General features: G+C 60.5%; 100 protein-coding genes, 1 tRNA gene, 1 other RNA gene and 1 pseudogene (1 of these 103 running past the window's edge). 58 read left to right on the top strand and 45 right to left on the bottom strand.

The window, feature by feature from the left end; all coding sequences use genetic code 11:
- The 8 genes from E1K68_RS20660 to E1K68_RS20625 all read left to right on the top strand — a co-directional run.
- Positions 1–135, top strand: the 3' end of a protein-coding gene (locus E1K68_RS20660; RefSeq protein ID WP_057709679.1) for a hypothetical protein. The gene continues 357 nt to the left of window position 1, outside the view; the window shows 135 of its 492 coding nt (coding positions 358–492); the start codon falls outside the window, past its left edge; its stop codon occupies positions 133–135.
- Positions 136–297: 162 nt separating this feature from the next.
- Positions 298–552, top strand: coding sequence for a YkgJ family cysteine cluster protein (locus tag E1K68_RS20655; protein ID WP_003193468.1), 255 nt, complete (start codon positions 298–300; stop codon positions 550–552).
- A 41-nt stretch (positions 553–593) separates the two neighbouring features.
- A complete protein-coding gene (locus E1K68_RS20650) occupies positions 594–1,199 on the top strand; it encodes an START domain-containing protein (RefSeq protein WP_003193467.1) in 606 nt (201 codons plus the stop codon).
- A 103-nt stretch (positions 1,200–1,302) separates the two neighbouring features.
- Complete coding sequence (locus E1K68_RS20645; protein WP_014719530.1) at positions 1,303–1,539, top strand: hypothetical protein; 237 nt, start codon at positions 1,303–1,305, stop codon at positions 1,537–1,539.
- A gap of 213 nt (positions 1,540–1,752) precedes the next feature.
- Positions 1,753–2,094, top strand: a complete 342-nt coding sequence (locus E1K68_RS20640) for a ribonuclease E inhibitor RraB (RefSeq protein WP_003193463.1) — start codon at positions 1,753–1,755, stop codon at positions 2,092–2,094.
- 446 nt (positions 2,095–2,540) lie between these two features.
- Positions 2,541–3,950 carry a circularly permuted type 2 ATP-grasp protein gene (locus E1K68_RS20635; protein ID WP_003193461.1) on the top strand — a complete coding sequence of 470 codons (1,410 nt, stop codon included), beginning with the start codon at positions 2,541–2,543 and terminating at the stop codon, positions 3,948–3,950.
- Positions 3,951–3,954: 4 nt separating this feature from the next.
- Positions 3,955–4,905 carry an alpha-E domain-containing protein gene (locus E1K68_RS20630; RefSeq protein ID WP_003193459.1) on the top strand — a complete coding sequence of 317 codons (951 nt, stop codon included), beginning with the start codon at positions 3,955–3,957 and terminating at the stop codon, positions 4,903–4,905.
- On the top strand, positions 4,902–5,684 hold the full coding sequence (locus E1K68_RS20625; RefSeq protein WP_212614600.1) for a transglutaminase family protein: 783 nt from the start codon (positions 4,902–4,904) through the stop codon (positions 5,682–5,684). The genes E1K68_RS20630 and E1K68_RS20625 overlap by 4 nt, the downstream gene beginning before the upstream one ends.
- Positions 5,685–5,829: 145 nt before the next feature.
- On the opposite strand, the gene E1K68_RS20620 is transcribed toward E1K68_RS20625, so the two are convergent.
- Positions 5,830–6,636: a cytochrome c gene (locus E1K68_RS20620; RefSeq protein ID WP_137205386.1), complete on the bottom strand. Its 807-nt coding sequence runs from the start codon at positions 6,634–6,636 to the stop codon at positions 5,830–5,832.
- Between the two features lie 647 nt (positions 6,637–7,283).
- On the opposite strand from E1K68_RS20620, the gene E1K68_RS20615 reads away from it, so the two are divergent.
- From E1K68_RS20615 to E1K68_RS20605, 3 genes are all read left to right on the top strand, one after another.
- On the top strand, positions 7,284–8,489 hold the full coding sequence (locus E1K68_RS20615) for an acetyl-CoA C-acetyltransferase (RefSeq protein WP_003193454.1): 1,206 nt from the start codon (positions 7,284–7,286) through the stop codon (positions 8,487–8,489).
- A gap of 16 nt (positions 8,490–8,505) precedes the next feature.
- A complete protein-coding gene (locus E1K68_RS20610; RefSeq protein ID WP_212614599.1) occupies positions 8,506–10,650 on the top strand; it encodes a 3-hydroxyacyl-CoA dehydrogenase NAD-binding domain-containing protein in 2,145 nt (714 codons plus the stop codon).
- 205 nt (positions 10,651–10,855) lie between these two features.
- Complete coding sequence (locus tag E1K68_RS20605; RefSeq protein WP_212614598.1) at positions 10,856–11,581, top strand: amidotransferase; 726 nt, start codon at positions 10,856–10,858, stop codon at positions 11,579–11,581.
- On the opposite strand, the gene E1K68_RS20600 is transcribed toward E1K68_RS20605, so the two are convergent.
- From E1K68_RS20600 to E1K68_RS20590, 3 genes are all read right to left on the bottom strand, one after another.
- Entirely contained in the window at positions 11,578–12,549 is a 972-nt protein-coding gene (locus tag E1K68_RS20600) for a magnesium and cobalt transport protein CorA (protein WP_212614597.1), read from the bottom strand. The two genes, E1K68_RS20605 and E1K68_RS20600, sit on opposite strands and share 4 nt — an antisense overlap.
- Before the next feature lie 147 nt (positions 12,550–12,696).
- On the bottom strand, positions 12,697–13,419 hold the full coding sequence (locus E1K68_RS20595) for a 1-acylglycerol-3-phosphate O-acyltransferase (RefSeq protein WP_054920500.1): 723 nt from the start codon (positions 13,417–13,419) through the stop codon (positions 12,697–12,699).
- Positions 13,420–13,631: 212 nt separating this feature from the next.
- Positions 13,632–14,324 carry a crotonase/enoyl-CoA hydratase family protein gene (locus E1K68_RS20590; RefSeq protein ID WP_212614596.1) on the bottom strand — a complete coding sequence of 231 codons (693 nt, stop codon included), beginning with the start codon at positions 14,322–14,324 and terminating at the stop codon, positions 13,632–13,634.
- A 321-nt stretch (positions 14,325–14,645) separates the two neighbouring features.
- On the opposite strand from E1K68_RS20590, the gene E1K68_RS20585 reads away from it, so the two are divergent.
- Positions 14,646–14,735, top strand: a tRNA-Ser gene (locus tag E1K68_RS20585).
- A gap of 523 nt (positions 14,736–15,258) precedes the next feature.
- On the opposite strand, the gene E1K68_RS20580 is transcribed toward E1K68_RS20585, so the two are convergent.
- Positions 15,259–15,507 carry a hypothetical protein gene (locus tag E1K68_RS20580; protein ID WP_212614595.1) on the bottom strand — a complete coding sequence of 83 codons (249 nt, stop codon included), beginning with the start codon at positions 15,505–15,507 and terminating at the stop codon, positions 15,259–15,261.
- Positions 15,508–16,194: 687 nt separating this feature from the next.
- Complete coding sequence (locus E1K68_RS20575) at positions 16,195–16,464, bottom strand: short-chain dehydrogenase (protein ID WP_212614594.1); 270 nt, start codon at positions 16,462–16,464, stop codon at positions 16,195–16,197.
- A gap of 673 nt (positions 16,465–17,137) precedes the next feature.
- On the opposite strand from E1K68_RS20575, the gene E1K68_RS20570 reads away from it, so the two are divergent.
- The 3 genes from E1K68_RS20570 to E1K68_RS20560 all read left to right on the top strand — a co-directional run bounded on the left by E1K68_RS20570 (position 17,138) and on the right by E1K68_RS20560 (position 19,255).
- A complete protein-coding gene (locus tag E1K68_RS20570; protein ID WP_003193360.1) occupies positions 17,138–17,437 on the top strand; it encodes a hypothetical protein in 300 nt (99 codons plus the stop codon).
- Between the two features lie 190 nt (positions 17,438–17,627).
- On the top strand, positions 17,628–18,755 hold the full coding sequence (locus E1K68_RS20565; protein WP_212614593.1) for a saccharopine dehydrogenase NADP-binding domain-containing protein: 1,128 nt from the start codon (positions 17,628–17,630) through the stop codon (positions 18,753–18,755).
- A 2-nt stretch (positions 18,756–18,757) separates the two neighbouring features.
- Entirely contained in the window at positions 18,758–19,255 is a 498-nt protein-coding gene (locus E1K68_RS20560; RefSeq protein WP_212614592.1) for a DUF2269 domain-containing protein, read from the top strand.
- 51 nt (positions 19,256–19,306) lie between these two features.
- Here E1K68_RS20560 and E1K68_RS20555 read toward each other — a convergent pair whose 3' ends face one another.
- The 6 genes from E1K68_RS20555 to E1K68_RS20530 form a co-directional block, all read right to left on the bottom strand.
- Positions 19,307–19,675 (bottom strand): DoxX-like family protein, encoded by a 369-nt coding sequence (locus tag E1K68_RS20555; protein ID WP_212614591.1) that lies wholly within the window; start codon positions 19,673–19,675, stop codon positions 19,307–19,309.
- Positions 19,672–20,124: a thiol-disulfide oxidoreductase DCC family protein gene (locus E1K68_RS20550; RefSeq protein ID WP_212614590.1), complete on the bottom strand. Its 453-nt coding sequence runs from the start codon at positions 20,122–20,124 to the stop codon at positions 19,672–19,674. The genes E1K68_RS20555 and E1K68_RS20550 overlap by 4 nt, the downstream gene beginning before the upstream one ends.
- Before the next feature lie 129 nt (positions 20,125–20,253).
- Positions 20,254–21,294 carry a DMT family transporter gene (locus E1K68_RS20545; protein ID WP_169912531.1) on the bottom strand — a complete coding sequence of 347 codons (1,041 nt, stop codon included), beginning with the start codon at positions 21,292–21,294 and terminating at the stop codon, positions 20,254–20,256.
- A gap of 69 nt (positions 21,295–21,363) precedes the next feature.
- On the bottom strand, positions 21,364–21,699 hold the full coding sequence (locus E1K68_RS20540; RefSeq protein WP_003193349.1) for a hypothetical protein: 336 nt from the start codon (positions 21,697–21,699) through the stop codon (positions 21,364–21,366).
- A gap of 178 nt (positions 21,700–21,877) precedes the next feature.
- Positions 21,878–22,456 (bottom strand): DUF4337 domain-containing protein, encoded by a 579-nt coding sequence (locus E1K68_RS20535; protein WP_003193347.1) that lies wholly within the window; start codon positions 22,454–22,456, stop codon positions 21,878–21,880.
- Positions 22,457–22,509: 53 nt separating this feature from the next.
- Positions 22,510–23,394 carry a LysR family transcriptional regulator gene (locus E1K68_RS20530; RefSeq protein ID WP_014719515.1) on the bottom strand — a complete coding sequence of 295 codons (885 nt, stop codon included), beginning with the start codon at positions 23,392–23,394 and terminating at the stop codon, positions 22,510–22,512.
- A gap of 94 nt (positions 23,395–23,488) precedes the next feature.
- Here E1K68_RS20530 and E1K68_RS20525 point away from each other — a divergent pair, with 94 nt between their 5' ends.
- The gene (locus E1K68_RS20525; protein WP_014719514.1) at positions 23,489–24,457 is read left to right on the top strand and encodes an NAD-dependent epimerase/dehydratase family protein; all 969 of its coding nucleotides are present in this window, start codon (positions 23,489–23,491) and stop codon (positions 24,455–24,457) included.
- Here E1K68_RS20525 and E1K68_RS20520 read toward each other — a convergent pair.
- The 3 genes and pseudogenes from E1K68_RS20520 to E1K68_RS20510 all read right to left on the bottom strand — a co-directional run.
- A complete protein-coding gene (locus E1K68_RS20520) occupies positions 24,444–24,800 on the bottom strand; it encodes a DUF2784 domain-containing protein (protein WP_169912532.1) in 357 nt (118 codons plus the stop codon). The two genes, E1K68_RS20525 and E1K68_RS20520, sit on opposite strands and share 14 nt — an antisense overlap.
- A 50-nt stretch (positions 24,801–24,850) precedes the next feature.
- Positions 24,851–25,177, bottom strand: a complete 327-nt coding sequence (locus tag E1K68_RS20515; RefSeq protein WP_212614589.1) for a helix-turn-helix transcriptional regulator — start codon at positions 25,175–25,177, stop codon at positions 24,851–24,853.
- Positions 25,161–25,412, bottom strand: a pseudogene (locus E1K68_RS20510) (type II toxin-antitoxin system RelE/ParE family toxin); the annotation flags it as partial. The pseudogene E1K68_RS20510 and the gene E1K68_RS20515, both read right to left, overlap by 17 nt.
- A gap of 223 nt (positions 25,413–25,635) precedes the next feature.
- On the opposite strand from E1K68_RS20510, the gene E1K68_RS20505 reads away from it, so the two are divergent.
- The gene (locus tag E1K68_RS20505) at positions 25,636–26,322 is read left to right on the top strand and encodes an HAD-IA family hydrolase (protein ID WP_003193342.1); all 687 of its coding nucleotides are present in this window, start codon (positions 25,636–25,638) and stop codon (positions 26,320–26,322) included.
- Between the two features lie 127 nt (positions 26,323–26,449).
- Here the strand turns inward: E1K68_RS20505 and E1K68_RS20500 are convergent, their stop codons facing one another.
- A complete protein-coding gene (locus E1K68_RS20500) occupies positions 26,450–27,196 on the bottom strand; it encodes a 3-oxoacyl-ACP reductase family protein (RefSeq protein WP_003193340.1) in 747 nt (248 codons plus the stop codon).
- Between the two features lie 107 nt (positions 27,197–27,303).
- Here E1K68_RS20500 and E1K68_RS20495 point away from each other — a divergent pair, with 107 nt between their 5' ends.
- Complete coding sequence (locus tag E1K68_RS20495; RefSeq protein WP_192001620.1) at positions 27,304–28,227, top strand: LysR family transcriptional regulator; 924 nt, start codon at positions 27,304–27,306, stop codon at positions 28,225–28,227.
- Positions 28,228–28,332: 105 nt separating this feature from the next.
- On the opposite strand, the gene E1K68_RS20490 is transcribed toward E1K68_RS20495, so the two are convergent.
- The 3 genes from E1K68_RS20490 to E1K68_RS20480 all read right to left on the bottom strand — a co-directional run bounded on the left by E1K68_RS20490 (position 28,333) and on the right by E1K68_RS20480 (position 31,757).
- Positions 28,333–29,061, bottom strand: coding sequence for an aspartate/glutamate racemase family protein (locus tag E1K68_RS20490; RefSeq protein ID WP_034136192.1), 729 nt, complete (start codon positions 29,059–29,061; stop codon positions 28,333–28,335).
- Between the two features lie 13 nt (positions 29,062–29,074).
- Entirely contained in the window at positions 29,075–30,604 is a 1,530-nt protein-coding gene (locus E1K68_RS20485; RefSeq protein ID WP_003193334.1) for an NCS1 family nucleobase:cation symporter-1, read from the bottom strand.
- 418 nt (positions 30,605–31,022) lie between these two features.
- Positions 31,023–31,757, bottom strand: a complete 735-nt coding sequence (locus E1K68_RS20480; protein WP_034136191.1) for a phosphoadenylyl-sulfate reductase — start codon at positions 31,755–31,757, stop codon at positions 31,023–31,025.
- Positions 31,758–31,908: 151 nt separating this feature from the next.
- Between E1K68_RS20480 and thrH the strand changes: the two genes are divergently transcribed.
- A complete protein-coding gene (gene thrH, locus E1K68_RS20475; protein ID WP_014719505.1) occupies positions 31,909–32,526 on the top strand; it encodes a bifunctional phosphoserine phosphatase/homoserine phosphotransferase ThrH in 618 nt (205 codons plus the stop codon).
- Positions 32,527–32,636: 110 nt separating this feature from the next.
- Here thrH and pabB read toward each other — a convergent pair whose 3' ends face one another.
- The 4 genes from pabB to E1K68_RS20455 form a co-directional block, all read right to left on the bottom strand.
- Positions 32,637–33,980 (bottom strand): aminodeoxychorismate synthase component I, encoded by a 1,344-nt coding sequence (pabB, locus tag E1K68_RS20470; RefSeq protein ID WP_169912535.1) that lies wholly within the window; start codon positions 33,978–33,980, stop codon positions 32,637–32,639.
- 101 nt (positions 33,981–34,081) lie between these two features.
- Positions 34,082–35,068 (bottom strand): alpha-L-glutamate ligase-like protein, encoded by a 987-nt coding sequence (locus E1K68_RS20465; RefSeq protein ID WP_003193326.1) that lies wholly within the window; start codon positions 35,066–35,068, stop codon positions 34,082–34,084.
- Positions 35,068–36,600 (bottom strand): inactive transglutaminase family protein, encoded by a 1,533-nt coding sequence (locus tag E1K68_RS20460; RefSeq protein ID WP_003193324.1) that lies wholly within the window; start codon positions 36,598–36,600, stop codon positions 35,068–35,070. The genes E1K68_RS20465 and E1K68_RS20460 overlap by 1 nt, the downstream gene beginning before the upstream one ends.
- A gap of 18 nt (positions 36,601–36,618) precedes the next feature.
- Positions 36,619–37,143, bottom strand: coding sequence for an ATP-dependent zinc protease (locus tag E1K68_RS20455; protein ID WP_014719501.1), 525 nt, complete (start codon positions 37,141–37,143; stop codon positions 36,619–36,621).
- Between the two features lie 270 nt (positions 37,144–37,413).
- Here E1K68_RS20455 and E1K68_RS20450 point away from each other — a divergent pair, with 270 nt between their 5' ends.
- The 6 genes from E1K68_RS20450 to prpD all read left to right on the top strand — a co-directional run bounded on the left by E1K68_RS20450 (position 37,414) and on the right by prpD (position 45,807).
- Positions 37,414–38,127: a GntR family transcriptional regulator gene (locus E1K68_RS20450; RefSeq protein WP_003193321.1), complete on the top strand. Its 714-nt coding sequence runs from the start codon at positions 37,414–37,416 to the stop codon at positions 38,125–38,127.
- The gene (gene prpB / locus E1K68_RS20445) at positions 38,124–39,017 is read left to right on the top strand and encodes a methylisocitrate lyase (protein WP_003193320.1); all 894 of its coding nucleotides are present in this window, start codon (positions 38,124–38,126) and stop codon (positions 39,015–39,017) included. The genes E1K68_RS20450 and prpB overlap by 4 nt, the downstream gene beginning before the upstream one ends.
- 42 nt (positions 39,018–39,059) lie before the next feature.
- Positions 39,060–40,187 carry a 2-methylcitrate synthase gene (prpC, locus tag E1K68_RS20440; protein WP_212614588.1) on the top strand — a complete coding sequence of 376 codons (1,128 nt, stop codon included), beginning with the start codon at positions 39,060–39,062 and terminating at the stop codon, positions 40,185–40,187.
- A 183-nt stretch (positions 40,188–40,370) separates the two neighbouring features.
- The gene (gene acnD / locus E1K68_RS20435) at positions 40,371–42,965 is read left to right on the top strand and encodes a Fe/S-dependent 2-methylisocitrate dehydratase AcnD (protein WP_003193315.1); all 2,595 of its coding nucleotides are present in this window, start codon (positions 40,371–40,373) and stop codon (positions 42,963–42,965) included.
- An 11-nt stretch (positions 42,966–42,976) separates the two neighbouring features.
- On the top strand, positions 42,977–44,167 hold the full coding sequence (gene prpF, locus E1K68_RS20430) for a 2-methylaconitate cis-trans isomerase PrpF (protein WP_212614587.1): 1,191 nt from the start codon (positions 42,977–42,979) through the stop codon (positions 44,165–44,167).
- Between the two features lie 155 nt (positions 44,168–44,322).
- Positions 44,323–45,807, top strand: coding sequence for a 2-methylcitrate dehydratase (prpD, locus tag E1K68_RS20425; RefSeq protein WP_034136185.1), 1,485 nt, complete (start codon positions 44,323–44,325; stop codon positions 45,805–45,807).
- 131 nt (positions 45,808–45,938) lie between these two features.
- Here the strand turns inward: prpD and E1K68_RS20420 are convergent, their stop codons facing one another.
- The 5 genes from E1K68_RS20420 to E1K68_RS20400 are packed head-to-tail and all read right to left on the bottom strand — an operon-like array spanning position 45,939 to position 51,461.
- Complete coding sequence (locus tag E1K68_RS20420) at positions 45,939–46,667, bottom strand: alanyl-tRNA editing protein (RefSeq protein WP_003193309.1); 729 nt, start codon at positions 46,665–46,667, stop codon at positions 45,939–45,941.
- A 2-nt stretch (positions 46,668–46,669) separates the two neighbouring features.
- Positions 46,670–47,662, bottom strand: coding sequence for a serine O-acetyltransferase (locus tag E1K68_RS20415; RefSeq protein ID WP_003193308.1), 993 nt, complete (start codon positions 47,660–47,662; stop codon positions 46,670–46,672).
- Between the two features lie 37 nt (positions 47,663–47,699).
- The gene (locus tag E1K68_RS20410; RefSeq protein ID WP_003193306.1) at positions 47,700–48,614 is read right to left on the bottom strand and encodes a PLP-dependent cysteine synthase family protein; all 915 of its coding nucleotides are present in this window, start codon (positions 48,612–48,614) and stop codon (positions 47,700–47,702) included.
- 16 nt (positions 48,615–48,630) lie between these two features.
- The gene (gene moeB / locus E1K68_RS20405) at positions 48,631–50,493 is read right to left on the bottom strand and encodes a molybdopterin-synthase adenylyltransferase MoeB (RefSeq protein ID WP_212614586.1); all 1,863 of its coding nucleotides are present in this window, start codon (positions 50,491–50,493) and stop codon (positions 48,631–48,633) included.
- A 23-nt stretch (positions 50,494–50,516) separates the two neighbouring features.
- Complete coding sequence (locus tag E1K68_RS20400) at positions 50,517–51,461, bottom strand: EamA family transporter (RefSeq protein ID WP_032900824.1); 945 nt, start codon at positions 51,459–51,461, stop codon at positions 50,517–50,519.
- A 109-nt stretch (positions 51,462–51,570) separates the two neighbouring features.
- On the opposite strand from E1K68_RS20400, the gene E1K68_RS20395 reads away from it, so the two are divergent.
- The gene (locus tag E1K68_RS20395; RefSeq protein ID WP_120248454.1) at positions 51,571–52,995 is read left to right on the top strand and encodes a PLP-dependent aminotransferase family protein; all 1,425 of its coding nucleotides are present in this window, start codon (positions 51,571–51,573) and stop codon (positions 52,993–52,995) included.
- Positions 52,996–53,135: 140 nt separating this feature from the next.
- On the opposite strand, the gene E1K68_RS20390 is transcribed toward E1K68_RS20395, so the two are convergent.
- Positions 53,136–53,954 carry a pyruvate, water dikinase regulatory protein gene (locus E1K68_RS20390; protein ID WP_003193298.1) on the bottom strand — a complete coding sequence of 273 codons (819 nt, stop codon included), beginning with the start codon at positions 53,952–53,954 and terminating at the stop codon, positions 53,136–53,138.
- 178 nt (positions 53,955–54,132) lie between these two features.
- Here E1K68_RS20390 and ppsA point away from each other — a divergent pair, with 178 nt between their 5' ends.
- The 8 genes from ppsA (at position 54,133) to E1K68_RS20350 (ending at position 62,271) form a co-directional block, all read left to right on the top strand.
- Positions 54,133–56,508, top strand: coding sequence for a phosphoenolpyruvate synthase (gene ppsA, locus E1K68_RS20385; RefSeq protein ID WP_032895796.1), 2,376 nt, complete (start codon positions 54,133–54,135; stop codon positions 56,506–56,508).
- 106 nt (positions 56,509–56,614) lie between these two features.
- Positions 56,615–57,604, top strand: coding sequence for an alpha/beta fold hydrolase (locus E1K68_RS20380; RefSeq protein WP_003193294.1), 990 nt, complete (start codon positions 56,615–56,617; stop codon positions 57,602–57,604).
- Between the two features lie 229 nt (positions 57,605–57,833).
- Positions 57,834–58,325: a ribonuclease E activity regulator RraA gene (rraA, locus tag E1K68_RS20375; RefSeq protein WP_003193293.1), complete on the top strand. Its 492-nt coding sequence runs from the start codon at positions 57,834–57,836 to the stop codon at positions 58,323–58,325.
- 25 nt (positions 58,326–58,350) lie between these two features.
- A complete protein-coding gene (locus tag E1K68_RS20370; protein WP_014719487.1) occupies positions 58,351–59,346 on the top strand; it encodes a zinc transporter ZntB in 996 nt (331 codons plus the stop codon).
- Positions 59,347–59,432: 86 nt separating this feature from the next.
- The gene (locus tag E1K68_RS20365) at positions 59,433–59,678 is read left to right on the top strand and encodes a hypothetical protein (protein ID WP_003193290.1); all 246 of its coding nucleotides are present in this window, start codon (positions 59,433–59,435) and stop codon (positions 59,676–59,678) included.
- A 2-nt stretch (positions 59,679–59,680) separates the two neighbouring features.
- Positions 59,681–60,505 (top strand): mechanosensitive ion channel domain-containing protein, encoded by an 825-nt coding sequence (locus E1K68_RS20360; RefSeq protein WP_003193288.1) that lies wholly within the window; start codon positions 59,681–59,683, stop codon positions 60,503–60,505.
- Between the two features lie 87 nt (positions 60,506–60,592).
- Positions 60,593–61,183: an RNA polymerase sigma factor SigX gene (gene sigX, locus E1K68_RS20355; protein ID WP_003193286.1), complete on the top strand. Its 591-nt coding sequence runs from the start codon at positions 60,593–60,595 to the stop codon at positions 61,181–61,183.
- A 107-nt stretch (positions 61,184–61,290) separates the two neighbouring features.
- Complete coding sequence (locus tag E1K68_RS20350) at positions 61,291–62,271, top strand: OmpA family protein (protein ID WP_003193285.1); 981 nt, start codon at positions 61,291–61,293, stop codon at positions 62,269–62,271.
- 60 nt (positions 62,272–62,331) lie between these two features.
- Here the strand turns inward: E1K68_RS20350 and cobA are convergent, their stop codons facing one another.
- The 8 genes from cobA to E1K68_RS20310 form a co-directional block, all read right to left on the bottom strand.
- On the bottom strand, positions 62,332–63,075 hold the full coding sequence (cobA, locus tag E1K68_RS20345; RefSeq protein WP_003193282.1) for a uroporphyrinogen-III C-methyltransferase: 744 nt from the start codon (positions 63,073–63,075) through the stop codon (positions 62,332–62,334).
- A gap of 10 nt (positions 63,076–63,085) precedes the next feature.
- Positions 63,086–65,794: a nitrate reductase gene (locus E1K68_RS20340; protein WP_192001625.1), complete on the bottom strand. Its 2,709-nt coding sequence runs from the start codon at positions 65,792–65,794 to the stop codon at positions 63,086–63,088.
- Positions 65,794–66,111, bottom strand: a complete 318-nt coding sequence (gene nirD, locus E1K68_RS20335) for a nitrite reductase small subunit NirD (protein WP_003193279.1) — start codon at positions 66,109–66,111, stop codon at positions 65,794–65,796. Before nirD ends, E1K68_RS20340 begins: the two co-directional genes overlap by 1 nt.
- Positions 66,108–68,561, bottom strand: coding sequence for a nitrite reductase large subunit NirB (nirB, locus tag E1K68_RS20330; protein ID WP_020302634.1), 2,454 nt, complete (start codon positions 68,559–68,561; stop codon positions 66,108–66,110). Before nirB ends, nirD begins: the two co-directional genes overlap by 4 nt.
- Positions 68,562–68,794: 233 nt before the next feature.
- Positions 68,795–70,462 (bottom strand): bifunctional protein-serine/threonine kinase/phosphatase, encoded by a 1,668-nt coding sequence (locus E1K68_RS20325; RefSeq protein WP_003193277.1) that lies wholly within the window; start codon positions 70,460–70,462, stop codon positions 68,795–68,797.
- A complete protein-coding gene (locus E1K68_RS20320) occupies positions 70,462–71,673 on the bottom strand; it encodes a nitrate/nitrite transporter (protein ID WP_003193275.1) in 1,212 nt (403 codons plus the stop codon). Before E1K68_RS20320 ends, E1K68_RS20325 begins: the two co-directional genes overlap by 1 nt.
- A gap of 147 nt (positions 71,674–71,820) precedes the next feature.
- Positions 71,821–72,396 carry an ANTAR domain-containing protein gene (locus E1K68_RS20315; protein ID WP_034136176.1) on the bottom strand — a complete coding sequence of 192 codons (576 nt, stop codon included), beginning with the start codon at positions 72,394–72,396 and terminating at the stop codon, positions 71,821–71,823.
- 13 nt (positions 72,397–72,409) lie between these two features.
- A complete protein-coding gene (locus E1K68_RS20310; protein WP_212614585.1) occupies positions 72,410–73,609 on the bottom strand; it encodes a CmpA/NrtA family ABC transporter substrate-binding protein in 1,200 nt (399 codons plus the stop codon).
- 246 nt (positions 73,610–73,855) lie between these two features.
- Here E1K68_RS20310 and E1K68_RS20305 point away from each other — a divergent pair, with 246 nt between their 5' ends.
- The 5 genes from E1K68_RS20305 (at position 73,856) to E1K68_RS20285 (ending at position 76,933) form a co-directional block, all read left to right on the top strand.
- On the top strand, positions 73,856–74,587 hold the full coding sequence (locus E1K68_RS20305) for a secretin N-terminal domain-containing protein (protein WP_003193269.1): 732 nt from the start codon (positions 73,856–73,858) through the stop codon (positions 74,585–74,587).
- A gap of 15 nt (positions 74,588–74,602) precedes the next feature.
- Positions 74,603–74,818, top strand: a complete 216-nt coding sequence (locus tag E1K68_RS20300; RefSeq protein ID WP_003193267.1) for a FliM/FliN family flagellar motor switch protein — start codon at positions 74,603–74,605, stop codon at positions 74,816–74,818.
- A 166-nt stretch (positions 74,819–74,984) separates the two neighbouring features.
- Entirely contained in the window at positions 74,985–75,374 is a 390-nt protein-coding gene (locus E1K68_RS20295; protein WP_003193265.1) for a winged helix-turn-helix domain-containing protein, read from the top strand.
- Complete coding sequence (locus E1K68_RS20290) at positions 75,361–75,828, top strand: transglycosylase SLT domain-containing protein (RefSeq protein WP_003193263.1); 468 nt, start codon at positions 75,361–75,363, stop codon at positions 75,826–75,828. The genes E1K68_RS20295 and E1K68_RS20290 overlap by 14 nt, the downstream gene beginning before the upstream one ends.
- Before the next feature lie 85 nt (positions 75,829–75,913).
- Positions 75,914–76,933 (top strand): quinone-dependent dihydroorotate dehydrogenase, encoded by a 1,020-nt coding sequence (locus E1K68_RS20285; protein ID WP_003193260.1) that lies wholly within the window; start codon positions 75,914–75,916, stop codon positions 76,931–76,933.
- A 121-nt stretch (positions 76,934–77,054) separates the two neighbouring features.
- Here E1K68_RS20285 and E1K68_RS20280 read toward each other — a convergent pair whose 3' ends face one another.
- Positions 77,055–77,270 (bottom strand): ribosome modulation factor, encoded by a 216-nt coding sequence (locus E1K68_RS20280; protein WP_002553055.1) that lies wholly within the window; start codon positions 77,268–77,270, stop codon positions 77,055–77,057.
- Between the two features lie 532 nt (positions 77,271–77,802).
- Here E1K68_RS20280 and rlmKL point away from each other — a divergent pair.
- A complete protein-coding gene (gene rlmKL / locus E1K68_RS20275) occupies positions 77,803–80,067 on the top strand; it encodes a bifunctional 23S rRNA (guanine(2069)-N(7))-methyltransferase RlmK/23S rRNA (guanine(2445)-N(2))-methyltransferase RlmL (protein WP_034128371.1) in 2,265 nt (754 codons plus the stop codon).
- 253 nt (positions 80,068–80,320) lie between these two features.
- Complete coding sequence (locus E1K68_RS20270; protein ID WP_120248448.1) at positions 80,321–82,705, top strand: diguanylate cyclase; 2,385 nt, start codon at positions 80,321–80,323, stop codon at positions 82,703–82,705.
- Positions 82,706–82,835: 130 nt separating this feature from the next.
- On the opposite strand, the gene dacB is transcribed toward E1K68_RS20270, so the two are convergent.
- A complete protein-coding gene (gene dacB, locus E1K68_RS20265; RefSeq protein ID WP_169856730.1) occupies positions 82,836–84,296 on the bottom strand; it encodes a D-alanyl-D-alanine carboxypeptidase/D-alanyl-D-alanine-endopeptidase in 1,461 nt (486 codons plus the stop codon).
- A 236-nt stretch (positions 84,297–84,532) separates the two neighbouring features.
- On the opposite strand from dacB, the gene E1K68_RS20260 reads away from it, so the two are divergent.
- The gene (locus E1K68_RS20260; protein WP_003193255.1) at positions 84,533–84,877 is read left to right on the top strand and encodes a YggL family protein; all 345 of its coding nucleotides are present in this window, start codon (positions 84,533–84,535) and stop codon (positions 84,875–84,877) included.
- 37 nt (positions 84,878–84,914) lie between these two features.
- Here the strand turns inward: E1K68_RS20260 and E1K68_RS20255 are convergent, their stop codons facing one another.
- Positions 84,915–86,105, bottom strand: coding sequence for a benzoate/H(+) symporter BenE family transporter (locus E1K68_RS20255; protein ID WP_003193253.1), 1,191 nt, complete (start codon positions 86,103–86,105; stop codon positions 84,915–84,917).
- Between the two features lie 339 nt (positions 86,106–86,444).
- On the opposite strand from E1K68_RS20255, the gene E1K68_RS20250 reads away from it, so the two are divergent.
- A complete protein-coding gene (locus E1K68_RS20250; protein WP_003193251.1) occupies positions 86,445–87,209 on the top strand; it encodes a GntR family transcriptional regulator in 765 nt (254 codons plus the stop codon).
- 168 nt (positions 87,210–87,377) lie between these two features.
- Here the strand turns inward: E1K68_RS20250 and guaD are convergent, their stop codons facing one another.
- The 4 genes from guaD to xdhA all read right to left on the bottom strand — a co-directional run bounded on the left by guaD (position 87,378) and on the right by xdhA (position 93,467).
- The gene (gene guaD, locus E1K68_RS20245; RefSeq protein ID WP_212614584.1) at positions 87,378–88,682 is read right to left on the bottom strand and encodes a guanine deaminase; all 1,305 of its coding nucleotides are present in this window, start codon (positions 88,680–88,682) and stop codon (positions 87,378–87,380) included.
- A gap of 12 nt (positions 88,683–88,694) precedes the next feature.
- On the bottom strand, positions 88,695–89,534 hold the full coding sequence (gene xdhC / locus E1K68_RS20240; protein WP_137205140.1) for a xanthine dehydrogenase accessory protein XdhC: 840 nt from the start codon (positions 89,532–89,534) through the stop codon (positions 88,695–88,697).
- A 65-nt stretch (positions 89,535–89,599) separates the two neighbouring features.
- Entirely contained in the window at positions 89,600–92,026 is a 2,427-nt protein-coding gene (gene xdhB, locus E1K68_RS20235) for a xanthine dehydrogenase molybdopterin binding subunit (protein WP_212614583.1), read from the bottom strand.
- The gene (gene xdhA / locus E1K68_RS20230) at positions 92,019–93,467 is read right to left on the bottom strand and encodes a xanthine dehydrogenase small subunit (RefSeq protein WP_003193245.1); all 1,449 of its coding nucleotides are present in this window, start codon (positions 93,465–93,467) and stop codon (positions 92,019–92,021) included. Before xdhA ends, xdhB begins: the two co-directional genes overlap by 8 nt.
- A 280-nt stretch (positions 93,468–93,747) precedes the next feature.
- Between xdhA and E1K68_RS20225 the strand changes: the two genes are divergently transcribed.
- The 9 genes from E1K68_RS20225 (at position 93,748) to E1K68_RS20185 (ending at position 107,005) form a co-directional block, all read left to right on the top strand.
- Positions 93,748–94,407 carry a GntR family transcriptional regulator gene (locus E1K68_RS20225; protein WP_034136171.1) on the top strand — a complete coding sequence of 220 codons (660 nt, stop codon included), beginning with the start codon at positions 93,748–93,750 and terminating at the stop codon, positions 94,405–94,407.
- A 2-nt stretch (positions 94,408–94,409) separates the two neighbouring features.
- A complete protein-coding gene (smc, locus tag E1K68_RS20220; RefSeq protein WP_003193241.1) occupies positions 94,410–97,898 on the top strand; it encodes a chromosome segregation protein SMC in 3,489 nt (1,162 codons plus the stop codon).
- Positions 97,899–98,156: 258 nt separating this feature from the next.
- Positions 98,157–99,020 (top strand): cell division protein ZipA, encoded by an 864-nt coding sequence (gene zipA, locus E1K68_RS20215; RefSeq protein WP_003193239.1) that lies wholly within the window; start codon positions 98,157–98,159, stop codon positions 99,018–99,020.
- Positions 99,021–99,107: 87 nt separating this feature from the next.
- Positions 99,108–101,474, top strand: a complete 2,367-nt coding sequence (gene ligA / locus E1K68_RS20210; RefSeq protein ID WP_003193237.1) for an NAD-dependent DNA ligase LigA — start codon at positions 99,108–99,110, stop codon at positions 101,472–101,474.
- A gap of 259 nt (positions 101,475–101,733) precedes the next feature.
- The gene (locus E1K68_RS20205) at positions 101,734–102,900 is read left to right on the top strand and encodes a putative zinc-binding metallopeptidase (protein ID WP_094774058.1); all 1,167 of its coding nucleotides are present in this window, start codon (positions 101,734–101,736) and stop codon (positions 102,898–102,900) included.
- Positions 102,901–102,998: 98 nt separating this feature from the next.
- An RNA gene (ffs, locus tag E1K68_RS20200) (signal recognition particle sRNA small type) lies at positions 102,999–103,095 on the top strand.
- 151 nt (positions 103,096–103,246) lie between these two features.
- Positions 103,247–105,208 carry a hypothetical protein gene (locus tag E1K68_RS20195; protein WP_094774057.1) on the top strand — a complete coding sequence of 654 codons (1,962 nt, stop codon included), beginning with the start codon at positions 103,247–103,249 and terminating at the stop codon, positions 105,206–105,208.
- Positions 105,209–105,366: 158 nt separating this feature from the next.
- Positions 105,367–106,413: an N-acetylmuramidase family protein gene (locus E1K68_RS20190; protein WP_003193205.1), complete on the top strand. Its 1,047-nt coding sequence runs from the start codon at positions 105,367–105,369 to the stop codon at positions 106,411–106,413.
- Between the two features lies 1 nt (position 106,414).
- On the top strand, positions 106,415–107,005 hold the full coding sequence (locus E1K68_RS20185; protein WP_003193204.1) for a hypothetical protein: 591 nt from the start codon (positions 106,415–106,417) through the stop codon (positions 107,003–107,005).
- A gap of 18 nt (positions 107,006–107,023) precedes the next feature.
- Here E1K68_RS20185 and E1K68_RS20180 read toward each other — a convergent pair whose 3' ends face one another.
- Entirely contained in the window at positions 107,024–107,887 is an 864-nt protein-coding gene (locus E1K68_RS20180) for a LysR substrate-binding domain-containing protein (protein ID WP_003193202.1), read from the bottom strand.
- A 98-nt stretch (positions 107,888–107,985) separates the two neighbouring features.
- Between E1K68_RS20180 and E1K68_RS20175 the strand changes: the two genes are divergently transcribed.
- The 6 genes from E1K68_RS20175 to E1K68_RS20150 all read left to right on the top strand — a co-directional run bounded on the left by E1K68_RS20175 (position 107,986) and on the right by E1K68_RS20150 (position 114,648).
- Positions 107,986–108,927, top strand: coding sequence for a DMT family transporter (locus E1K68_RS20175; protein WP_003193201.1), 942 nt, complete (start codon positions 107,986–107,988; stop codon positions 108,925–108,927).
- A gap of 77 nt (positions 108,928–109,004) precedes the next feature.
- Complete coding sequence (dnaX, locus tag E1K68_RS20170; protein WP_212614582.1) at positions 109,005–111,065, top strand: DNA polymerase III subunit gamma/tau; 2,061 nt, start codon at positions 109,005–109,007, stop codon at positions 111,063–111,065.
- A gap of 43 nt (positions 111,066–111,108) precedes the next feature.
- Positions 111,109–111,447 carry a YbaB/EbfC family nucleoid-associated protein gene (locus E1K68_RS20165; protein WP_003193199.1) on the top strand — a complete coding sequence of 113 codons (339 nt, stop codon included), beginning with the start codon at positions 111,109–111,111 and terminating at the stop codon, positions 111,445–111,447.
- Positions 111,448–111,588: 141 nt separating this feature from the next.
- Positions 111,589–112,623, top strand: a complete 1,035-nt coding sequence (locus E1K68_RS20160; protein ID WP_034136224.1) for an NADP-dependent oxidoreductase — start codon at positions 111,589–111,591, stop codon at positions 112,621–112,623.
- Between the two features lie 66 nt (positions 112,624–112,689).
- Positions 112,690–113,292, top strand: coding sequence for a recombination mediator RecR (recR, locus tag E1K68_RS20155; protein ID WP_003193195.1), 603 nt, complete (start codon positions 112,690–112,692; stop codon positions 113,290–113,292).
- A 207-nt stretch (positions 113,293–113,499) separates the two neighbouring features.
- Positions 113,500–114,648: an acyl-CoA dehydrogenase family protein gene (locus E1K68_RS20150; RefSeq protein ID WP_057709748.1), complete on the top strand. Its 1,149-nt coding sequence runs from the start codon at positions 113,500–113,502 to the stop codon at positions 114,646–114,648.
- The last annotated feature ends 68 nt before the right edge of the window (positions 114,649–114,716 follow it).

Genomic DNA, 114,716 nt, shown 5'->3' with positions numbered 1-114,716 from the left:
GGCGAAAAGCCCACCGACAACAGCGCGTTCCAGATCAACGGCCGCTTGCTCAGCAACGAGATGAAGCTGCAACTGCGTAACGAAGAGCGCCGTGATGTTGAAGGCGCTGCGCTGGATTTCGAATTCAAGCAATAAACTTTCGGACCAGAGGTGACCCAGGTTGCCGACCATCTGTCGCAGACTGGTCGGTCACTTTTGTTTTGTGCGAAAAACCCCTGTTGGGCCATTTTAAAACGGCTGTTTAAGAGCGTACTCTAGCCCGGCCATCCCTATTGAGTCGTCGAGGACCTGCTGGTCATGAAATGCCGTGAAGGCTGTGGCGCCTGCTGCATTGCCCCCTCCATCAGTTCACCGTTGCCGGGAATGCCCCAAGGCAAACCCGCCGGCGTTCGCTGCGTGCACCTGTCGGTGGAACAACTGTGCCAGTTGTTCGGTCAACCGCAGCGGCCCGCCGTGTGCAGTGATTTCAAGGCGGATATCGACGTCTGTGGCAACGACCAGGCCGATGCCATCCGGCTGATCGGCTGGTGGGAGCAGATGACGGCGGCTTGATGGGCTTTACTATCGGAACTTCAACAATAAGGAATACAACGATGGGTTCGCTGAAACGAGTGGCTGTGCTGTGCGGTTTTACGCTGTTGTTTGCGGCCACTGCCCAGGCTGAGGATTGGCAAGTCGCCAAGGATGAAGACGGTATCAAGGTGTCCCTGAGCGAGATTGCCGGTTCCAAGTACAAGGCGTATCGCGGTGTGACGGTGATCAAGGCGCCTTTGGCCAAGGTTCAGGCGCTGCAGGAAGATGTGGTCGGTGCTTGCGCATGGATCCATGAATGCAAATCCCAGAAACTCGTCGACAAGAAAGGCGACGAGGCCTGGACCTATACCCAGTTCAAGGCGCCGTTCCCCGTGACGGACCGCGACTCGTACATCCACGTCACCACCAGCAAAGCCGCTGACGGCACCGTCACGCGCAAACTGGAAGGTGTGCCGACCTACAAGCCTGAAGCAAAAGGCTACGTGCGGGTCGCCCAGGTAGAGGGGTTCTGGAAACTGGTGCCAAAGGGCGATAACCAGACCGAAGTCACCTACCAGGTACACACCGAGCCAGGTGGCAGCGTACCTTCGTGGTTGGCCAACAAGTTCGTGGTGGACGCACCGTTCAACACCTTGAAAGCCTTGAAAGATCACGCTGAAAAATAAGTGCAGTTAATCCGGTGCCTCCGGGCTTGAGCGGAACGTTTTGCGCGCCGCCAAGGTCCAGATATGTGTAAGCCCACCTATGGGTTTTATCGAGGAGGCACCGATGCAAACGTGGCAAATTACCTTCGTTGATGATCACGGTGAAAAGTCCGTGCAGCAGTTCACCTGCGAACAAAAGCCCAGCCTCGAAGACGCTGCGCATATGATTCGTGCGAAGCTGGTGCCGATTGCTGCCGAACTCGATCTCAATGACCTGGAAGGCCGTAAACCCGAGCCGACGGTCAAGATTCTCAAAGACCAGAACAGTATCCAGATTCTCGATATTTCTCCCTCCGTCTAAACATTTTTCACACGCCACACGAGCACCTCTGGTGGAGGTGATAGCTTCGCGCTACTCTGCAATCGAGATCAGCGAATGAATCGCTAAGGTCTGGTCTTGTCAGCTACATGCTTGTTTTCCTGCGGTGTTGTTATGCCGTGGTGCCCGCGCCAGCAGGGCGCGGGGCTTCAGGAAGCACGGAAAGTCTATCCATCGGTTTGAGGAGGACGTTTCATGAGCACAGCCTATCAAGAAGACATCAGCACCAACGTATTGCGCCGCATGAAAGAAGGCGGCTTTGATTTCTCGCGTTTTCACCCCATCGAGTTCTACGCCATTTTCCCGGATGAGGAACGGGCGCGCAGGGCTGCGGGTCGATTTCGTGGGGAGTCCCTCAATGCCCAGGTCAGCGCGCGCGACGATGGCGCCTGGTACCTGGAACTGAGCAAAATCATGTTCGCAACCTACGACGGCATAGGAGATTTCGAGCAAGACTTTGAGGCAGTGGTGGAGCCCCTGGGTGGGATTATCGAGGGATGGGGCGTCAAGCAGGAGGTGCGTGGGTTACCCATGTAGTTGGTATTTATGAGCAGCACAGCGTATCGGCTGACCTTTGGGTCGGCCGATTTTGTTTGGGCGGCCGTGGCAGGTGAACCGCCGTTTTACGCGCAAAAAAAAGCCACCCAAATAGGGTGGCGGAAAGGGAAGTTCGAGGAGGTAGATCAGTACACGAAGTAACACCATATCGCTTGCACAAAAGGTTTAGCTGTAGGACATCTCCTGTTCAGCCGATGGAGGTGATTATCCGCAGTGCCAGCCGCGCAGTGAAATCAACTCTGACTATGCTGTTGATAGCCAAAGACCGCATTGCAATGAAGCGCACGGCTTGACCCAGGCAATTGCGCGCACCAGGACGGTGCGGCGCCTCCGCTTGGATTATTCAAGTGATTGATTATTAAGTGTTTATGCCGCTGGCACGGGCCTTGCGAAGGTTCTTGCGTCCGGGTGACAAGGAGTACGGCATGATCCGCACTTATTACGATGAAATGTACGATGGGGCAGGGCAGGTTCGCCCCCATTACCGCGAGTTCGCCCGTTGGCTGGCCGACACCCCTGCCGAACTGCTGGCCCAGCGCCGGCGTGAAGCCGATTTGCTGTTCCACCGCGCCGGCATCACCTTCACCCTCTACGGGGACGAACAAGGCACCGAGCGCCTGATCCCCTTTGACACCATCCCCCGCAGCATTCCGGCGAGTGAATGGCGGATTGTCGAGCGCGGCTGCATCCAGCGGGTCAAGGCGCTGAACCTGTTCCTCGCCGACCTGTACCACGACCAACGCATCATCAAGGCCGGCATCATTCCTGCCGAACAGGTACTGGCCAACGAGCAATATCAATTGGCAATGCAGGGCCTGGATTTGCACCGCGACATCTATTCGCACATCTCCGGGGTCGACCTCGTACGCGATGGCGACGGCACGTACTACGTGCTTGAAGACAACCTGCGCACGCCCAGCGGTGTGAGCTACATGCTCGAAGACCGCAAGATGATGATGCGTCTGTTCCCCGAACTGTTCGCGGCCCAGCGCATCGCACCCATCGACCATTACCCCAACCTGCTGCTCGACACCCTCAAAAGCGCCAGCCCCCTGGATAACCCCAGTGTGGTGGTGCTGACGCCCGGGCGTTTCAACAGCGCGTTCTTCGAACATGCCTTTCTGGCCCGGGAAATGGGCGTGGAGTTGGTCGAAGGCGCAGATTTGTTCGTGCGCGATGACCGTGTATTCATGCGCACCACCGACGGGCCCAAGGCTGTCGATGTGATCTACCGTCGCCTCGATGATGCATTTCTCGACCCCTTGGCATTCAACCCCGACTCCATGCTCGGTGTGCCCGGCCTGCTCGCCGCCTATCGCTGCGGCAATGTGGTGCTGGCCAATGCCATTGGCACCGGCGTCGCGGACGACAAATCGGTTTACCCGTTCGTCACTGAAATGATCCGCTTCTACCTCGACGAAGAGCCGATCCTGCAGAACGTTCCGACTTTTCAATGCCGTAAGCCTGACGAGTTGTCCCACGTACTGGCCAACCTGCCCGATCTGGTGGTCAAAGAAACCCAAGGCTCCGGTGGCTACGGCATGTTGGTCGGCCCTGCGTCTACAACCGCAGAAATCGAAGCGTTCCGGGCGCGTATCAAGGCTAAGCCACACGCTTATATCGCGCAGCCGACCCTGTGTTTATCCACGTGCCCGACCTTTGTCGAAAACGGCATCGCCCCACGTCACATAGACCTGCGCCCCTTCGTGTTGTCCGGCAAGGACACCCGCGTGGTACCGGGTGGCCTGACCCGCGTGGCGCTGCGCGAAGGCTCGTTGGTGGTCAACTCGTCCCAGGGCGGCGGAACCAAAGACACCTGGGTGGTCGAGGACTGATGCCATGTTGAGTAGAACTGCCTCGGATTTGTACTGGATGTCGCGCTACCTGGAACGCGCCGAAAACCTCGCGCGCATGCTCGATGTCAGCTATTCGCTGTCGCTGATGCCCCAGGACGGGCGCGGCGATGGCCTGCACGAATTGGCCATGCCGCTGTTGATCACCGGCACCCTGGAGGATTACCACGCGCGCCATGGCCCCTTGCACGCTGAACGCTTGCTGCACTTTTTTGCCCTGGACGCGGCCAACCCGGCGAGCATCTATAGCTGCCTGGGCGCGGCGCGGGCCAGTGCCCATGCGGTACGTGGGCGAATCACCGCCGACATGTGGGAAAACATCAACGCCACCTGGCTGGACATTCGCGATATCGCCCAGCAGGGGCTGAGCCACTACGGCATGAGCCGGTTTTGTGAGTGGGTCAAGGAGCGTTCCCACCTGTTCCGGGGGGCTACTTACGGCACCATCATGCGCAACGATGCCTTCCGCTTTATTCGCTTGGGCACCTTCATTGAGCGCGCCGATAACACCCTGCGCCTGCTGGATGCCCGCTACGAAATGGCCGGCGACCAGGCTGCAGCGGTCAGCGATGGCACGGCCCACGCGTATTACCAATGGAGTGCGTTGCTGCGTGCGCTGTCATCGTTCGAGGCCTACACCGAGATTTATCGCGATGCACCGGGGGCTCGGCAAGTGGCCGAGCTGCTGCTGTTACGCGCCGATGTGCCGCGTTCGCTGCGCGCTTGCAGCGAAGAGATCGACCAGATCCTCGCCAGCCTGCCCGGCATCAACGGCCGCCCGGCCCAGCGCCTGGCCGCCGAGATGGATGCGCGCCTGCGCTTTACCGCCATCGACGAAATCCTCGAGGAAGGCCTGCATGCCTGGCTGACCGACTTTATCCCCTTGGTCCGCCAGTTGGGCGACGCCATCTACAGTTCCTACCTGGAGGCGGCATGAGACTCTCCATCAGCCACGACACCACCTATCACTACGAAGACCTGGTGCGCGCCAGCATCCAGTACCTGCGCCTGACACCCCATGACAGCGAGCGCCAGCACGTGCTGAGCTGGCAACTCGACCTGCCACGCCCGGTGCGGGCCCAGGTGGACCCCTTCGGTAATATCTTGCATGTGCTCACCCTGGACGAGCCCCATGACGCCATCATCATTGGCGCCCGGGGCGTGGTGGAAATCGATGAATTGCGCGAGGCCGAACACGAAAGCCAGTCAGCTTTTCCGTTCCTGCGCTCTACGCGCCTCACCGAGCCCGACGACGCCCTGCGCGGCTTTGCCGAGCAACACTGCCATCAGCGTCGCGACCGCACCGCGCTTATCGACTTGATGCAGGCGCTTAACCACACCATGGTCTACACCCCTGGCGCGACCGACGTCGATACCTGCGCCGCCCAGGCCTTTGCAGCTGCCGCTGGGGTGTGCCAGGACCACACCCATGCGTTCCTGGCCTGCGCACGCAGCCTGGGGATCCCCGCGCGGTATGTGTCGGGGTATTTGTACACCGAAGACAGCGCGCACCTGGCCAGCCATGCCTGGGCCGAAGCCTGGCTGGATGACGCCTGGTACAGCTTTGACGTGACCAACCAACTGGCGCGGCCGGAGCGGCACTTGAAGCTGGCCGTGGGCCTGGACTATCTCGATGCCTGCCCGGTACGCGGCATGCGCCGTGGTGGTGGGCATGAGCAGATGCACGCCAAGGTATTCGTGGCGCCTCAGCAATGATCGCCCCCGCGCTCTGCGTTGCTTGATCGTTCCCACGCTCTGCGTGGGAATGCAGCCGAGGACGCTCCGCGTCCCAAAGCGTGACGCAGAGCATCACAAGAGGCGTTCCCACGCGGAGCGTGGGAACGATCGATACAGCGCAGGCTCAAGGTTGCAGTTTGCGGCCCGCCATATGCCGCAGATAGCCCACCAGCAAATCCAACTCATTGTCTGGCAATACACTGGCTGTAAACGCCGGCATCTTCGCCTGTGGCCAATGCCTCAGGCTTTGCGGGTCGCGGATGTAACGCTTGAGGAAATCGCCGCTGAAATACTCGGTGGGGTTGTAGGGCACATTCAGGTCCGGGCCCATCTGGGCATCACCGCCGCCATTGAGGCGGTGGCACGCCAGGCAGTTCTTCTGGAACAACGCAAAGCCCTGGTTGATCGGGTCGTTCGCCGCCAGTTTCGGGTCGGGCAATAGCGCCGGGAAACGCTCGCCAACCGTCTGCAACTGCTTGAATTTTGAGACTTGGAACGGCCACTGTTCGGGGCTGATATGCCCGGCTTGAGGGTTGGTCCAGACCAGATAGAACGGCCCGGCGCTGGGCTTGCCCTGTGCCAACGGTGGCCATGGATGGGCCGGGTCTTCCACGGCCAACCAGGCGCGGGCGCCGTTTTTTTCCAGTAAGGGCGCGGCGGCAAGTTCGGCGGCAAAACCATCAAGGGCAACGGCTTGCAGGTGGTTCGCAGGCTTAAGGCCCGGTAAGAGCGCCGCCAGGGGCACTGCACGGTAGGTCATCGTGCGCTTGTAGGACACATCATCGATGATCTGCACCGTTTGAGCGTCGGGGTGCTTGAGCAACTCGGCGGTCTGCCAGGTCTTTTGGCTGTGGTCCAACTCGATGGTCAAGGGTGCCGCCGCCGCAGGCAGGCTCAACAGCAGGGCAAAAAGGGCGAGGATCGGTTTCAAGGCACAGGCCCGTTGCGAGAGAGTGAGGGCGCACACGATAACGGAAAACGGCAGGTAAAAAGACAGCCCCTGCAACAGGCGCGCTAAGCGCAATGTCCTGGCAGGTGCTGCCAAAAGCGGCTGGCCTGGTGCGGTGTGAGCACGGAAGCTGGGAGTGTCACCCAATAACCTTGGGTAAATTGGGCAAGATCAGAATCAGGGTGGTGGCGAACAGAATAAGTCCCGCCTGACGTACTTTCGATTGTTTGAACATGGCTGACTGCCTTTTCTTTTGTTGTTATTCCTGAGCGTCAAATGCGTGCCGTTGTATCCAGTATCGCGAGGTGACGTTGCACTTTTCTTACAGCTGCTCCAGCAAAACCCGGCAGCAGCGTCTTACAGGTTCAACCTTAGAGCGCCCGTTCTTTCTGGCTTAGACCCATTTCATATCAGCTAATAATTATTTGCGCTAAAAACGGCATGAGGCTTATTGCCATCTTGGCGCCAACCCTAGGGCTAGACCGCTAAAACGATTAATCAGGGTTTTCCCATAGGGACCTACCGTTCGTCCGAGCGAGGGGGTCAAAAGCAATGAGCGCATCCGTCATTGAAACCGTGTCAATCGGGCCTAAGGTAGGGGCACACACCCACAGCGGTTCGAGGATGTCATGACCCAAGCTTTGATCTTTGATGCGATACGCACGCCCCGGGGTAAAGGCAAGGCCGACGGTGCCCTGCACAGCGTCAAACCGGTAAACCTGGTGGCTGGCTTGCTCACGGCGTTGGCGCAGCGCAGCGACCTCGACACCCGCCAAGTGGATGACATCGTCCTGGGCTGCGTCACTCCGGTGGGCGACCAAGGCGCCGATATCGCCAAGACCGCCGCGCTGGTGGCGGACTGGGACATCAGTGTGGCCGGTGTGCAGGTCAATCGCTTCTGCGCTTCAGGCCTGGAAGCGGTGAACCTGGGGGCAATGAAGGTGCGTTCCGGCTTCGAAGACCTGGTGGTGGTCGGCGGCGTCGAATCCATGTCCCGCGTACCCATGGGCAGCGATGGCGGCGCCTGGGTGCTCGACCCGCAAACCAATATGCACAGCCACTTCACGCCCCAAGGCATTGGCGCCGACCTGATCGCCACACTGGAAGGCTTCACGCGCCAGGATGTCGACAGCTTCGCCCTACAGTCCCAGCAGAAAGCCGCCAGGGCGCGGGCAGACGGTTCCTTCAATAAGTCGCTGATCGCGGTGCACGATCAGAACGGCATCGTGCTGCTGGACCATGACGAATTTATCCGTGGCGACTCAACCCTCGAGGGCTTGGGCAAGCTCAAGCCCAGCTTCGAAATGATGGGCCAGATGGGCTTCGATGCCACCGCGCTGCGGGTCTACAGCCACGTGGAGCGCATCCACCATGTGCACACGCCGGGCAACAGCTCCGGGATCGTGGACGGCGCCGCGCTGATGTTGATCGGCTCCGAGGCCAAGGGCCGCGAGCTGGGCCTGCAACCACGGGCGCGCATTGTCGCCACGGCGGTGACCAGCACCGACCCGACCATCATGCTCACCGGCCCCGCGCCGGCCACTCGCAAGGCGCTGGCCAAGGCCGGCCTGCGGGTTGAAGACATCGACCTGTTCGAAGTCAACGAAGCCTTTGCTTCGGTGGTGCTCAAGTTCATCAAGGACATGGGCATCGACGCCGCACGGGTCAATGTCAACGGCGGCTCCATCGCCATGGGCCACCCCTTGGGCGCCACTGGCTGCGCGATCCTCGGCACCTTGCTCGACGAGCTGGAGGTGCGCCAGCAACGCTACGGCCTGGCCACCTTGTGTGTCGGCGGTGGCATGGGTATCGCCACCATTATCGAACGCCTCTGAGCCTAAGGAATTTGTCATGACCGATGCCATTCGTTACGAAAAAGGCCAGGACCAGATCGTGGTGCTGACCCTCGACATGCCCGGCCAGAGCGCCAACACCATGAACGCTGCCTACCGCGAAGCCATGGCGGCCACCCTCACGCGCCTGGAAGCGGAAAAGAACGAGATCGCCGGGGTGGTGATCACCTCGGCCAAGAAAACCTTTTTTGCCGGCGGCGACCTCAATGAGCTGATCAAGGTCGACAAAGCCCAGGCCAAGGCGTTCTACGACAGTGTGTTGGTGTTGAAAGCGCAGTTGCGCCGCCTGGAAACCCTCGGCAAACCGGTGGTGGCTGCGATCAATGGCGCGGCCCTGGGCGGTGGGTGGGAGATTTGCCTGGCCTGCCACCACCGGGTTGCGCTGGACGACAAGTCAGTGCAACTGGGTTTGCCGGAAGTGACCCTTGGCCTGTTGCCAGGGGGCGGCGGCGTGGTGCGGATGGTGCGCATGCTTGGCCTGGAAAAAGCCTTGCCGTATTTGCTCGAAGGTAAAAAAGTCCGGCCTGCCCAGGCCCTGCAAGCGGGCTTGATTGATGAGGTGGCGGCGGATCGCGAGGCATTGCTGGCACAGGCCCGTGCCTGGGTTCTGGCTAATCCCGAAGTCAGGCAACCCTGGGACAACAAGGGCTACGCGATCCCCGGCGGCACGCCGTCCCACCCTAAAGTCGCGCAGATGCTCGCCATTGCGCCGTCGATTTTGCGCAGCAAGACCCAGGGCTGCTTCCCCGCGCCGGAGAAAATTCTTTGTGCCGCCGTCGAGGGCGCCCAAGTGGACTTCGATACCGCGCACCTGATCGAAACCCGCTACTTCACCGAACTGGTGACCGGGCAAGTGGCAAAAAACATGATCAGCACCTTCTGGTTCCAGCTCAACCAAATCAATGCCGGCAGCTCACGCCCCCAGGGCTATGCGCCCTACGTCACGCGTAAGGTCGGTGTGCTCGGCGCCGGGATGATGGGCGCGGGCATCGCCTATGTCAGTGCCTGTGCGGGTATCGAGGTGGTGCTCAAAGACATCACCCTGGCCGCCGCCGAAAAAGGCAAAGCCCATTCGGCTGCACTGCTGGACAAGAAGGTCAGCCGTGGGCAACTGACCGCCGAACAGCGCGAAACCACCCTGGCGCGCATTCATCCTACGCAGGATGACGCCGACCTGGCCGGCTGCGACCTGATTATCGAGGCCGTATTCGAAGACCGCGCACTCAAGGCCAAGGTCTCGGCTGCGGCGCAAAACGTGGTGGGGGCCGACGCGGTGATCGCCTCCAACACCTCCACCTTGCCCATCAGCGGCCTGGCCACGGCGGTGCCCGATCAAGCCAAGTTTATCGGCCTGCACTTCTTCAGCCCCGTGGACAAGATGCCCCTGGTGGAAATCATCAAGGGCGCGCGCACCAGCGACGAAACCCTGGCCCGAGGGTTTGACTTCGTACTGCAAATCAAGAAAACCCCGATTGTGGTCAATGACAGTCGCGGCTTTTTCACCTCGCGGGTATTCGGCACCTTTACCAACGAAGGCATCGCCATGCTCGGCGAAGGCGTGGCTGCGCCGATGATCGAGACCGAAGCGCGCAAGGCCGGGATGCCAGTGGGGCCGTTGGCGGTGTCCGATGAAGTGTCCCTGAGCCTGATGAGCCATATCCGACAGCAAACGGCCAAGGACCTGAAGGCCGAAGGCAAGGCCATGCCGAACCATCCGGCGACGGCGGTGATTGATCTGTTGGTGAACGAATACAAGCGCACGGGCAAGGCGGCAGGCGCTGGTTTTTACGACTATCCCGCTGGCGGCCAGAAGCACCTGTGGCCTGAGCTGAAAACCCGGTTCGAGCAGCCCGGCGAGCAAATCTCACCCCACGACGTGCGTGACCGCTTGCTGTTTATCCAAGCCATCGAAACCGTACGCTGCGTGGAGGAGGGCGTATTGATGTCCACGGCGGATGCCAACGTTGGTTCCATCTTCGGCATCGGCTTTGCCGCTTGGAGTGGCGGCGCGTTGCAGTTTATCAACCAGTACGGGCTGAGCGACTTCATCGCCCGCGCCCGCTACCTCGCTGAGGAGTATGGGGAGCGCTTCTCGCCACCGGCGTTATTACTGGAAAAAGCCGCAAAAGGCGCACTGTTTTAGACGTTCCACTGTAGGAGCGAGCTTGCTCGCGAAGAACGCACAGGCAACGCTTTTATCCAGGATACCTGCGTTATCGTTGACGTTTTTCGCGAGCAAGCTCGCTCCTACAGTGTGTGTGGGTGCCCATTGAGGGCTTGCTTTGGGGGGGTATTTCAGGGCAGGCTCTGGGTGTGCAATATTCCCATCGCCGTGTCAGGTATTTTTTATGTCGCTACGCGTCTGCATCCTGGAAACCGATATTCTGCGTCCCGCTTTGATCGATGAGTACCAAGGCTATGGGCAGATGTTCAAGCGCCTGTTCGCCAAGCAACCGATTGCCACCGAGTTTGTGGTCTACAACGTGGTGCAGGGCGAGTACCCACCGGATGACGAGGTGTTTGACGCGTACCTGATCACCGGCAGTAAGGCCGATTCGTTCGGAACCGACCCTTGGATCCAGACGCTCAAGACCTACCTGCTCACGCGCTATGAACGGGGCGACAAGCTGCTGGGTGTGTGCTTCGGCCATCAGTTGCTCGCGCTGCTGCTGGGCGGCAAGGCCGAACGTGCCAGCCAGGGCTGGGGCATGGGCACCCACGCTTACAAGCTGGATGCCAAGACGCCATGGATGAGTCCCGAGGTGCCGGAGTTGACGCTATTGATCAGCCACCAGGACCAAGTCACCACCTTGCCGCAAAACGCCACGGTGATCGCCTCCAGCGAATTCTGCCCGTTTGCCGCGTACCACATCGGCGACCAGGTGCTGTGCTTCCAGGGCCATCCGGAGTTTGTTCACGACTATTCCCGCGAGTTGCTGGAAATACTTCAGACAACCCTGGGTGAAAAGGTCTACAGCAACGGCGTGGCCAGCCTGGAACGCGACCACCACGGCGTCACCGTGGCGGAATGGATGATGCGCTTCGTTGCGCATCAGCCTGAAGCCAAGGCTTAAAGCCAGCCCGAACGCTTGAAGCTGGCCCATAACCCGGTACAGCCCAGGGTAATAAACCCGAGCACCGCAAAATAGCCGTAGTGCCATTGCAGCTCGGGCATGTTCTGGAAGTTCATCCCATAAATCCCCGCCACCGCCGTGGGGAACGCCAGGATCGCCGCCCATGCGGCGAACTTGCGCTGCACCACGCTCTGGCGCGAGGCCTCGAGCAGCACACCGATCTCGATGGTCTGGCTGGCAATGTCGCGCAAGGTGGTGAGGTCTTCCATCTGCCGCGTGACATGGATCTGCACGTCACGAAAATACGGGCGCATGTTCTTGTCGATAAACGGGAAGCTGAGCTTCTGCAACTCCTGGCTGATTTCCACCATGGGCGCCACATGCCGCTTGAGCCGCAACACATCGCGGCGCAGGCCGTGGAGGTGCTGGATATCACGCTCGTTGAGTGAACTGCAAAGCACGTTACGTTCCAGCTCATCGATCTCGACATGGATCGCCTCGCTCACCGGCTGATAGTTTTCGGTGACAAAATCCAGCAACGCATAGAGTACGAAATCTTCCCCATGCTCCAGCAACAACGGGCGCGCCTCACAACGCTGGCGCACAAAACCGTAGGACGCCGAGTGGCCGTTGCGTGCGGTGATGATGTAGCCGTTGCCGGCAAAGATATGGGTTTCGATAAACTCCAGCTTGCCGTTCTCGCGCACCGGTGAGTAGGTGACGATAAACAGCGCATCGCCGAAGGTTTCCAGCTTCGGGCGGCTGTGTTTTTCCATCGCGTCTTCGATCGCCAGTTCGTGCAGGTTGAACTGGCGTTGCAGGTTGTTCAATTCCTGGGCGCTGGGTTCTTCCAGGCCGATCCACACAAAGTGCCCAGGTTTGGCGGCCCAGGCCGCGCCTTCATCGAGGGTGATATCCGAGACTTTCTTACCGGCGCTGTAGACGGCAGCCGCAACAACTCTACCCATGGTGCTGATCACTTCTTATCAAGAGGACAGATGTTGGGCAGCTTAGCCTGAATGGCGTTCCGTTGTTGCTGGCTGATATCACTGATCGTTCCCACGCTCTGCGTGGGAATGCCGCCCGTGACGCTCCGCGTCACCCTAAGCGTGCGCCTACGCGCGTTGCAGTTCGCGGTCCATCTGTGCAATGCACTCATCCATCTGCGTCTGACACGTCAGCAGCAACTGAGGGATGTCATCCACCGTCAACCCACAGGTAGGAATCGGCGGCAACGAGCGTATCAGCACACTGCCACTGTCCCAACGATTGAGCTTCATCTGCGTCACATAGTTACTGACACACACCTGCACGATAGGCACACCGGCCGCAATCGCCATATGGAACGCGCCTTTTTTGAACGGCAACAACCCTTTGCCCAGGTTGCGCGTACCTTCCGGGAACACCCAGATTGACGTGTCCTCATGCTGCAAGGTATGCGTGGTCGTCAGCATCGCACGCCGGGCCTTGTGCGCATTGCCGCGGTCGATCAGCACATTGCCAGCCAGCCAGAACAGCTGGCCGAACAGCGGTACCCATTTCAGGCTTTTCTTGGCGATGCAGACCGTGCGATGGGGCACCACATTGCCGAACACAAACAGATCGTAGTTGGACTGATGATTAGCGATTACCACGCAGGTACCGGGCTTGTTGCGCAGCGAGTCGACGTCGGTCTTCACGTTCAAGCCCAGGATCCGCATGGCCGGCAACGCATACAGGCGAGCGCAGAGACGGCTGTTGTCCGGATTGAACGGCCGGCACACACCGACCAGCACACCCAGCACGCCGGCGATCATAAAATGCAGGCCCATCAACAACATACGCAACAGAAAAAGCATCGACACGGCCCATCGGGACAAAAGGTGGCGCAGTGTACGGATGTGCACTGTATTCGGCAATTGCCCCTACAGACGTAGGAGATAGCCGATGTTTAAGCGCATGTTTCCACATGGGCCGATAACGGCTAACTAGAGCGGTTATGGAAGTTTCACATTCATAGGTAAGAAAAAGCCCGACTCAAGGTCGGGCTCGGACACGAAGGGTGTAGGACTTAGCTCAGGCTATGGCCCTGATCCTGGATGATTGCATCGTCCAGGGCTTCGAGCAGTGCGCGGCGCACTTTCAACTTGGTGTGCTTGTGGGCGTTCATATTGATCTTCTTCAACTGCCGTGCCGCTTCCAGTGCAGCCGCTTGCAGTTCTTCCGGTGCAACCACCTTGTCGAGGAAACCTGCGTGCAGGGCGCCTTGTGGATCAAACATCTCGGCATTGATCACCGAACGCTGAAACGCCGACTTACGCAGGCGATCCCGCGCCAACTCGATACCGGCGTGGTGCATGGTCATGCCAATCGCCACTTCATTGAGGCCAATGCTGAACGGGCCGTCGACGCCGATACGGTAATCGGCCGACAACAACAGGAACGCGCCCTTGGCCACTGCATGACCGGGGCAGGCCACAATTACCGGGAACGGATGCGCCAACATCCGCCGCGCCAGGGTCGAACCCGAGGTCACCAGGCTAATCGCCTCTTTAGGGCCGGCGGTCATCACCTTCAAATCATAACCGCCCGACAAAATCCCCGGCGTGCCCGTGATGATCACCACCGCCCGATCCTTCTCGGCCTGATCCAGCGCCGCATTAAACTCACTGACCACCGCCGGAGAAATGGCATTCACCTTGCCGTTGCTCAGGGTCAGGGTCGCGATACCGTCTTCGAAGTGGTAGGCAATCAACTCACTCATGACGCGGTTCCTTGTAGGGCTTGTTATAGAGATAGATGCGCAGACGTTACTCACCACGCCCCCGCGGGTAAAGCGCCGTGACTGACTACCCAGTCAGGCTTTTGCCTCATCCCCAAGGGTAGACACCCCGGAGCAGGGCGCAGCAAGCGCTCCAGACGCGTGCCGCCGATGCCTGAGAATGGCACAATCACCACCCCCAGCCGGGCGGTGAATGGCATAACGGGCTAACCGCATGAAAATTCTGAAAAAAACCTTTGCCATCAGAAAGGCTTTCGACTACATTAGCGCGCCTCGACAGACTGAACTGGTTTGACGAGATACGGTGAAGTGTCCGAGTGGCTTAAGGAGCACGCCTGGAAAGTGTGTATACAAGAAATTGTATCGAGAGTTCGAATCTCTCCTTCACCGCCAAATTTATACCTAAAGGCCCCATAAATGGGGCCTTTTTGCATTCTGCGTATTCTGTTTCCCCACTCAGGTTTCGCATGGTTTGGTCCCGGGGCCTTTTGAGCCTTAAGCCTGCCATTGTACGAACTATCCTTTTTTAATCGTGATCTGGTTGGCCTCCTTTTTGATTAGGAGCCAGTTCAGGGGGCTGTTATTTGTGAGGTTTGTGCTGGCATTGGTTGATGATTAAAAGAGCCCCAGACGTCGGGGCTCAATCCGATTCTCTACTTCAACTGGGCGGGCGTTCCTTGGGTATTGAAGGTTGCCCAATCTAGCACCTGAGATACGACGATTCCGTCATCACTATCTATTAGCGTCCTAAAGTAGTCTCGGAGGCCAACTGCACTGGTGTTGTCGCGATTGAAGCACCAGAGAGACTCAAGGATACGCACCGCGCCAAATGTCGCTAGCATGTCATACAGAGGCTTATAGTTGCGTTGCTTTCGTAGGTCATATTCCAAAAAATACAGAGCCATATCGTCTCTCCTTATCGCGATTTGTCAGATTGAGATAGGACAGACGCAGCGAGCGTCTTCGTGGTATCGCTGTACTTCTCGGATTGCAGAACCTGCGAGGCCTTTGTCTCCATTGCTTTCCCTGTCTCCTTTGCAGAAGAGGATTGGGAGAGCGCAGATGCTGCTAAGCTTTTCGCAATGGCTGAGGCGTTAGGATCGCGAAGGGTTTCAGACGCCAGGGTGGCTACCTTCGGCGATGATTGCTTGGTGTTTTTGCTCATGATAGCGGTACCTATCTCAGTGGGATTTGCCCGCCTGAAAAAAGGCACCGTTGAGTAGGTTTCACAATCCATCGTTTGACGATGGGGTAGTGATTCGCTCTAATGCCGACTCTCAGGTCGGGTTACAACAACCGCTGGCTTGAGTGGGCGAGTGATTACGTTCTGTCCGGAAAAACGAAGCGTAATCACCCGCTGTCTTCTTACCTGCCCATGTTAGGGCACGGCCAACGCTAACCCCTACATGTAGGGTTTTTTTTTCGTCTGAACACAAGATAATGCGTTTTTGGAGGCTTAGCAACGCACTGCCTGTGGATAACGCTGTACGTAAAATGTGTATGAAACGTGGAACACCCTTGTAACCCGCATGGCTACTACATTCAGCCGTTTGTCACCGAATATTCTAAAATTTTCGTCAAAGGCTATTTTTTGACGGAAGGGGGTATTTCGATCAGGTTGGTGTCGTATTTCTATCTCTTGTTCTGGGTATACATACTAGAAAAGGGGGCGGATTTATTTGATTTTCGCTTCACCACCAATTTGAAGCAAACAACCCCTCTGGTTTTAGAACCCGGAAAAAGGGGACGGATTTATTTCGCTTCAGCGCTTTCGAAGCAAACAAAACCCCAGGTTTCAAAAGAAACCTGGGGTTTTGTAATTTTTGAGTTTGAAAAACCTGTTGTTCTTAGATTATGCGCACGGCACGTCCATCCGTCGCCCGATGACATCGAGCAAATCACACCCGTCACGCAGCGGAATTGAGCAGAGCAGCGCAAAATCACTCAGCACCACCGCATCACTACTGATTTCACTACGTAGAGCAAGGTTTTCAAGGACTTGAGTAACGGCACGAAGTCGATAGGTCGCTGCGTCGAGGAGTGTTTCCAGCGGCACGGTGGTATCGACAAAAAGGGCTGGTGTGGCGCTGTCGTTGCTGTTGAGTGCTATGTATTGGTTCATGCGTAAGTCCGTTCGCTTAGAGGGGTTGAAGCCACCTATTTGTCGCCAAACAAAAGGTGGCAACTGTACGCAGGTTGGCGAACCGGTATAAGAACGGACAAAGACCGGCAGACTCGAAGGTCTCCCACGCACAGCTACCATTGAGTAGCTTATTGCGTGCAGGGGCATCCCGCAAATCAGCCGGGAGGCTTTCTGCCATCTTATATTCGAGTCGCCAAACCCGGTCGCCATGTGGGCGACCGGGTGACTATAGACATAGCGTTTTTGGAACGGGAGCCCCCTATTTCTGCTAGGCGTGTAGGACGTTGCCTATAAGAAAGGCTATCTCGCGGCATTGGTCTAGTCGCCTCAGAGGACTCGAACGGAAAAAGGGGACGAATTTATTTACTTTATAGCCCGCACAGCGTTGTGTTTTATCGCTAACTTCGCCGACGGGAACCCTCATGTTATTTCCGGCTCAGGGTTGCTACCGAAAGTCCGGAAACAACAAAGGTGAAACCCGCGCCCGGAATCGACCAAAGCAGTCAAAAGCCAGATCGCCGAGTCGTTGTGTGTGGCGTATGTTGACGCCGTCGGCAATGAAGTGGGTGAGTTTAAGGGAAAGGCGTTTTTCGGCACGGCCCGCGCGGCTACCGATAGACTGGACGCCTCAATTTTTCAGGATGCAATACTCATGTTCAAAGTTGCCCTCGCTTCCTTGCTGTTGACCTGCACCTTTTGCGCTCACGCCGGTACGACGGTCGATGTATCGAAAATTTACGGCAAAATCCAGTTCGTGGACAGCTATCCCGACTACAAGGTGAAGGTGGTGAATCAATTTCCCGACCTCAAAGTAAAGAAGGTGGATTCCTGGCCGGACTCTGTCGGGAAATGGCAAACCGTCGATAGCTATCCTGATTACAAGATCCAGATTGTCGACTCCTATCCGGACTTCACTATTGAATATGTAGAGAGCTGGCCTGGAGTCAATTGATCGCGGTAAACCGTTGCAGGTGGTCTGAGACGGCTTGTGGGGCGGGCTGGTGATCAGCCAGGGCAGGGCCTGTAAAACCGTAGTCCTTCTTCTGACTCTCTCTGTTGATCTGGCCCAAGCTGTTAAACAAATCGGGTATCTTTAGCCGCCTCAGCCGCAGCGCATGATCGTTTGTTTAGGGAAGAATGGAATGACACTCAGGGTGTTGGTAGTCGGTGGCTACGGCAATTTCGGCAGCATCGTTTGCCGGCATCTGGTGGTGGCGCCGGGCATTGAACTGGTGATCTCGGGTCGCGATCCACATAAGCTGCAGCGCAAGGTGGATGAGCTGAAAAGCCAGTCGAACACCGCTTGCGAGGGTTGGTGCGGCGATGCCATGGGCGCCGGGTTCGCCTCCGTTTTGCGTTCGATGAACATCAAGTGGGTGATCCACACCGGCGGCCCGTTCCAGGGGCAGTCCTATGCTGTCGCCCAGAGTTGCATCGACGCTGGCGTGAACTACTGCGACTTGTCCGACTGCCGCACCTTCGTCAACGGCGTGAGCGTGCTGGATGCACAAGCACGGCAGGCAGGCGTGGCGATCCTTAGCGGGTGCAGCTCCGTGCCGACGCTGTCGTGCGCCATCATCGATCAGTATCGCTATCGCTTCACCCGTATCGACTCGATCGAGCACGGTATTTCCTCCTCGGCCAAGATGCCGGGCCTGTCCACCGTCGAAGGTGTGCTGGCTTATGCGGGCAAACCAATCAAGCAGCTCAGGCATGGCCAGGTGCATGAAGTGCTGGGCTGGCAGGACCTGACGCTGCGCAAAATGCCTGCGCTTGGCACGCGGGTGTTGGCGAATGTGGATGTGCCCGACATGGACATCTTTGCTGGCCGCTATGGTGCCCACACCCTGAGCTTCAAGGCTGGTGCGGGGCTCAAGCTTGGCGGTGTCGCCAACTATCTGCTGGCCCAGGCGCTGCGGTGGGGCGTCGTGCGTGACCCTCTTGCCTGGGCTGCGCGGCTGCATCGGCTGGGTACTTGGTTCGAGCGTTTTGGCGATGGCAAAAGCGCGATGTACATCGACGTGAACGGCCTCGGTGCAGAAGGGCAACCGCTGTCCCTGGCGGTGCAACTGACGGCGCTGAATGACAAAGGCCCGGAAATTCCCAGCTGTGCCGCCGTTGCTCTGGCCCTCAAAGTCGCCCAAGGCTATGGGCCTGAACCCGGTGCGCGGCCGTGCGTTGGCGAAATCACCGTCGACGAATACATGGCTGCCATCAACGACCCGGCGAACCTTAGCCTGGCCGTGCATTTCTCTGACGGGCAGGGCTGACCATGCTCTATCTGAGCCTGAAATACATCCACATCATCGCGGCGATTTTCCTGTTTGGCTTCGGCATGGGCTCGTATCTGTATCTGATCGCCGCGAGCCGTACGGCCAACCCGCAAGTGATTGCCCATGTGGCGCGGATGGTGGTGCAGTTCGATACCTGGATCACTACGCCGGCGGGCGTCGTCCAGATCATTACCGGCTTTGTGTTGATCAAGCTTGCCGGACTTGGGTTGACCACCGAATGGGTGCTGACTTCGCTGATCATCTTCCTGTGTGTGGGGGCTCTTTGGCTCCCGGTGCTGGTGCTGCAGAAGCGTTTGCAGCAGATGGCGCTCAGTGCGGCTGAGACGGGCAGGGCGCTTGGTGATGGATACCACGGCGTCTATAGGCAATGGTTCTGGATGGGTGTTTTGGGTTTCTCTGGGATGTTTGTGATCGTGCTGATCATGGTGACGAAGATGACGCCATGGCAGTTGATTGGGCTGTTGCTGGATGGCTGACATCAGCGCTGGCCGTTGCACTTGAGGCACTCGGGCTGAAATAAATGCTGTTCAGGGCTTGGTATTCCAAGCCACCGCACACAACGCCAACCCCGCCACATTCAGCGACACAGGATTAAACGCTTCCCTGAGTATCGACGGACTGAACACCGCCACATCCACCAGCAGCCCCGCCAGCGCAGTCGCAGCCACTACAAGCGGCCAGACACTGCGTGGCGAAAGCAGTATCCATATCGCCAGGGCAATTTCCCCAACCCCCGCCAGCGTGGCGAACAACCGCACCTGCTCGATCCCGTGCGCCTGGATCATTGCCCGCTCACCCTGGCTTAGCCACAGCAGCTTCGGCACCAGCCCATGGTAGGCAAACATGAAAGCCAGGCCGCCCCGGGCGATCCAGTTGATGCGCAACAGGGGGTTCATGGCTGATCCTTTAAAAAGCGCTGTTCATGGTCCGCGTTCGGCAACAGACAGGTATCGTATTTCCCGAACAGCCGATAGCGATTGCGCGCGATGCGGTCGTAAGCCCAATCCCGAAGAAAGCGCGGGATGCCGCGCAGGAGCAGCATTGGGCGCCAGCGGGCAGGCAGTTGCGCAATGATTTCCAACACCGCCTCCGAACGCTCCCAACAGTGCCGATCGCGGATCACTGCGAGGGTGTCGAACTGCTCCAGCGGCAACCCCGCCCACGCCAGCAGCGCCTGACCCTCGGGTGACTGCACGGCGGCTAATCGCAAGCGCCGTTGGTGGTCGTGGCGGATCAGAAACCTTGCCCAACCGTTACACAGCTTGCACACCCCGTCGAACAACACCACGGTTTCACCGGGCTTGAGGAATGGCGCGGGCGTAGGGCGGGTGTCGGAGGCAGGCATGTGTGTAGGTCCAGTCGGGCCGGGTTGGCCTGGATCGTACCTGCCTTCGCCTGCACTGTAATGTTTGGAGCCACTCCCACTGGGCTTCAGGATTGGAGAATACCGAAGTCTTTTCGTACCAAACGATCATCAATGCCTATGCCGATGATGCACATCCGGAAAATGCGCGTGGCTGTGGGTCATCACCTTGTGAACATGCACATGACTGTGCGGCTGCGCCGGATCCCACTCAAACCCATGCTCATGCTGGTGATGTTCATCATGCACATGCCAATGCCCATGTTCCGTTGCCTCATGCAGATGCTCATGGGCATGCCGCTCCGTCAGGTGCAGCCACACGCCTACGGCCATCAGTGCCGAGGCAATCCAGAACGCCACGGTCACCGACTCGCCAAATACCAGCAACGCCACTGCGGCACCGAGAAAGGGTGCCGTGGAGAAGTAAGCGCCGGTGCGCGCGCTGCCCAGTCCGCGGAGGGCCAGCACGAACATCACCAGGCTGATGCCATAGCCGAGGAAACCTACCAGTAGAATCGGCGCCAGTTGCGCCACGCCCGGAATCTGCGCCCCCAGGTAAAGCGCCAGGCTGCAATTCACCAACCCCGCAATCAAGCCCTTGGCCCCAGCGATAAAGAGCGCGTCAGACGCCGACACCTTGCGCGTCAGGTTGTTATCAATGCCCCAGCACAAACACGCCAGCGCAACGGCGAGCGGTCCGGTCCAGTCCTGATGGCTGCTGTCAGCACCGGACCACGACAACACCACGCCGCCCAACACAATGGCAAGCATGCCGAGGACGATGCGTCGGTCGGCGTTTTCGCGGAACACGACCCAGGCGATCACGGCGGTCAGTACCGATTCAAGGTTGAGCATCAGGGAGGCGCTGGCGCTGGTGGTGCGGGTCAGGCCGAACATCAGTGCAACGGGGCCGAGGAGGCCGCCGAAGGCGATGGCGCCAAGTAGCCAGGGCCATTCCGATGGGGTTAGCCCGGTAGGTTTCCAGCCGCGATCACGGATCAAGCGCACACCGGCAAGGCCAATGCCGCTGCCGAGGTAGAGCAGGCCGGCGAGCAGGATGGGCGAGAGGCCCAGGCCAAGACTTTTGGCGAGCGGGGTGCTGGCGCCGAACAGGGCGGCGGCCGCGAGGGCGTAAATGATGCTGAGGTTCATGGGCCATCCTCGAAAGTCAGGCCCATGATACGTCGCTTGCCGGGGTCAGCGCCCTGGCAATTTCGTACTTTATTGCGCGGTTTTCAGCTTGATCACATCACCGGAGATTTTGGTGGTGTAGCCGTTCAATACCCAAGCCCAGAACCACTTTTCCTGCACTTGTGTGTTGATCAACGCGTCGCCGCCCTTGGCCTTGATGGCTGCATCCTGGGCGCGTACGAAGCGGTTGTTCTGGCCGATGGGGATGACGCCCAGCAGCATGATGCCGGTGGCGCTGGCTTCGCTGTGGCCGAGGACGGTGTATTGGCTGGCGTCGTATTGCTGGGTTTTCATGGCGGTGCCGGTGCAACCTGCCAGGGTGAAACCAAGTACGGCTGCTGCAACGACTTTACTGACGTATTTCACTCATAACTCCATAGGTTCAATCTCGAGATTCAATTCTCGGGGGGGCGACACTCTAAGCGCTCAGTTGGCAGATTGAAATCAATCAGCGAGGCTGGGTCGCAGTCTGGCGGGTACTGCGCGGTGATCCCATTGCAGCCTGGTTGGGGCTCGACAGCGCCCACATTTATTCTTCGGCGTGTCAGAGATGCAGCCACGCCAGGCCACCCAACATCACCGCCACCCCGCCGGCGGTGTACGACATGCGTTTGAGCCATTCCTTGCGCGTGAGCAGGGTAATCGCCGCCAATGAAATCGCGATCTGAATCGCCGTCATCGCCTGGGCCCAGCGATGGTGCTGGTGCAGCGCTTCCTCGGATTTGTGGTCCCAGTCCCGTGAAGTGGCCTCAAGCGTTTCGGCCTGTTTACGCACTTCTTCCTTCTGGCGCTTGTAGCGCTCGATCTCCGCCTGGTAATGCGCCGCATCCACGCCGGGAATATGGCTGGCCAGTTCTGCCAGGTTCTGGCGGCTGGATTTGGCCTGGTAGTAGTTCCACTGGTTAGCGGCTTCGGTCTTGATGATGGCGGCGTTGTTCTTGTCCATCGCAGCTTCACTTTCGCTGGAGCCGGCCTGATAGCTGAGCATGGCACCGACGGTCGCCATGATCGCGGTCATCACGGCGATACGACTGGCAAAGCTATCGCCGCGGCCGTGAGCATGCTCGGTGGTGTGTTCAAGGTGTTTTTCGTGGGGGCTGGGAACTTCGAAGGCTTCGGACATGGGGCGACCGCGAACGGATTGAGGTGCGCTGATTGTTCACCAGCGCAGCTGTCTCAAGCCTGTACGTAACGCTGCAAACCTGCCACCAGTGCATCGAATGTCACCCGGCAGCGTGGGCTGTTGCGCAGGTCTTCGTGCATGCTTACCCAAGTGTCCATTTTAAACGCGAAGCCGTCAGGCAGCACTCGGCGCAGACGTGGGTCGCGCTGGGCCAGTTGTACCTGGCACCCACCGATGCCGGCACCGGCGCGGATCATTGCCAGTTGCGCCAGGTCGCTGTCGCTACTGATGGCGAAGGCGTTGCGCTCAAAACCCTTGATTGCCAGGCTGCGGATAAATGCAGTGGCTTGATCAAAGCCGATGACGGAGTGGCCGGCCAGGTCGTGCATGTGTTGGGGGATGCCGTGTTGCTGCAGGTAATCGTCACGGGCATGCAGGCCGACTTCGATCAGGCCGATACGCCGCGCCAGCAGCTGCTCCTGGCTGGGGCGCACCATGCGCACGGCAATGTCGGCTTCCAGCTGCAGCAGGTCGCTCAAGCGGTTGGTCAGCACCAGTTCCACCTTCAGGTGCGGGTGTTCCCGGCGCAATTGCGTGATGATCGGCGGCAGTACCTCCACACCCACCACTTCACTGGCCGATACTCGTACCACGCCGCGCACCTCATCGCCTTGGGACGAGGCGGCGCGTTCAAGGGCGGCGGCGGTACGCGCCATGGTTTCTGCATGCGCCCGCAGTGTGTGGGCGACCGTAGTGGGTAATAAGCCTGAGGGCGAGCGGGTGAACAACACGACGCCCAGCGCCGTTTCCAGCGCGGCGATGTGCCGCCCTACCGTGGGTTGGGTGATGCCGAGCTGCCGTGCGGCCCCCGACAGCGATCCTTCCTTGAGTACACCGAGAAATGACCGGTAAAGCTCCCAACCGATATTCGTAGCCATACATAAATGTATAGCGGCTCGATACTCTTGGGCAATTCCTCTATAGCTGTTCCGCATCCAACATACCCTCATCAACCAACAGTGGGAGAGGGTGATGAGCAAGGTTCTGGTTTTGGGTGCAACCGGTGGCATTGGTGGCGAAGTGGCGCGGCAGTTGAGCGCCGCGGGCTGGGAGGTGCGGGCGTTGACTCGGGATCTGATCAAGGCTCGCAGCCAAAATCCTGTTTTTACGTGGCTAAAAGGCGATGCCCTGAATCGCGACGACGTGATCGCGGCCGCCCGGGGCTGCGCGGTAATCGTGCACGGCGTCAATCCGCCGGGTTATCGCAAATGGGCCGAGTGGGTGTTGCCGATGATCGACAACTCCATTGCGGCGGCCATCTGCGAAGGCGCGACAGTCGTGCTGCCCGGCACGGTCTACAACTTCGGGCCGGATGCATTCCCTGTGCTGCACGAAGACTCACCCCAGCACCCGCTGACTCGCAAGGGCGCGATCCGTGTGCAGATGGAGCAGCGCTTGCGAGCCGCTTCCACTCAGGGCGCCCGGGTGGTGATTGTGCGCGCTGGGGATTTTTTCGGCGCCAGGGTGGCCAATAACTGGTTTGCCCAAGGCTTGGTCAAACCCGGCAAACCGGTGCACACCATCCGCTACCCAGGCGATTACGGCGTGGCCCATCAATGGGCTTATCTGCCGGACGTAGCGCGTACAATGCTTGAGTTGATTGAGCGTCGTGCCAGTCTTGGCGCCTTCGCCTGCTTTCATATGGCTGGGTACATGGATGCGGACGGTACGCAGATGGCTAAGACGATCCAGCGTGTGGTGCTGCGCAGGACGGGCCAGCAACCCAGGGTCGGCGCGTTTCCCTGGTGGTTGTTGAACTGGGCGGCGCCTTTTGTCGTCACCGTGCGTGAGATGCAGGAGATGCGCTACCTGTGGCAAACACCGTTGCGCCTGGATAACCAGCGCCTGCTCGCGACGCTCGGCCATGAGCCCCACACACCGCTGGAACAGGCGGTGGAGGCCACCCTGGTTGGCCTGGGTTGCCTGCCTACTTGCGTTTGATCAGGCGTGCATACACGGCGAGGTTGACCACCACCACCACGGCCCCCAGCACTAATTGAGTATTCGCAGTCAGCCCGGCTGGGTAGATCATCGTCAGAATGTAATGCTCGATAAACCCACCGCCATAACCATCCTGCCCGGCCAAGTGGCGAAACAGGTTTTCCCAACGGGTGAGGGGGCAGGGCAGGTGCAGCACCTCCACCGCGATGCCCCAGGCAACCGCGGGCAAGTGCAGCCACATTAACTTGGGCCACTTCAGGGTGAGCAGGCCGCCGAACAGCACGAACAGGATAAAGGCCAGGTGGAACAGCACGAGGCCGTCAGCGGCTAGGCGGTAGAGCATGTTTGAGCTCGATGTGAGTAAAGGAATACGTGAAATTTTGCAGGGTGACGTTATAGCTCCAGTTGACTGGCATTGATACCGAACGCCTTGGCAATCTTTTCCCGCGTGGTGCGGCGGGGTTTGCTGACCGCTTCCTGCTGGGCAAATGCCGATTGTGAAATACCCAGGCGTTGGGCGACTTCTTCCTGGGTCAAGCTTAGGTGCTCGCGCCACGCGCGGATAGGTGTTGCGCCATCCACCAGGCGGCTGACTACCGCATGGGGAATCAGGTTTGGATTGTTTTGCTGCGCCACATAGTGTTCATAGGGAATCACCACATAGGCTGGCTTGCCCTGCGTATTGTGGATGATCTGTACGGCAGTAGGTTCGCTCGTCACGTTTTTTAACCTCTTGGATGCTGACGACCTGGATGCTGCCGTCCCAGTCGAAAAGGACCCGGTAATGACCTACCCGCAAGCGATAGCTGTGAGGATGGTTAACCAGCACCTTGACGTTGATTGCATCGGGCATGTGTTCAAGAGCGGACACGGCATCGCGTACCTGTTGCTGATGATACGAATGCAACCGAAGCAATTGTTTGACGGCTTTTCGGGTCCATTGGATTGAGTTCATGGAGGTTAATAAGTCTTTTATAAGGTTTGCAATCGGTATTTTCAGATTCGTGTCGACGGGTCATGACGTTGTCCTCTCAAACCCTAGCTGGCCGCCGTCAGCGCCGAGGGTTAAAACTGTTGCGTGGTATGAATCAACGGTTGGTCCACGAAGGTTGCTTGCAGGCAACGAGGGCCGTTATTGTGCTGAATCCTTTTAGTCCTCGCCCCAAGGTTGTGTTGTGATGAATGCACCGCGTACCGCTGTCCCGATCAAGGCCGTGATTTTCGATATGGACGGGTTGTTGCTGGATACCGAAGGCATCTACACCGAAGTCACGCAGATCATTGCCGAACGCTATGGCCGTACCTACGACTGGGGCATCAAGCAGCACATCATCGGGCGCGGTGCTCAGGATTTGGCCGATTACGTGGTCAAGGCACTGGACCTTCCGATCACGCCCGCCGAGTTTCTGGAAATACGCGAACCGCTGATGAGCGAGCGTTTTCCCAAGGCCCTGGGCATGCCCGGCGCCGAGGCGTTGGTACGGCACTTGAAGGCGCACAATATTCCAATTGCGGTGGGCACCAGTTCATCGCGTAATTCGTTTGGCCACAAGACCACCTTGCACCGTGAATGGTTTGGCCTGTTCGACACCATCGTCACCGCCGACGACCCGGAAGTCGGCGCCGCCAAGCCCGCGCCGGACATCTTCCTTACCGCCGCGCGCCGCTTGGGTGTGGCGCCTGAGGATTGCCTGGTGTTCGAAGACTCGCCGTTCGGCGTGACGGCGGCGAAGGCTGCCAACATGACCGCTATTGCGGTGCCCGATGAGGCGATGGCTGACAGCAAGTACCAGCATGCTGACCAGATTATTCGCAAGCTCGCCGACTTTGACCTGGCCGCCTACGGCTTGCCTCCCATGGCCTGACCCCGCGCGGTCAAAAATGTGGGAGCGGGGTTGCCTGCGAAAGCGGTAGCGCAGTGACAGATGTGCCACTGACACACCGCCTTCGCGGGCAAGCCCGCTCCCACATTTGGTGTGCGGTTTTGCAAAATCAGGCGCTGAACCCACCATCAATGGTCAGGCTGGCGCCCGTGATATAGCCCGCTTCCGGTCCGGCCAGATACGCCACAAAACTGGCGATCTCCTCCACATGCCCATACCGACCTACCGCCATCAACCCGATCAGGCTTTCGGCAAAATCGCTGTTCGCCGGGTTCATGTCGGTGTCCACCGGCCCAGGCTGCACGTTGTTGATGGTGATGCCACGTGGCCCCAGGTCCCGCGCCAATCCCTTGGTCAACCCCACCAGCGCCGCCTTGCTCATGGCGTAGGGCCCGCCACCGCCAAAGGGCATGCGTTCGGCGTTGGTGCTGCCGATATTGATCACGCGGCCACCTTCGCCCATATGCTTGGCGGCTTCCTGGGTGGCGATAAATACGCTGCGTACGTTGATCGCCAAGGTCTGGTCGAAGTCTTCCAGCTTGAATTCGTCCAGTGGGGCGATGGCCAGCACGCCAGCGTTATTCACCAGGATATCCAGGCGTCCAAACGCCTCGACCGTGGCGTTGACCGCCGCGCGAATCGCCGTGGCATCAGCGCTGTCGGCCTGTATCGCCAAGGCTTTGCCGCCTTCGCTGATCACCTCGTTCTGCAACGCTTGGGCCTTGGCGGCTGAGCTGACGTAGGTAAAGGCAACCGCTGCGCCTTGAGCGGCGAGGCGCTTGACGATGGCGGCGCCGATGCCGCGGGAACCGCCTTGAATCAAGGCGACTTTGCCGGTGAGGTTGTGTGTGGTCATGTCGATCTCCGAGGTAGTTGATGGAGCGAGTATCGACCTCACCCGCGCAGCTCGGTAGCCCGTGGTTGCTATAGTCTGTGTAAACCAAAAGTTTAGAGTGGGGCCATATGGAAAGCTTTGGCAGTATCGAATGCTTTGTGCGCAGCGCCGAGGGTGGCAGCTTTGCCGAGGCTGCACGGCACCTGAGCCTCACGCCTGCTGCAGTGGGTAAAAGCGTCGCCAAGCTGGAGGCGCGCCTCGGTGTGCGGCTGTTCCAGCGCAGCACTCGGCGCCTGGCGCTGACCGAAGCCGGTAAAATGTTCCTGGAGGAAGTCAGCGGCAGCCTCACCACCATTCAGAATGCGGTCGCCAACCTGGCCAGTGCCGAAGGGCGGCCGGTGGGCACGCTCAAGGTCAGCATGGGGCCAGTGTTCGGCAATCGGTACGTGGTGCCGTTGTTGGGCGAATTCATGCAGCGCTTTCCGGATATCAGCCCGGACTGGCACTTCGATAATCGCCAGGTCGACCTGATCGGGCAAGGCTTCGATGCAGCCATCGGTGGCGGGTTTGAGCTGCCCCAAGGCGTGGTGGCGCGCAAGTTGACCCCGGCGCACCGGGTGCTGGTGGCATCGCCGGATTACCTGGCGCGACGCTTGCCGGTGCGGGCGCCCGAGGATCTGTCGCACTGCCTCGGCATCTTGATCCGCTCGCCGCAGACAGGCCGGGTGCGTTCGTGGCAACTGACCCATCGTGAGCGCGAGCACAGCCCACTGGTACTGAAGCCGGCCATGACCATGAGCGACTCCGAAGCCGCTTGCTGCGCCAGTGCCCAGGGCCTTGGTATCGCGCTGGTGAGCATGCCGATGGCCGTGCCGTTCTTGGACAGCGGGGCGTTGGTGCGAGTGTTACCCGATTGGTATGTGGACGACGGCAATATTTCCATCTACTACGCCGAGCATAAATTGCTGCCGGGCAAGACGCGGGTGTTTGTGGATTTCGTTATTGAGCAGTTTGCCGAGCAGAAACTGGCTCAACGGTTCAGTGCTATCTGAGCACGGCCTTACATCGAGTCGTGGCCATCGCGGGCAAGCCCGGCTCCCACATGGGGTCCCGATCACTGTGGGAGCCGGGCTTGCCCGCGATGCAGGCGCATCGGTCTACCGCCCGAACTTGCCCGGCCAACCGATGACCTTCTTCGGCCGCGGCGTGGCATACGTCCTGACCTTCGACGTCGACAACCCCAACCGCACCAACGACTCGGCCACCATCACCGCCGCCGTCACCCCGTCCACCACCGGCACCCCGGTGCGCTGGCGAATCTGCTCGTCCAGCCCGGCCATGCCGCCGCAGCCCAGGCAGATCACCTCGGCCTTGTCATCGCGAATGGCCAGTTCCGCCTGGCGCACGATGGCCTCCATGGCGCCCAACGGGTCTTCTTCCAGCTCCAGCACCGCCATGCCGCTAGCGCGCACCGAAGCGCAACGCTGGTAAAGGCCGGCAAGTTTCAGCCGGTCTTCAATCAGCGGCACAGTGCGGTCCAGGGTGGTCACCACCGAGTAGGCGTGCCCCAGGAACATCGCGGTGCTGGCCGCCGCTTCGGTGATATCCACCACCGGCACATTGAGCAGTTCCTGCAAGCCTTCACGGCCATGTTCGCCATAGCCGGCCTGGATCACCGCATCAAAGGGCTGGTCGTAGGCCATTACCCGGTCCATCACGGCGATGGCCGCCAGGTAGCTTTCAAAATTGCCTTCCACCGATTCGGCGCCGAAGTACGGGGTTAGCCCGACAATCTCGGTGCCCGGTGAAGCCACCGCCCGTGCTTGCTGGGCGATGGTCTCGGTGATGGATTCGGTGGTGTTGACGTTGACCACGAGGATACGCATGGAAAGTCCTTGTTTAATGACTGACGTTATCGACGGCAATGCTTTCGCCGCTGACATCGGCGTAGTGCGGTTGGCGCTTGGCGATCAGCAGGTACAGCAACCCGGCAATGCCGGCGCCAAACAACCAGGAAAACGGCGAGACGCTGGCAAACCCCGGCAGCAGCGCCAGCAGGATGGCGATCACCGCCGCCGGAATAAACGCCGCCACCGCACGCATGTTCACCCCCCGGCTGTAGTAATAAATGCCTTGGGGGTCTTCGCTATACAGTTGTGGCACGTCCACCTGGCTTTTACGGATCAGCCAGTAATCGACCATGATCACCCCGTACAGAGGCCCCAGCAGCGCGCCGAGGCCTGAGAGGAAGTACACGATCACCAACGGGCTGTTGTAGAGGTTCCACGGCAGGATCAGTACGGCAACAAAGGCACTGATCAACCCGGCGCGCCGGAAGTTCAGGTACTTGGGCGCCAGGTTGCTCAGTACAAAGGCCGGGGCGACGAAGTTGGCCATGATGTTCACCGCCACGGTGACGATCAGGAAAGCCAGGCAGCCGAGCACCAGAAAGAAGGTGTTGGGGATCGCCGCGATGATTTCGGTGGGGCTTTCGATCACCCGGCCATTGAGTTGGAATTGCCCGCCGCACAGCAGCACGGTGATGGCGGCGAATACCAGGATATTCACCGGCAGGCCCCAGAAGTTGCCGACCTGGATGGTTTTGCGGCACGGCGAAGAGCGGGCGAAGTCGCAGAAGTTGAGGATCAAGGTGCCGTAGATCGCCAGCCATAGCGCGCCGCCGGCAAAGATATTGCGCCACATCTCGCCGCCACTCAGGGGCTCGCGGATCGACCAGGCAATTTGCCCGTTCGCCTGGAAGTACATCCAGCCGGCCAGCGCAGCCACGGTCAGCAGAATCACCGGCCCGGCGAAGCCTTCATAGCGACGTACCATTTCCATGCCATAGGCGAGAATCACCAACTGCACCAACCAGATCGCCACAAAGCACGCCCAACCCAGGGTCGACAGGCCGAGAATCGAGTCGTGGTCATAATCGGCAAACCCTGGATGAATGGCTGTCAGCAGTACGCGGAAAACCACCGAGGCCAGGTAGGTCTGGATCCCAAACCAGGCAATCGCAATTACCGCCCTGATCAATGCCGGAATCTGCGCCCCGTGGATGCCAAAACTGATGCGGCTGATAACCGGAAACGGCACACCGGTCTTCTGCCCCATGTAGCCCGACAAGTTCATGAAGAAGTACACCAGCGCCGCGCCGATCCCCAGGGACAGCAATATTTGCCAGCCGCCCAGGCCTAATGCATATAAGCCGATGGCGAATGAGTAGTTGGCGATGTTGTGCACGTCATTGGTCCACAACGCGAAGATGCTATAGCGCCCCCAGCGTCGTCCTTCGACCTTGGTGGGCGCCAGGTCCTTGTTGTGCAGGCGCGGGCTGAGCACCAGCGGGCCGGGGCCGGCGGCTGCAGGGTTTAATGGGGAGGAGGGCAGATCCAGTGCGAGGGTGTTCGAGAGGCTTGTACGCATTCCGGCAGGCTCCAGCGCATCTGCAGCAAAGCGGCGGATGGCAAAGTGTATGTAGGTTTTGTATTGATTGTATACAAAGCGTACTTATGCCTAAGCCATATGCGTGCCAATTTTCGATATATGAAAATCTTGGCTAATTTCGTTTTTATATAGTTTGAGAATAAATTACTGAATTACAAGCGTTATAAATTGACCGTTTGAACAGGTATTTATTTTTTTGTTAATTGCAGGGCTATTTATAGACAGCGCCATTGGCGCCGGGAGATGTTACGTTTTGGTGCGTTGTATATTAAGTTGCACACAAAAATGGCACTTATGGTTACAAGGTTGTGTACAAGATTCACCCGACCAAAAAGGAAATTTCGCTTTCTGTAGGAGCGAGCAAGCTCGCTCCTACAGAGGCGGTGGCATCAGAGGCTCAAGCCTTGCTGATGATATTCCCCGCATGCAGTCCGCATTCCTTCTGCGTGGCTTCTTCCCACCACCAGCGGCCTTCACGTTCATGCTGGCGTGGCAATACCGGCCGGGTGCAGGGCTCGCAGCCGATGCTGATAAACCCGCGCTCATGCAGGCTGTTGTACGGCAGCTCGAGCATGCGGATATAACCCCACACCTCCTCGCTCGTCATCTGTGCCAGCGGGTTGAATTTGTAAAGGGTGCGTTCCGGCGTGGAAAACGCCGTGTCGATTTCCAGCGCCGCCACCTGGCTGCGAGTGCCGGGGCTCTGGTCGCGGCGCTGGCCGGTGGCCCAGGCGCGTACACCGGCAAGTTTGCGGCGCAGCGGTTCGATCTTGCGGATACCGCAGCATTCGCCATGGCCGTCCTTATAGAAGCTGAACAGGCCTTTCTCTTTGACGAAGGGCTCCAGCTTGCTCGGGTCCGGTGAGATCAGTTCGATGTCGATCTTGTAGAACTCACGCACCTGCTCGATAAACCGGTAGGTCTCGGGGTGCAGGCGGCCGGTGTCGAGGCTGAACACCTTGACGTTCTTGTTCAGCTTCCAGGCCATGTCCACCAGCACCACATCCTCGGCACCGCTGAAGGAAATCCACAGGTCATCACCGAACTGGCTGAACGCCAGCTTGAGAATGTCCTGGGCAGACTTGTTGGCATAAGTCGTGGCGAGTTCAACGACGTCGAAGGCTTGGTTCATCAGGACGGTTCCTACAGGTCAGTGGCGCTGAGCGCTCTCTAGGAGGGCGATGGTATCAAAATCTGTCCCGCGTTGCGGCGGCGGGCTTGAGTCGCTAGAGTTCGGCAGTCCTTTTGCTCGCTCAACTAACAACATCTAATAGGAGTGTCGTGTGGAAATTGCCTGCCTTGACCTGGAAGGGGTGCTGGTTCCGGAAATCTGGATCGCCTTCGCCGAGAAAACCGGCATTGAGTCCCTGCGGGCCACCACCCGTGACATTCCCGACTACGACGTGCTGATGCAGCAGCGCCTGCGCATCCTCGACGAGCATGGGCTCAAGCTGGCCGATATCCAGGCCGTGATCGCCACGCTCAAGCCGCTGGACGGCGCCATCGAGTTCGTCAACTGGCTGCGCGAGCGCTTCCAGGTGGTGATCCTGTCCGACACGTTTTATGAGTTCTCCCAGCCGCTGATGCGTCAGCTGGGTTTCCCAACCCTGCTCTGCCACCGCTTGATCACCGATGAAAACGACCGAGTGGTCAGCTACCAACTGCGCCAGAAAGACCCGAAACGCCAATCGGTGCTGGCATTCAAGACCCTGTACTACCGCGTGATCGCTGCCGGTGATTCCTATAACGACACCAGCATGCTGGGTGAAGCTGACCGCGGGATTCTGTTCCATGCGCCGGACAATGTGATTCGCGAATTCCCGCAGTTCCCGGCGGTGCATACGTTTGAAGACCTGAAGAAAGAGTTTATCAAGGCGTCGAATCGGCAGTTGAGCCTGTAAGTGTTTCTGCGAGGCTGATTGCCCCATCGCAGGCAAGCCAGCTCCCACCTTTGATCGCGGCGCGGTCGAAGGTGGGAGGGGGCTTGCCCCCGATAGGGCCGGTACAGGCCCTACAAACCTTCCAATGTCTGTAACAACACCCGCACCTTCGTCAACGATTCCTGATACTCCGCCTGCCACTCTGAATCCGCCACAATCCCACCGCCACCCCAGCAACACACTTGCCCGTCCTTGACCAGCAAGCTGCGAATCGCGATGGAGCTGTCCATCTCGCCGCGCACGTCCAGGTACACCAGCGAGCCGCAATAGAGCCCGCGGCGGGTGGGTTCAAGCTCGTCGATAATCTGCATCGCACGAATCTTCGGCGCGCCGGTGATGGAGCCGCCGGGGAAGCTGCCGGCGATCAGGTCGAGGGCGTCTTTGTCGTCGGCCAATACGCCGGTGACGCTGCTCACCAAGTGGTGCACGTTGGGGTAGCTTTCCAGGCTGAACAGCTCCGGCACTTTCACTGAGCCGATGCGGCAACTGCGGCCGAGGTCGTTGCGCAGCAGGTCGACGATCATCAGGTTTTCTGCGCGGTCCTTGGGGCTGGCGAGCAACTCAGCGGCGTTGGCGGCATCCTCTTCGGGGGTTAAACCGCGAGGGCGGGTGCCCTTGATCGGGCGGGTTTCCACCTGACGCTCGCTGATGCGCACAAAGCGTTCCGGCGACAGGCTCAGCACCGCGCCGTCATCGGGCAAACTCTGGAACCCGGAAAACGGCGTCGGGCAGGCTTCGCGCAGCGCGCAGTAGGCTGCCCATGGATCGCCGATGCACGGCGCGCGAAAGCGTTGGGCAAAGTTGACTTGGTAGCAGTCGCCGGCCTGGATGTAATCCTGGATGCGAATGATGGCCTGGTGATACGCCTCGGCGCTGAGGTCCGGGATCATGGGGCCGTGAAGCTTGAAGGTCGTCGGCGCATCGTTTTGTGCCTGACTGAACACGTTGATCAAGCGTTGCCGCTCGCTGTCGGCCAGCGCAGGGTGAAAGACCAACTGGCTGGTTTGCACCTGGTGATCGCTGACCAGCGCCCAGGCATAGAGCCCGAAACGCGCATCGGGCAGATGCAAATCGTCCACGGCCAGGTGTGAAATCTGCTCCAGGTGCCGACCAAAGTCATAGCTCAGGTAACCGATCAAACCACCGGCAAACGGTAAGTCATAGCCATCAGGCAACGTCGCTTGACCTAACTGCGTGAGGTTCTTGCGCAAGCGTTGCAGGAAATCACCGCCACTTTCGTCCGGCCCTACCGTCAGGATCGCTTCGGGCCAGGCACTGAGCAGGTCATACCGGCCGCGAACAGCCATCGGGCGGCCGCTGTCGAGCAGCACCGCACCAGGGGCGTGGCGAATGACCGCAAAGAACTCGGCGGGATTGGCCCGGTAGGGCAACGGGTATACGGAACAGGTCGACATGCGGGGGTGGATCAGCCAATGGCGCGGGGGAGGGGGATTGTAGTCCCCTGTAGGATTTGCTCCTAGAGGGGATGTCGGGGATAGACAGTTCGAAGACCGGATCAGCCTTCCACGGGCGGAATATGCCCGAACATCTCCTGCACGAACTTCACCCGTTCCTCTGGGGTCTCTGTCACCCCGGCCGCCTTGAGTTCTTCCAGCCGCGCCTCTACTGCATGGGTGCGCAACGTCAGGCCGCAGTCGTTGGCAATCTGGATGTTCAGCCCAGGCCGTGCGTTCAGCTCAAGGATCAGCGGGCCTTTTTCCTGGTCCAGCACCATGTCCACGCCGATATAACCCAGCCCGCACAGCTCATAGCAGCCGGCGGCGAGCTTCATGAAACCGTCCCAGTTGGGCAGTTGCACGCCATCTACGGCGTTGGTGGTGTCGGGGTGCTTGGTGATGATGTTGTTCAGCCAGGTGCCGCGCAGGGTCAGGCCGGTGGCCAGGTCTACACCCACGCCGATCGCGCCCTGGTGCAGGTTGGCCTTGCCGCCGGATTGGCGGGTGGGCAGGCGCAGCATCGCCATCACCGGGTAGCCCATCAGCACGATGATGCGGATGTCCGGCACGCCTTCATAGCTGATGCTCTTGAAGATCTGGTCGGGCACCACGCGGTACTCGATCAATGCGCGGTCGCGGTGGCCGCCGAGGGAATACAGGCCGGTGAGGATGCTGGAAATCTGGTGCTCGATCTCCTCATGGCTGATGATTTTGCCGGACACCGTGCGATAGCGCCCCTCGAACCGGTCGGCCACCACCAGGATGCCGTCACCGCCGGCGCCCTGGGCGGGCTTGATCACGAAGTCGCTGCGCCCACCGATAATCTCGTCGAGCTTGTCGATTTCCTTCTCGGTGGAGATCACCCCGTACATTTCCGGCACGTGGATGCCTGCCGCCAGCGCCCGTTCCTTGGTGATGATCTTGTCATCCACGATGGGGTACAGGCTGCGCTTGTTGTACTTGAGCACGTAGTCGGCATTACGCCGGTTGATGCCCATGATCCCCCGCGCTTCCAGGGCCTTCCAGGTCTTCCAGAAGCCGAACATCAAGAGTCAGCCTTCAGGAACGCCTTGAAGCGCACCAGCTCGGTGAGGCGATAGCCGCGATAGCGACCCATGGCCAGCATGAAGCCCACCAGAATCAACAGGATCGCCGGGAAGGTGAACACGAAATACACCAGCTCCGGCACGCTCATGATCAGGTGCGCCAGGGACGCGGCGAACAACGTGCCAATCGCCACTTTCAGCGCATGGTTGGCACCACGTTCCTCCCAGGTGATCGACAGGCGTTCGATGGTCATGGTCAGGATCACCATCGGGAACAGCGCCACCGACAAGCCACGCTCCAGCCCCAGCTTGTGGCTGAACAGGCTGATGGCGGCAATCAACACCACCACGAAGGTCAGCACCACCGACAGCCTCGGCAGCATCTGCAGTTTCAGGTGTTCAAGGTACGACCTGAGCGACAGGCCCAGGGCCGTGATGATCGTGAACAGCACAATCCCGAAGCCCAACTGGGTCTCGCGGAACGCCAGGGCGATCAGCACGGGGGTGAAGGTGCCCAAGGTTTGCAGGCCGATCAGGTTGCGCAGGATCAGGATCACCAGCACGCCAATCGGGATCATCACCATGATCATGAAGGTCTGCTGGGTTTGCAGCGGCAGGCCGTACAGCGAGTATTCGAGGAAGTTGGCGTCGGTGTTTTCGTCGGTCAGCTTGGCCAGGCGAATCGCGTTCATTTCGCTGTTGTTGAGGCTGAAGGTCACCATGGCCTTCTTGCCGCCATCGACCGTGATCAGGTTTTCATCGCCGGTCCACCACAGCAGGCGGTCGGCGGGCAGGCCCTGTTCGCCAGTCTCCGGGTTGAAGTACAGCCAGTCGTTGCCGTTGAAACTGCGCAGCCACAGCTCCGGGGTTTGCGGCTGGTCGGCCACCAGGCGGATGGTGTGGACTTTCTCTACCGGCACGTGGGCGATGGACAGCAGCAGCTCGACGATTTTGGCTTTGTGCGGCGTCGAGGGGTCTCCGGCCAGCAGCAACTTCACATTGTCGTCGTTGAGGTTGTTGGTGCGCTTGATGGCTTCGCTGATAAAGGTCTCGACGTCGGCCGAGTGCTGGCGAATCGGCGCCAGCAAGGCTTCGGCGGCGATCTTCTCGGGGCCTTCCACGGCGATGCTGTCGCGGAAGGTCGGGCCTTTGATCTTGACCTTTTCGCCGCTGTAGCGCTTGGTCAGCACCAGGCGGTAATAGAGGGTCTGGTTGCCCTTGGCCCGGCGCGCCGACCAGGTGACCTTGCGGTTGCCGTCGATGCGGTTGACGCTCACCCCGTAGTTGTTGGAGATAAAGCTTTCATTGAGGCTGACGAAGTCGCGGCTCAGGGGCGGCACGAACATCTGGATCTTGACCGGGTCTTTCGGGTTGGCGACGAACTCGACCTTGGCGTCGATGTTCCACAAGTCGTCGGTAGCATCTTCGGTGACGGGAATTCCCAGCACGAAGATCTGATAGGCGGTGACCGAAATGCCCAGCACCACCAGCAAGGTGATCAGGATTTTCAGGTGCAGGGTCAGAGAGCGCATTCGGTTTACTCGGCGGTATTAAGCGTCGGCGGCGCAGGCGGGTTTGCCTGCTGCATATTTAAGACTGGGGTCGACCAGCGCATCAAAGCGTTTGAGCGCTTCGGAGCCAATCAGCAGCGGGTATTGGAATGCGCTGCGGTCAGTCAAGTTCACTTCGATGCTGCGTAAAGCACTGCCCATGCAGATATCCAGCGCAATCACTGGGCGGGCGGTGTAGTTCTTGTCCTCATCGGGGTCGTAGTCGCCGGCGCGGCGCTTGATCTTGCTGACACGCGCCAGGGGCAGTTCGATGGGGTGGGAATGGGCGGTGTCGATGGCCAGGTAGAAGCGGACCCAGGATTCGCCATTGCGCTTGAAGCGCTTGATATCGCGGGCACTCAACGAGGCGGTCTTGGCGCCGGTGTCGAGTTTGGCCGCCACTTCCAGGTCGATACCTGCAAGTTTGGCGTATTCATTCAGGCCGTACACGGTCTTCTCGGCGCCAGCGCCAAGGCTCGGTATGCACAGCAGGCACATCACTAGTAGGTAAGGCTTGAGTCTCATAAATCCTGAGGCAGGGCAGTGCACTGTTCATTTCATGGCGACTGGCATTGCTGCGCAATCTCGGGTGCGCTCTTTCATCGTCTGATGTCAGGCAAAAGCGGCGGGCATTCTAACATGATGCTTTTTTGGCGCCAGCGCTGGCAGGCGGCCATGCCTTCGCAAGCGAATGAGGCGGTTATTAGACGATTGTCGACAATGTGTATTTATTCTTTGACTATGCGGGGCTAATTGACTAGTTTTTGCGGCATTGCTTTTCAAGGTGTCGACAATATGTTGGAGCAACTGGAAAAACCAGCGGTGGCACCGGACGATTCCCAGACCATGTCGGAGAACGTCTTCCGGCGTATCCAGGCCGCCATCGTCAAAGGCGAAATCGCCCCCGGCAGCAAGATTTCCGAGCCGGAGCTGGCGCGCACCTACGGCATCAGCCGCGGCCCTTTGCGCGAAGCGATCCATCGCCTGGAAGGCCAGCGCCTGCTGGTGCGGGTGCCTCATGTCGGCGCGCGCGTGGTGTCTTTGAGCCACGCCGAGTTGGTCGAACTGTATGAAATTCGCGAGTCCCTGGAGGGCATGGCCTGTCGCCTGGCCGCCGAGCGCATGACTGACGCGGAAATCGAAGAACTGCGCCAGGTGTTGCACACCCACGAACGGGACGCGGCGTTCCAGGCTGGTGTTGGCTATTACCAGCAGGAAGGCGACTTCGATTTTCACTACCGCATCATTCAAGGCGCCGGTAACCGCACCCTCACCCAAATGCTCTGCGGCGAGCTGTACCAATTGGTGCGCATGTACCGCATCCAGTTCTCCGCCACCCCCAATCGTCCACGCCAGGCTTTTGCCGAGCATCACCGCATTCTGGACGCGATTGCCGATCGCGACGGTGAACTGGCCGAACTGTTGATGCGCCGGCATATCGGCGCCTCCAAACGCAACATTGCCCGTCACTTCCCGGACGGTGCGCCTTCATCACGAGGTGAGTCATGAGTTCCAACAACAACAGCACTCCCGGCCAGCGTTTTCGTGACGCCGTCGCCAGCGAACAGCCCTTGCAAGTGGTGGGCGCCATCAACGCCAACCATGCGCTCTTGGCCAAGCGCGCCGGCTTCAAGGCGATTTACCTGTCAGGTGGCGGTGTAGCCGCCGGCTCCCTCGGCGTGCCAGACCTGGGCATCACCGGTCTGGATGACGTGCTCACCGACGTGCGCCGCATTACTGACGTGTGCGACCTGCCGCTGCTGGTGGACGTGGACACCGGTTTCGGCTCCTCGGCGTTCAACGTGGCGCGTACCGTCAAGTCGATGATCAAGTTCGGCGCCGCCGCCATCCATATCGAAGACCAGGTCGGCGCCAAGCGCTGCGGTCACCGCCCGAACAAAGAAATCGTGTCCCAGCAGGAAATGGTCGACCGCATCAAGGCTGCCGTGGATGCGCGCACCGATGACAGCTTCGTGATCATGGCGCGCACCGACGCCCTGGCGGTCGAGGGCCTGGAGTCTGCCCTGGAACGTGCCGCCGCGTGCATCGAGGCCGGTGCCGACATGGTGTTCCCGGAAGCCATCACTGAACTGGAGATGTACAAGCTGTTCGCCTCCCGCGTGAAGGCGCCGATCCTGGCGAACATCACCGAGTTCGGCGCGACACCGCTGTACACCACCGAACAGTTGAAATCTGCGGATGTTTCCATTGTGCTGTACCCGCTCTCGGCCTTCCGTGCCATGAACAAGGCCGCCGAGAATGTCTACACCGCGATTCGTCGCGACGGTACCCAGCAGAACGTGATCGACACCATGCAAACGCGCATGGAGCTTTACGATCGCATCGACTACCACACCTTCGAGCAGAAGCTCGACGCGCTGTTTGCCGCGAAAAAATAAACCCTGTGGTTCCCTGAACAACTACAAAATTGGAGAACGAACATGGCTGAAGCGAAAGTATTGAGTGGTGCTGGCCTGCGTGGCCAGGTCGCCGGGCAGACTGCACTGTCCACCGTGGGCCAGGCCGGCGCTGGCCTGACCTACCGTGGCTACGACGTGCGCGAACTGGCCGCCGACGCCCAGTTTGAAGAAGTCGCCTACCTGCTGCTGTACGGTGAATTGCCAACCCAGGCAGAACTGGACGCCTACAGCAACAAGCTGAGCAAACTGCGTGACCTGCCCCAAGCCCTGAAAGAAGTGCTCGAACGCATCCCCGCCGACGCCCACCCGATGGACGTGATGCGCACCGGTTGCTCGTTCCTGGGCAATATCGAGCCCGAGAAAGATTTCAGCGTGCAGCGCGATGTCACCGACCGTCTGCTCGCCGCCTTCCCGGCGATCATGTGCTATTGGTATCGCTTCAGTCACGACGGCCAGCGCATCGACTGCGTGACCGACGAGCCGAGCATCGGCGGCCATTTCCTGCACCTGCTGCATGGCAAGAAACCGAGCGAGCTGCACGTCAAAGTGATGAACGTGTCACTGATCCTCTACGCCGAACATGAATTCAACGCTTCGACCTTCACCGCACGGGTGTGTGCATCGACCCTGTCCGACCTGTATTCCTGCGTCACCGCTGCCATCGGCTCCCTGAGCGGCCCGCTGCACGGCGGTGCCAACGAAGCAGCGATGGAAATGATTGAGCGTTTCTCCTCGGCCCAGGAAGCGGTTGAAGGCACCCTTGGCATGTTGGCGCGCAAAGACAAGATCATGGGCTTTGGCCACGCGATCTATAAAGACAGCGATCCGCGCAACGAGGTGATCAAAGGCTGGTCGAAAAAACTCGCTGACGAAGTGGGTGACACCGTGTTGTTCCCGGTCTCCGAAGCCATCGACAAGACCATGTGGGAACAGAAAAAGCTGTTTCCCAACGCCGACTTCTACCATGCCTCGGCGTACCACTTCATGGGCATTCCGACCAAGCTGTTCACGCCGATCTTCGTGTGCTCGCGCCTGACCGGCTGGGCTGCGCATGTGTTCGAGCAGCGCGCCAACAACCGCATCATCCGTCCAAGCGCCGAGTACACCGGCGTTGAGCAGCGCAAGTTCGTGCCAATCGAACGTCGCTGAATGGGATGGGCTGTGCCCGCTGGCTAATGTGCTTTTTTGTGGGAGCTGGCTTGCCTGCGATGGCATCACCTCGGTGTACCTGTCACACCGCAGTGATGCCATCGCAGGCAAGCCAGCTCCCACAGGAAACAGAGCCAGTGTCGACAGTTCACCTTTCGAACTTACCGTGACCGAGTCCTGACGATGAACACTGAATTTCGCAAACCGCTCCCCGGCAGCCGCCTGGATTTCTTCGACGCCCGTGCGGCTGTCGAGGCAATCACGCCCGGCGCCTACGCCACGTTGCCCTACACCTCGCGCGTGCTCGCCGAGAACCTGGTGCGCCGTTGCGACCCGGCCACCCTCGACGCATCCCTGAGCCAACTGATCGAGCGCAAGCGCGACCTCGACTTCCCGTGGTTCCCGGCCCGCGTGGTGTGCCATGACATCCTCGGCCAGACTGCCCTGGTCGACCTCGCCGGCTTGCGTGATGCCATCGCCCAGCAAGGCGGCGACCCGGCGCAGGTCAACCCGGTGGTGCCCACCCAATTGATCGTCGACCACTCCCTGGCCGTCGAGGCCGGTGGCTTTGACCCGCAAGCCTTCGAAAAAAACCGCGCCATTGAAGACCGTCGCAACGAAGACCGTTTCCACTTTATCGAGTGGACCAAAAAGGCCTTCAAGAACGTTGATGTGATCCCGCCGGGCAACGGCATCATGCACCAGATCAACCTGGAGAAAATGTCTCCGGTGATTCAGGTGCGTGACGGTGTGGCCTTCCCGGATACCTGTGTCGGCACCGACAGCCACACGCCCCACGTGGATGCCCTGGGCGTGATCGCCATCGGCGTCGGTGGCCTGGAAGCCGAGAGCGTGATGCTCGGCCGCGCGTCGTGGATGCGCCTGCCGGAAAGCGTGGGCGTGGAATTGACCGGCAAGCTGCAACCGGGCATTACCGCCACCGATATGGTGCTGGCGCTCACCGAGTTCCTGCGCCAGCAGAAGGTGGTCGGCGCCTGGCTGGAGTTCTTCGGCGAAGGGGCTGCGGCACTCACCTTGGGTGACCGTGCCACCATCTCCAACATGGCCCCGGAGTACGGCGCCACTGCCGCGATGTTCTACATCGACGCGCAAACCATTGCCTACCTCAAACTCACCGGCCGCGAAGACGAACAAGTCGCCCTGGTCGAGCAATATGCACGCCACACTGGCCTGTGGGCGGACGACCTGAAAGGCGCGCAGTACGAGCGCAGCCTGAGCTTCGACCTCTCCAGCGTCGTGCGCAACATGGCCGGCCCGAGCAACCCGCATGCCCGCCTGGCCACCCGCGACCTGGCGTCAAAAGGCATCGCTGGCCAATGGGATGACGTGCCGGGGCAAATGCCCGACGGCGCGGTGATCATCGCCGCCATCACCAGCTGCACCAACACCAGCAACCCGCGCAACGTGATCGCCGCCGGCCTGTTGGCACGCAACGCCAACAAGCTGGGGCTGACCCGCAAGCCGTGGGTCAAGTCGTCTTTGGCGCCGGGCTCGAAAACCGTGGCCATGTACCTGGAAGAAGCGGGACTTGGCCATGAGCTGGAAAAACTCGGTTTTGGCGTGGTGGCCTTTGCCTGCACCACCTGCAACGGCATGTCCGGCGCGCTCGACCCGGTGATCCAGCAAGAGATCATCGACCGCGACCTGTACGCCACCGCAGTGTTGTCGGGTAACCGCAACTTTGACGGGCGCATTCACCCTTACGCCAAGCAAGCCTTCCTGGCGTCGCCGCCGCTGGTGGTGGCCTATGCGATTGCCGGCACCATCCGTTTCGACATCGAGAAGGACGTGCTCGGCCTGGACGCCGATGGTAAGGAGATCCGCCTGCAGGATATCTGGCCGAGCGATGAAGAGATCGACGCGGTGGTCAAGGCTTCGGTAAAACCCGAGCAATTCCGTGCCGTGTATATCCCGATGTTCGCCATCCACGAAGACACCGGCCCCAAGGTCACGCCGCTGTACGACTGGCGCCCACAAAGCACCTATATCCGCCGCCCGCCGTACTGGGAAGGCGCGCTGGCCGGTGCACGGCCGCTCAAAGGCATGCGCCCGCTGGCGGTGCTGCCGGACAACATCACCACCGACCACTTGTCGCCGTCCAACGCGATCATGCTCGACAGCGCCGCCGGTGAATACCTGGCGAAGATGGGCTTGCCGGAAGTCGACTTCAACTCCTACGCCACCCACAGGGGCGACCATTTGACGGCGCAGCGCGCCACCTTCGCCAACCCGAAACTGTTCAACGAAATGGTGCAGGAAAACGGCAAGGTCAAGCAGGGCTCTCTTGCGCGTATCGAGCCGGAAGGCAAGGTCACGCGCATGTGGGAAGCCATCGAGACTTACATGGAGCGCAAGCAACCGCTGATCATCATCGCCGGCGCCGACTATGGCCAGGGCTCGTCCCGTGACTGGGCGGCCAAGGGCGTACGCCTGGCCGGTGTGGAAGCGATTGCCGCCGAAGGCTTCGAGCGCATCCACCGCACCAACCTGGTGGGCATGGGCGTGCTGCCCCTGGAATTCCTGCCGGGCACCGACCGCCACACCCTCAAGATCGACGGCAGTGAAACCTATGACGTGGTCGGCGAGCGCACCCCGCGTGCGCAGCTGACTCTGGTGATCAACCGCAAGAATGGCGAACGTGTCGAGGTGCCGGTGACGTGCCGCCTGGACACCGCCGAAGAAGTGTCGATCTACGAGGCGGGTGGCGTGTTGCAGCGTTTCGCCCAGGACTTCCTGGAATCAAAGGCAACCGCCTGAAGAGGATAACCATGGCACACGTAGCGCAAATCAGAATCCCCGCCACTTACATGCGTGGCGGCACCAGCAAGGGCGTGTTCTTCAGCCTTAAGGACCTGCCCACAGCGGCGCAGGTACCAGGCCCTGCACGCGACGCCTTGTTGCTGCGGGTGATTGGCAGTCCCGACCCCTATGACAAGCAGATCGACGGCATGGGTGGGGCCACCTCGAGCACCAGCAAGACCGTGATCCTGGCCAAAAGCAGCCGCGCCGATCACGACGTGGATTACCTGTTCGGCCAGGTCTCCATCGACAAGCCATTTGTCGATTGGAGTGGCAACTGCGGCAACCTGTCGGCGGCGGTGGGCTCGTTCGCCATCAGTGCCGGCCTGGTCGATGCGGCCCGCGTACCCCATAACGGCGTGGCCGTGGTGCGGGTGTGGCAGGCCAACATCGGCAAGACCATCATTGCCCACGTGCCGATCACTGACGGCGCGGTGCAGGAAACCGGCGACTTTGAACTGGACGGCGTGACCTTCCCGGCCGCCGAAGTGCAGCTGGAATTCATGGACCCGGCGGCGGAAGAAGAGGGCGGTGGTGGCTCGATGTTCCCCACCGGCAACCTCGTCGACGACCTGGAGGTGCCCGGCGTCGGTACCTTCAAGGCCACGTTGATCAACGCCGGTATCCCGACGATTTTCATCAATGCCCAAGACCTGGGCTACACCGGTACCGAGCTGCAAGGCGCGATCAACAGCGACCCCAAGGCCCTGGCGATGTTCGAGACCGTGCGGGCGTATGGCGCGTTGCGCATGGGCCTGATCAAACACCTGGACGAGGCCGCCCAGCGCCAGCACACGCCCAAGGTGGCGTTCGTCGCCAAGCCTGCCGATTACGTGGCCTCCAGTGGCAAGGCGATCAAGGCCGGCGATGTGGATTTGCTGGTGCGCGCCTTGTCGATGGGCAAACTGCACCACGCGATGATGGGCACTGCGGCGGTGGCGATTGGCACCGCCGCGGCGATTTCCGGCACTTTGGTCAACCTGGCGGCAGGCGGCGTGGAGCGCAATGCCGTGCGCTTCGGGCACCCGTCCGGCACCTTGCGCGTCGGCGCCGAGGCCAGCCAGGTGGACGGTGAATGGGTGGTGAAGAAAGCCATCATGAGCCGCAGCGCACGGGTGTTAATGGAAGGCTATGTGCGCATCCCCGGCGACGCTTTCTAGCTTGATCGTTCCCACGCTCCGCGTGGGAACGCCGCCTGGGACGCTCTGCGTCCTGCTGTGACGCAGAGCGTCACGGGATGCATTCCCACGCTCCGCGTGGGAACGATCAAACCCTGACCCTGAGGATGGAACAACCAACTTTTAGGAGAACTGCCATGAGCGCCAACGTCGACCAGAACAACCGTCCCGACTACGACCCGGTGTTGCAGGACATCGCCGACTACGTCCTCAACTACCGCATCGACTCCCAAGACGCCCTGGACACCGCCCGCAACTGCCTGATGGACACCCTCGGCTGTGGCCTGCTGGCCCTGCGCTTCCCCGAGTGCACCAAGCACCTGGGGCCGATGGTGGAGGGCACCGTGGTGCCGTTCGGTGCACGGGTGCCGGGCACTTCGTTTCGCCTGGACCCGGTCAAGGCCGCCTGGGATATCGGTTGCATCGTGCGCTGGCTCGACTACAACGACACCTGGCTCGCCGCTGAATGGGGCCACCCTTCGGACAACCTTGGCGGCATCCTCGCCGTGGCCGATCACCTGTCGCAAAAGCGCCTGGCCAATGGCGACGCGCCGCTCACTGTGCGTGCGGTGCTGGAAGCGATGATCATGGCCCACGAAATCCAAGGGGTGATTGCCTTGGAGAACTCCTTCAACCGGGTAGGTCTCGACCATGTGTTGCTGGTGAAAGTCGCCTCCACGGCGGTCACCGCCAAGCTGATGGGGGCCAACCGCGAGCAACTGCTATCGGCGTTGTCCCACGCCTTTGTCGATGGCCAGGCGTTGCGCACCTATCGCCATGCGCCGAATGCCGGCTCGCGCAAATCCTGGGCGGCAGGCGATGCATCGAGCCGCGGCGTGCGCCTGGCAGACATCGCCTTGCGTGGCGAAATGGGCATCCCCGGCGTGCTGAGTGCGCCGCAATGGGGCTTCTACGACGTGCTGTTCAGCCACACCAACAAGGACCTGGCGCTCAAGCCCGAGGACAACCGCGCCTTCAGCCTGCCCCAACCCTACGGCACCTACGTGATGGAGAACGTGCTGTTCAAAATCAGCTTCCCGGCCGAGTTTCACGCGCAAACGGCCTGTGAAGCGGCAGTCGCCCTGCACCCGCAGGTCAAGCATCGTTTGCATGAAATCGACCGTATCGTGATCACTACTCACGAGTCGGCGATTCGCATTATTTCCAAGGTTGGCCCATTGGCCAACGCCGCTGATCGCGACCACTGCCTGCAATACATGACCGCCGTGCCCTTGGCGTTCGGCAACCTGGTGGCCGAGCAGTATGAAGATGATTTCCACGCGGCCCACCCGATCATCGATGAGCTGCGCGACAAGATGGTCATCGTCGAAGACCCGCGCTACAGCCGCGAATACCTGGAGGCCGACAAACGCTCGATTGCCAACGCGGTGCAGGTGTTTTTCACGGACGGCACCTGCACCGAGCAGGTAGCGGTGGAGTACCCGATTGGCCATCGCCGCCGTCGGGTGGATGGCATTCCACTGCTGGAAGACAAGTTCAAGGCCAACCTGGCCACGCGGTTTACCGCGCAACGCAGCGCTGAGATTGTCGCCCTGTGCAAGGACCAGGCGCGGCTTGAGGCGACACCTGTGAACCGTTTCATGGACCTGTTCACGATCTGAAAAACAGCACGGTCGCTGTGGGGGCTGGCTTGCCTGCGATAGCGGTGTGTCAGCCCCACATGAATTGACTGGATGTCAGCTATCGCAGGCAAGCCAGCTCCCACAGTTGACTGAAGTTTCTGCTTCAGAATCTATTCAAACCGCAGTATCACCCGGCGGTTGTGCTTGCTCTTTTTCTCGATCTTCTCGCAGAACACCCGGCCGATTTCCTCGGTGTTGAGCACATGGGTACCGCCGCAGGGCTGGATATCGATGCCGGGGATTTCAATCACCCGCACCGAACCCGAGACCACCGGCGGCGCAACCGCCTGGGTGCGGGTGATCTGCAGCAGGGTCGCGTACTCGGTGGCGGGCATCGACAGGGTTTTTACCGCGTGGGCCTGCTCGATCAGGGCGTTGAGGTCACGGGTGAGTCCGTCTTTGTCCAGGGTCATCTCCGGCAGGTCGAAATCCAGGCGGCCTTTATCTGCGCTGATGCTGCAACCGGTCACGGGCGCGTCGATGAGGGAACACAGCAAGTGCAGGCAAGTGTGCATCTTCATGTGCTGGTAGCGCCGCTCCCAATCCAGCCCGGCGTCGATCTGGACGCCAGCGGCCAACTGTTCGGGGCAGTGGTCCACCTGATGCCAGATGATCGAGCGCAACACCGGGTCGCGCACCGTGCCGGTCACTTGCACCCGTGTGCCGTCGGCCAGGGTGAGGTGGCCGGTATCGCCCGGTTGCCCGCCGCCGGTGGGGTAGAACAGGGTGTGCTCCAGGGCGATACCCTGTTCGCTGACGGCAATCACCCGGGCGCTGAAGGCGTTCTGGTAGGGCGCGCTGTCGAACAGCGCCAGGGTTTCCATGGTATGCACAGACATGTTCAACCTCCGACGATCAATGGGGTGGCTTGCAAGAGGTGGCGCACCAGTGCGCTCAAGCCAGGGGGAGAGAGCAGGGTGATTTCAAATTCCGGCCCGCACACCTTCAGGTTCAGCGGCAGGCGTGGCAGTTGTTCGTCGTTGTCGAGGCGACGCAGACGAAACTGCAGGTGGTGCCGCTCTTTCACCGTGGGTTCGAGCATCAGCCCTTGCAGGGGATGAAAGTCGGCGTCCAGCACGGTGACCTTGTGGCCGACACTCACTTCGCCCACCACGTGCAAGCGCTCATCCAGGGCAAAGGCGCCGAGGTAGTTGCTGTGGTCCGATTCATCGTTTTTTTGCAGTTGGATCTGGTTGACCACCTTGACCTTGGTGCCTGCCGGCACGTCCTGGGTAATCACGCAGGAGGGGCTGATAAACACGTTGTCGCCGATCGAAACATAGCCCAGCACCCGGGCGCCGGCGCCGACTTCGACGTTGTTGCCCAGGCGCGGGTGGCGCTTGCCGTCCGGGTTGTTGGCGATACCGCGCGCGCCCAGGGTCACGCCGCAGAGGATGTAGCAGTCGTTGCCGATCACGCAGGTTTCGCCGATGACGGTACCGTAGCCATGGTCCAGCACAAAGCGCCGGCCAATACGCGCTGCCGGGTGAATCTCGGCGCCGGAGAGGATCTTGCCCTGGTTGCTCAGCTTGAGGGCCATGCGCGAAAACTCGCCGTTGTCAGCGGCCTGGAAATGCCACACCAGGTGCGCAAGACGGTAGAACAGTACGGCCTTGAACGAGGCGTAGGATTCCAGGATCAACTCACCGCGGCCACGGGACGCCGGGTCCCGATAGGCATAGGCGATCAGGTCTTCGGCCACTGCCTGGGCGGCGTTCTGGATCAACGGCGCCAGGTGCGGTTCCAGCTGCTTCATCTGCCCGGGCGTCAGGGTGGTGATGAGGTGGGTCAGCAACTCATCGTGCAGCTGTTGCATGTCGATAAAGCCCCCCATGGAGACACCCCCGTATGTTGAATGGTTAAAAGCCCGGTTATTCGAAACTGGGCAGGTAGCTGTCGGCATTGTCGTAGACCATGGTCAACACCACCGTTTCAGGCGGCAGTTCGGGGGCAAGTTGGGCGATGGCAACCATGTTGGCGGCCGAAGACAGCCCCAGGCTGATGGCATCGGTGCGCATGATGCGTTTGATCATGTCCAGGCAATCGGCGTGCGACACCTTGAGCATGCCGTCGATCACGTCCAGGTTGAGGATGCTGGGGATCAGGCCGATCGACAGGCCCTGGATCCCGTGCGCCGCGTGCCGGTCTTTGAGCAGGTCGCATTCTTCCGGTTCTACGCCCATCACTCGCAGCGCGGGCCAGGCGGCCTTGAGGGTTTCGCCGATACCGGTGATATGGCCCCCGGTGCCAATGCCGCTGACGAAGTAGTCCACGCGCTGTTCACCGAAGGCGCGAAGGATTTCCGGAGCGGTGGTGTCGCGGTGGGTTTGGGGGTTGGCGCCATTGCGTTGCTGGTTGAGCATCACGTAGTTGGGGTTTTCCAACTGCAGCTCCATGCACTTTTCGCCGTGGGAGTTATTGCCCAGGCGACTGTCGGACAGCACTACCCTGGCACCGTACAGCCGCAGCAGCTTCTGTTTTTCCGGGCTGTAGTTGTCAGGGATCACCAGCACCACTTTGTAGCCCAGCACGTTGCCGGCCATCACCAGGCCAATGCCGGTGTTGCCGCCACTGGGTTCGATGATGGTCTGCCCGGAATCACGGATCAGCACACCGCGGCGCTCGGCATCCAGGATCATGCCCAGGGCGATGCGCGCCTTGTGGCTGCCACCGGGGTTGAGCGACTCCAGCTTGGCGTAGACCTCGATGCCGAGGTCTTCGGAAAACTGGGCCAGACGCACGATCGGCGTTTGGCCGATCACGTCGAGAATGGAGTTATGCAGCATCAGTACGTCCCCACTCTCAGTACAGCGGCATGTCAGGTTCGACGTCGCGAACCCAATGTTTCATGCCACCCTGCAGGACTTTGGTGTTGGCAAAGCCGGCTGCCAACAGGGTGCTGGCGGCTTGCTCGGCACGGGCGCCTGCGTAGCAGATCAGGTAGTGGGTGTTGTCGCGGCTCAGGCTGGCGAGCTGCCCATCCAGTTCTGCCAGCGGGATATGCACCACGCCCGGTAATTTGCACACTTCCAGTTCGCTGGCGTCACGCACGTCCAGCAATACATCGGCGCTGCTAGGGTGTTCGAGCACTTGCTTGAGCACCTGGGGCTTGATGTAGCGTTCCGCGGCCAGGGAGGGCTGGCTCGGTAAGGCATCGGCGCAGGTGGCCGGCGCGACGGTTTCGCTGTGGCGCAGGTCTGAACAGCAGGGGCAGTCGGCGCGGCGCTTGAAGCGGATCTCGCTGAACTTCATCGCCAGTGCGTCGAAGCGCATCAAGCGGCCGGACAAGGGTTCGCCAATGCCGATCAGCAATTTGATCGCCTCGGTGGCCTGGATCATGCCGACCACGCCCGGTAACACGCCGATCACACCGCCCGCGCTGCAATTGGGCGCCAGCTCAGCGGGCGGGGCCTTGGGGAACAGGCAGCGATAGCACGGCCCACCTTTATAGTTGAGCACGCTGATCTGCCCGTCGAAACGGTAGATGGCGCCGTACACCAAAGGTTTGCCCAACTGCACACAGGCGTCGTTGACCAGGTAGCGGGTGTCGAAATTGTCGGTGCCGTCGATCACCAGGTCATAGGCACCCACCAGTTCCAGGGCGTTGTCAGTGTCGAGCGCGGTGTTGTGCGCATTGATCTGGATATAGGGGTTGAGGTCCAGCAGGCGCTGCTTGGCGGACTCGACCTTGGGCATGCCCAGGGTGCTGTTGCCATGCACAATCTGGCGTTGCAGGTTGCTGCTTTCCACCACGTCAAAGTCCACCAGGCCCAGGGTGCCGATGCCGGCCGCCGCCAGGTACAGGCTGATGGGCGAGCCCAGGCCGCCGGTACCGATGACCAGCACCTTGGCTTTCTTCAGGTTCAATTGGCCCTCGCGGCCGACGCCCGGCAGGGTGATGTGGCGCACATAGCGCTGCACTTCTTCGTTGCTCAGGGTGTCGATGTCCATGCCGCCGGAGGTGGCGAGCAATACTTCGATCCGGGCTTTTGCTGGCAGGGGTTCATCGGCGTCTATCAGCGCCTCCTCGGCGGTAAACAGGAAGTGTTCCTTGAGCTGGTCGTTCTTTTCATGGAACAGGTGCTGACGCAATTGGGGGTGATGGGTGCAGAGATTTTCAATGACTTCGCGCAATGTCGATCCGGCGCCCTCAAGGGTCGATTCCGGCAGCTTGGCCACGCGAACCAGAATGTCGGGGAAAGAGACAGCGTTCATGGACAACTCCGTGTGCAGGTCGTTGAAAGGTTGAAGGGAGAAATGCTTGCCATCCCAGGCAAACAGCTTGGAGCCCAGGGCCTGGCCCTGACGAACATCCACCACCAGGTAACTGACGGGGAAGATCGGCTCGCCCAGGAACAGTGCCTTGTCCTGGTCTTCGTCACTGAAATAGGCGCCCACATCCGGGTGTGAGTGGTAGATCACCACCACCGGGTTGTCGCTGCGAAACGCCTTGTTCATCAGCAGGGTGTCGGCCACCGAAAAGGTGTAGCCGTTGGCCGCGCTGCGTGGGTACATCTGGGGGTTCTTGCGGTGCAGCTCATTCTGGATATTGCTGCCCAGGTACACGCTGCCGTCGGCGAAGACAAAACCACAGCATTCCTCGGGGTAGCTGCGGCTGGCGTGGGCGTAGATCTGTTCCAGGGCGGTGGGGCGGAGGACGTCCATGTTTCTCTCGCGTTGGTTGAGGGTCACTTTTTCTTGGCCATGAGTTTTTCGATGGGCAACTTGGTGATCGCAAAGCCGGCCAGCAGGATCGCCGAATACAGCATCAGGTCGCGGGAAATTTCCACGCCTTCGTACCAGGCACCGATGATGACCGCGAACACCGGGAAGATGATGAAGACGAATGACAGGATGATCGGGCTCAGGCGCTTGAGCAGCATGAAATACACAATGAACCCGCCCACCGAGGCCACCAGGCCCAAGTAGAACAGCGCGCTCCAGGAACGCAGGGTGATGGCGTCGAACGTCGGCGTTTCAAACCACAGGCCGGCCAGGAACAGCATCAGCCCGGCAATGCCGATGGGCAGGGTGTTGTAGGTGATGACGCTGATGGCGCTGCCTTTTTGCTTGGTAATGACATAGCACAAGGCGTGCATGATCGCGGCGCTCAGAATGGCCAGCACCCCGAGGAACTCGGCGTGGTCCAGGTGCAGGCCCTGGCTCCTGATGATCATGTAGAGGCTGCCGAAACCGATGCCGATGCCGACCACCTGGGAGAAATAGATGCGCTCGCGCAGGAACAGCGCGGAGAAGATCAGGATGAACACCGGCATGCAGCTGAACAGCAGGGCGGTGAGGCCCGACGACACATGCATTTCGCCGTAATTGAGCAAATAGTAGGGAACGCTGAAGTAGGACAGGGTCACGAATACGAAGAACCAGCGGCTTTCCCGGGGAAACAGGATCGGCTCACGGCGCACCATGGCAAAACACAGGAACAGCGGAAACGCGATGAGAAAGCGCAGGCCGGCGGATGTCAGCGGCGGCACGCTCTCGACGGCGATCTTGATGCCCAGCCAAGTAGTGCCCCAGCTCAGGCAAACGATCAGGAACATCACGCTGGTCACCAGCCCGGCGAGCCACTGTTTTTGCGTTTTTGTTTTTGCAGTGTTTTCGAGAACGGCGGACATTGGCATCGTTTATTGCTTCCCTGAGCCGGAATTGAACTCTATATTGAACTTGTAATGAGTTATGTTTATCGGCGATTGAACCCGTAAAAGCACACTATTAGGGCGAAAGATGGCTGTCAAAACAAATATTGACATGGTGTCAATTATGCGTGAGGGCTTGTCCAACGGGCAGGGCGTGAAGTACAAGCGCCTGTCCGATGTGATGGAACGGGGCATCCTTGAAGGCTTGATTGAACCGGGACGAAAACTGCCGCCCCATCGGGTGCTTTCCGACAATTTAGGCGTGACCATCGGCACCATCAGCCGGGCCTACGGTGAACTGGAGCGCCTGGGCCTGGTGGTTGCACGGGTCGGTGACGGCACCTTCGTGCGCAAGCGTGGGATGGAGCGCCAGCGTGATGAGGGCTTTCGCAATTTCAGCGAGGAGCCGCGCCAGTACTTCGACATGAGCCGCAACATGCACATTCCCGGGCAAGAGACGGTGTTTCTCGCCCAGAGCTTTCAAACCCTGTCGACCAACGCCAAGTTCCTCCAGGACATCAGCGCCTACACCCCGGACGCCGGCCTGCCGCGTTACCGTGAAGCGGGCGCGCAATGGCTGGTGCAGCGCGAGTTTCATCCGATTCCCGAGCAGGTCATCTGCGTCAACGGCGGCCAGCACGGCTTGCTGTGCGCCATGATGGCCCTGCTGCGCGCTGGCGATACGGTGGTCACCGAGCAATTGACTTACCCCGGGCTGATTACCGCTGCGCGCATGCTGGGGGTGCGGCTGATCGGCCTGGAGATGGACGAGGAGGGTGTGCTGCCCACGGCGCTGGATGAGGTCTGTCGTAATCACCGGATTTCGGCGTTGTATTGCACGCCGACTATCCAGAATCCGACCACCGCCGTGTTATCGGTTGCGCGCCGCGAAGCCTTGGCCAGGGTGTGTCGCGAACATAACCTGCTGATTCTGGAGGACGAAGCCCACGGTGTGCTGGTGGAGGACCGTCCGCCGCCCCTCAGCTATTTCGCGCCTGAACGTACGATCTTGATCAGCAGCCTGAGTAAGGCGGTGTCAGCCGGTTTGCGGGTGGGCTACGTGCATGCGCCACCTGCGCTGGTCAGCCGCATCTCGGCGGCGATCCGTTCGACCTGCTGGATGGCCACACCTGTGACCTTGGAACTGGCGACCCAGTGGATCGAAAACGGCACGGCGGAATATTTGTTGCGTCAGCAGATCAACGAGATCAGCCGGCGCAAGACGTTGGTCGAAGATCTATTGACCGGCCTGGCTTATCGCACCCACTTCAACAGCCCGCACTTCTGGATCGAAGTGCCGGAGCCCTGGCGGGCCTCGGAAATCGAGGCGGAGCTCAAGCAGAACAATTACCTGATCGCCACCGCCGAGGCGTTTGCCGTGGGGCAGACGGCGGTGCCGCAGTTTATTCGGGCGAGTATCTGCAACACGTCGGGCGATGATCAGTTACTGCGCGAGGGCTTTGATGCGCTGGCGACGGCGTTGGGGCAGGGAGGCGGGCGGTTTCATCTGTAAATCCGCGTTACCGTTGCTCGTTCCCACGCTCTGCGTGGGAATGCATCTTGCGACGCTCCGCGTCGCTATTGCGGGACGCGGAGCGTCCCAGGCGGCGTTCCCACGCAGAGCGTGGGAACGATCAGATCAGGCGACAGAGATCACTTGAAGCGCCGCTCCACACCCTTCTCCACCAAAATCTTCGCCGAAATCTCTTCCACCGAAAAATGCGTGGAATTGATGTGCGCAATATTCTCGCGGCGGAACAGATTTTCTACTTCACGCACTTCAAATTCACACTGGGCATAGCTGGAGTAGCGGCTGTTGGGCTTGCGTTCGTTGCGGATGGCGGTCAGCCGGTCCGGGTCGATGGTCAGGCCGAACAGCTTGTGTGAATGCGCGCGCAAAGCGGCGGGCAGGGTCAGGTGTTCCATGTCATCTTCGGTCAGCGGGTAGTTGGCCGCACGAATACCGAACTGCATGGCCATGTACAGGCAGGTCGGGGTCTTGCCGCAACGCGATACGCCCACCAGGATCAGGTCGGCCTTGTCGTAGTAGTGGGTGCGGGCGCCGTCGTCGTTGTCGAGGGCGAAGTTCACCGCCTCGATACGCTCCATATAGTTGGAGTTATGCCCGATGGAGTGGGACTTTCCGACGGAATAGGACGAATGTTCACTCAACTCCTGTTCCAGCGGCGCCAGGAAGGTAGAGAAAATGTCGATCATGAAACCATTCGACGTTGCGAGAATCTCACGAATGTCTTGATTGACGATGGTGTCGAAAATGATCGGGCGAAAACCGTCTTTTTCAGCCGCCAGATTGATTTGTTGTACCATGGCCCGCGCTTTATCCACGCTGTCTATATAAGGCCGGGTGAATTTGGCAAAGGTAATGTTTTCGAACTGCGCGAGCAGGCTCTGACCCAATGTTTCGGCTGTAATGCCGGTGCCGTCGGAAATAAAGAAAGCAGATCGTTTCATTTGAGCCCTGGGCCTTAAGCTGATGGCGAATCTTGGATATGATAGGCGCGATTTTGCCGTCCCGCAGTGGGCCGCATTCTCACTTATTTTCCAGGTCCAGGCCACAAGCGCTGGCGTTAGCTCCTACTGAGCAACCCGCGTCCTGAGCTTTTCCAACACAGAAAGTGGAGAGATCACCTTGGTAGAGTACGTAGTTTCCCTCGATAAGCTCGGCGTCCATGATGTAGAGCATGTGGGGGGCAAGAACGCATCCCTCGGCGAGATGATCAGTAATCTTGCAGGCGCTGGTGTCTCGGTGCCCGGTGGTTTCGCCACCACGGCCCAGGCTTACCGCGACTTCCTCGAGCTGAGCGGCCTCAACGCCCAGATCCACGCCGCGCTGGACGCCCTGGACGTCGATGACGTCAACGCCCTGGCCAAGACCGGCGCCCAGATCCGCCAGTGGATCATGGAAGCCGAGTTCCCCGAGAAGCTCAACGAAGAAATTCGCACCGCCTTCGCCACCCTGTCGGCCGGTAACCCGGACATGGCTGTTGCCGTGCGTTCCTCTGCTACCGCCGAAGACTTGCCGGACGCCTCCTTTGCGGGCCAGCAGGAAACCTTCCTCAACATTCGCGGCGTCGAAAACGTGATCCGCGCGGCCAAGGAAGTGTTTGCCTCCCTCTTTAACGACCGTGCGATTTCCTACCGCGTACACCAGGGTTTCGACCACAAGCTGGTGGCCCTGTCTGCCGGCGTGCAGCGCATGGTACGTTCGGAAACCGGCACGGCCGGCGTGATGTTCACCCTCGATACCGAATCCGGTTTCCGTGACGTGGTGTTTATCACCGGCGCCTACGGCCTGGGCGAAACCGTCGTACAGGGCGCGGTCAACCCCGACGAATTCTACGTACACAAGGGCACCCTCGAAGCGGGTCGCCCGGCCATCCTGCGCCGTAACCTGGGCAGCAAGGCCATCAAGATGATCTACGGCGACGAGGCCAAGGCCGGTCGCTCGGTTAAAACCGTTGACGTCGACAAGGCCGAGCGCGCGCGTTTCTGCCTCACCGACGCTGAAGTCAGCGAGTTGGCCAAACAAGCGATGATCATCGAAAAGCACTACAAGTGCCCGATGGACATCGAGTGGGCCAAGGACGGTGACGACGGCAAGCTGTACATCGTGCAGGCACGCCCCGAGACCGTGAAGAGCCGTACTTCGGCCAACGTCATGGAACGCTACCTGCTCAAGGAAACCGGCACCGTGCTGGTGGAAGGCCGTGCCATTGGCCAGCGCATTGGCGCAGGCAAGGTGCGGATCATCAAGGACGTGTCCGAGATGGACAAGGTCCAGCCGGGTGACGTACTGGTTTCCGACATGACCGACCCGGACTGGGAACCGGTGATGAAGCGCGCCAGTGCCATTGTCACCAACCGTGGCGGGCGTACCTGCCACGCGGCGATCATCGCCCGTGAACTGGGGATTCCGGCCGTCGTGGGTTGCGGCAACGCCACCCAACTGCTCAAGGATGGCCAGGGCGTGACCGTGTCCTGCGCCGAAGGCGATACCGGCTTTATCTTCGAAGGTGAGCTGGGCTTCGATATCAAGCAAAACTCCATCGACGCCATGCCCGACCTGCCGTTCAAGATCATGATGAACGTCGGCAACCCGGACCGCGCCTTTGATTTCGCGCAGTTGCCGAATGCCGGTGTGGGCCTGGCCCGCCTGGAATTCATCATCAACCGCATGATCGGCGTGCACCCCAAGGCACTGCTGAACTATGACGGCCTGCCACTGGACATCAAGGAAAGCGTCGACAAGCGCATCGCCGGCTACAACGACCCGGTAGGTTTCTACGTCGAGAAACTGGTTGAAGGCATCAGCACCCTGGCTGCGGCGTTCTACCCGAAAAAGGTCATCGTGCGTCTGTCGGACTTCAAGTCCAATGAATACGCGAACCTGATCGGCGGCAAGCTCTACGAGCCAGAGGAAGAAAACCCGATGCTGGGCTTCCGCGGTGCCTCGCGTTACATCAGCGAAGCCTTCCGTGACTGCTTCGAGCTTGAATGCCGTGCGCTCAAGCGCGTGCGCAACGAGATGGGCCTGACCAACGTCGAGATCATGGTGCCGTTCGTGCGCACCCTGGGCGAAGCGAGCCAAGTGGTGGACCTGCTGGCCGAAAACGGCCTGACCCGTGGCGAGAACGGCCTGCGCGTGATCATGATGTGCGAATTGCCGTCCAACGCCATCCTGGCTGAAGAGTTCCTGGAGTTCTTCGACGGTTTCTCCATCGGCTCCAACGACCTGACCCAGTTGACCCTGGGCCTGGACCGCGACTCGGGGATCATCGCCCACCTGTTCGACGAGCGTAACCCGGCGGTCAAGAAGCTGTTGGCCAACGCCATCCAGGCCTGTAACAAGGCGGGCAAGTACATCGGTATCTGCGGCCAAGGCCCTTCGGACCACCCTGACCTGGCCAAATGGCTGATGGAACAGGGAATCGAGAGCGTTTCGCTGAACCCCGATTCCGTGCTGGAAACCTGGTTCTTCCTGGCTGAAGGCCAAGCGTCCGCCTAAGATCGCCTGGTCAAAAGTGCCGGTCACTCGTTGCGGGTGACCGGCATTCTTATCTGTACAGGGCGGGAATCCTTGCGGACGCCGCCCTTTTTTGTGCAAGAGCATTATGCAAAGCAGCAGCAATCTATTTCCTGTCGCCCTGATCAGCGCTGAACGTCGTGGCGACCTGAGTGAAGATGTCTATCGGCTCAAACCCGGTAACAGCCCGGACGGCACCGTCGAGTTGGCGGTGACCCGTTTGGGCCTGGCCGATGTCCCGGAAAACCGGGGCACGCCGATTATTTTATTGCATGGCAGCTTTTCCAACCGGCGCTTCTGGTACTCGCCCAAGGGCATCGGCCTGGGGGCATACCTGGCGCGTCGCGGATTTGATGTGTGGATCCCGGAAATGCGCGGCCATGGCTTGTCCAAGCGCAATCACGACTACGCCAGAAACCATGTCGCCGATTACGCACGCTACGATTTGCCGGCTGTGGGGGCGTTTGTGTCTGAGCAAAGCGGGCAGGTTCCGCACTGGCTCGGGCATTCCCTCGGCGCCACCACCTTGGCTGCGGCCTTGGGCGGGCAGCACTTGGATGCATCTGCGGTGGCATCGGTGGCGTTGTTCGGCTGCCAGGTCAGTCGTACCCATTGGCCGTTGAAAATCCCACCGGTGCAGTGGGGTGGGCGCTTTATTCTCAAGCGCCTTGGCCACCTGTCCGGCCCGCGCTTCAAGCGTGGGCCCGAGGACGAACCGGCTGGCGTGATGATCGAAGCGATGCGTTGGAACGGCCTGTTCGGCCGGTTTGGCGATGCCGAGCATGACTGGTGGAAAGGCTTGGCGCAGGTCGATGTGCCGCTGTTGGCGGTGAGCGCAGCGGGCGACCGACAAGACCCGGACTGGGCCTGCCGCAAGCTCTTCGAGCAAGTGGGCAGCGAGCATCGCCAGTACCTGTGCCTGGGGCGTCAGCAAGGTTTCAGCGAGGATTTCGGCCATGTGCAGATGCTGGTCAGCAAAGCCGCCCAGGCCCAAGTGTGGCCTTTGGTCGAGCGTTGGTTGAACGACCCGCTGACACCTTTATTCGGCACGCAGCCCGAGGTGGCTGCAACGGTTTGACGAAACGCTCTGCCAGGGGCGTTTCACTCTTGAAGGGTTGCGGCTAAGATATGACGCGCCAGGCGCTTCTGGTCATATTCAGTCGCGTAACGTGTATTGCGTTGCGCTGATCGGGGTTTGATCATGGCCGCCGCCAACGAGCAGGCACTTAAAGAATGCCTGTCGCGAGGCGTTTTCTTGATGTACACCGTGGATGTTCGACCTCTTCTTTGATGACAGGAGTTTCTCGATGAACCATTACGTGACCCCCGACCTGTGTGACGCCTACCCGGAGCTGGTGCAGGTAGTGGAGCCGATGTTCAGCAACTTCGGTGGCCGAGACTCCTTTGGCGGCGAGATAGTCACCCTCAAATGCTTCGAGGATAACTCCCTGGTCAAGGCGCAGGCTGACCTGCCGGGCGCTGGTAAAGTGCTGGTGGTCGACGGTGGCGGTTCCCTGCGCTGCGCGCTGCTGGGTGACATGATTGCCGAGAAAGCCGCGAAAAACGGTTGGGAAGGGCTGGTCATCTACGGGTGTATCCGTGACGTCGACGTCATTGCCCAGACCGACCTGGGCGTGCAGGCCCTGGCCTCGCATCCGAAAAAAACCGACAAGCGCGGCCTTGGCGACCTGAACGTGGCGGTGACATTCGGGGGCGTGACGTTCCGCCCCGGTGAGTACATTTACGCCGACAACAACGGGGTGATCGTGTCACCCAGCCCGCTGAAAATGCCTGAATAAACTGCCGCAACCGATCGGGGTGAGGATGTTCGAAGAAGAAAACGCGCAATGGGGGCTGGTGCATGCCCTGGTGCTGGACGGTAAAGGCGGTGCGCGTTCGATTGCCCGGACTGAGCTCGACGATCTGCAGTTGCAGCCCCAGGAAAGCCTGTGGCTGCACTGGGATCGCAGCCATCCTCAAACCCAGACCTGGCTGCGTAAATCCAGCGGCCTGAGCGAGTTTGCCTGTGACCTGCTGCTGGAGGAGAACACTCGCCCACGCCTGTTGCCGCTGCCGGACGCCGAATTGCTGCTGTTTCTGCGCGGGATCAATCTCAACCCAGGCGCGGAGCCGGAAGACATGGTGTCGGTGCGCATTTTCGCTGCCGCCAACCGAGTGATTTCCCTGCGTTTGCGCCCCTTGCGCGCTACCGATGAGTTGCTGGTGCAACTGGCAGACGGCAAAGGCCCCAAGACGGCGTCTGAACTCATCCTTTATATGGCTCAGTACCTGACCAACAAAGTGCAGGATCTGGTCGCCGGCTTGTCTGAAATCGTCGATTCCGAGGAAGAAAAACTCGATGCCGACGAACGGTATACTCCGGAGCACGGCAGCGTTCTGCAGATCCGTCGAAGAGCCGCCGGACTCAAGCGCTTCCTGGCCCCCCAGCGGGATATTTTCGCCCAGCTGACACGAATCAAATTGGCGTGGTTCTGCGACGACGATGCCGACTATTGGAACGAACTGCACAACAGTCTGACCCGTTACCTGGAAGAGCTGGAATTGGCCAGAGAGCGCGTGGGGCTTGTGCTTGAGGCCGAAGACCGGCGTTTGAGCCTGCGCATGAACCGCACCATGTACCGCTTCGGGATCATCACCGGGATCTTCTTGCCGATGAGTTTTCTCACCGGTCTGCTCGGTATAAATGTGGGCGGCATTCCGTTCTCTGCCAGTCCTTATGGATTCATGATTGCGTGCCTGTTGATGGTGTCTGTGGCATTGGGGCAATGGTGGTTATTTCGACGATTGCGCTGGGTTTGACCTGAATATGACCTGAACGTAAGAAAGGGCCGATGTGACCCGATGAATTTTACCCTCGTCTTTTAAATCACTTGCGAGAGGTCTCTATGCACGATCCGTTCGAACAGTCTTTGCGTGACATGCTCAATGCTTCGCCATCCAACCGTGATGACGATGCTTGCCTGGGCCGCGTACTGAAAACCGCCAACCGTCAGGTAGGGGCGGGTGACCTGTTCGGTCTGCTCGGGCGTTGGGTGCCGGCATTGATGATGGCCCTGAACAACGGTTCGGCCCATGTGTCACCGGTTTCCCGTCGTAAACCTCTTGCTAGCACTGCTGATAAGGCTGATTGAATATGGAACTTGATCTCTGGACCCAGAGCCTGGTCACCGCGATGACCGCATTGTGGACCAAGGTGGCGAATTTCATTCCCAACCTGTTTGGTGCCCTGGTCCTGGTATTGCTGGGTTTTGTCGTGGCCAAGCTGCTCGATACCCTGCTGTCCAAATTGCTCGCCAAACTGGGGCTCGATCGCCTGATGGCTGGCACTGGCCTGACCAAATTGCTCGGCCGCGCGGGGTTGCAAGTACCGATTTCGACTCTGATCGGCAAGATCGTCTATTGGTTCGTTCTACTTATTTTTCTGGTTTCTGCAGCGCAGTCCCTTGGACTTGAGCGAGTTTCAGCTACGCTCGACATGCTGGCACTGTATTTGCCGAAAGTTTTCGGCGGCGCGCTGGTGCTGCTGGTGGGGGTTTTACTCGCGCAACTGGCCAACGGGCTGGTGCGCGGGGCCGCCGAAGGCGTGGGGTTGGACTACGCAGCGGGCCTGGGACGAATTGCCCAGGGGCTGGTGATCATCATCAGTATTTCCGTCGCGATCAGCCAGCTGGAGGTCAAAACTGACCTGCTCAACCACGTGATTGTGATTGTTTTGATTACCGTTGGTCTGGCAGTTGCGCTGGCCATGGGGTTGGGAAGCCGGGAAATTGCCGGTCAGATTCTTGCGGGAATCTATGTGCGTGAGCTGTATCAAGTTGGGCAACAGGTGCGTGTGGGCGAGGTCGAAGGGCAAATCGAGGAGATCGGCACAGTCAAGACGACCGTGCTGACCGATGACGGGGAACTGGTGTCGCTGTCCAACCGGATTCTCCTGGAGCAGCAGGTCAGTAGCCGCTAATCCGGCAAATCCTGCTAATGTACGCCGCCGCAAACCCGGGTGACCGGGTTGCAGCGGACATTGACCTGACTGTCGGCACGACTTGTTTTGAATAAAGCCCAAACGCTGTCCACGCGCTATGACCCCCGTGAGCTCTCTGATGAGGAGTTGGTCGCGCGCTCGCACACGGAGCTGTTTCACGTAACACGCGCGTACGAAGAATTGATGCGCAGGTATCAACGCACTCTGTTCAACGTTTGTTCAAGGTATTTGGGGAACGATAGAGACGCGGATGATGTCTGTCAGGAAGTGATGCTCAAGGTGCTATACGGCCTGAAGAACTTCGAGGGCAAATCGAAGTTCAAGACCTGGCTGTACAGCATCACGTACAACGAGTGCATCACGCAGTATCGGAAGGAACGGCGAAAGCGTCGCCTGATGGACGCTTTGAGTCTGGACCCCCTTGAGGAGGCGTCTGAAGAGAAGGCGCCGGCACCCGAGGAAAAGGGCGGACTTGATCGCTGGTTGGTGCATGTGAACCCGATTGACCGCGAAATTCTGGTGCTTCGATTTGTCGCAGAGCTGGAATTTCAGGAAATCGCTGACATCATGCATATGGGTTTGAGTGCTACAAAAATGCGGTACAAGCGTGCTCTTGATAAATTACGTGAGAAATTTGCGGGCGAGACTGAAACTTAGTGCGTAGCAAATATCTCTTACGTGTAGGCAAGTTCTGTTAGACTTGTCGCCGAGTTGTCCCCCGGTTTGTGGGACTGCTTTACAATCACCAGATGGGGATTTAACGGATGAAACTGAAAAACACCTTGGGCTTGGCCATTGGTTCTCTTATTGCCGCTACTTCTTTCGGCGTTCTGGCACAAGGCCAAGGCGCAGTTGAAGGCGAGCTGTTCTACAAGAAGCAGTACAACGATAGCGTTAAGCACATCGAAGACGGCTTCAACCCAGGCGCTCGCATTGGTTACTTCCTGACCGACGATCTGTCGTTGAATCTGTCGTACGACAAGACCAACCACACCCGTTCGAACGACGGCACTGGCAACCAGAAGATCAAAGGTGACACTGGCAGCCTCGTTGCTCAGTACCACTTCGGTCAGGCTGGCGTTGATAGCCTGCGTCCATACGTTGAAGGCGGTTTCGGCCACCAGAGCCGTGGCAACGTGCGCGCTGACGGCCACACCGGTCGCGATCAGACCACTTTCGCTACCATCGGTACCGGCGTGAAGTACTACTTCACCAACAACCTGTACGCTCGTGCTGGTGTTGAAGCTGACTACGGTCTGGACAACGGCAAGTGGGACTACTCCGCACTGGTCGGCCTGGGCGTGAACTTCGGCGGTAACGCTGGCGCAGCAGCTCCAGCTCCTACCCCAGCACCAGCTCCAGAGCCAGTTCCAGAGCCAGAAGCTCCGGTTGCTCAGGTTGTTCGTGTTGAGCTGGACGTTAAGTTCGACTTCGACAAGGCCGTTGTTAAGCCTAACAGCTACGGCGACGTTAAAAACCTGGCCGACTTCATGGCTCAGTACCCAGCTACCAACGTAGAAGTTGCTGGTCACACTGACTCCGTAGGTCCAGACGCTTACAACCAGAAGCTGTCCCAGCGTCGTGCTGACGCTGTTAAGCAAGTCCTGGTTAAAGACGGCGTTGCTCCTAGCCGTGTAACTGCTGTAGGTTACGGCGAATCCCGCCCAGTTGCTGACAACGCAACTGAAGCTGGTCGCGCTGTTAACCGTCGCGTAGAAGCGTCGGTTGAAGCTACCGCTCAGTAATTACTGAGTAGTAAAGAAAAGCCCGGCTCAGGCCGGGCTTTTTTTCGCCTGCGATTTGCCTCAGGCGCTTGCCGCAGCGGCGATGCTAGCCATCTGTGCGGCGCCGGCAACCTGGCCAATCACCAGGATGGCCGGGCTTTTGAGTGCAAAGGCTGTTGCAGCTTCATGCATGGCCGCAAGCGAGCTGCGGCATTCGCGTTGTTGGGGCAATGAAGCGTTTTCGATCATTGCCACCGGCATATCCGCAGCCATGCCGCCGTTGAGCAGCTGTTCGCGGATTTCGTCCAGCTTGGCCACGCCCATATACACCACCAGCGTGGTTCCACCCTCCGCCAGCGCACGCCAGTTCAAGCTGCTGTCATCCTGGGTATGCGCGGTGACCAAGGTCACTCCACGGCTCACCCCGCGCAAGGTCAACGGGATGTCACACTGGGTCGCCCCGGCCAGCCCTGAGGTGATGCCATTGACCAATTCCACCTCGACACCACGCTCGCGCAGCCAGGTTGCCTCTTCGCCACCGCGGCCAAAAATACATGGGTCACCGCCTTTAAGGCGTACCACGCACTTGCCCTGGCGTGCATAACGCAGCATCAGGCGGTGAATAAACTCCTGCGGGGTAGAGCGGCAGCCGCCGCGCTTGCCGACGGTAATCACCCGGGCGCTGGCGCAGTGTTCCAGTACTGCCGGGTTGACCAAGTCATCAATCAGCACGACGTGCGCTGCCTGCAGAGCCCGGACCGCCTTGAGGGTCAGCAACTCCGGATCACCCGGCCCTGCGCCTACCAGCCATACTTTTGCGCTCATGTTGTTCCCCTTACACACTGATGGCGATTGGCTGCGGGTTGCTGGCCAAAAGACGTTTGATTTCCGGCACGCAGGAGCCGCATTGGGTGCCGCAGCCCAGTGCCTGTTTGAGGCCATCCAGGTCCAGGCCGCTGCCGATACCGGCACACACGGCGTTTTCGCTGACGTTCTTGCAGTTGCACACAATCTTGTTGCTGGTCGTGGTACCGCCCGGTGGCGCGCTCAAGGGCGCCAGTAACCAGCGCCGCAGTTGCTCGTCGGCCCGGCCTTCCAGCCACAGGCTTTGCAGCCAGTGACGGGCCAGGGTTTCGCCGGCCAGGCGCAGGGCGGTAATGCGGCCTTTCTCGATTTTCACGCGTTTGCCGATTGAGCGGCGCGGGTCGTCATAGGCCATTACCGGGCCGTCGTTGAGGCCCAGCAGGTGGTCGATGCGGGTCAACAGTTGCAGGTCGGGCGCCTCGGTATGCGCGGCGCGCACCAGCAGCGCGGGGCGTTCACGGCCAGCCAGGCTCAGGCTGACGTAGGCAAAGGTTTCACACAGTGGGCGCAACGCTTCGAAGTGCTGCTGCACATCGCCTTCGATCAGCGCAAACAGCTGCCATGGCAGTTGCACTGCTTCCAGGCGCACGCCGCTGTGCTTGAGCTCCGGCTGCTTGGACAAAGGGTCGAACGCCGGTTGAGTGAGGGTATTAACGCCGCCCTTGAGAAAGCGGTCGCCCCAGTGCATGGGCAGAAACGCTTGGCCGGGGCGCACGCTGTCATCGCTGCAAACGGCGACGATCACACTGCCGCGACGGCTTTTCAGGCTGACCAGGTCACCCTCTTTGAAGCGGTGGCGGCGCAGCTCATCCGGATGCAGGCTCAACAGCGCCTCACTGACGTGCCCGAACAACTGGGCGGCGGTGCCGGTGCGGCTCATGCCGTGCCATTGATCACGCAGGCGGCCGGTGATCAGGGTCAACGGGAATCGCGCATCGCGTTGTTCTTTAGCGGCGCGATAAGGCTCGGCGACAAAGCGCGCCCGCCCAGTGTCAGTAGGGAAAATGCCGTCGGTGTACAGGCGCGAAGTACCCGCCTGGGCACCCTCGGGAAAGGGCCACTGCTGCGGGCCGATCCGGTCGAGCAGGGCATGGCTGATGCCGGACATATCCAGGTCACGGCCTTGGGTCAGTGGCTTGAATTCATCAAACAGCTGCGCCGCTTGTTCAAAGGCGAACAGGCTCGGCAACCCCGGACGCAGACGGCGCTCCAGGCGCTGGGCGAAATCCACCGTGATCGCCCAATCCGCGCGTGCTTCACCCGGTGGGTTGATGGCGCGGCGCACGTGGGAAATACGCCGCTCGGAGTTGGTCACCGTGCCGTCTTTTTCACCCCAACTGGCGGCGGGCAGTAGCAGGTCGGCATAGGCGGCGGTTTCGGTGGTACGAAACGCTTCCTGCAACACCACGAACGGGCACGCGGCCAAGGCGGCGCGCACTGCGTTCTGGTCGGGCAGGGATTGGGCAGGGTTGGTACAGGCGATCCACAGTGCCTTGATCTTGCCAGCCTGCATCTGTTCAAACAGTTCGATGGCGGTAAGGCCGGTGGTCGCGGGCAGTTGTTCCACGCCCCAATAGGCCGCCACTTCAGCGCGGTGTTCAGGGTTGGCCGCGTCGCGGTGGCCCGGCAGCAAGTTGGACAGGCTGCCGGTTTCGCGCCCGCCCATGGCGTTCGGTTGGCCGGTCAGGGAAAACGGCCCACAACCCGGGCGGCCAATGGTCCCCGTGGCTAAATGCAGGTTGATCAACGCGCTGTTTTTGGCGCTGCCGGCGGTGGACTGGTTAAGCCCCATGCACCACAGCGACAAAAAGCTGCTGGAGGTGCCGACCCACTGCGCACACAGGCGTAACTGTTCGACGCTGATACCGCACAGCTGCGTGACCATCTGCGGCGTGTAGTCATGCACCAGGCGCTTGAGTTCGGCCAAGCCGTCGGTGTGGGCCTGGATAAACGCGCGGTCCACCCAGTCTTCCCACAGCAACAGATGCAAGATCCCGTGGAACAACGCCACATCCGTTCCTGGCAAGATCGCCAAGTGCAGGTCGGCCAAATCGCAGGTGTCAGTACGCCGAGGGTCAATCACCAGCACTTTCATGTGCGGGCGTTGCGCCTTGGCTTGCTCCAGGCGCCGGAACAATACCGGATGGGCGTAGGCCATATTGCTGCCGACGATCATCACGCAGTCGCTGTTTTCCAAGTCTTCATAACTGCACGGCGGTGCATCGGCGCCCAGGCTGCGCTTGTAGCCGACCACTGCCGACGACATGCACAGCCGGGAGTTGCTGTCGATATTGTTGGTGCCCACCAACGCACGGGCCAACTTGTTGAAGCTGTAATAGTCCTCGGTCAGCAGTTGCCCGGAGATATAGAACGCCACACTGTCGGGCCCGTGTTCGGCAATGGTATCGGCGAACACGTTGGCCGCGTGGTCCAGGGCGGTGTCCCAGTCGGTGCGGGTGCGTGCCAGGTCTTTGCCCAAGCGTAATTGCGGGTAGAGCGCGCGGGCGCTCAAGTCGCCGGTCAAGTGCAGGCTGGCGCCTTTGCTGCACAACTTGCCGAAGTTGGCCGGATGGCTGGGGTCGCCTTGCACCCCCAGGATCTGTTCGCCGTCATGCTCGATCAGCACGCCGCAACCCACCCCGCAATAACAGCAGGTGGACGCGGTGGTCTGGCGGTTCATCAACCCGCGTCCCGCAGGGCCAGCATCACCCGGCCGTTTTCCACCCGGGCCTGGTGATGGTGGGCACAGCCGATATCCGGGGCCTGGGCTTGGCCGGACTCAAGGTCGATCTGCCAATTGTGCAATGGGCAGGCCACGCGCTTGCCATAGATCAAACCTTGGGACAGCGGCCCGCCCTTGTGCGGGCAGCGGTCGTCGAGGGCAAAGACTTCGTCGTCACTGGTGCGAAAAATCGCGATGTCACCTTTCGGCCCGCTGATGATGCGCGAGCCCAGGGCGTTGATTTCATCGAGGGCGCAGATATCCAGCCAGTTCATAGCGAGACCTCCAGTTGTTTGACAGGGATCACGTCGAATTCCTTTTTCAGCAGCGGCTGTTCCAGGCGTTCCTTCCACGGGTCCTGCTCGAATGACAACGAGAACTGCAAACGCTCATTGAGGGCCTGGCGGCGCGCTGGGTCTTCCAATACAGCCTTCTTGATATGCTCCATGCCCACCCGCTGCAGGTAGTGCACGGTGCGCTCCAGATAGAAGGCTTCTTCGCGGTACAACTGCAGGAACGCGCCGTTGTATTCGCGTACTTCCTCCGCGGTTTTCACCTTGACGAAGAACTCCGCGACTTCGGTCTTGATCCCGCCGTTGCCGCCGATGTACATCTCCCAGCCCGAGTCGACGCCGATAATGCCCACATCCTTGATGCCCGCTTCCGAGCAGTTGCGTGGGCAACCGGAGACCGCCAACTTGACCTTATGGGGCGACCACATATTGAACAGGTCATGCTCCAGCTCGATGCCCAGTTGTGTGGAGTTCTGCGTACCAAACCGGCAGAACTCGCTGCCCACACAGGTTTTGACGGTGCGGATGGATTTGCCATAGGCGTGCCCGGACGGCATATCCAGATCCTTCCACACACCTGGCAAGTCCTGCTTCTTGATACCGAGCAAGTCAATGCGCTGGCCACCGGTGACCTTGACCATCGGCACGTTGTACTTGTCGGCCACATCGGCGATGCGGCGCAGCTCCGAAGGGTTGGTCACACCGCCCCACATCCGTGGCACCACGGAGTAGGTGCCGTCTTTTTGAATATTGGCGTGGGCCCGTTCGTTGATCAGCCGCGATTGTGGGTCGTCCTTGGCTTCGCCGGGCCAGGTGGAGATCAGGTAATAGTTGAGGGCCGGGCGGCAGGTGGCGCAGCCATTGGGGGTGCGCCAGTTCAGGTAGCGCATGGTGCTGTCGATGGTCAGCAGGTGCTGCTCGCGAATGGCCTGGCGGATCTGCCCGTGGTTGAGGTCGCTGCAGCCGCAGATGGCTTTTTCACTTTTGGGCTTGACGTCGGCGGCGCCGCCCACGGTGTTGATCAGGATCTGTTCGACCAGGCCGGCACAGGAACCGCAGGAACTGGCGGCCTTGGTGTGTTTTTTCACCTCATCGACACTGAACAACCCTTGTTCCTGGATCGCCTTGACGATGGTGCCCTTGCACACGCCGTTGCAGCCGCAGACTTCGGCGCTGTCGGCCATGCTCATGGCTTTGTCCTGGCCTTGGTGGCCGACATCGCCGAGTGCATTTTCACCGAACATCAGGTGATCGCGGATTTCACCGATGGCGTGATTCTCACGGATCTGGCGGAAATACCAGCCGCCATCGGCGGTATCGCCGTACAGGCAGGCGCCGACCAGAATGTCGTCCTTGATCACCAGCTTTTTGTACACGCCACCAATCGGGTCGGAGAGGGTGATGGTCTCGGTGCCTTCGCCGCCCATGAAGTCGCCAGCGGAGAACAGGTCGATGCCGGTGACTTTAAGTTTTGTCGAGGTCACCGAGCCCTTGTAAGTGGCAAACCCCAGTTGGGCCAGGTGGTTGGCGCAGACCTTGGCCTGTTCGAACAACGGCGCCACCAAGCCATAGGCGATGCCGCGATGGCTGGCGCATTCACCGATCGCGTAGATGCGCGGGTCGTAGGTTTGCATGGTGTCGTTGACCAGGATCCCACGGTTGCAGGGAATGCCGGACTTTTCCGCGAGTTCGGTGTTGGGGCGGATGCCGGCAGCCATCACCACCAGGTCGGCGGGGATGATGTCGCCATTTTTGAACTGCACCGAGCCGACGCGGCCATTGCCGGCATCGTGCAGGGCCTGGGTCTGCTCGCACAGGCGGAACACCAGGCCGCGACTTTCCAGTTCGGTTTGCAGTAGCTGGCCGCTGGTCTTGTCCAGTTGCCGCTCCAGCAGCCATTCACCGATGTGCACCACCGTCACGTGCATGCCGCGCAGCATCAGGCCGTTGGCCGCTTCCAGGCCGAGCAGGCCGCCGCCGATCACCACTGCATGCTTGTGAGTCTTGGCGGTGTCGATCATCGCTTGGGTGTCGGCGATGTCGCGGTAGCCAATTACGCCCTGCAGGGTATTGCCGGGAATCGGCAGGATAAACGGCGTGGAACCGGTGGCGATCAGCAGGCGATCATACTCGGCCTCGGTGCCGTCTTCGGCGATGACTTTGCGCTTGACCCGGTCGATCTGCACCACCTTGCGGTTGAGCAGCAGCTTGACGTTGTTGTTCAGGTACCAATCCAGGTCGTTGAGCACGATCTCTTCGAAGGTTTGCTCACCGGCCAGTACTGGCGACAGCAGGATGCGGTTGTAGTTGGTGTGAGGCTCGGCGCCGAACACAGTGATGTCGTACAGCTCGTTGCTCAGCTTGAGCAGTTCTTCCAGGGTGCGAACCCCGGCCATGCCGTTGCCGATCATCACCAGTTTGAGTTTTTTCATGTCGTTCTCCGCAATGGCTCGACAAATCGTGCGCAAACAAAAAAGGCGTCCCCGCTAGTCAGCTAGCGAGGACGCCTTTGTCCTGGTCCCGTTCTCTCGGGAAGCTCGGCCCTTCGTCGTTGAAGGAGCGGCTATATGTGGGGTGTTGGGAAAGCTAATGCAGCAGCTGTGCCAAGTCCCTATAGCCCCAGTTTTACTGGGCGTTTACACGCAGAACCGGCGGATTCTGCCCGTTAGTGGTGCAGCAGCCAGTACAACAGCACCAGATTGAGCAGCATTGAAGCCACCGCCAGGGTTTGCCAGACCTTCAAGGGTTCGCGTTCGAGCAAGGGCCGTGGGCGTAGGCTCAATTCGCGGCGGTCGGCCTGCTCCAGCACCAACAGCCATTCTTCGGCGGTTTCATAACGTTGGGCCGGGGCAGCGGTCACCGCCCGTTCCAGGCTGTGTGGTAACCACTCCGGCAAGTCGGGGCGATAACGGCTGGCGCTGACGGGCTGGTTAAATCTGGGCCGTTGGAAGGCCTCGATTTCACCGTAGGGGTAATGCCCGGTCAGCAGGTAATACAAGGTCACGCCGACGCTATACAAATCCTGTTGCGCCGTAGGCTGCTCGCCAGCGAACGCCTCGGGCGCGATAAAGCTCGGGGTACCGGGCAGCAGGTGGGCACGGTCCTCGGAGAGCCCAGGGCAATAGGCCAGGCCGAAGTCCAGCACCCGCAGTTCGCCATCTTCTCCCAGCAGCAGGTTTTCCGGCTTGATGTCGCGGTGCAGGATCTGCCGGCGATGCAGCAGGCCCACGGCGCGCAGCAAGCGTTCTGCAATCGACTGCCATTGTGCCAACGGCAGCGGGCCCTGTTGTTGGAACAGTTGGGCCAGGGTTTGCCCGGCGTATTCGCGCATCACGTAGTACAAATGCTGACGGCCACTGGCGGCATGCACTTCGGGAAAGGCACGGCCGGCGACCCGGCGCAGAAACCATTCCTCCGATAACAACGCCTGGGCCGCATCGGTATCGTCGCAACGTAACGGTAAGGTCTTGAGCAGCCAGGGTTGCCCCTGGGCGTCGTGCACGCGGTACAGCAACGACTGCCGACTCTGCGCCAGCACGCTTTGCACCTGCCAGCCTTCAAAGGTTTGCCCGACTTTCAGCGGTGGCGGCAGTGGCCATTGCTGCAACTGCACCAGAGCGTCGCCGAGGGTGGCGGCGCCGAGTTGATCGATGCGCACCAGCAAGGCGCTGGCGTTGTCTTGGCTACCCGCCAGGTGGGCGGCGTTGACCAGTGTGTTGACGGCCAGATCGAGGTCGCTTTGTTCGCGCAGTATCGCGCCGATGCTGTGATCGCCCAGCGTGGCCCACACCCCATCGCTGAGCAGCAGGAAACTTTCGCCCTCGCGCAATGGACCATCGAGGAAGTCCAGCACCAGGTGCTGATCCAGGCCGAGGGCGCGCTTGAGCACATGCTGCATCCCCGGCTGTTCCCACACATGGTCTTCGCTGATGCGTTGCAACTCGCCGTCAAGCCAACGATACGCCCGGCAATCACCGACATGGGCCAGGGTGAAACGTTGGCCGCGAAACACCAGGGCGCTCAGGGTGGTGAGCAACGGTTGCCCGCCGCCGTTGGCTTGCAACCAGCGATTCTGCGCCAGTAACAGACGCTCCAGCGCCTGGGCCACGCTCCAGGTCTGTGGCGTGGCGTAGTAGTCCAGGGCCAGGGCCTGCAAGGTCGAGCGTGCGGCCAGGCCACCGTCGGCGCATTGGCTGACGCCATCGGCCAGTGCGCACAGGTAGCCTTTGCTGGCGGCCAGTTCCGCCATGGGCGTGACCACCCGCAGGGCATCCTGGTTTTCGCTGCGCGGGCCGATGGCACTGGCCTGGGCGACGCTCAGTCGTAGGCTCATCAGACGCGGGCGGCGGTCACGGCGGCCGAACCCCAGGTGGTTCTCCAGCGCCGTTTCACCCCATGCAGGCCGAACCAGGCCAGCACACCGAGGCTGGCGAACAACCACAGGGCCAGTTGATAGCTGCCGGTGCTCTGCTTGATAGCGCCCATGCCCGCCGCGAGGGCGAAGCCACCAATGCCACCGGCCATGCCGATCAGCCCGGTCATGACGCCGATCTCACTGCGAAAACGCTGCGGCACCAGTTGGAATACCGCGCCATTCCCGGCGCCCAGGCCGAGCATGGTGCAGACGAAAAGCGCCAGCGCCGCGTAGGAACTGGGCAGGTTGAACCCCACTGCCGCAATGCAGATCACCGCCACGCTGTACATGCCGAGCAGAGTCTTGATCCCGCCGAACCGGTCTGCCAAGGCGCCGCCCAAGGGGCGCATCAGGCTGCCGCCGAACACACAGGCGGCGGTGTAGTAGCCGGCGGTCACCGGGCTCAGGCCGTACTGGTCGTTGAAGTAGCCGGGCAGGGCGCTGGCCAGGCCGATAAACCCGCCGAAGGTCACGCTGTAGAAGAACATGAACCACCAGCTGTCACGGTCGCCCAGGGCCTTGAAGTAGTCGGCCATGGCTTTGGCTTTTGGCCGCTGAGGGGCATTGCGCGCCAGCCAGGCGAACACGATCAGGGTCAGCACCAGTGGGATCAGCGCAAAACCGAACACGTTGCTCCAACCAAACGCGGCCGCCAGCACGGGCGCCAGCAGCGCGGCAAACACGGTACCGGAGTTGCCGGCGCCGGCGATGCCCATGGCTTTGCCCTGGTGCTCCGCCGGGTACCATTGGGACGCCAAGGGCAGGGCGACCGCAAAGGACGCGCCGGCCATGCCCAGGAACATGCCCAGCAGCAACGCTTGTTCGTAGCTGTGGATCCCCAGTTTCCAGGCGCAGAACAGTGCCACGATCACAATCACCTGGCCAATCAGCCCGGCGGTCTTGGGCGACAGCTTGTCGGCCAGCATCCCCATCAAGAAACGCAGCACCGCGCCCGCCAGGATCGGTGTGGCCACCACCAGGCCACGTTGTTGGGTGGTCAGGTGCAAGTCAGCGGCAATCTGCACCGCCAGGGGGCCCAACAGGTACCAGACCATGAAGCTCAGGTCGAAATACAGGAACGCGGCAAACAGGGTCGGGGTGTGCCCGGATTTCCAGAAGCTTGATTTCATCACGCACCTCAACGGTTGGGGGTCTAGAAACGAAAAAACGCCGCCACCGGGTTCGCGAGGGCAAACCGGGTGGGCGACGTCTTTGTCGTGGAGGGGGCAACCGCCGTTGGCTACCTGTGATAATTCTTTAGCAAGAGCTGAGCCACATCAGCCGAGCAACTCGCTCATGGCAATAATCTGCTCTGCCACCTGGATCAGTTTCTGTTGACGGCTCATGGCCTGGCGGCGCATCAGGGTGTAGGCCTCTTCTTCGTTACAGCTCTTCATCTTCATCAACAGGCCCTTGGCCAATTCGATGCGCTTGCGTTCGGCCAGTTGCTGGTCGCGGGCATGCAGCTGGGCGCGCAGGGCCTGGTCACTCTCGAAGCGCGCCATGGCCACATCGAGGATCGGTTGCAGGCGCTGGGCCTGGATGCCTTCGACGATATAGGCACTGACGCCGGACTTGATGGCCTGGCGCATCACAGTCGGGTCGTGCTCGTCGGTGAACATCACGATGGGCCGGGGCTGATCGCGGCTGACCAGCACCACTTGCTCCATCACATCGCGCCCGGGTGACTCGGTATCGATCAGGATCACATCCGGGCGCACTGTTTCGACGCGTGCGGGCAGGTCGATGGTCAAGCCGGACTCATCGATCACCTCAAAGCCGGCCTCGGTCAATGCGGCCTTGAGGCGCCCGACCTTGCGCGGGGTGTCGTTGATCAACAGGATTCGCAGCATCGTCGGGCTCCTGTCAGCGCAGCGCTTGGCGGTTGGCGTTATCGGCCAAGGCGTGGAGGTGGAAGCTGCGCGCATAGCCGGCGGGGTCGCTGCCGTCCCAGGTCTTGCCGTCGAGCAACTGGCTACGGCGCATGTCCGAGTTGCCTTCGGCAATGCCCAGCGCCTCAGCCGCCTGGCGGTACAGCGCCAGTTGCTGCACCTGCCGGGCGACGCCCAGGTAGTCCGGGTCTTCACGCAGCAAGCCCCAGCGCCGGAACTGGGTCATGAACCACATGCCATCGCTGAGGTAGGGCAGGTTCACCTCGCCGTCGGCGAAAAAGCGCAGCGCATGGGGATCCTGCCACTGGTTGCCCAGGCCGTCGCCATAGTGCCCCAGCAGGCGTGGTTCGATGCAAGCCACAGGCGCATCGAGGTATTCAGGGGCACTGAGCAACTGGGCGGTAGAGCGGCGGTTTTCACGGCTCTGCTCGATAAACCGGCTGGCCTCGAGGATCGCCATGACCAGCACGCGTGCGGTATTGGGGTACGCGTCAACGAAGGCTTGGGTGCAGCCCAGGACTTTTTCCGGGTGGTCCGGCCAGATCGCCTGGCTGGTCGCCAGGGTGAAGCCCTGGTTCTGTTGCACTGCGCTGGCGCACCAGGGTTCACCCACGCAAAGGCCATCGATGCGTCCGGCTTGCAGGTGCGCCACCATTTGTGGCGGCGGCACTACTACGCTGTTCACATCCTGCAAGGGATGAATGCCTTGGCTCGCCAGCCAGTAATACAACCACATGGCGTGGGTGCCGGTGGGAAACGTCTGGGCGAAGGTGAGTTTTGTCCGGCTTTGGTGCACGTGGCGTTTCAATGCTTCAGGAGTGATCACCCCTTGCTGTTGCAGGCCATGGGAGAGGTTGATGCCCTGGCCATTCTGGTTCAGCCCCATCAGCACCGCCATGGGGCTGGGGGCGACGCCGCCGATGCCCAGGTGTACGGCATAGATCAGCCCGTAGAGACTGTGGGCGGCGTCCAATTCACCGCTGACCAGCTTGTCGCGCAGGTTGGCCCAGGACGCCTGGCGCTTGAGGTTGAGTGTGAGGCCGTAGGGTTGGGCGAAGCCCTGGGTGGCGGCGACCACCAGCGAGGCGCAATCGGTCAGGGCCATGAACCCAAGGTCCAGGCTGCTCTTTTCCGGGGCATCGCTGCCGTTTACCCAAGCCAGTGGATCGTTCATCAATACCTGCCTTTTTCTGAAAAAAAAGCGCCGTTTCCCTGGTTGGCGTATAGGCCATTGCAGGGGAACGACGCCTTTGTCCGTAGGCCCGTGCCGCCGTTGGTGCGAGCCTGATCCAGAGTGCAAAGCAAGGCACATGCCATGGGCAGGACGTCGCAGTTGGCCGTCAACTTTCCATCATGATTGATCCTCGTGCGCCTCGCAGTATGGCCGCTTCTTCAGGCCAGACCACCAGGCATACCCACGGTGCACGCTGATTTACTCGCAACCCTCAATTGCCGCTGGCTGTACAGCGCGCTGCTGTGCGCCGTGCTGTTGCTGGGCAGTCGTACGGCCTGTGGCGAGGTGTTGCAGCTCTACGCTGCCGACGACACGAGAAGCTCGGCGGTGGTACTGCGGCATATTTCCGTCAGTAGGCTGCGCGGCATCATGCGCCGTGCGGGGCTGGATGAGCCGCGTTACCCACTGCGTGAACACGGCAAGCGTACGTTCTATGTAACCGGCCCTTCCAGTTATGTCGACCAGGTGTTGCATCTCGCCCAACGGATGGACCGACCCCCTCGCAAGGTGCCAGAGCGCGCCCCGGTATTCGGCGTGGTGAAAGTGATCAATGTCCTCGTGGACGATCACCTGCAGGGCGCTGGAGCCAACAAGGTCCAGGTACCGGGCATGGCCTCCATGCTCGAAGCTCGGCTATCCCAGGCGCAGAAGGACCAACTGGCCGATGGCCGCCTTGTGTTGATGGCCTATCCAGATACCAACAGTCTGTTGATCAAGGGCCCACCCGCCCAAGTGAAGGTTATTGAAAAACTGGTGGCCGAGCTGGATGTCGCCCAGCCGCTGGATGAGGCCTCGCCAGGGCAGGCTGGCGTAGATGGCGACGTACTGCCCTGGATCGGCCCACCTCAGTTGAGCGCCGCGCAACACGAGCGTGTGCGACGTGCGTTCCTGGGAGCGGACCCTGAGTTTTCCCCCTGAAAAAGGCGTTTGTCCATGCACCTGGAAATATTGCTGCAGGAGCAACTGATCAGCCGCAAGCGTTTGGCCGCATTCGCACCGGGGAAGGTGCTGCCCTTGGACCCAGGCGTCACCCGCTGCGTGGAGGTGCGGGTCAATGGACAACTGATGGCAGTGGGAGAGTTGGTGCAGTTGGAGGATCGGCTAGGGGTTGAATTGCAGGAGACGTTTCAGGAGTGGTTGCCGCGGTAAGGGTGCGTTAGCGAATTGTCTGACCGGCAGTGGCCAAAAAAAGGCGAATGAATGGGTTTTTTCCTAACGCGGGTCTTCGAGCCGGTTTTTTATAGTCGTGCCAATGGCAGATGAGCTGGTCACACAATAAGGATTTTAATGTCAGTAGTCGACTACAGAGGTGCGTATGGCCGTCGTGACGGATGAAACGACGACGTCCCTGGTTTTCGCGCGTTGGACCTTGCATGGCGACGGCCGGTTGACGGGCGTGGAGGCGGATATTCAGTTGCCTCCCAAGGAGGGGCACGTGCTGCGGTTGCTGCTGGCCTCCGGTGGCGCGCTGATGACCAAGGACCGTTTGCTGGAACTGGCCTGGCCTCGGGGCGAAGTGGCCGAAGAGTCACTCACGCGGTGTATTTATTCTCTGCGCAAGCACTTGAGGGCCGACAAAGGCTTTATCAAGACGATTTATGGCAAGGGCTATCGCTTTACCTGCCCGGTGCGCACAGGTGATCAACCCAGGGCAGTGGCACACGTGTGCGCCGTCTGTGGTCAGGCCAGCAATGTCCAGGTTTAAGGCATGGGGCAAAGGCCTGGTGCTCGGGGTATTGATGGGCAGCAGCCAGGCCTGGGCCTTTTGCTGGGAAGAGGCGGCCAGCCGCTACGACCTTGAGCCGGAGTTGCTGCAAGCTATCGCCTTGGTCGAATCGGGTTACCGGGCGCAAGCGATGAACTACACCAACCGCAATGGCACGCGGGATATCGGCTTGATGCAAATCAACAGCATCCACTTGCCGCGCTTGCTCAAGCAGGGCATTACCGAAGAACGGCTGTTGAGCGAGCCTTGCCTGTCGGTGGAAGTAGGCGCCTCGATTCTTGCCGAGTTCATCCAGCGTTTTGGCTACAACTGGACGGCGGTGGGGGCTTACAACGTGGGGCCGGGGCCCGGGCCACAGCGTGAGGCATTGCGTCTGCGCTACGCCGAAAGGATCTGGGTGCGTTATGAGGCGTTGACGGCGCAACGTCAATGAGATCAGGTGGCACGCCTCGCATGCAGGCCACCACCCCGGCTATAATCACCGCCACCTTTTGCCGCCATCCGAGTCTAGCCCGCCCATGTATACTCTGGCCCGCCAGCTGTTGTTCAAACTCTCCCCGGAAACCTCCCACGATCTGTCCCTGGACCTGATCGGTGCCGGTGGCCGCCTGGGGCTCAATGGCCTGGTATGCAAGGCACCGGCGAAAGTGCCGGTGTCGGTGATGGGGTTGAACTTCCCCAACCCGGTCGGGCTGGCAGCCGGCCTGGACAAGAACGGCGCGGCCATCGACGGGTTTGCGCAGTTGGGTTTCGGCTTTGTCGAAATCGGCACCGTAACGCCGCGGCCGCAACCGGGCAACCCCAAGCCGCGCATTTTCCGCCTGCCGGAAGCGGAGGCGATCATCAATCGCATGGGCTTCAACAACCTCGGGGTCGACCATCTGCTGTCGCGGGTTCAGGCGGCGAAGTACACCGGCATCCTGGGTATCAACATTGGCAAGAACTTTGACACGCCGGTGGAGCGTGCGGTGGATGACTACCTGATTTGCCTGGACAAGGTCTATGCCCACGCCAGCTATGTCACCGTCAACGTCAGCTCGCCCAACACCCCGGGCCTGCGCAGCCTGCAATTTGGTGATTCCCTCAAGCAACTGCTCGAAGCCTTGCGCCAGCGCCAGGAAGACTTGGCCGTGCGTCATGGCAAGCGTGTGCCGCTGGCTATCAAGATAGCGCCGGACATGAGCGATGAAGAAACCGTACTGGTGGCCCAGGCCCTGGTGGATTCAGGGATGGATGCGGTGATTGCGACCAACACCACCCTCAGCCGCGTGGGCGTCGAAGGCCTGGCTCATGGTGACGAGGCGGGCGGCCTGTCGGGCGCACCGGTGCGTGACAAGAGCACCCATATCGTCAAGGTGCTGGCGGCCGAGTTGGCTGGGCGTTTGCCGATCATCGCGGTGGGCGGTATCACCGAAGGCAAGCATGCGGCTGAGAAGATCGCGGCCGGCGCCAGCCTGGTGCAGTTGTACTCCGGCTTCATCTACAAAGGCCCGGCATTGATTCGCCAGTCGGTGGATGCCATCGCTGCCTTGCGCTGAGCAGGCAATAAAAAGGGCTCCATGAAGGAGCCCCTGGGCCGAAGCCCGCCGCCCGGATGGGGCGCGCGTGGTTAAGTCGTTACAGATTCAAAGATGTGTGTGTCGCAATTAAATCCCCTGATTAGCCGACGGCGTGAAGTTCGTTGAGTCTGTGGATGCCCGCAGTGCCAGTCATACCGTCCCAGTTGTCGCCGCGTCCTTCTCGCCAGCCGTTGATCCAGGCTTGGCGTACCGACGGTAGAGTAAATGGGCAAAGCTCACGGGATTTTCCATGAACGCCATATTGATATCCGCGTAAAAATGCTCTTTCCAACGGATCACGCTTAAGTCTTCTCATAGGGTGTTTCCCTCACTTGTTGACTGTCTAGATATCCTTCGGCCTTGTCCAAGGCCGGGCAGAGTTTTTCTGCCGTTGGTGGGCTCGCTGCCGGCGTGGCGAGCCAATGTGTTGGCACCGTTACGGCGCCAACCTGTGTTGAGTTCTAACCAATAGGTCACATGTATTCAATGATCGTTTTGTCATAAGCACGTAACGATAACGATGCTATAGCCATAAGCTGGGCTGGTTATTCGCCCCTTTTATAGGGCAAAGCCAGCTATGATGTGCCCTGCATAGAGGAAAGGTTTAATTCCTTAGTGAGAATGCCCGCCTGTTGCAGTCGGTTATTATTCGACGAAGGGTCGGAATATTTCTTTTTGTTGCGCAACATTCTTCTTCTGCCTCGCCCATAAAGGCTCAAGAGCCCGCCAGACGGGGTGGAACGGCACATTCGTGCCACGCGAGCACTCTTCGAGAAAAGTGCTTGATTGAAAACCGAACCGGCGATGCGTCGCCTGTTCACTTATTGCTGAAAAGCCTGGAATGCCCCATGTCGGACCGTTTTGAACTCTTCCTCACCTGCCCCAAGGGCCTCGAAGGCCTGCTGATCGAGGAAGCCGTCGGGCTTGGCCTTGAGGAAGCCCGCGAGCACACCTCGGCCGTGCGCGGCATGGCCGACATGGAAACCGCCTACCGCTTGTGCCTCTGGTCGCGCCTGGCCAACCGTGTGTTGCTGGTGCTCAAGCGCTTCCCGATGAAGGACGCCGAGGATCTTTACCACGGCGTGCTGGACATCGAATGGGCTGACCACATGGTCCCCGACGGTACCCTCGCGGTGGAGTTCAGCGGCCATGGCTCGGGCATCGACAACACCCACTTCGGCGCGCTGAAGGTCAAGGATGCGATCGTCGACAAACTGCGCACCCCGACCGGCGAACGTCCGTCCATCGACAAGATCAACCCTGACCTGCGCATTCACCTGCGCCTGGACCGTGGCGAAGCCATCCTGTCCCTGGACCTTTCCGGCCACAGCCTGCACCAGCGCGGCTACCGCCTGCAGCAGGGCGCGGCACCCCTGAAGGAAAACCTGGCGGCGGCGATCCTGATCCGCGCCGGCTGGCCGCGTATTGCAGCCGAAGGCGGCGCACTCACAGACCCGATGTGCGGTGTGGGTACCTTCCTGGTCGAGGGCGCGATGATCGCCGCCGACATGGCCCCCAACCTCAACCGTGAACTCTGGGGGTTCACTACCTGGCTGGGCCACGTCCCGGCGCTGTGGAAAAAACTGCACGCAGAAGCCACTGAGCGTGCCGCCATCGGCATGAACAAGCCGCCGTTGTGGGTACGTGGCTACGAAGCCGACCCGCGCCTGATCCAGCCCGCACGCAACAACATCGAACGCGCCGGCCTGAGCCACTGGATCAAGGTGTACCAGGGCGAAGTGGGCACGTTCGAGCCGCGCCCGGACCAGAACCAGAAAGGTTTGGTGATCTGCAACCCACCCTACGGTGAGCGCCTGGGTGATGAAGCCAGCCTGTTGTATCTCTATCAGAACCTCGGCGAACGCTTGCGCCAAGCCTGTATGGGCTGGGAAGCCGCAGTGTTCACCGGCGCGCCGGACCTGGGCAAGCGCATGGGTATCCGTAGCCACAAACAGTATTCGTTCTGGAACGGCGCATTGCCGTGCAAATTGTTGCTGATCAAGGTCAACCCGGATCAGTTCGTCACTGGCGAGCGCCGCACTCCTGAACAGCGCCAGGCCGAACGTGAGCAAGCGGCCTACGACCAGGCCCCGAGCGAGCCGGCAGAGCGTCAGTACAACAAGAACGGCAACCCGATCAAGCCCGCCCCGGCCCCCGTGGTGGAGCAGGCGCGCTTGAGCGAAGGCGGGCAGATGTTTGCCAACCGCCTTCAGAAGAACCTCAAGCTGCTGGGCAAATGGGCCAAGCGCGAAGGGGTGGATTGCTACCGTGTGTATGACGCCGACATGCCTGAGTACTCCATGGCGATCGACCTGTACCACGATTGGGTGCACGTGCAGGAGTACGCCGCGCCTAAATCCATCGACCCGGAAAAAGCCTCGGCCCGCATGTTCGATGCCCTGGCGGCCATTCCCCAGGCACTGAACGTCGACAAGAGCCGTGTGGTGGTCAAGCGTCGTGAGCGTCAGAGCGGCACCAAGCAATACGAGCGTCAGAGTGCCCAAGGTAAATTCACCGAGGTCAGTGAAGGCGGCGTGAAGTTGCTGGTCAACCTTACCGATTACCTGGACACCGGCCTGTTCCTCGACCACCGCCCGATGCGCATGCGCATCCAGAAGGAAGCGGCGGGCAAGCGTTTCCTCAACTTGTATTGCTACACCGCCACCGCGAGTGTGCATGCCGCCAAGGGCGGTGCGCGCAGCACCACCAGCGTCGACCTGTCCAAGACCTACCTGGACTGGGCGCGTCGCAACTTCTCCCTCAACGGTTTTTCCGACAAGAACCGCCTGGAACAGGGTGACGTGATGGCGTGGCTGGAAGCGAGCCGCGATGAATTCGACATGATCTTCATCGACCCGCCGACCTTCTCCAACTCCAAGCGCATGGAAGGCATCTTCGACGTGCAGCGTGACCATGTGCAGTTGCTCGACCTGGCCATGGCGCGCCTGGCGCCGGGTGGCGTGTTGTACTTCTCCAACAACTTCCGCAAGTTCCAGCTAGAAGACAACCTCAGCGAACGCTATGCGGTCGAGGAAATCAGCGACAAGACCATCGACCCGGATTTTGCGCGCAATGCCAAGATCCACCGCGCCTGGAAAATCACCGCACGCTGATTTTCCCCTGTAGGAGCGAGCTTGCTCGCGAAGATCGTCAACGATACCGCGGATATCCTGGATGAACGCGGTGCCTGTGAGTTTTTCGCGAGCAAGCTCGCTCCTACAGTAAGCCTCTGTGGCGAGGGAGCTTGCTCCCTCGCCCACAATAAGTCCGTGACGGTTTTACGCTGGTCAAACACCCTGCCGATGGCTATAACTTAAGCCCTAGCCAAAGTGACACCCCCGCACACTGGCGCTGTGAGTGTTGCCTATGCCGATGCAAGTCGTTCGCCCGAAAATCCTTGGTTTTATCAGTGAGCAGGCATCGGCTTGGCTGGTGGCATTGGTGGTGTTATTGATCGGTAGCGCGCTGACGGTGGTCGTCGCGTGGGCGGCATCCGACTTATATCAGCAACAGGTGCGCCAGCGGTTCCAGTTGCTGGTCAACGAGCGCTACACCCGCATCCAGGAACGTTTTGAAGACCAGGAGCAACGCCTGGGTAGCTTGCAGCGCTTTTTCGTCAATTCCGGCGAGGTGTCTCGCGCCGAGTTCGACGGTTTCGCCAAACCGCTGTTGTTGCATGCCCGTGCCTATGCCTGGGCCCCACGGGTATTTCGCACGCAGCGCAACCTGTTTGAGCAGGACATTTCTCGCCAGCGCGGCATTCCCTTCAGTATCCGCGAACTGAATACTGCAGGTGAGTTGGCACCAGCGGCCGAACGCGATGAATATGTACCGGTGCTGTACAGCCAGACGCAAAGTCTGCTGGGCTCGCCGCTGGGCTTTGATCTGCTGGCCCAACCCCTGCGTCGCTCAGCCCTGGAGCGTGCGCAAGAAAGCGGCCAGCTGGCAGTGTCGCAACCCATGCAGTTGGTGGGGGTGGAACCCGCATATGCCGCAGGCGTGTTGTTGGTGGCGCCCGTGAGCAAACTCGCTGGTGCCGAGCCCTACGGTTATGTGATGGCGGTGATCAGCATGCGTCAGCTGGTAGCCGAGGGGTTGCCCAGGCCCAACCGGGACAACCTGGTGATGCAGATCGTAGACACCTCCGACACCCAGCAACGGGTGTTGTATGCCTCCAGCAACACCTTGGGCAGCAGCGGCTTGACGGCTGCGCGCCGCCTCACCCTGGGCGATCATGTCTACGCCCTGAGCCTGAGCGCCAGCGAAGTGTTCGACAGGGCCAACCATTCTTCGATGCACACCATTCTGGCGATGGGCGTGTTGCTCAGCGCCTTGCTCAGTGCGCTGCTTTACATGCTGGTGAGCCAGCGCCAGCGCGCACTGAAACTGGTGGAGCAACGCACCGTTCAATTGCGTGCCCGCGAGCAGGAGTTGCGTGGCGCCCATGGGCAATTGCGCAGCGTGCTGAATGCGGCGACTCAAGTGGCGATCATTGCCACGGACCTGCGCGGGGTGATCAACACCTTCAATGCCGGTGCCGAGCAGATGCTGGGCTTTACGGCCGAGGAGGTGCTGGGGCATATGACCTTGGACCGTCTGCACGTAGCCATGGAACTCGACGCCCGCGCTGAGCCGTTGAGCAGGGCGCTGGGCAAGCGCATCCCCGCGAGCCAGGCGATGCTGGTGGAGAGCCCGGACAGTCAACATGAAGGGCGTGAGTGGACGCTGGTGCGCAAGGACGGCAGCCAACTGACGGTCAACATGTTGCCGACCGTGCTCTTGGATGACCATGGCCTGTGGGTCGGGCACCTGGCGATTTACCTGGATGTCACCGAGCAAAAGCGCGCCTATGAGGCCCTTGCTGTACGCGACCGTCTGCTGAAAAAACTCAGCGCCCACGTGCCGGGTGGGATCTTCCAGTTCACCCTGGAGCCCCAGGACACCTGGCGTTTCATCTATGCCAGCGAAGGCATGCGCGATATCTATGAAATCGAACTGGGCATGCTGCAGCAGGATGCGGGCAAAGTGCTGGAGCGCATTCACCCCTTGGACCTGGAGCGCGTGCGTGCGTCGATACGCCTTTCTGCGTTGCAACTGAGCCATTGGCGCGAAGAGTACCGCGTGCAATTACCCCAACGAGGCCTGCGCTGGATTCGCGGCGAAGCGACGCCGGAAGAGTTGCCGGGAGGCGGTACGCTTTGGCACGGTTATGTGTCGGATATTTCTGATCTCAAACGGGTCGAGGAAGAACTGCGTGCGCTGTCCATCACCGACTCTCTGACAGGGATCTATAACCGTCGCTATTTCCAGGATCGCCTCAAGGGCGAAATGCTCCGGCTCAACCGTATGTCTGGCGCGCTGTCGTTGATCATGCTCGATATCGACCACTTCAAGCGCATCAACGATCAGCACGGCCATGCCGTGGGCGACGGCGTGCTGCAGGAGTTGTGCAAGCGTATCGGCCAACGCTTGCGCCGCACCGATGTGTTTTGCCGGATCGGCGGGGAAGAGTTTGTGGTGCTGTGCCCCAACACCGATGGCGCCCAGGCCTACAGCCTGGCGATGCAGTTGTGGCAGTCGCTGCGCGGTGCGTCGATGGAGCCGGTGGGGGTTGTCACCGCCAGCTTCGGCGTGGCCAGTTGGCGGCTCGACGAAGGTATCGATGGCTTGCTGCTGCGCGCGGATTCGGCGGTGTACGTGGCCAAGCAGGCGGGCAGGGATCGGGTCGAGGAAGCCCTGACGCTTGAATGATCGTTCCCACGCTCTGCGTGGGAATGCATCCTAAGACGCTCCGCGTCACGCCTTGAGCGCGGACGCAGAGCGTCCAAAACAGCATTCCCACGCAGGGCGTGGGAACGATCAGACAGGGTGATGTGGTGCTTTAGAGAACCGGTGCGGCTGCAACGGCCTTCGGCTGGCGATACAGGTCCAGCAGCACCTGATCCAGCACCGACGAGGCTCCCCAAGGCTTGGCGTCGTTGAGAATCGCCACCACCGCCCAGGTATTGCCATTGTTATCGCGGCTGTAACCGGCGATGGCGCGTACGGTGTTCAAGGTGCCGGTCTTCACATGGGCTTCGCCGCGCAGGGCGGTGGTTTTCAGGCGTTTACGCATGGTGCCGTCGGTGCCGGCGATCGGCATCGAGCTGATGTACTCCGCCGCATAAGGGCTTTTCCACGCGGCTTGCAGCATGGCCGCCATCTCGCGGGCGCTGACCCGTTCGGCGCGGGACAGGCCGGAGCCGTTTTCCATCACCAGGTGCGGCGCGGTGATGCCTTTTTTGGCCAGCCACTGGCGCACGACACGTTGCGCGGCCTTGGCATCGTCGCCATCGGCATCGTTGCGAAACTGTGCACCCAGGCTCAGGAACAACTGCTGGGCCATGGTGTTGTTACTGTATTTGTTGATGTCACGGATGATCTCCGCCAGGTCCGGCGAGAAGGCCCGGGCCAGGACTTTGGCATCCTTGGGCACCGGTGCCTGGATATCACGGCCCTGGATGGTGCCGCCCAACTCCTTCCAGATCGCCCGCACGGCGCCTGCGGTGTAGGTGGCGTGGTCGAGCAGCGACAGGTAGGTCTGCGAGCTGCAGCCATCACCCAGTTGGCCGCTGACGGTCACGGTCACGCTGCCGTCGGCGGCGGTCACCGGGCTGTAGCGCACGTCACCGGTGCACTGTTTGGCGTTGGTGACTTTCACCTGGTTGTCGATGCGGATGCTGGCAATCGGCGGTTCGACCGATACGATCACCCGTCCTGAATCATTGCGGGTCACGAAGCGCAGGGCCTTGAGGTTGACCAGCAAGGCGTCGGGCTTGACCAGGAATGGCTTGTTCTCATCGTTGCCGTCGTCGTTGAACTCGGGCAATTGCGGCTGGTTGAAGAAATTTCGGTCCAGCACCAGGTCACCGGTGACTTGCTGCACACCATTGGCACGCAGGTCGCGCATCAGCAGCCAGAGTTTTTCCATGTTCAGCTTGGGGTCGCCGCCGCCCTTGAGGTACAGGTTGCCGCGCAACACGCCGCCGCTGAGGGTGCCATCGGTGTAGAACTCGGTCTTCCACTGATGGTTGGGGCCGAGCATTTCCAGGGCCGCGTAAGTGGTGACCAGCTTCATGGTGGAGGCCGGGTTCACCGAGACGTCGGCGTTGAAAACCGTAGGGGTACCAGGGCCGTTCAGGGGCAGCATCACCAGGGACAGCGCGGTATTTTGCAGCTTGGCCTTCTGCAAGGCCTGGGCAACGCTGGGTGGCAGGGTGTTATTGACGGGAGCGGCGCAAACGGAAAAGGCCAGGGGCAAGACAACACTGGCAAGTAACACTGAACGCAAAGATTTGATCATAAGAAATAAAACCCTACTGCTGAGGAGGGTGAAAAAGGCGAGGGGTATGGAAGAAAATCCCTCAGTGGTCACGAAAGTGTCGGCATTATGCCCCAAGCTGGCGCCACGTGTAGCTGAACGATAGCTGCTAATCGTGGTTTTTTTGCGCGCATTTGCCCGTCGGTCCCAGAGAGTCGGGCAATTGCCGCCTTAAACTGCTAAAGTGCCGCCCGTTAATACTTATGAGGATTGTTCCAATGGCGACTAACCGTTCCCAGCGTCTGCGCAAAAAACTGTGCGTTGATGAATTTCAAGAGCTGGGTTTCGAACTGAACCTGGACTTCAACGAAGGCCTGAGTGAAGAAGCTATCGACGCTTTCCTCGAAGCATTCATCAAAGAAGCCATGGAAGCCAACGGCCTGGGCTATGTCGGCGGCGATGACTACGGTCTGGTTTGCCTGCAGAAGCGTGGCTCGGTCTCCGAAGAGCAGCGTGCTGCGGTCGAAGCCTGGCTCAAAACCCGTTCCGAGCTGACCAAGGCTGAAGTCAGCCCGTTGCTGGACGTGTGGTATCCAGAAAAGCCGATCAACGCGGCTAAGTGATACTGAAAAAAACGGCGACCTGAGGGTCGCCGTTTTTTTATGCCTTGCGCCAATTCAGAATCAGCAGCGTCAACACCCCCGCCACAATCCCCCAGAACGCCGACCCGATGGAAAACAACGTCAAGCCTGACGCGGTGACCATAAAGGTGATCAGCGCCGCTTCCCGTTCCTTCGGCTCATTCATGGCGATGCTCAAGCCATTGATGATCGAGCCAAACAACGCCAACGCCGCAATCGACAGCACCAACTCCTTGGGCAGCGCCGCGAAGAGTGCCGCCAGCGTGGCGCCGAATACCCCGGCAATTCCATAGAACACCCCGCACCACACCGCCGCGGTGTAGCGCTTGTTGCGGTCTTCATGGGCGTGGGGGCCGGTGCAGATCGCGGCACTGATCGCCGCCAGGTTGATGCCGTGGGAGCCGAACGGTGCCAGCACCAACGACGCCAGGCCGGTGGTGGTGATCAATGGCGAAGCCGGCACGGTATAGCCGTCGGCGCGCAGTACGGCTACGCCGGGCATGTTCTGCGAGGTCATGGCCACCACGAACAGCGGAATGCCGATGCTGATGGTCGCCGCCAGCGAGAAGTGCGGCGTCGTCCAAACAGGCGTCGCCACCTCCAGATGAAAGCCGCTGAAATCCAACAACCCCATCAGCCCTGACAAGGCGGTGCCGATGAGCAAGGCGGCCAGCACGGCATAGCGCGGCGACAGGCGCTTGATGATCAGGTAGGTGAAGAACATCCCCAGCACCAGCCCGGTACGGTGCTGGGCGGCGACGAAAATTTCGCTGCCGATCTTGAACAGAATCCCCGCCAGCAGCGCCGCCGCCAGTGAGGCCGGAATCCGCTTGACCAGTTTCTCAAAGCTGCCGGTCAACCCGCAGACCGTCACCAGTACCGCACAGGTGATGTAGGCACCGATGGCCTCGCCATAACTCACGCCGCCCAGGCTTGTGATCAACAGCGCCGCGCCAGGGGTGGACCAGGCGATGGTGATCGGTGTGCGATAGCGCAGGGACAGGCCGATGCTGCACACCGCCATGCCGATGGAAATCGCCCAGATCCACGAAGAAATCTGCGCGGTGGTCAAGCCAGCGGCCTGGCCGGCCTGGAACATCAGCACCAGGGAGCTGGTATAGCCGGTCATCATGGCGATAAAGCCGGCGACGACGGCCGACGCAGAAGTGTCGGCCAGTGGGCGCAAGGGCGCTTGGGTGGCGTCGGTCATGGAGAGGTGTTCCTTTTTACCTGACTCCGCACGCTGTAGGAGCGAGCTTGCTCGCGAAAATCGCCAACGATAACGCGGGCAATCAGATTAAACGCGGCGCCCTTGGGTTCTTCGCGAGCAAGCTCGCTCCTACAGTGGGATGTCGTTCATGGGAAATCGTGGATTCAAGCCTAAACTCAAACGTAACCAGTCATTGCAATACAGCCGAGCCCGCAAACAGCCGTACAGTGTGTTGGCACAGTGGGTTGTGTACAATGTGCGCTGTTTTTAGGTGATACTTGCCAGCGACACGCTGTTGCCGTATTACCGTTAATTCGCCGTTCTCAAACCCGAGTGCCCATGAACGAACAGTTGCAACCTCTCAAGAAACAACCGCGAGCCGGCAAGGCCGGTCGCAGCGGAACCCAGGACGATATCGTCTATGCGCATATCTTCGAGGCGATCCTTGAACAACGCCTGGCGCCCGGAACCAAATTGAGTGAAGAGGCACTGGGCGAGATCTTCGGCGTGAGCCGCACCATCATTCGCCGCGCGCTGTCGCGCCTGGCCCATGAAAGCGTGGTACTGCTGCGGCCCAATCGCGGTGCGGTGGTTGCCAGCCCAAGCGTCGAAGAAGCACGCCAGGTGTTCATGGCCCGGCGCTTGGTGGAGCGGGCGATCACAGAATTGGCGGTGCAGCACGCCACGACCGAGCAGTTGGCCGAGTTGCGCCAGATGGTCAACGACGAGCGCGACAGCTTCTCCCGTGGTGACCGTGGCGCCGGTATCCGTCTCTCCGGCGAATTTCACTTGAAGCTGGCCGAAGCCGCGAAGAACGCGCCGCTGATCAGCTTCCAGCGCAGCCTGGTGTCGCAGACGTCATTGATCATCGCCCAGTACGAAAGCGGCAACCGCTCGCACTGTTCCTACGATGAACACACCCAGTTGATCGACGCGATCGAAGCCCGTGATGCGACGTTGGCGGTGAACTTGATGATGCATCACATGGATCACATCGACAGCAAGCTCAACCTCGATGAAGAGAGCGCGTCGGATGATTTGCATGCGGTGTTTTCGCATCTTTTACAGACTAAAAAACCTGGGCGCTCGTCTGTAAAGTTGTAAACCCAATCAAATGTGGGAGCAGGGCTTTTGTGGGAGCCGGGCTTGCCCGCGATGCAGGCGCCGCGGTGTATCAGTTACACCGCGGTGATGCTATCGCAGGCAAGCCAGCTCCCACACAAGCCAGCTCCCACACAAGCCAGCTCCCACATGGGTTGTGTGTAGCTTGAATCAGCGCTGGTGCACGAGCTGGCCGGCTGCATAGGTCTGCAGTACCGTCCGATCATCCCCCAGCGTCATCAGCACAAACAACGTCTCGGCAATGTTATTGGCCTGTTTCAGGCGATAGCTCAGCAGCGGCGTGGCGTTGTAATCCAACACCAGGAAGTCTGCATCGGTACCTGGCTGCAAGGTGCCGATCTTGTCTTCCAGGCGCAACGCCCGCGCGCCGCCCAGGGTCGCCAGGTACAGCGACTTGAACGGGCTCAGCCGCGCACCTTGCAGTTGCATGACCTTGTAGGCTTCGTTCAGGGTTTGCAGCAGCGAGAAGCTGGTGCCGCCACCCACGTCGGTGCCCAGGCCCACGTTCAAGTTGTGTTTCTCGGCCATCGGCAGGTTGAACAGGCCACTGCCGAGGAAGAAGTTCGAAGTCGGGCAGAACGCCACCGCCGAGCCAGTCTCTGCCAGCCGTGCGCATTCGTCATCACACAGGTGTACGCCGTGGGCAAACACCGAGCGCTCGCCGAGCAGCTTGTAATGGTCGTAGACATCCAGGTAGCCGTTGCGCTCCGGGAACAGCTCATTGACCCACTCGATTTCCTGCTTGTTCTCGCTGATGTGGGTCTGCATGTACACATCCGGGTATTCGCCCAGCAGCTGCCCGGCCAGCGTCAGTTGCTCCGGCGTGCTCGTAGGCGCGAAGCGTGGCGTCACCGCATAGTGCAGGCGGCCCTTACCGTGCCAGCGCTCGATCAGCGCCTTGCTTTGCTGGTAGCTGGATTCGGCGGTGTCGGTCAGGTAGTCCGGTGCGTTGCGGTCCATCATCACCTTGCCGGCGATCATGCGCAGGTCGAGTTTCTCGGCCGCTTCAAAGAATGCATTCACCGATTGCGGGTGCACGCTGCCGAACACCAGCGCGGTGGTGGTGCCGTTGCGCAGCAGTTCCTTGATGAAGATATCGGCGACTTCTTCGGCGTGAGCCTTGTCGGCAAACTGGCTTTCACAGGGGAAGGTGTAGGTGTTGAGCCAGTCCAGCAACTGTTCGCCATAGGCGCCGACCATACCGGTTTGCGGCAGGTGGATATGGGTGTCGATCAAGCCAGGGGTGATCAGCGCGTCCTGGTAATGGGTGATGTCAATATCGGCGGGCAGGCTCGGCAGCAGGTCGCTGGCGTGACCAAGGGCGCTGATCTGGCCGTTGTCGATCACCAGCAGGCCGTCCTCGAAATATTCGTAGGAGGCATCGATCCCAACAACGGCAGGGTCGGCGATGCTGTGCAGGATGGCGGCACGGTAGGCTTTGCGAGTCAAAGGCATGATCGTCTCAATTTAGATAGCGTGGCTGCGGCGCGAAGCCGGCAGCAGTTTGGCAATAGGTTCGGCGCCGGCAAGGTGCTGGCCGAAATTGGCGTTATAGGTGGCGATGATTTCGCCGGCGATGGAGATGGCGATCTCCACCGGTAGCTTGCCCTTGACCTCGGGGAGGCCCATGGGGCAGCGCATGCGCTGTAACTGCGTGGCATCAAAGCCACGGTCACGCAGGCGGTGTTCGAATTTGACCCGCTTGGTTTTCGAGCCGATCAGGCCGAAGTAGGCGAAGTCGTTGCGCTTGAGCAGGGCGGCGGTCAGTTCCAGGTCCAGCGCGTGGTTGTGGGTCATGACGATGCAGTAACTGCCTGCTGGCAAGTCGGCAATTTCGTCGACCGGCTCTTCGCTGACGATTTTACGCACGCCTTGGGGAATGTGCTGCGGGAATTCCTGCTCGCGGGAATCGATCCAGCGCACCCGGCAGGGCAGGCTTGCCAGCAATGGCACCAACGCACGGCCGACATGGCCGGCGCCAAATACAGCGATGTGCGCCTGCGCCTGGCCCATGGGCTCGAACAGCAGCACGGTCACGCCGCCGCAGCATTGGCCCAGGCTGGCGCCGAGGCTGAAGCGCTCCAGGTGGGTGTTCTGCTGGCCGCGTACCAACATGTCCCGGGCGATCTGCATCGCCTTGTATTCCAAGTGCCCGCCGCCGATGGTGTCGAAGGTGTGCGTTGCGCTGATGACCATCTTGGAACCGGCGTTGCGCGGGGTGGAGCCGAGTTCTTCGATGATGGTGACGAGCACGCAGGGTTCGCCCTGGTTTTGCAGGGTGGCGAGGGCGCTGATCCAGTTGTCCATGTCTACCTCCAGTCAGATCGTTCCCACGCTCTGCGTGGGAATGCATACCATGACGCTCAGCGTCACTAGAGCGGACGCACAGCGTCCAGGGCGGCATTCCCACGCGGAGCGTGGGAACGATCAACAGCCTTTAGCACCTGCAACTGCCGCATCTGCTCACACCCCCACAACACCCGCTCGGGCGTGGCCGGCGCATCAATTTTGGGCTGATGGCGATAATCACCGAGGCTCGCGACTGCATCCTTGATCGCACACCACGAGGCAATCCCCAGCATGAACGGCGGCTCGCCCACGGCCTTGGAATGGAACACCGTGTCCTCCGGGTTCTTGCGGTTCTCTACCAGCTTCACCCGCAGGTCCAGCGGCATGTCGGCCACCGCCGGGATCTTGTAGCTGGCCGGGCCGTTGGTCATCAGCTTGCCCTTGTTGTTCCACACCAGCTCTTCCATGGTCAGCCAGCCCATGCCCTGGATGAAGCCGCCTTCCACCTGGCCGATGTCGATGGCCGGGTTCAGCGAGGCACCCACGTCGTGCAGGATGTCGGTGCGCAGCATTTTGTATTCGCCGGTCAGGGTGTCGACGATCACTTCGCAGCAGGCCGCCCCGAACGCGTAGTAGTAGAACGGCCGCCCGCGTGACTGGCTGCGGTCGTAGAAGATTTTCGGGGTTTTGTAGAAACCTGTGCTGGAGAGCGATACCTGGGCGAAATACGCCTGCTGGATCAACGCTTCGAAGCTGAGGATCTGCTCGCGCACGCGCACATGGCCGTTGCGAAACTCCACGTCCGCCTCGCTCACGTCGTACTTGCGCGCCGCAAATTCCACCAGGCGCTGCTTGATGGTTTCGGCCGCATTCTGCGCGGCCTTGCCGTTCAGGTCGGCGCCGCTGGAGGCAGCGGTGGGGGAGGTGTTGGGCACCTTGTCGGTGTTGGTGGCGGTGATCTGGACGCGGTCGATGTCTACTTGGAACACTTCGGCCACGACTTGCGCAACCTTGGTATTCAAGCCCTGGCCCATCTCGGTGCCGCCGTGGTTCAGGTGGATGCTGCCGTCGGTGTAGATATGGATCAGTGCGCCAGCCTGGTTGAGGAAGCTGGCGGTGAACGAAATACCGAATTTCACCGGGGTCAGCGCCAAGCCCTTTTTCAGGATCGGGCTGTGGGCGTTGTACAGGCGGATCGCTTCGCGGCGCTCGGCATATTGGCTGCTGGCTTCCAACTCGGCGGTCATTTCTTCGAGCATGTTGTGCTCGACGGTCTGATAGTAGTGGGTGACGTTGCGCTCGGTCTTGCCGTAGTAGTTGGCCTTGCGCACGGCCAGCGGGTCTTGGCCCAGATGGCGCGCGATGGCGTCCATCACCTCTTCGATGGCGACCATGCCCTGGGGGCCGCCGAAGCCGCGATAGGCGGTGTTGGAGGCGGTATTGGTCTTGCAGCGATGGCCGTTGACCGTGGCGTCGCCCAGGTAATACGAGTTGTCGGCGTGGAACATGGCGCGGTCGACAATCGAGTTGGACAGGTCCGGCGAACAGCCGCAGTTACCCGCCAGCTCCAGGTTGATGCCGTGCAGGCGGCCGTTGTCGTCAAAGCCCACGTCGTATTCGATATAGAAGGGGTGGCGCTTGCCGGTCATCAGCATGTCTTCGACCCGTGGCAGGCGCATCTTGGTCGGCTGGCCGGTGAGGCGCGCCACCACGGCGCACAGGCACGCCGGGCTGGCGGCCTGGGTTTCCTTGCCGCCAAAGCCACCGCCCATGCGGCGCATGTCCACCACAATCTTGTTCATCGACACATCCAGCACTTCCGCCACCAGCTTCTGCACTTCGGTGGGGTTTTGCGTGGAGCAATAGACGATCATGCCGCCATCTTCGGTGGGCATCACCGAAGAGATCTGGGTTTCTAGGTAAAAGTGTTCCTGGCCGCCGATATGCAAAGTGCCCTGGATGCGGTGCTTGGCACTTGCCAGCGCAGCGGCCGAATCGCCGCGCTGGTGAGTGTGGCTGTCGAGCACGAAGTGCTTGTTGCGAAACGCCTCGACCACATCCAGCACTGGCTCCAGGTCTTCATATTCGATCACCGCCGCCATTGCCGCCTTGCGTGCGGTCTCCAGGTCGCGGGCGGCCACGGCCAGCACCACCTGGCCGACGAACTGCACGGTGTCGATGGCCAGCAGTGGGTCGCCGGGCATCAACGGGCCGATGTCTTTCAGGCCCGGTACGTCTTCGTGGGTGATGACTATGCGTACGCCGTCGAAGGCATAGCAGGGCGCGGTATCGATGCTGATGATGCGGGCGTGGGCACGGTCGGACATGCGCGCATACAGGTGCAACTGGTTGGGGAATTCCAGGCGGTCATCGATGTACTGCGCTTCACCGCTGACGTGCTTGGCGGCGCTGTCATGCTTGACGCTGCGCCCCACCCCGGTGGTGAGGTCCTGGGCAAACAGTGCGGCAAGTTCGGCCTGGGTTTTTACCACGGCGTGATGGTTAGACATAAGCGGTCACCCGAGTCTCGATGTGCGGCGTTTGCAGTTCGATGAAGTATTTGCGCAGCAGGTTCTGCGCGCTGAGCAGGCGGTATTCCTTGCTGGCGCGAAAGTCCGACAGTGGGGTGAAGTCCTGTGCCAGGGCGGCGCAGGCTTTCTCGACCGTGGCCAAGTTCCAGATGGCGCCCAACAACGCGGCCTCGCAATTTTTTGCGCGTTTTGGTGTGGCGGCCATGCCTCCGAAGGCAACGCGAGCCGCGCTGATCACACCGTTGTCGATCTTCAGGTTGAACGCCGCGCACACGGCGGAAATATCATCGTCCAGGCGCTTTGACACCTTGTAGGCCCGAAACAGCGTGTGGCCCTTGGGCACGATGATAGTCTCGATGAACTCACTGTCCTGGCGGGCGGTGACGCGGTAGTCGATGAAGTAGTCTTCCAGCGCCAGGGTACGGCGGGTGTTGCCCTTGCACAGTACGATCTGCGCGCCCAGGGCAATCAGCAGCGGTGGCGAGTCACCAATGGGCGAAGCGTTGCCGATATTGCCGCCCAGGGTGCCTTGGTTGCGAATTTGCAGGGAGGCGAAGCGGTGCAGCAGTTCGCCGAAGTCCGGGTATTCGTGGTGCAGCGCGGCGTAGCAGTCGGAGAGGGCGGTGGCTGCGCCGATTTCCAGGCGGTCGTCGAACTGCTCGATGCGTTTCATGGCTTCAATGTTGCCCACGTAGATCATCACCGGCAGGGTGCGGTGGAACTGGGTGACTTCCAGCGCCAGGTCAGTGCCACCGGCCAGCAGGCGGGCCTGCGGGTAGGCGTCATAGAGGTCGGCCAGGTCGGCGACGGTCAGCGGCACCAGGCAGCGCTTGTCACCGCTGTTGAGTTCACCGGTCTGGGTCGGCGCGATGGCCTTGAGGCGGGCGATGGTTTCAGCCTGGCGGCTGTCGAATTGATCCTGGGGTTTGTTGCAGCAGGCCTGTTCGGCAGCGGCGAGGATCGGGCGATAACCGGTGCAGCGGCACAGGTTGCCGGCCAGGGCTTCATGGGCTTTCTGGCTGTCGGGGGCGTCGCTGTTTTTTTGCAGGGCAAACAGCGACATCACAAAACCTGGGGTGCAAAAGCCGCACTGCGAACCGTGGCACTCGACCATGGCCTGTTGCACGCTGTGCAGTTGGCCCTGGTGCTTGAGGTCTTCGACGCTGATCAGTTGTTTGCCGTGCAGTGACGACACGAACGTCAGGCAGGAATTGAGGCTGCGATAACGAATCTGCTCGGCGCCTTGCTCGTCGGTGTGTAACTCGCCGACCACCACGGTGCACGCGCCACAGTCGCCGCTGGCGCAGCCTTCCTTGGTACCGGGTTTGCCCACATGCTCGCGCAGATAATTGAGCACGGTCAGGTTGGGGTCCAGGGCGTGCTCGCTACGGAGTTCCTGGTTAAGTAAAAACTGGATCACGGAAGGCCTCGCAGACTCATTATTGTTGTTAACCGCTTTGCGCCGAATCTAGTCATGTCTGACTTTTCGGTCAATTGTTTTCTGACCTAAGGGTCAAGAAAATGCGGTCGCAACACTTTCAATTATGGTCCAGTCTTCTGGAACCGGCGTTTTTGGCGGCTTACAGGCTTTCAACGTTGCTTATTTCGTGCCAAATTCGCCACGGTGGGCGTAGCGCCATCAGCGGGCCAATGCGCTACACTGCCGCGCTTGTACCGATAGCAGATTTTGAAGGGAAAACATGACGTTCAAGGCGCCGGACAGTCTCGCCGAGCAAATTGCTCACCACCTCGCCGAACGTATCATTCGCGGCGATCTCAAGCCTGGGGAGCGGATCCAGGAACAGAAGGTCACGCTGGCGCTCAACGTCAGCCGTGGTTCCGTGCGCGAAGCTTTGCTGATCCTTGAGCGCCGCCATCTGATCGCGATCCTGCCGCGCCGTGGCGCCCACGTCACCGAACTCACCGCGCACAAGGTGCAGAGCCTGTGTACGTTGATGGGCGAGATGTACATCCTGCTCGGCAATGCGGTTGCCGAAGGCTGGCAGACCCAGGCCGACATGGCGCCGTTTCTGCAGATCCAGCAACGCCTTCAATTGAGCCTGGAGCGCGAGGACATCCGCGCGTTCGTCGAAGAAAGCTTCAACGTGATGCGCGCCGCGTACCCCTTCGCCAACAACCCGTATTTGCAGGAAACCGTCGAAAACCTGCAGCCGGCGATGAACCGCGCTTATTACCTGGCCCTGGATCAGCGCAAGGCGTCCATGAGCGAGTTCCAGGCGCTGTTCGCGCAATTGCTCGCCGCGGTACTGGCCCGTGACCTGGCGCAGATTCGCCTGGTACTCACAGCCTATTGCCAGCGCAGCAGTTCGCTGGTCATCGCAGCCTTGGCGGACGCCTAAGCGTGCGGCTCAAGTGCATCAAGTTGGCGGGGTTCAAATCCTTCGTCGACCCCACCACCGTGAACTTCCCCAGCAACATGGCGGCGGTGGTAGGGCCCAATGGCTGCGGCAAGTCGAACATCATCGACGCCGTGCGTTGGGTGATGGGCGAGAGCTCGGCGAAAAACCTGCGCGGCGAGTCGATGACCGACGTCATCTTCAACGGCTCCACCAGCCGCAAGCCGGTGAGCCAGGCCAGTATCGAGCTGGTATTCGATAACTCCGACGGCACCCTGATCGGCGAATACGCGGCTTACGCGGAGATTTCCATCCGCCGTAAAGTCACGCGCGACAGTCAGAACAGTTACTTCCTCAACGGCACCAAGTGTCGCCGTCGCGATATCACCGATATCTTCCTCGGCACCGGCCTGGGCCCGCGCAGCTACTCGATCATCGAGCAGGGCATGATCTCCAAGCTGATCGAAGCCAAGCCCGAAGACCTGCGTAACTTTATCGAAGAAGCGGCCGGCATCTCCAAGTACAAGGAGCGCCGCCGCGAGACTGAAAACCGTATCCGCCGCACCCACGAAAACCTCGCCCGCCTCACCGACCTGCGCGAGGAGCTGGAGCGCCAGCTCGAACGCCTGCACCGCCAGGCCCAGGCCGCCGAGAAGTATCAGGAATACAAGGGCGAGGAGCGCCAGCTCAAGGCGCAACTGTCGGCCCTGCGCTGGCAGGCATTGAATGATCAGGTGGGCCAGCGCGAAGCGATTATTGGCACCCAGGAAGTCAGCTTTGAAGCGCTGGTGGCCGAGCAGCGTAATGCCGACGCCAGCATTGAACGCCTGCGTGACGGCCACCATGAGTTGTCCGAACGCTTCAATCTGGTGCAGGGTCGCTTCTATTCGGTGGGCGGTGACATTGCTCGGGTCGAGCAGAGCATCCAGCACGGCCAGCAGCGTTTGCGCCAGTTGCAGGATGACTTGAAGGAAGCCGAGCGCGCGCGCCTGGAAACCGAATCGCACCTGGGCCATGACCGCACCTTGCTGCTGACCCTGGGCGAAGAGCTGGACATGCTCACCCCCGAGCAGGAAATCACCAGCGCCGCCGCCGAAGAAGCCGCCGCGGCCCTGGAAGAATCCGAAACCACCATGCACGGTTGGCAGGAGCAGTGGGACGCCTTCAACCTGCGTTCCGCCGAGCCACGCCGCCAGGCCGAGGTGCAGCAGTCGCGCATCCAGCAGTTGGAAACCAGCATGGAACGCCTGGCCGAGCGCCAGCGCCGGCTGCAGGAAGAGCGCGTACTGCTCGCTGCCGACCCGGAAGACGCGGCAATCATGCAGTTGAGCGAGCAACTGGCCGAAAGCGAAATGACCCTGGAGGAGCTGGAGGCCAGCGAAGAACAGCAAGTGGAGCGCCTGGAGCAACTGCGCCAGCAATTGCACACCGCGACCCAGGCGCAGCAGCAGGCCCAAGGCGATTTGCAGCGCCTCAATGGTCGGTTGGCTTCGCTGGAGGCCTTGCAGCAAGCCGCGCTCGACCCCGGCACCGGCACCGCCGAATGGCTGCGCGACCAGCATTTGGCCGAGCGCCCGCGCCTGGCTGAAGGCTTGAAAGTCGAAGCCGGCTGGGAGTTGGCGGTGGAAACCGTACTGGGCGCCGATCTGCAAGCGGTGCTGGTGGATGATTTCGGCGGCTTCGACCTGGCCGGTTTTGCCCAGGGTGACCTGCGCCTGCTCAGCCCAGCGGCTGATGGTGCGCGGGTGCCGGGCAGCTTGCTGGACAAGGTCGAGGCGGCGATAGATCTGTCGCCCTGGCTGGGTCAGGTCAGGCCGGTGGAGTCTCTTGAGCAAGCCCTGGCCCAACGCGGGCAGTTGGCGGCCGGCGAAAGCCTGATCAGCCGCGATGGCTATTGGGTCGGCCGCCACTTCCTGCGGGTGCGTCGCGCCAGTGAAGCGGAAAGTGGTGTATTGGCCCGTGGCCAGGAAATCGTCAACCTGAGCGCCGAGCGTGAAGAACGCGAAGCCACCCTGGAAAGCCTGGAAACCGAACTGCAAACCCTGCGCGCTACCCAGCGCCAGCAGGAAACCGGCCGCGAACACCTGCGTCGGCTGTTGCAGGACGAAGCGCGCCAGCAAGGCGAGTTGAAGGCCCAGTTGTCTGCGAGCAGGGCCAAGGTCGAGCAATTGACCCTGCGCCGCACCCGTCTTGACGAGGAAGTGGCCGAAATGGGCGAACAGCGCGCCCTGGAACATGAACAGATCGGTGAAGCGCGCCTGCACTTGCAGGAGGCCCTCGACAGCATGGCCCTGGACACCGAACAGCGCGAATTGCTGTTGGCCCAGCGCGACAGCCTGCGTGAGCGCCTTGACCGCGTGCGCCAGGAAGCCCGGCAGCACAAGGACCACGCCCATCAGTTGGCCGTACGCCTGGGCTCGTTGCGCGCCCAGCATGATTCCACGCGCCAGGCTCTTGAGCGCCTGGAGATGCAGTCCGAACGCCTGACCGAAAAGCGCGAGCAACTGAGCCTCAACCTGGAGGAGGGCGAGGCGCCGCTGGAAGAGCTGCGCCTCAAACTTGAGGAATTGCTCGACAAGCGCATGACCGTCGACGTGGAGCTCAAGACCGCTCAGATCGCCCTGGAAGACGCCGACCGCGAACTGCGCGACGCCGAAAAGCGCCGCACCATGGCCGAGCAGCAGTCCCAGTTGATCCGCGGCCAGCTCGAACAACAGCGCATGGAATGGCAAGCCCTCAGCGTGCGGCGCAAGACCTTGCAAGACCAATTGCTGGAAGACGGCTATGACCTGCACGGCGTGCTCAACACCCTGACCGCCCAGGCCAACGAGAAAGACGCAGAAGAAGAACTTGAACGGATTGCCGCACGTATTCAACGCCTGGGCGCGATCAACCTCGCCGCTATCGATGAGTACCAGCAGCAGTCCGAGCGTAAACGTTATCTGGATGCCCAGGACGCCGATCTGGTTGAAGCCCTGGACACGTTGGAAAACGTGATCCGCAAGATCGACAAGGAAACCCGTAACCGCTTCAAAGATACCTTTGATCAGATTAATGGCGGTTTACAGGCGTTATTCCCAAAAGTTTTCGGTGGTGGCAGCGCCTACTTGGAACTGACGGGCGAAGATCTACTCGATACAGGGGTAACGATCATGGCGCGGCCTCCGGGCAAGAAGAACAGCACCATCCATTTGTTGTCCGGCGGCGAAAAAGCCCTGACCGCATTGGCCCTGGTATTTGCCATCTTCAAGTTGAACCCGGCGCCGTTCTGCATGCTCGACGAAGTTGACGCGCCGCTGGATGACGCTAACGTTGGACGCTACGCTCGGTTGGTTAAAGAGATGTCCCAGACCGTGCAGTTCATTTATATCACCCACAACAAGATCGCCATGGAAATGGCCGACCAGTTGATGGGCGTGACGATGCATGAACCGGGATGTTCGCGATTGGTCGCGGTGGATGTGGAAGAGGCGATGGCGATGGTGGAATCCTGAGCCATGCCGGAGAGAGAATTTACAGTGCGGCGTAGGGCGATTTACCGGTCTGGGGAAAGTGGCAAATGGACATATTTGTTCAAGGCATTTTGACAGACGGTGTAAAGTTATCTTTGGTCGTGCTAGTTTAATGTCAATTTTTCGTGTGCGTGGGCAAAACGTCAGTCAGAACATAGAGTTGGCGCCACGTTTTAAAGCGGTTTGCACGGTGCTAAACCCCTTATTTTTCAGCATTTTTTATTAGAGGCACGGGATTACATGGAAATCGGTCTGCGCGAGTGGCTGATCGTCATCGGCATTATTGTCATTGCCGGTATTCTTTTTGATGGCTGGCGCCGCATGCGCGGTGGCAAGGGCAAGCTCAAGTTCCGTCTGGACCGAAACCTGTCCAACTTGCCTGACGACGACGGCGCCGCTGAGCTGCTGGGGCCGCCCCGTGTGCTGGATACCCACAAAGAGCCGCAACTGGACGAGCACGACCTGCCGTCGATGAGCGCGCCGCTGCGTGAAGCCCGTGAGCCGTCGTCCAAGCGTGGCAAGCGCGGTAGCGCGGCGGTTGCCGAGCCGCATCAGGGCGACCTGAACCTCGACGTCGATGATGGCCCGAGCTTCAGCAGCCGCGATGATGATTTCCCGGATGAGACGTCCAGCAAGAGCGCGGTACGCCAATCGGTGAACGATCAGCCGGCGGCCGAAGAAGTGCTGGTGATCAGCGTGATCTGCCGCGACGCCGGCGGTTTCAAAGGCCCGGCACTCTTGCAGAACATCCTCGAAAGCGGCCTGCGTTTTGGCGAGATGGATATCTTCCATCGTCACGAAAGCATGGCCGGTAACGGCGAAGTGCTGTTCTCCATGGCCAACGCGGTCAAGCCGGGCACCTTCGATCTGGACGATATCGACCTGTTCAGCACCCCGGCGGTGAGTTTCTTCCTTGGCCTGCCAGGCCCGCGTCACCCCAAACAAGCGTTCGACGTGATGGTGGCCGCGGCCCGCAAGCTGTCCCAGGAACTCAACGGCGAGCTCAAGGACGACCAACGCAGCGTGCTGACCGCCCAGACCATCGAACACTACCGTCAGCGCATCGTCGAGTTCGAGCGTCGCGCCCTGACACAGAAACGCTGAGGTTCGATCTTAAGCGTTGTCTGTAGAATCCGTGCACTAACATATTGAGCAGCTTCGGCTGCTCTTTTGCTTTATGAGAGAACACCCATGACTGCCGCCCATACCCGCATCCTCGAACTGCGCGCTGAACTGGATCAGCACAACTACCGCTACCACGTCCTCGACGAGCCGAGCATTCCGGACGCCGAGTACGACCGCCTGTTCCACGAGCTCAAGGCCCTGGAGGCCGAGCACCCGGAACTGGTAACGCGTGATTCGCCAACGCAGCGGGTCGGCAGTGCGGCGCTGTCGGCGTTCACCCAGGTCAAACACGAGATCCCGATGCTCAGCCTGGGCAACGCCTTTGATGAAACCACCATGCTGGAGTTTGATCGCCGGGTCACCGAGGGTCTTGATCTGCCGGTGGGCGATCTGTTTGGCGCTGGCGCGGCGGTGGAATACAGCTGCGAGCCGAAGCTGGACGGCCTGGCGGTCAGCCTGCTGTACCAGAATGGCGAGTTGGTGCGCGGTGCCACCCGCGGTGATGGCACCACCGGCGAGGACATCAGCGTCAACGTGCGCACCGTGCGCAATATCCCTCTGAAACTGCACGGCACGGGCTGGCCGGCCACCCTGGAAGTGCGCGGTGAAGTGTTCATGTCCAAGGCCGGTTTCGAGCGATTGAACGCCTCGCAACTGGAAGTGGGCGGCAAGACCTTCGCCAACCCCCGCAACGCCGCAGCAGGCAGCCTGCGCCAATTGGACTCGAAGATCACCGCCAGTCGCCCGCTGGAATTCTGCTGTTATGGCATCGGCCAAGTGACCGCGGATATCAGCGACACCCATATCGGCAACCTCAAGCAGTTGCAGCAGTGGGGCATGCCGATCAGCCACGAATTGAAGCTGGCCAAGGGCATCCAGGAGTGCCTGGACTACTACCGCGACATCGGCGAGCGCCGCAATGCGCTGGGCTATGAAATCGACGGCGTGGTGTTCAAGGTCAACAGCATTGCCTACCAGCGCGAACTGGGCTTCCGTGCCCGCGAGCCGCGCTGGGCGATCGCGCACAAATTCCCGGCCATGGAAGAACTCACCGAGCTGCTCGACGTGGAATTCCAGGTTGGCCGCACCGGTGCGGTGACGCCGGTGGCGCGCCTCAAACCGGTCAAAGTGGCTGGCGTGACCGTGTCCAATGCCACCCTGCACAACATGGACGAAGTGGCACGCCTGGGGCTGATGATCGGCGACACCGTGATCATCCGCCGCGCCGGTGATGTGATTCCGCAGGTGGTCTCGGTGGTCACTGAGCGCCGCCCGGAAAACGCCCGCGCCGTGCAGATCCCGCAGAATTGCCCGGTGTGCGGTTCCCATGTGGAGCGCACGCAACTGGTCAAGCGTAGCAAGGGCAAGGAAACCGTCAGCGAAGGCGCAGTGTACCGTTGCGTCGGGCGCCTGGCCTGCGGCGCGCAGCTCAAGCAGGCAATCATTCATTTCGTCTCGCGCCGGGCCATGGACATCGACGGCCTGGGCGACAAGACCATCGAGCAACTGGTGGATGAAAAGCTCATCGGTTCGCCGGCCGATCTCTACAAGCTCAAGTACGAACAGATCATCGACCTGGAAGGCTTTGCCGATATCTCCAGCAAGAAGCTGATCAGCGCCATCGAAAACAGCAAGACCCCGACCCTGGCACGCTTTATCTACGCCTTGGGCATTCCCGACGTGGGCGAGGAGACGGCCAAGGTCCTGGCGCGCTCGCTGGCGTCTCTGGAGCGTGTTCAAAAGGCGTTGCCAGAGGTGCTGACGTACTTGCCGGATGTCGGGCTGGAAGTGGCCCATGAGATCCATAGCTTCTTTGAAGACGGCCACAACCAGCAGGTGATTGGCGCGCTGTTGTCGCCGGACGAATGTGGCCTGCAATTGCAGGAGCAGGGCGAGCTCAGCGCGGAATTCGCCGCCAGCACCACCTTGGGCGGTTTGCTCGACAAGCTGCATGTGCCGTCGGTGGGCCCGGGCGCGGCGCAGAAGCTCGCGGACAAGTTCGGTTCGCTGGAAGGCGTCATCAAGGCTGACTGGCTCGACATGCGCCAGGCGCTGCCCGAGAAGCAAGCCAAGGCTGTACGGGAGTTTTTCGACAATGCCGACAACGCCAACCGTGCCTTGGCCATCGAGCAGCAACTCAAGGACTTCGGCATGCATTGGCAGAGCGAGAAAAAGCTCGTCGAAGGTTTGCCTGAAGCCGGGCACACCTGGGTACTCACCGGCTCCCTGGAGCTGATGAGCCGCGACGTGGCCAAGGACAAGCTCGAAAGCCTGGGGGCCAAGGTGGCCGGTTCGGTTTCGGCGAAAACCCACTGTGTGGTGGCCGGGCCGGGCGCCGGTTCGAAATTGGCCAAGGCCAATGAACTGGGCCTGAAAGTACTGGACGAGGAAGCCTTCGTCGCCTTCCTGGCCAAGCACAACATCACCGTCTGACAGGCTTTGATCGTCCCCACGCTCCGCGTGGGAACGCATCCTGTGACGCTCCGCGTCACGGCCTTCTCTCAACACTGTAGGAGCGAGCTTGCTCGCGAAGAACCGGAGGGCGCCGCTGTGAACCAGGCAGCCCGCGTTATCGTTGACGATCCTCGCGAGCAAGCTCGCTCCTACAAAGTGCAGAGGCGTTATCCTTTGCCTGTTGAACGATCTCTCCCGAGAAATGATCTAGTCTCTGTCACCCCAGGGAGAGATCGCCATGTTCCGCTACTTCGAGCAACTCAGCACGCGCATCGCCGCTCCGTTCATGGCCCAAACCTCGCGCAACAGCAAGGTGTGGCAATGCCGGTGTGGCCAGTCGCTGTTCTTTCGCAACAGCCAATGCCTGGCCTGCCAGGCGGCGTTGGGTTACCTGCCGCAGCAAAGCCGCCTGTCGTCCTTGCAACCTGGGCCGGTGGTCGGTACTTGGCTGGCCGACGACAATCTCGATGCCGGCGCTTTCCGGCGCTGCGCCAACCTCGACTCACCGGCCGCGTGCAACTGGCTGATCCCCGCCCACAGCACTGTGCCGTTATGCGTGGCCTGTAGCCTGAACCGCACCATCCCTGACCTATCGATTGCACAAAACCCCGAACGCTGGCGCAAGGTCGAAACCGCCAAGCGCCGCTTGGTGGCGCAACTGATCAGCCTGGGCCTGCAAGTGGTGCCCAAGAGCGTTGACGAAGAGACTGGCCTGGCCTTTGACTTCATCGGTATCGACCTGGAAGGCAACGCGCCCACCACCGGCCACGCCAATGGGCTGATCACCTTGGATATTAAGGAAGCCGACGATGCCCACCGCGAAAAAGTCCGGGTACAGATGCGCGAGCCGTACCGCACCTTGCTCGGCCATTTTCGCCATGAAGTCGGCCATTACTACTGGGACCGCCTGATCGCCAACAGCCACTGGCTTACTCCTTTTCGCAACCTGTTCGGCGACGAACGCGCCAGTTATGCCGAGGCCCTCGACCGGCACTACCAGAACGGCCCGCGCCCGGACTGGCAACTCACCTGCGTGAGCGCCTACGCCACCATGCACCCCTGGGAAGACTGGGCCGAAACCTGGGCCCACTACCTGCACATGATGGACGCCGTGGACACGGCCCTGGGCTTTGGCATGAGCGCCCGCGAGATGGACCTGGATTACCAGCCATTCCCCTTGACCACGCTCTACGACCCTCAACACCCTGGCGGCCCGGCATTCCTCTGCTTCGTCAATGCCTGGATCGAACTGGCCGGCATGCTCAACGAACTGTCCCGCGCCATGGGCCAGCCGGATTTCTACCCCTTTGTGCTGCCGCCCGCGGTGATTGCCAAGCTGCACTTTATTCACCTGGTCATCCAGGAAGAAGGCGGCAGGGCCGATGGGGTTATGGCAAGTGCTTGAGCCTTCTCATTTTTTAATCCGGAACCAACGGTTGTAACTTCCGATGAGATGGGTACAATGGCGCGGCTTGCCGAGAGGCAGCGTCGTTATGGTGACCCCATCGGTCCCCCCGCAACGATTACCCGTGAACCTGGTCAGAGCCGGAAGGCAGCAGCCACAGCGGGAACATTGTGTGCCGGGGTGTGGCTGGTGGGGTTGCCTCCATAACGCTCCCTTCTGCAGTCCCTTCTAAAACCCAAGTTATTTTCAGCCAGTCATCTGTGATGCTTATTGCACAGTGCATGACGGTCATTTCGCATCTAGTGGCATACTCCCAAGCGTCTCTTCCCCCTGGCTACGAGGCTCTATGCACTCGGAACATTTCGACTTATCCAGCCCTGTTTTCTTGCCGATCACCGAGCACACCTGTGCGGGTTTGTTGGGCAGTGAGGGTTTCGATGCACTTGTAGCCCTGAGTGAGCCCCAATTGGCGGCGGTGTTGGTGATCCAGAACCTGGCGCAGGTGCCGGAAAGCGACCTGAGCGCCAGCGGTGCGGAAAAAGTGTTGGCCAAGCTGATTGACTGGGCAGTCGATGCCAGCCATTCGGCCAGTGTGTCCCTGCTCTCTGAAGCGCAGCGGCTGTTCGATCAGAGGAAGCTGTACTTCGGCCTCAATGTGGTCAAAAGCCTGAGGCTGCGCTTTCTGCTGGAGGAGGAAGTACAGGCCCGGGACTACCTGTTGCCCAGTGGCAAATGGGATGTCGAATATAAAGTCCGCCACCTCAAGGCCAATGATCCGTTCAGCCAGCAGGTGATCACGCCCAGGCATCGCGAGCGCTGGTTGAGCGCCGAGCAGGACAAGCTGCTCAGAACCTTCCGCGCCAACCTGAACGAAGACCTGCATGTGCAAGGCTACGCCGGCATTGGCAAGAGTCACCTGCTGGTGGCCTTGCTGGAGCACCTGCGCCCGGAAAAGACCTTGTTGCTGGCGCGTACCCCGGCAAAACTCGAAACACTGCGTGCCCGCATGGTGGGTGTACGGGAGCGTAAGGCCGGGCATACCTTCCAGGGCTTTGCCCATGCGCTGTTGCATGGGCCGAGGCCACAGCCGTTGAATACACCGGCGAGGGTGCCGACCAAGCAGGCGCTGGCTCAAGAGTTGAATATCTTTGGTTTTCGCCGCCTGGAAGGGCAGGCGGTGGTGGAGGTGTGCCTCAAGGTGCTTGAGGCCTACTGCCGCTCTTGGGAGTACCGCCTGTCGGCCCAGCATTTGCCGCATTTCAAGCAACCGCTCGCCGGCGTCGATGCCAGGGTGCTGCTCGAATATGCCAGCCGGTTATGGGGCTACCTTGAGGCGAACCCGGCCTGGGGCCGCCACACCGGGTTTGAAGCCTTGTTGATGATCAAACGCGCGAGCCTGGCAGGCTGCGTGGTGCCCGAGCGCTATACCCATGTGCTGATCGATGAGAGCCAGGATATCCCGGCGCCGCTGCTGCAAATCATCGAGCGCGGCCGCCAGGTGCTGATCACTTTGGGGGATGAGTATCAGCAGGCCAGTGGCGGCGTGGTCAAACGCGCCCGTGAGGTTCGCCATACCGACGTGTGCTACTCCGTGCGTTCCGGGCGCAATGTCGAGCGCCTGGTCAACCCATTGATCAGCTTGCACTCGGAAAAAACCAAATCGCTTTTCGAGGGCGCCCGCGATGCCGACGTGGGCATTGAGTTTTACCCCCAGGGTTTTGTGCCCCCGCAAGGTTGCGTGGTGTTGACCGCCTCCCATTGGGACACCATGCAGTGGGCGATCCAACTGAGCCACGCCCGTTGTGCGTTCGGCCTGGCGAGCAAAGAGGCCCAGCAGTCGCTCAAGCACTTCATGGACACGGTCATCGCGTTGTTCAAACCCGATTTCTATAGCAATGAGTTCAATGACCTCGGCCCCCATCCGTTTTTCAGCGACATGGCCGATTGGCAGCAGGTGCGCGAAGCCTGCCAGTTCGATGAGGCGTTTGTGTGGGTCGAGGCCGCGCTGGAAAAAGGCTTCAACGTGGCGGATGTCACGCGGTTGAACCGGTTGAGTGGCCATCCGGACGAGCGCGTCCTGCTGATGCTGGCGCAGGACGCGGGCGGCATGGAGTTCGACCGAGTACTGCTCACCCCGGAACTGTTGACCAATGTGAAGTTCCAGGACGCCTACGCGTTCGATCAACGACTCTGTGCGGTGTATATCGCGATTTCACGGGCCAGGGTGCAGTTGTATCTGCCTTACGATGTGGTCGAGTGGCTCGACTACCACAAGTATCAAAAGACCCGTGAATCCCACGGTTACTAAGCAATTTAATCCGGCTGTTTCACAACTTTCATAAAGCCCTCTGGACAACCCGCAGACCGCCTTGTTAGCTTGCGCCGGCCACTTGTTTCAGAGTATGACAAGGGCATGGATTTGATATTGAAGTGCTATCACTTCTTTCACTCACAAGGATGTCTGTCATGAAAAGCCTGCAAGGGTTGCCTCGTCTTATCAGTGCTCCGGTAGGGACGCCCGGCAAAGCCCGCAACTTGCCCGCCGATGTTCAGTGCATCCAGTATTTATTCAATTTGATCATTCCCAAGATGGGGTTTGCCTTGCTGGAAAACGGCAAGTGCGACGGCCAGTTGGTGCAGTGCATCAGCCAGTATCAGTTTCGCCATCTCAAGTACGCCCATCCCGATGGCGTGATCGACCCCACCGGGCGCACGTTCAACAGTCTGATCGAAGAGGCGCTGAAGGTGCCGGTGCGGGCTTTTCCTAACACGCGCATTCCGACGTTTCTCAACATTTTCGGCAATAACAACATCGATGCGGTACAGGCCACGGTCAATGTGTACCTGGACCGTGTGCGTGCGGTGATCGAGGCCGAGCGGCGTAACCGGCAGTTGATGATGCAGTCCACCTGCGACGGCGGGACGACCTTGAGCGATACGGATTTCCAGAACGCCGCCAAGCAATTGGGCAACGGTATTTCGGTGAATGTGGTCAAGGCGTTCGCCACGGTGGAGTCGGGCGGGAAGGTGGGGTTCGGGCCTGCCAAGTTGCCGATCATCGCCTTTGAAGGGCACCACTTTCGCAAGTACACCAAGCACATCTACGACCAGTCGCAGCCGCTGCTGTCGTATGTCTACAAGAAAAAAGCCGGCCCGCAATGGCAGACGAACAACAAGGATCAGGTCAAGGCCTGGGAGACCATGGCCACCGCCTTTGCGCTGGATCAGGAAGCGGCCTTGATGTCGGCCTCCTGGGGCATGTTTCAGATCATGGGGTTCAATTTTGCGGCGTGCGGGTTCAAGACAGTGTTTGAGTTCGTAGCCTCATTGAAGATCAATGCCGGTAACCAACTCAAGGCCTATCTGAGCCTCTGCAGCCACAACTCGGCATTATTGAGCGCGATGAAAAACAAGGATTTTACCGCCATGGCCCGTAACTATAACGGCGACGATTACGGCAACTATGACGTCCTGATGAAACAAGCCTACGAAGCCTTTGAAGGGAAGAAATAAGATGATTCGTTATCTGGCGATGGGAGTGTTGTCGTGGTGCGCCGTGGCGCCCGTGTTGGCCGGCTCGGCGGCGTTGCATTCAGGTAAATATGAAGGGCTGATGCTGGCGGTGACGCCTGGGCATCAGGTCGAGGGGTTCTATCAGGAATCGATGGGCGAGGGTGTGGTCCGTGGTTGCACGTTCTACCTGCAAGGCAAGCCCGAAGCGCTCACCACCTGGCGGGACGCTGCCTACCCAGGCAGCGTGGCCGCGGCGCTCGACGGGGTGACCCTGACGGTGGCGCAGGGCCGCCAACACCCTGGCTGCATCAATGTGCTGATGCCGGAGATCGCCACCGGCCTGGAGTTGAGCCAGACCGCCAGCAAACCATGGATCGGCTTGGTGACGGTGTCTGCCGACAAGGCTTACCTGCTGAAAACGCCGGGCGCCAAAGCGGCAAAGCGGCCCTACATCGTCAAGCATGACGTGGTGGGCGTACTGGCGTTCAAGGACGGTTGGGCGCAGGTGGAATTCATCAACGCTGACGACCGCTCTTTCACGGGCTGGATCAGCCAGGGCCAGTACGCACGGTTGGCTGCCCCGAAGCCCTAAATTGTAGGAGCGAGCAAGTCAGCCAAAGGTTTCGCGCAGTAGCCCGGCAAACGCATCTCGCGCCAGGTGCCGCTGGGTGTCCGTGTGCCAGAACAACAGGTTGTCCACGGGCGCCAGCGCTTCAAAGCGATACGACGCCAGCTGATTGGCCTGCTCATAGCGCGCCAGGATCCCCTCGGGTGCCAACGCCACGCCAATCCCCGCACTGACGCATCCGATGATCGTGCCCCAACTGGCATAGCTGGCAATCGCTGGCTTGACGTCATGGGGCTTGAGCCAGTTTTCCAGGGCGGCGCGATAAGGGCAGCCCGGCGGCCATACCAGCAATGTACGGCCGGCCAAGTCCTCGGCGCTATTGATAGGTGCGCTGCACGCGCTGGCGATCAGCACCAGGCGTTCGCTGTAGACCACGCTCTGTTCCAGCTTCGTGCGTTTGCCGCCGGCTGCCACCAGCGCCACGTCCAGGCGGTGGTGCTGCAGGTCGTCCAGCAATTGCGCCCAGGCACCGGTGACCAGTTCCAGGCTGACATCGGGATAACGCCGGTGGTATTCCGCCAGTAATGGCGGCAGGCGCCCGCTGGCACTGGATTCCACCGCACCGATGCGCAAGGTGCCACGGGGAATGGCGTTGGCATCCACCGCGCGTTTGGATTCATCCACCAAGGCCAGGATACGTTCGCAGTAATCCAGGAAGATCTCTCCCGCAGCGCTGATCGCCAGCCCTCGGCCAGCACGGATAAACAACGGCGTGCCCAACTCGCTTTCCAGCTGCTTGATGCGCGTGGTGATGTTGGACGGCACGCAGTGCAATTGCAGCGCAGCCTGGGCCACGCTGCCGGTTTGCGCCACGGCTCGCACCATTTTCAGTTGGGCCAGTTCCATTGCTCAGTTCCAATGATTTCAGAAGTCAGAAACGCTTAATTGTCCTACGCCTGGCCTGGGCCAAGACTGGCAGCATTCCTTTTGCGTGGATGCTGTCGATGAATACTCCGTCACCTCTAAAGCTTACGCTAGTCATTGCCAGCGTTATCCTCTGTTGGGCGTATTCGCCCATCGGCGTGCACATGGGGCTGCACAGTTATAGCCCCGGCCAATTGGCGCTGCTGCGGTTTCTGATCGCGTCGGTATTCATGGGCGGTGTGGCCTGGGTGGTGGGAATTGGACGGCCACCGTTGCGCGACGTGCCGTGGCTGTTGGTGTTGGGTTTTTTCGGGGTGTTCCTGCACCACACCAGTCTCAATTACGGGCAGCAATGGGTGACGGCGGCAGCGTCGAGTGTGTTGGCGCAGTCGGCGCCGCTGTTCAGTGTGTTGATCGCGTTTTTCTGCTTGAAGGAGCGGGTCAGCGCCTGGCGGTGGGGCTGCGTGCTGTTGGGGTTGGCCGGCGTGCTGGTGGTGATCTGGGGCGACCAGGGCATGGGCGATCTCAACCCGCGAGGTTTGCTGATCTTGCTGGCGGCCTGCTCTTGGAGTGTGTACTTCGCCATACAGCGGCATCATGCCCAGCGCTACAGCCCGTTGACCATGGCGTGCTACATGGTGTGGTCTGGCACCCTGATGCTGTGCGTGAACCTGCCGGGCCTGCCCGTCGCCATCGTGCAGGCACCGATGGCGCAGAATCTCGCCGTGTTGGTGCTGGGCATTTTTCCCAGCGCCTTGGCCTATCTGGCCTGGGGTTACGTGTTGAAGCACGTCGAGGTCAGTCGCGCGTCGGTGGCGATGTACCTGATCCCACCGGTTGCGATGCTGATGGCTGCCACACTGCTCGGTGAGCACGTTGCCCTGCAGGTGATGCTGGGCGCGGTGATCGTGCTGGCCAGCGTTGCCGCTATCAGTCTGGAAGGGCGCTGGTGTTCAAGCGTGCTGGCAGAACGCCCGAAGACGCCCTCTGAAAGGCCAATTGAACAGGCTTCGTCAGATTAGACGAGCGTGCCGGATGCAATTTCCCCCTTGCTCCGCTAGCATTACCGGCTTCCGCTTCCCAGTTGCGACGGTTTTCGATGAGTTATCAGGTTCTTGCACGTAAATGGCGCCCGCGCTCGTTCCGCGAAATGGTCGGCCAGACCCATGTGCTCAAGGCTCTGATCAATGCCTTGGACAGCCAACGGCTGCACCACGCCTACCTGTTCACCGGTACACGCGGGGTGGGCAAGACCACGATTGCGCGCATCATCGCCAAGTGCCTGAATTGTGAAACCGGTATCACCTCGACGCCTTGTGGCACCTGTTCGGTGTGCCGTGAGATCGACGAAGGGCGTTTCGTCGACCTGATCGAGATCGACGCCGCGAGCCGTACCAAGGTCGAAGACACCCGCGAGCTGCTGGATAACGTGCAGTACGCGCCGAGCCGTGGCCGCTTCAAGGTCTACCTGATCGACGAAGTGCACATGCTGTCCAGCCATTCCTTCAACGCTTTGTTGAAAACCCTGGAAGAGCCGCCGCCCTACGTCAAGTTCATCCTGGCCACCACCGACCCGCAGAAACTTCCGGCAACGATTTTGTCGCGGTGCCTGCAGTTCTCCCTGAAAAACATGACCCCCGAGCGTGTGGTCGAGCATTTGACCCATGTGCTGGGCGTCGAGAACGTACCGTTCGAAGACGACGCACTGTGGTTGCTGGGCCGCGCCGCCGACGGTTCGATGCGCGATGCCATGAGCCTCACCGACCAGGCCATCGCCTTCGGTGAAGGCAAGGTCATGGCTGCCGACGTGCGCGCGATGCTCGGTACCCTGGACCACGGCCAGGTGTTCGACGTGCTGCACGCGCTGATCGAGGGTGACGCCAAGGCGTTGCTCGAAGCAGTGCGACACCTGTCGGAGCAAGGCCCGGACTGGAACGGTGTGCTCTCGGAAATTCTCAACGTACTGCACCGCGTTGCCATCGCCCAGGCCCTGCCGGAAGGCGTCGACAACGGCCATGGCGACCGTGATCGCGTATTGGCCCTGGCCCAGGCCTTGCCGGCCGAAGACGTACAGTTCTACTACCAGATGGGCCTGATCGGCCGCCGCGACCTGCCCCTGGCACCCGACCCGCGGGGTGGCTTTGAAATGGTGCTGCTGCGCATGCTGGCGTTCCGGCCAGCAGATTCGGCAGACGCGCCGAGACAGCCGCTAAAGCCAGTGGGGATCAGCCAGGCCACAGTTGATTCCGCCAAACCCGTGGCTGGCGCGGCCGTTGTTGCGCCAGTAGTTGCTGCGCCTGAGCCGGTTGCGCCGGCACCTGAGCCCGAACCTGCGCCGGTTGCCGTCGCACCGGTGGTCGAGCCCGAGCCGGTCATCGAGCCCGCGCCCGTGGTCGACTTGCCCTGGAATGACCCGGTCGAAGCGCAAGTAGAACCCGAGCAACAGCCCGCGGTAGAGCCCGTGCTGGAAACCACGGGCGAGCAACCCGAGCTGACGCCGATGCCTGCGCCGACTCCGGACAGCGTGGTGCCGGATGCCCCTGAGTGGGTATCGGCACCGGTTCCCGAGCCGACGGTCGCCCAGGTTGACGCGGCCACCCCAGGCATTGACCTGGACGACGAACCGCCGCTGGACGAAGACTATATCGAGCCGGACATGGATTCGGCTTACAGCTACCTGGACGACTTGGCCAGCGAACACACCGCCGAACCTGCGCCCGAGCCCGAGGCAGAACCTGCCGCGGCCCCGGCTACCGGCCTGGCCCTGCAATGGCTGGAATTGTTTCCGAAATTGCCGATCTCCGGCATGACCGGCAGTATCGCCGCCAACTGCACCCTGATTTCCATCGAAGGCGACCACTGGCTGCTGCACCTGGACCCGGCCCATAGCGCCTTGTTCAACGCCACCCAGCAGCGCCGGCTCAACGATGCGCTCAACCAATACCACGGGCGCACGCTGACCATCGCCATCGAACTGATCAAGCCCGAGCAGGAAACCCCGGCCCAGGCCGCGACCCGTCGGCGCCTTAACCGCCAGCGCGGGGCCGAGGATTCGATCCACGCAGATCCGCTTATCCAACAAATGATGCAACAGTTCGGTGCGGTCGTCCGCCACGATACTATTGAACCTGTCGAAGCCCCGGTGTCCCAAGCGTCATGACTCCGGGCTACTCATTGATCCACGTACTTTTGAGGTGATTCCCATGATGAAAGGTGGCATGGCCGGCCTGATGAAGCAGGCGCAGCAGATGCAGGAAAAAATGGCCAAGATGCAGGAAGAGCTGGCCAACGCCGAAGTCACCGGTAAAGCCGGTGGCGATATGGTCAGCGTGGTGATGACCGGTCGTCACGACATCAAGCGTGTCAGCATCGACCCAAGCGTATTGCCGGGCGTGGGTGAAGATGACCTGGAAATGCTCGAAGCGCTGTTCGCCGCAGCCGTCAATGACGCTGTGCGCAAGATCGAAGCCAACAGCCAGGACAAAATGTCCGGCGTGACCGCTGGCATGCAACTGCCACCGGGCATGAAACTGCCGTTCTGACACACGCTTTTAGCTAGACTCAAATGCCAGGCATCGCGCCTGGCATTTTTTTTGGTCAGTCGAAACATCGAACCCCAAGCCTGCACCGATGGTCTGCACCCTATACCGTTGAAACCACTCGCCGATAAAGGAGCCCCGCTGATGCCTCAAGAAATGACGCTCAACCAACGCATCGTTCTGGTCTCACGCCCTCAAGGCGCACCCACGCCGGAAAACTTTCGCCTGGAACGTGTAAGCCTGCCGGACCTGGCAGACGGCCAGGTGCTGCTCAAGACCCTGTACCTGTCTTTGGACCCCTACATGCGTGGACGCATGAGTGACGCGCCGTCCTACGCAGCCCCCGTGGAAATCGGTGAAGTGATGACCGGTGGGGCTGTCAGCCGTGTCGAGCAATCGCGCAACCCGAAATTCGAAGTGGGCGACCTGGTGGTCGGCGCCACTGGCTGGCAAAGCCACTGCATTTGCGAAGGCCATAACCTGATCCCGCTGCCCAAGGGCCTGCCGAGTCCGTCGATGGCCTTGGGCGTATTGGGTATGCCGGGCATGACGGCCTATATGGGCTTGATGGATATCGGCCAGCCCAAGGCCGGGGAAACCCTGGTGGTGGCGGCTGCGTCGGGCGCGGTGGGGTCGGTGGTGGGCCAGGTGGCCAAGCTTAAAGGCTTGCGCGTGGTGGGCATTGCCGGTGGCGCGGACAAATGCCGCTATGTGGTGGATGAGTTGGGCTTTGACGCCTGTATCGACCACAAGAGCGAAGATTTCGCCCATGAACTGGCCCTGGCCTGCTTCAAAGGCGTGGACATCTACTTTGAAAACGTCGGCGGTAAAGTCTTCGATGCTGTGCTGCCTTTGCTCAACCCCAAGGCGCGCGTGCCGCTGTGCGGGTTGATCGCCGGCTATAACGCCCATGAAGCGCCCAGTGGCCCTGACCGTTTGCCGACGCTGCAACGCACCTTGCTGACCAAGCGGGTGCGCATCCAGGGCTTTATCGTGTTCGACGACTATGGCGACCGCCAGCCGGAGTTCCTCAGCGCCATGGCGCCTTGGGTGCGCGAGGGCAAGATCAAGTTCCGCGAGGACGTGGTCGATGGCCTGGAGCAGGCGCCCGAAGCCTTTATCGGCCTGCTCGAAGGACGCAACTTCGGCAAGCTGGTGGTGCGCGTCGCGCAGGATTGAGTATTTGACGCTAATCCGGGGCGCGGGTATAAACCGCGTCTCGTTGTTTTGTCGGACCCTTCGCCCATGAGCTTCAGCCCCCTGATTCGCCAACTGATCGACGCCTTGCGCACTTTGCCCGGTGTCGGCCAGAAAACTGCCCAGCGCATGGCGCTGCAACTGCTGGAGCGTGATCGCAGCGGCGGCACTCGCCTGGCCCAGGCCCTGAGCCAGGCCATGGAAGGCGTGGGCCACTGCCGCCAGTGCCGCACCCTTACTGAAGAAGAACTCTGCCCGCAATGCGCCGACCCGCGTCGCGACGACACATTGCTGTGCGTGGTGGAAGGGCCGATGGATGTGTACGCCGTGGAGCAGACTGGTTATCGCGGGCGTTACTTTGTACTCAAGGGCCACCTGTCGCCGCTCGATGGCCTGGGGCCGGAAGCCATCGGTATTCCACAACTGGTGACGCGGATACAAGAGCAGGGCACCTTTACTGAAGTGATCCTGGCGACCAACCCGACGGTGGAAGGTGAAGCCACCGCGCACTACATTGCCCAACTGCTGACCAACAAAGGCTTGATCACTTCGCGGATTGCCCATGGCGTGCCGTTGGGAGGGGAGTTGGAGCTGGTGGATGGCGGTACCTTGGCGCACTCGTTCGCAGGCCGCAAACCCATCGCCCTCTAAAACCCACTGCAATCTGGGACTTCCTAACCCTGTAGGAGCGAGCTTGCTCGCGAAAAACCAATAGGCGCCGTGTTCACGCAGGAAGCACGCGTTATCGTTGACGGTTTTCGCGAGCAAGCTCGCTCCTACAGGGTTAGCGCAGACACATGACTTGATAACCAAGCAAGCGCTTGGTAAGTTCGCTCCATCCCGCCATGGAGCTTGCCGATGTCTGCCTATCAGGAATACTTCGATCCCAGCCACCAATTGGTCCGCGACAGCGTGCGCCGCTTCGTCGAGCGTGAGATGTTGCCCGGCATCGAGCAGTGGGAGGAGGCGCAAAGCTTTCCTCGCGAGCTCTACCTCAAGGCCGGTGCGGCGGGGATTCTAGGCATTGGCTACCCCGAAACCCTGGGTGGCAGCCACGAAGGCGATCTGTTCGCCAAGGTCGCTGCCAGCGAAGAACTGATGCGTTGCGGCTCCGGTGGGGTGGTGGCGGGGCTCGGCTCCCTGGATATCGGCCTGCCGCCCATCGTCAAATGGGCCCGGCCCGACGTGCGTGAGCGCATAGCGCCTCGGGTGCTGGCTGGCGAAAAGATCATCGCCCTGGCGGTCACCGAGCCCAGCGGCGGCTCAGATGTGGCCAACCTGCAAACCCGCGCAGTGCGTGAGGGCGAGCATTACCGCGTGAGCGGCGCCAAGACCTTTATCACCAGCGGCATTCGCGCTGATTTCTACACCGTGGCCGTGCGCACAGGCGGGCCGGGCTTTGGCGGCATCAGCCTGCTGCTGATCGAAAAAGACACCCCCGGTTTTACCGTCGGCCAGCCACTGAAGAAGATGGGCTGGTGGGCGTCGGACACCGCCGAGTTGTTCTTCGACGATTGCCGCGTGCCCGTGGGCAATCTTATCGGCGTCGAGAACATGGGCTTTGCCTGCATCATGGGCAACTTCCAGAGCGAGCGTCTGGCCTTGGCCTTGATGGCCAACATGACCGCGCAACTGGCCTTGGAGGAAAGCCTCCAGTGGGCCGCCCAGCGTGAAGCATTCGGCAAACCCATCGGCAAATTCCAGGTGCTCAAGCATCGCCTGGCGGAAATGGCTACCGCGGTGGAGGTTTCCCGTGAGTTCACCTATCGGCAGGCTGCGAAGATGGCCGCTGGCAAGAGTGTGATCAAAGAGATTTCCATGGCCAAGAACCTGGCCACCGATACCGCTGATCGAGTGACGTATGACGCGGTGCAGATACTGGGTGGGCAGGGGTATATGCGTGGCAGCCTGGTGGAGCGGCTGTATCGTGATAACCGGATTCTGTCGATTGGTGGCGGGACGCGTGAAGTGATGAATGAGATCATCAGTAAGCAGATGGGGTTGTAAACCGGGGTGTTCTTTCGGGCCTCATCGCGGGCAAGCCCGGCTCCCACAGGGGAATGCATTCCAAGGTG

Source organism: Pseudomonas sp. B2021 (assembly GCF_018135665.1).
GTDB classification, from domain to species: Bacteria; Pseudomonadota; Gammaproteobacteria; order Pseudomonadales; family Pseudomonadaceae; genus Aquipseudomonas; species Aquipseudomonas lactis.
The sequence above is the reverse complement of the archived record's forward strand: the minus strand, read 5'-3'. Positions and strand labels throughout refer to the sequence as shown.

Bases quoted from the DNA above. Each gene is read 5' to 3' on its own strand.
- E1K68_RS20615 (WP_003193454.1), top strand. From the start codon at position 7,284: ATGACCCAAGCTTTGATCTTTGATGCGATACGCACGCCCCGGGGTAAA.
- nirD (WP_003193279.1), bottom strand. From the start codon at position 66,111: ATGAACTGGCTGGATATCTGCGCCCTCGATGAAATCAACGCCCTGGGC.
- E1K68_RS20185 (WP_003193204.1), top strand. From the start codon at position 106,415: ATGATTCGTTATCTGGCGATGGGAGTGTTGTCGTGGTGCGCCGTGGCG.
- E1K68_RS20580 (WP_212614595.1), bottom strand. From the start codon at position 15,507: ATGAGCAAAAACACCAAGCAATCATCGCCGAAGGTAGCCACCCTGGCG.
- E1K68_RS20485 (WP_003193334.1), bottom strand. From the start codon at position 30,604: ATGCGTACAAGCCTCTCGAACACCCTCGCACTGGATCTGCCCTCCTCC.
- E1K68_RS20360 (WP_003193288.1), top strand. From the start codon at position 59,681: ATGGAACTTGATCTCTGGACCCAGAGCCTGGTCACCGCGATGACCGCA.
- E1K68_RS20590 (WP_212614596.1), bottom strand. From the start codon at position 14,324: ATGAGTGAGTTGATTGCCTACCACTTCGAAGACGGTATCGCGACCCTG.
- E1K68_RS20295 (WP_003193265.1), top strand. From the start codon at position 74,985: ATGGCCGTCGTGACGGATGAAACGACGACGTCCCTGGTTTTCGCGCGT.
- pabB (WP_169912535.1), bottom strand. From the start codon at position 33,980: ATGTCGACCTGTTCCGTATACCCGTTGCCCTACCGGGCCAATCCCGCC.
- E1K68_RS20340 (WP_192001625.1), bottom strand. From the start codon at position 65,794: ATGAACCGCCAGACCACCGCGTCCACCTGCTGTTATTGCGGGGTGGGT.
- E1K68_RS20150 (WP_057709748.1), top strand. From the start codon at position 113,500: ATGTCTGCCTATCAGGAATACTTCGATCCCAGCCACCAATTGGTCCGC.
- E1K68_RS20490 (WP_034136192.1), bottom strand. From the start codon at position 29,061: ATGCGTATCCTCGTGGTCAACGTCAACACCACCGAATCCATCACCGAG.
- recR (WP_003193195.1), top strand. From the start codon at position 112,690: ATGAGCTTCAGCCCCCTGATTCGCCAACTGATCGACGCCTTGCGCACT.
- E1K68_RS20300 (WP_003193267.1), top strand. From the start codon at position 74,603: ATGCACCTGGAAATATTGCTGCAGGAGCAACTGATCAGCCGCAAGCGT.
- E1K68_RS20455 (WP_014719501.1), bottom strand. From the start codon at position 37,143: ATGAGACTCAAGCCTTACCTACTAGTGATGTGCCTGCTGTGCATACCG.
- E1K68_RS20415 (WP_003193308.1), bottom strand. From the start codon at position 47,662: ATGGGGGGCTTTATCGACATGCAACAGCTGCACGATGAGTTGCTGACC.
- prpD (WP_034136185.1), top strand. From the start codon at position 44,323: ATGAGCGCCAACGTCGACCAGAACAACCGTCCCGACTACGACCCGGTG.
- E1K68_RS20605 (WP_212614598.1), top strand. From the start codon at position 10,856: ATGTCGCTACGCGTCTGCATCCTGGAAACCGATATTCTGCGTCCCGCT.
- E1K68_RS20555 (WP_212614591.1), bottom strand. From the start codon at position 19,675: ATGAACCCCCTGTTGCGCATCAACTGGATCGCCCGGGGCGGCCTGGCT.
- guaD (WP_212614584.1), bottom strand. From the start codon at position 88,682: ATGCCTTTGACTCGCAAAGCCTACCGTGCCGCCATCCTGCACAGCATC.
- E1K68_RS20165 (WP_003193199.1), top strand. From the start codon at position 111,109: ATGATGAAAGGTGGCATGGCCGGCCTGATGAAGCAGGCGCAGCAGATG.
- E1K68_RS20175 (WP_003193201.1), top strand. From the start codon at position 107,986: ATGAATACTCCGTCACCTCTAAAGCTTACGCTAGTCATTGCCAGCGTT.
- E1K68_RS20500 (WP_003193340.1), bottom strand. From the start codon at position 27,196: ATGACCACACACAACCTCACCGGCAAAGTCGCCTTGATTCAAGGCGGT.
- E1K68_RS20325 (WP_003193277.1), bottom strand. From the start codon at position 70,462: ATGAGCCTACGACTGAGCGTCGCCCAGGCCAGTGCCATCGGCCCGCGC.
- E1K68_RS20420 (WP_003193309.1), bottom strand. From the start codon at position 46,667: ATGTCTGTGCATACCATGGAAACCCTGGCGCTGTTCGACAGCGCGCCC.
- moeB (WP_212614586.1), bottom strand. From the start codon at position 50,493: ATGGACGTCCTCCGCCCCACCGCCCTGGAACAGATCTACGCCCACGCC.
- E1K68_RS20205 (WP_094774058.1), top strand. From the start codon at position 101,734: ATGTTCCGCTACTTCGAGCAACTCAGCACGCGCATCGCCGCTCCGTTC.
- E1K68_RS20535 (WP_003193347.1), bottom strand. From the start codon at position 22,456: ATGTCCGAAGCCTTCGAAGTTCCCAGCCCCCACGAAAAACACCTTGAA.
- E1K68_RS20250 (WP_003193251.1), top strand. From the start codon at position 86,445: ATGAACGAACAGTTGCAACCTCTCAAGAAACAACCGCGAGCCGGCAAG.
- E1K68_RS20625 (WP_212614600.1), top strand. From the start codon at position 4,902: ATGAGACTCTCCATCAGCCACGACACCACCTATCACTACGAAGACCTG.
- dacB (WP_169856730.1), bottom strand. From the start codon at position 84,296: ATGATCAAATCTTTGCGTTCAGTGTTACTTGCCAGTGTTGTCTTGCCC.
- E1K68_RS20655 (WP_003193468.1), top strand. From the start codon at position 298: ATGAAATGCCGTGAAGGCTGTGGCGCCTGCTGCATTGCCCCCTCCATC.
- xdhB (WP_212614583.1), bottom strand. From the start codon at position 92,026: ATGTCTAACCATCACGCCGTGGTAAAAACCCAGGCCGAACTTGCCGCA.
- E1K68_RS20565 (WP_212614593.1), top strand. From the start codon at position 17,628: ATGACACTCAGGGTGTTGGTAGTCGGTGGCTACGGCAATTTCGGCAGC.
- E1K68_RS20180 (WP_003193202.1), bottom strand. From the start codon at position 107,887: ATGGAACTGGCCCAACTGAAAATGGTGCGAGCCGTGGCGCAAACCGGC.
- E1K68_RS20480 (WP_034136191.1), bottom strand. From the start codon at position 31,757: ATGAACCAAGCCTTCGACGTCGTTGAACTCGCCACGACTTATGCCAAC.
- E1K68_RS20280 (WP_002553055.1), bottom strand. From the start codon at position 77,270: ATGAGAAGACTTAAGCGTGATCCGTTGGAAAGAGCATTTTTACGCGGA.
- E1K68_RS20570 (WP_003193360.1), top strand. From the start codon at position 17,138: ATGTTCAAAGTTGCCCTCGCTTCCTTGCTGTTGACCTGCACCTTTTGC.
- nirB (WP_020302634.1), bottom strand. From the start codon at position 68,561: ATGAAAAAACTCAAACTGGTGATGATCGGCAACGGCATGGCCGGGGTT.
- E1K68_RS20640 (WP_003193463.1), top strand. From the start codon at position 1,753: ATGAGCACAGCCTATCAAGAAGACATCAGCACCAACGTATTGCGCCGC.
- E1K68_RS20635 (WP_003193461.1), top strand. From the start codon at position 2,541: ATGATCCGCACTTATTACGATGAAATGTACGATGGGGCAGGGCAGGTT.
- E1K68_RS20310 (WP_212614585.1), bottom strand. From the start codon at position 73,609: ATGAACGATCCACTGGCTTGGGTAAACGGCAGCGATGCCCCGGAAAAG.
- E1K68_RS20190 (WP_003193205.1), top strand. From the start codon at position 105,367: ATGAAAAGCCTGCAAGGGTTGCCTCGTCTTATCAGTGCTCCGGTAGGG.
- E1K68_RS20285 (WP_003193260.1), top strand. From the start codon at position 75,914: ATGTATACTCTGGCCCGCCAGCTGTTGTTCAAACTCTCCCCGGAAACC.
- E1K68_RS20495 (WP_192001620.1), top strand. From the start codon at position 27,304: ATGGAAAGCTTTGGCAGTATCGAATGCTTTGTGCGCAGCGCCGAGGGT.
- xdhC (WP_137205140.1), bottom strand. From the start codon at position 89,534: ATGGACAACTGGATCAGCGCCCTCGCCACCCTGCAAAACCAGGGCGAA.
- E1K68_RS20560 (WP_212614592.1), top strand. From the start codon at position 18,758: ATGCTCTATCTGAGCCTGAAATACATCCACATCATCGCGGCGATTTTC.
- E1K68_RS20380 (WP_003193294.1), top strand. From the start codon at position 56,615: ATGCAAAGCAGCAGCAATCTATTTCCTGTCGCCCTGATCAGCGCTGAA.
- E1K68_RS20645 (WP_014719530.1), top strand. From the start codon at position 1,303: ATGCAAACGTGGCAAATTACCTTCGTTGATGATCACGGTGAAAAGTCC.
- E1K68_RS20315 (WP_034136176.1), bottom strand. From the start codon at position 72,396: ATGCTGCGAATCCTGTTGATCAACGACACCCCGCGCAAGGTCGGGCGC.
- prpC (WP_212614588.1), top strand. From the start codon at position 39,060: ATGGCTGAAGCGAAAGTATTGAGTGGTGCTGGCCTGCGTGGCCAGGTC.
- E1K68_RS20520 (WP_169912532.1), bottom strand. From the start codon at position 24,800: ATGCTCTACCGCCTAGCCGCTGACGGCCTCGTGCTGTTCCACCTGGCC.
- acnD (WP_003193315.1), top strand. From the start codon at position 40,371: ATGAACACTGAATTTCGCAAACCGCTCCCCGGCAGCCGCCTGGATTTC.
- rraA (WP_003193293.1), top strand. From the start codon at position 57,834: ATGAACCATTACGTGACCCCCGACCTGTGTGACGCCTACCCGGAGCTG.
- E1K68_RS20525 (WP_014719514.1), top strand. From the start codon at position 23,489: ATGAGCAAGGTTCTGGTTTTGGGTGCAACCGGTGGCATTGGTGGCGAA.
- dnaX (WP_212614582.1), top strand. From the start codon at position 109,005: ATGAGTTATCAGGTTCTTGCACGTAAATGGCGCCCGCGCTCGTTCCGC.
- E1K68_RS20160 (WP_034136224.1), top strand. From the start codon at position 111,589: ATGCCTCAAGAAATGACGCTCAACCAACGCATCGTTCTGGTCTCACGC.
- E1K68_RS20370 (WP_014719487.1), top strand. From the start codon at position 58,351: ATGTTCGAAGAAGAAAACGCGCAATGGGGGCTGGTGCATGCCCTGGTG.
- E1K68_RS20595 (WP_054920500.1), bottom strand. From the start codon at position 13,419: ATGCTTTTTCTGTTGCGTATGTTGTTGATGGGCCTGCATTTTATGATC.
- zipA (WP_003193239.1), top strand. From the start codon at position 98,157: ATGGAAATCGGTCTGCGCGAGTGGCTGATCGTCATCGGCATTATTGTC.
- E1K68_RS20365 (WP_003193290.1), top strand. From the start codon at position 59,433: ATGCACGATCCGTTCGAACAGTCTTTGCGTGACATGCTCAATGCTTCG.
- E1K68_RS20465 (WP_003193326.1), bottom strand. From the start codon at position 35,068: ATGTTCGGCTTCTGGAAGACCTGGAAGGCCCTGGAAGCGCGGGGGATC.
- prpB (WP_003193320.1), top strand. From the start codon at position 38,124: ATGAGTTCCAACAACAACAGCACTCCCGGCCAGCGTTTTCGTGACGCC.
- E1K68_RS20255 (WP_003193253.1), bottom strand. From the start codon at position 86,105: ATGACCGACGCCACCCAAGCGCCCTTGCGCCCACTGGCCGACACTTCT.
- E1K68_RS20530 (WP_014719515.1), bottom strand. From the start codon at position 23,394: ATGGCTACGAATATCGGTTGGGAGCTTTACCGGTCATTTCTCGGTGTA.
- prpF (WP_212614587.1), top strand. From the start codon at position 42,977: ATGGCACACGTAGCGCAAATCAGAATCCCCGCCACTTACATGCGTGGC.
- E1K68_RS20350 (WP_003193285.1), top strand. From the start codon at position 61,291: ATGAAACTGAAAAACACCTTGGGCTTGGCCATTGGTTCTCTTATTGCC.
- rlmKL (WP_034128371.1), top strand. From the start codon at position 77,803: ATGTCGGACCGTTTTGAACTCTTCCTCACCTGCCCCAAGGGCCTCGAA.
- cobA (WP_003193282.1), bottom strand. From the start codon at position 63,075: ATGAGCGCAAAAGTATGGCTGGTAGGCGCAGGGCCGGGTGATCCGGAG.
- E1K68_RS20550 (WP_212614590.1), bottom strand. From the start codon at position 20,124: ATGCCTGCCTCCGACACCCGCCCTACGCCCGCGCCATTCCTCAAGCCC.
- E1K68_RS20505 (WP_003193342.1), top strand. From the start codon at position 25,636: ATGAATGCACCGCGTACCGCTGTCCCGATCAAGGCCGTGATTTTCGAT.
- E1K68_RS20630 (WP_003193459.1), top strand. From the start codon at position 3,955: ATGTTGAGTAGAACTGCCTCGGATTTGTACTGGATGTCGCGCTACCTG.
- E1K68_RS20400 (WP_032900824.1), bottom strand. From the start codon at position 51,461: ATGTCCGCCGTTCTCGAAAACACTGCAAAAACAAAAACGCAAAAACAG.
- E1K68_RS20650 (WP_003193467.1), top strand. From the start codon at position 594: ATGGGTTCGCTGAAACGAGTGGCTGTGCTGTGCGGTTTTACGCTGTTG.
- E1K68_RS20600 (WP_212614597.1), bottom strand. From the start codon at position 12,549: ATGGGTAGAGTTGTTGCGGCTGCCGTCTACAGCGCCGGTAAGAAAGTC.
- E1K68_RS20460 (WP_003193324.1), bottom strand. From the start codon at position 36,600: ATGCGCTCTCTGACCCTGCACCTGAAAATCCTGATCACCTTGCTGGTG.
- E1K68_RS20450 (WP_003193321.1), top strand. From the start codon at position 37,414: ATGTTGGAGCAACTGGAAAAACCAGCGGTGGCACCGGACGATTCCCAG.
- E1K68_RS20545 (WP_169912531.1), bottom strand. From the start codon at position 21,294: ATGAACCTCAGCATCATTTACGCCCTCGCGGCCGCCGCCCTGTTCGGC.
- E1K68_RS20395 (WP_120248454.1), top strand. From the start codon at position 51,571: ATGGCTGTCAAAACAAATATTGACATGGTGTCAATTATGCGTGAGGGC.
- E1K68_RS20195 (WP_094774057.1), top strand. From the start codon at position 103,247: ATGCACTCGGAACATTTCGACTTATCCAGCCCTGTTTTCTTGCCGATC.
- E1K68_RS20260 (WP_003193255.1), top strand. From the start codon at position 84,533: ATGGCGACTAACCGTTCCCAGCGTCTGCGCAAAAAACTGTGCGTTGAT.
- E1K68_RS20610 (WP_212614599.1), top strand. From the start codon at position 8,506: ATGACCGATGCCATTCGTTACGAAAAAGGCCAGGACCAGATCGTGGTG.
- E1K68_RS20290 (WP_003193263.1), top strand. From the start codon at position 75,361: ATGTCCAGGTTTAAGGCATGGGGCAAAGGCCTGGTGCTCGGGGTATTG.
- E1K68_RS20225 (WP_034136171.1), top strand. From the start codon at position 93,748: ATGACGTTCAAGGCGCCGGACAGTCTCGCCGAGCAAATTGCTCACCAC.
- ligA (WP_003193237.1), top strand. From the start codon at position 99,108: ATGACTGCCGCCCATACCCGCATCCTCGAACTGCGCGCTGAACTGGAT.
- E1K68_RS20270 (WP_120248448.1), top strand. From the start codon at position 80,321: ATGCCGATGCAAGTCGTTCGCCCGAAAATCCTTGGTTTTATCAGTGAG.
- E1K68_RS20320 (WP_003193275.1), bottom strand. From the start codon at position 71,673: ATGAAATCAAGCTTCTGGAAATCCGGGCACACCCCGACCCTGTTTGCC.
- E1K68_RS20575 (WP_212614594.1), bottom strand. From the start codon at position 16,464: ATGAACCAATACATAGCACTCAACAGCAACGACAGCGCCACACCAGCC.
- E1K68_RS20410 (WP_003193306.1), bottom strand. From the start codon at position 48,614: ATGCTGCATAACTCCATTCTCGACGTGATCGGCCAAACGCCGATCGTG.
- E1K68_RS20390 (WP_003193298.1), bottom strand. From the start codon at position 53,954: ATGAAACGATCTGCTTTCTTTATTTCCGACGGCACCGGCATTACAGCC.